The organism is Pseudoalteromonas sp. 2CM36K (genome assembly GCF_023161865.1).
Classification (GTDB): Bacteria; Pseudomonadota; Gammaproteobacteria; order Enterobacterales; family Alteromonadaceae; genus Pseudoalteromonas; species Pseudoalteromonas tetraodonis.
In genome coordinates this window covers 57,672-173,014 of record NZ_JALNTK010000006.1, presented here as the reverse complement: position 1 = coordinate 173,014, position 115,343 = coordinate 57,672, and the positions used below count along the sequence as shown (strand labels likewise).

109 protein-coding genes and 4 pseudogenes (2 of these 113 cut by a window edge) are annotated in these 115,343 nt (G+C 40.0%); 58 read left to right on the top strand and 55 right to left on the bottom strand.

What is annotated here, in order from left to right:
* From asnB to pxpB, 3 genes are all read right to left on the bottom strand, one after another.
* Positions 1 to 1,448 carry the 5' portion of an asparagine synthase B gene (asnB, locus tag MTN97_RS05710; protein ID WP_248473881.1) on the bottom strand. The gene continues 220 nt to the left of window position 1, outside the view, so the window shows 1,448 of its 1,668 coding nt (coding positions 1-1,448); the start codon lies at positions 1,446 to 1,448; its stop codon lies beyond the left edge, outside the window.
* A 286-nt stretch (positions 1,449 to 1,734) separates the two neighbouring features.
* Positions 1,735 to 2,676, bottom strand: coding sequence for a biotin-dependent carboxyltransferase family protein (locus MTN97_RS05705; protein ID WP_248473880.1), 942 nt, complete (start codon positions 2,674 to 2,676; stop codon positions 1,735 to 1,737).
* Positions 2,673 to 3,329 (bottom strand): 5-oxoprolinase subunit PxpB, encoded by a 657-nt coding sequence (pxpB, locus tag MTN97_RS05700; protein WP_248473879.1) that lies wholly within the window; start codon positions 3,327 to 3,329, stop codon positions 2,673 to 2,675. Before pxpB ends, MTN97_RS05705 begins: the two co-directional genes overlap by 4 nt.
* 360 nt (positions 3,330 to 3,689) lie before the next feature.
* Here pxpB and msrA point away from each other — a divergent pair, with 360 nt between their 5' ends.
* A complete protein-coding gene (gene msrA, locus MTN97_RS05695; RefSeq protein WP_248473878.1) occupies positions 3,690 to 4,976 on the top strand; it encodes a peptide-methionine (S)-S-oxide reductase MsrA in 1,287 nt (428 codons plus the stop codon).
* Between the two features lie 843 nt (positions 4,977 to 5,819).
* On the opposite strand, the gene MTN97_RS05690 is transcribed toward msrA, so the two are convergent.
* From MTN97_RS05690 to MTN97_RS05650, 9 genes are all read right to left on the bottom strand, one after another.
* Positions 5,820 to 6,698 (bottom strand): LysR family transcriptional regulator, encoded by an 879-nt coding sequence (locus tag MTN97_RS05690; protein WP_013464894.1) that lies wholly within the window; start codon positions 6,696 to 6,698, stop codon positions 5,820 to 5,822.
* A gap of 247 nt (positions 6,699 to 6,945) precedes the next feature.
* Positions 6,946 to 7,602 (bottom strand): 3-oxoacid CoA-transferase subunit B, encoded by a 657-nt coding sequence (locus tag MTN97_RS05685; RefSeq protein WP_013464895.1) that lies wholly within the window; start codon positions 7,600 to 7,602, stop codon positions 6,946 to 6,948.
* Between the two features lie 15 nt (positions 7,603 to 7,617).
* A complete protein-coding gene (locus MTN97_RS05680) occupies positions 7,618 to 8,316 on the bottom strand; it encodes a CoA transferase subunit A (RefSeq protein WP_248473876.1) in 699 nt (232 codons plus the stop codon).
* A gap of 29 nt (positions 8,317 to 8,345) precedes the next feature.
* On the bottom strand, positions 8,346 to 9,242 hold the full coding sequence (locus tag MTN97_RS05675; protein ID WP_069439439.1) for a hydroxymethylglutaryl-CoA lyase: 897 nt from the start codon (positions 9,240 to 9,242) through the stop codon (positions 8,346 to 8,348).
* Positions 9,242 to 11,233 carry an acetyl/propionyl/methylcrotonyl-CoA carboxylase subunit alpha gene (locus MTN97_RS05670; RefSeq protein WP_248473875.1) on the bottom strand — a complete coding sequence of 664 codons (1,992 nt, stop codon included), beginning with the start codon at positions 11,231 to 11,233 and terminating at the stop codon, positions 9,242 to 9,244. The genes MTN97_RS05675 and MTN97_RS05670 overlap by 1 nt, the downstream gene beginning before the upstream one ends.
* 8 nt (positions 11,234 to 11,241) lie before the next feature.
* Positions 11,242 to 12,012, bottom strand: coding sequence for an enoyl-CoA hydratase/isomerase family protein (locus tag MTN97_RS05665; RefSeq protein ID WP_016899945.1), 771 nt, complete (start codon positions 12,010 to 12,012; stop codon positions 11,242 to 11,244).
* Between the two features lie 12 nt (positions 12,013 to 12,024).
* Entirely contained in the window at positions 12,025 to 13,632 is a 1,608-nt protein-coding gene (locus MTN97_RS05660) for a carboxyl transferase domain-containing protein (protein WP_248473874.1), read from the bottom strand.
* A 10-nt stretch (positions 13,633 to 13,642) separates the two neighbouring features.
* Positions 13,643 to 14,818 (bottom strand): isovaleryl-CoA dehydrogenase, encoded by a 1,176-nt coding sequence (locus MTN97_RS05655; RefSeq protein ID WP_013464901.1) that lies wholly within the window; start codon positions 14,816 to 14,818, stop codon positions 13,643 to 13,645.
* 37 nt (positions 14,819 to 14,855) lie between these two features.
* Positions 14,856 to 15,290 carry a MerR family transcriptional regulator gene (locus MTN97_RS05650; RefSeq protein ID WP_008114692.1) on the bottom strand — a complete coding sequence of 145 codons (435 nt, stop codon included), beginning with the start codon at positions 15,288 to 15,290 and terminating at the stop codon, positions 14,856 to 14,858.
* Positions 15,291 to 15,619: 329 nt separating this feature from the next.
* On the opposite strand from MTN97_RS05650, the gene MTN97_RS05645 reads away from it, so the two are divergent.
* The 7 genes from MTN97_RS05645 to MTN97_RS05615 all read left to right on the top strand — a co-directional run bounded on the left by MTN97_RS05645 (position 15,620) and on the right by MTN97_RS05615 (position 23,269).
* Positions 15,620 to 16,801 carry an acetyl-CoA C-acyltransferase gene (locus MTN97_RS05645; RefSeq protein ID WP_248473873.1) on the top strand — a complete coding sequence of 394 codons (1,182 nt, stop codon included), beginning with the start codon at positions 15,620 to 15,622 and terminating at the stop codon, positions 16,799 to 16,801.
* 70 nt (positions 16,802 to 16,871) lie between these two features.
* On the top strand, positions 16,872 to 18,362 hold the full coding sequence (locus MTN97_RS05640; protein WP_069439443.1) for a CoA-acylating methylmalonate-semialdehyde dehydrogenase: 1,491 nt from the start codon (positions 16,872 to 16,874) through the stop codon (positions 18,360 to 18,362).
* Positions 18,363 to 18,480: 118 nt separating this feature from the next.
* A complete protein-coding gene (locus MTN97_RS05635) occupies positions 18,481 to 19,638 on the top strand; it encodes an acyl-CoA dehydrogenase family protein (protein ID WP_010389955.1) in 1,158 nt (385 codons plus the stop codon).
* A 10-nt stretch (positions 19,639 to 19,648) separates the two neighbouring features.
* The gene (locus tag MTN97_RS05630) at positions 19,649 to 20,428 is read left to right on the top strand and encodes an enoyl-CoA hydratase (protein ID WP_248473872.1); all 780 of its coding nucleotides are present in this window, start codon (positions 19,649 to 19,651) and stop codon (positions 20,426 to 20,428) included.
* Entirely contained in the window at positions 20,428 to 21,585 is a 1,158-nt protein-coding gene (locus MTN97_RS05625) for an enoyl-CoA hydratase/isomerase family protein (RefSeq protein ID WP_248473871.1), read from the top strand. The genes MTN97_RS05630 and MTN97_RS05625 overlap by 1 nt, the downstream gene beginning before the upstream one ends.
* Before the next feature lie 4 nt (positions 21,586 to 21,589).
* Entirely contained in the window at positions 21,590 to 22,489 is a 900-nt protein-coding gene (mmsB, locus tag MTN97_RS05620; protein ID WP_248473870.1) for a 3-hydroxyisobutyrate dehydrogenase, read from the top strand.
* Positions 22,490 to 22,498: 9 nt separating this feature from the next.
* Positions 22,499 to 23,269: an SDR family oxidoreductase gene (locus MTN97_RS05615; protein WP_036982730.1), complete on the top strand. Its 771-nt coding sequence runs from the start codon at positions 22,499 to 22,501 to the stop codon at positions 23,267 to 23,269.
* Positions 23,270 to 23,343: 74 nt separating this feature from the next.
* On the opposite strand, the pseudogene MTN97_RS05610 reads toward MTN97_RS05615, so the two are convergent.
* Positions 23,344 to 23,448, bottom strand: a pseudogene (locus MTN97_RS05610) (integron integrase); the annotation flags it as partial.
* Between MTN97_RS05610 and MTN97_RS05605 the strand changes: the two are divergent.
* The gene (locus tag MTN97_RS05605; protein WP_248473887.1) at positions 23,420 to 23,914 is read left to right on the top strand and encodes an endonuclease/exonuclease/phosphatase family protein; all 495 of its coding nucleotides are present in this window, start codon (positions 23,420 to 23,422) and stop codon (positions 23,912 to 23,914) included. The pseudogene MTN97_RS05610 and the gene MTN97_RS05605 sit on opposite strands and share 29 nt — an antisense overlap.
* Positions 23,915 to 24,081: 167 nt before the next feature.
* Positions 24,082 to 24,282, top strand: a pseudogene (locus MTN97_RS05600) (DMT family transporter); the annotation flags it as partial.
* Between the two features lie 357 nt (positions 24,283 to 24,639).
* On the opposite strand, the gene MTN97_RS05595 reads toward MTN97_RS05600, so the two are convergent.
* Positions 24,640 to 24,843, bottom strand: a complete 204-nt coding sequence (locus MTN97_RS05595; protein WP_036982727.1) for a hypothetical protein — start codon at positions 24,841 to 24,843, stop codon at positions 24,640 to 24,642.
* A 99-nt stretch (positions 24,844 to 24,942) separates the two neighbouring features.
* On the opposite strand from MTN97_RS05595, the gene MTN97_RS05590 reads away from it, so the two are divergent.
* From MTN97_RS05590 to MTN97_RS05575, 5 genes are all read left to right on the top strand, one after another.
* Positions 24,943 to 25,452, top strand: a complete 510-nt coding sequence (locus tag MTN97_RS05590; RefSeq protein ID WP_036982724.1) for a GNAT family N-acetyltransferase — start codon at positions 24,943 to 24,945, stop codon at positions 25,450 to 25,452.
* The gene (locus tag MTN97_RS17885) at positions 25,449 to 25,574 is read left to right on the top strand and encodes a hypothetical protein (protein WP_282447311.1); all 126 of its coding nucleotides are present in this window, start codon (positions 25,449 to 25,451) and stop codon (positions 25,572 to 25,574) included. Before MTN97_RS05590 ends, MTN97_RS17885 begins: the two co-directional genes overlap by 4 nt.
* Positions 25,575 to 25,577: 3 nt before the next feature.
* Complete coding sequence (locus MTN97_RS05585; protein WP_248473869.1) at positions 25,578 to 25,931, top strand: alpha/beta hydrolase-fold protein; 354 nt, start codon at positions 25,578 to 25,580, stop codon at positions 25,929 to 25,931.
* Positions 25,932 to 26,040: 109 nt separating this feature from the next.
* Complete coding sequence (locus MTN97_RS05580) at positions 26,041 to 26,316, top strand: alpha/beta hydrolase-fold protein (protein ID WP_312842959.1); 276 nt, start codon at positions 26,041 to 26,043, stop codon at positions 26,314 to 26,316.
* Positions 26,317 to 26,326: 10 nt separating this feature from the next.
* Positions 26,327 to 26,485: a hypothetical protein gene (locus MTN97_RS05575; RefSeq protein ID WP_248473868.1), complete on the top strand. Its 159-nt coding sequence runs from the start codon at positions 26,327 to 26,329 to the stop codon at positions 26,483 to 26,485.
* A gap of 325 nt (positions 26,486 to 26,810) precedes the next feature.
* On the opposite strand, the gene MTN97_RS05570 is transcribed toward MTN97_RS05575, so the two are convergent.
* Complete coding sequence (locus tag MTN97_RS05570; RefSeq protein ID WP_028835232.1) at positions 26,811 to 27,332, bottom strand: TetR/AcrR family transcriptional regulator; 522 nt, start codon at positions 27,330 to 27,332, stop codon at positions 26,811 to 26,813.
* An 89-nt stretch (positions 27,333 to 27,421) separates the two neighbouring features.
* Here MTN97_RS05570 and MTN97_RS05565 point away from each other — a divergent pair, with 89 nt between their 5' ends.
* Positions 27,422 to 27,604, top strand: a complete 183-nt coding sequence (locus tag MTN97_RS05565) for a hypothetical protein (protein WP_069439449.1) — start codon at positions 27,422 to 27,424, stop codon at positions 27,602 to 27,604.
* Between the two features lie 96 nt (positions 27,605 to 27,700).
* Here MTN97_RS05565 and MTN97_RS05560 read toward each other — a convergent pair whose 3' ends face one another.
* The gene (locus MTN97_RS05560) at positions 27,701 to 28,909 is read right to left on the bottom strand and encodes a porin (RefSeq protein WP_138626600.1); all 1,209 of its coding nucleotides are present in this window, start codon (positions 28,907 to 28,909) and stop codon (positions 27,701 to 27,703) included.
* Between the two features lie 618 nt (positions 28,910 to 29,527).
* Between MTN97_RS05560 and MTN97_RS05555 the strand changes: the two genes are divergently transcribed.
* The 7 genes from MTN97_RS05555 (at position 29,528) to MTN97_RS05530 (ending at position 37,788) form a co-directional block, all read left to right on the top strand.
* Entirely contained in the window at positions 29,528 to 31,114 is a 1,587-nt protein-coding gene (locus tag MTN97_RS05555) for an ABC-F family ATPase (RefSeq protein WP_214552433.1), read from the top strand.
* Positions 31,115 to 31,267: 153 nt separating this feature from the next.
* Positions 31,268 to 31,750, top strand: a complete 483-nt coding sequence (gene purE, locus MTN97_RS05550) for a 5-(carboxyamino)imidazole ribonucleotide mutase (protein ID WP_036982714.1) — start codon at positions 31,268 to 31,270, stop codon at positions 31,748 to 31,750.
* A 2-nt stretch (positions 31,751 to 31,752) separates the two neighbouring features.
* Positions 31,753 to 32,895, top strand: a complete 1,143-nt coding sequence (locus MTN97_RS05545) for a 5-(carboxyamino)imidazole ribonucleotide synthase (protein WP_248473867.1) — start codon at positions 31,753 to 31,755, stop codon at positions 32,893 to 32,895.
* Between the two features lie 69 nt (positions 32,896 to 32,964).
* On the top strand, positions 32,965 to 33,078 hold the full coding sequence (locus MTN97_RS18110; protein WP_248530793.1) for a DUF2798 domain-containing protein: 114 nt from the start codon (positions 32,965 to 32,967) through the stop codon (positions 33,076 to 33,078).
* A gap of 4 nt (positions 33,079 to 33,082) precedes the next feature.
* Positions 33,083 to 34,012 (top strand): YeiH family protein, encoded by a 930-nt coding sequence (locus tag MTN97_RS05540; protein ID WP_138626598.1) that lies wholly within the window; start codon positions 33,083 to 33,085, stop codon positions 34,010 to 34,012.
* On the top strand, positions 34,012 to 35,181 hold the full coding sequence (locus MTN97_RS05535) for an endonuclease/exonuclease/phosphatase family protein (protein WP_138626597.1): 1,170 nt from the start codon (positions 34,012 to 34,014) through the stop codon (positions 35,179 to 35,181). The genes MTN97_RS05540 and MTN97_RS05535 overlap by 1 nt, the downstream gene beginning before the upstream one ends.
* A gap of 105 nt (positions 35,182 to 35,286) precedes the next feature.
* Entirely contained in the window at positions 35,287 to 37,788 is a 2,502-nt protein-coding gene (locus MTN97_RS05530; protein WP_138626596.1) for a prolyl oligopeptidase family serine peptidase, read from the top strand.
* A gap of 38 nt (positions 37,789 to 37,826) precedes the next feature.
* On the opposite strand, the gene rrtA is transcribed toward MTN97_RS05530, so the two are convergent.
* Positions 37,827 to 38,420 carry a rhombosortase gene (gene rrtA, locus MTN97_RS05525; RefSeq protein WP_138626595.1) on the bottom strand — a complete coding sequence of 198 codons (594 nt, stop codon included), beginning with the start codon at positions 38,418 to 38,420 and terminating at the stop codon, positions 37,827 to 37,829.
* Between the two features lie 97 nt (positions 38,421 to 38,517).
* On the opposite strand from rrtA, the gene ggt reads away from it, so the two are divergent.
* From ggt to MTN97_RS05510, 3 genes are all read left to right on the top strand, one after another.
* Complete coding sequence (ggt, locus tag MTN97_RS05520; RefSeq protein WP_036982702.1) at positions 38,518 to 40,296, top strand: gamma-glutamyltransferase; 1,779 nt, start codon at positions 38,518 to 38,520, stop codon at positions 40,294 to 40,296.
* Positions 40,297 to 40,664: 368 nt separating this feature from the next.
* Entirely contained in the window at positions 40,665 to 42,359 is a 1,695-nt protein-coding gene (locus tag MTN97_RS05515) for an NAD-dependent malic enzyme (RefSeq protein ID WP_036982701.1), read from the top strand.
* Between the two features lie 111 nt (positions 42,360 to 42,470).
* Positions 42,471 to 43,181: an SIMPL domain-containing protein gene (locus tag MTN97_RS05510; protein WP_248473866.1), complete on the top strand. Its 711-nt coding sequence runs from the start codon at positions 42,471 to 42,473 to the stop codon at positions 43,179 to 43,181.
* 86 nt (positions 43,182 to 43,267) lie between these two features.
* Here MTN97_RS05510 and MTN97_RS05505 read toward each other — a convergent pair whose 3' ends face one another.
* Complete coding sequence (locus MTN97_RS05505; protein WP_248473865.1) at positions 43,268 to 44,629, bottom strand: DUF2254 domain-containing protein; 1,362 nt, start codon at positions 44,627 to 44,629, stop codon at positions 43,268 to 43,270.
* Between the two features lie 120 nt (positions 44,630 to 44,749).
* Between MTN97_RS05505 and MTN97_RS05500 the strand changes: the two genes are divergently transcribed.
* From MTN97_RS05500 to MTN97_RS05450, 11 genes and pseudogenes are all read left to right on the top strand, one after another.
* A complete protein-coding gene (locus MTN97_RS05500; RefSeq protein WP_248473864.1) occupies positions 44,750 to 45,118 on the top strand; it encodes an MAPEG family protein in 369 nt (122 codons plus the stop codon).
* Between the two features lie 6 nt (positions 45,119 to 45,124).
* The gene (locus MTN97_RS05495; protein ID WP_248473863.1) at positions 45,125 to 46,024 is read left to right on the top strand and encodes a transporter substrate-binding domain-containing protein; all 900 of its coding nucleotides are present in this window, start codon (positions 45,125 to 45,127) and stop codon (positions 46,022 to 46,024) included.
* A gap of 6 nt (positions 46,025 to 46,030) precedes the next feature.
* Entirely contained in the window at positions 46,031 to 46,663 is a 633-nt protein-coding gene (locus MTN97_RS05490) for a sulfotransferase (protein WP_248473862.1), read from the top strand.
* Between the two features lie 74 nt (positions 46,664 to 46,737).
* The gene (locus tag MTN97_RS05485) at positions 46,738 to 47,310 is read left to right on the top strand and encodes a tRNA-(ms[2]io[6]A)-hydroxylase (protein ID WP_013464932.1); all 573 of its coding nucleotides are present in this window, start codon (positions 46,738 to 46,740) and stop codon (positions 47,308 to 47,310) included.
* Between the two features lie 191 nt (positions 47,311 to 47,501).
* Positions 47,502 to 48,471: pseudogene (locus MTN97_RS18000) on the top strand (ATP-dependent 6-phosphofructokinase).
* 207 nt (positions 48,472 to 48,678) lie between these two features.
* Positions 48,679 to 48,921: pseudogene (locus MTN97_RS05475) on the top strand (DUF1090 family protein); the annotation flags it as partial.
* Between the two features lie 356 nt (positions 48,922 to 49,277).
* Positions 49,278 to 49,661, top strand: coding sequence for a response regulator (locus MTN97_RS05470; protein WP_248473861.1), 384 nt, complete (start codon positions 49,278 to 49,280; stop codon positions 49,659 to 49,661).
* A gap of 8 nt (positions 49,662 to 49,669) precedes the next feature.
* Complete coding sequence (locus MTN97_RS05465; RefSeq protein WP_138626588.1) at positions 49,670 to 50,575, top strand: MoxR family ATPase; 906 nt, start codon at positions 49,670 to 49,672, stop codon at positions 50,573 to 50,575.
* A gap of 4 nt (positions 50,576 to 50,579) precedes the next feature.
* Positions 50,580 to 51,569, top strand: coding sequence for a DUF58 domain-containing protein (locus tag MTN97_RS05460; RefSeq protein WP_374274721.1), 990 nt, complete (start codon positions 50,580 to 50,582; stop codon positions 51,567 to 51,569).
* The gene (locus MTN97_RS05455) at positions 51,562 to 53,535 is read left to right on the top strand and encodes a DUF3488 and transglutaminase-like domain-containing protein (protein WP_248473859.1); all 1,974 of its coding nucleotides are present in this window, start codon (positions 51,562 to 51,564) and stop codon (positions 53,533 to 53,535) included. The genes MTN97_RS05460 and MTN97_RS05455 overlap by 8 nt, the downstream gene beginning before the upstream one ends.
* On the top strand, positions 53,532 to 54,854 hold the full coding sequence (locus tag MTN97_RS05450; RefSeq protein ID WP_248473858.1) for a Na+/H+ antiporter family protein: 1,323 nt from the start codon (positions 53,532 to 53,534) through the stop codon (positions 54,852 to 54,854). The genes MTN97_RS05455 and MTN97_RS05450 overlap by 4 nt, the downstream gene beginning before the upstream one ends.
* A 183-nt stretch (positions 54,855 to 55,037) precedes the next feature.
* On the opposite strand, the gene MTN97_RS05445 is transcribed toward MTN97_RS05450, so the two are convergent.
* From MTN97_RS05445 to MTN97_RS05435, 3 genes are read right to left on the bottom strand one after another with little or no spacing between them, the layout of a single operon-like run.
* Complete coding sequence (locus tag MTN97_RS05445; protein ID WP_248473857.1) at positions 55,038 to 55,472, bottom strand: acyl-CoA thioesterase; 435 nt, start codon at positions 55,470 to 55,472, stop codon at positions 55,038 to 55,040.
* Between the two features lie 5 nt (positions 55,473 to 55,477).
* On the bottom strand, positions 55,478 to 56,296 hold the full coding sequence (locus MTN97_RS05440; RefSeq protein ID WP_069439467.1) for a M23 family metallopeptidase: 819 nt from the start codon (positions 56,294 to 56,296) through the stop codon (positions 55,478 to 55,480).
* A complete protein-coding gene (locus MTN97_RS05435; RefSeq protein ID WP_248473855.1) occupies positions 56,289 to 57,146 on the bottom strand; it encodes a 6-carboxytetrahydropterin synthase in 858 nt (285 codons plus the stop codon). The genes MTN97_RS05440 and MTN97_RS05435 overlap by 8 nt, the downstream gene beginning before the upstream one ends.
* Positions 57,147 to 57,341: 195 nt before the next feature.
* Here MTN97_RS05435 and fabA point away from each other — a divergent pair, with 195 nt between their 5' ends.
* Positions 57,342 to 57,857, top strand: a complete 516-nt coding sequence (fabA, locus tag MTN97_RS05430; protein WP_008114654.1) for a bifunctional 3-hydroxydecanoyl-ACP dehydratase/trans-2-decenoyl-ACP isomerase — start codon at positions 57,342 to 57,344, stop codon at positions 57,855 to 57,857.
* Positions 57,858 to 57,920: 63 nt separating this feature from the next.
* Here fabA and rmf read toward each other — a convergent pair whose 3' ends face one another.
* Complete coding sequence (rmf, locus tag MTN97_RS05425) at positions 57,921 to 58,091, bottom strand: ribosome modulation factor (RefSeq protein WP_008114656.1); 171 nt, start codon at positions 58,089 to 58,091, stop codon at positions 57,921 to 57,923.
* Positions 58,092 to 58,454: 363 nt separating this feature from the next.
* Here rmf and MTN97_RS05420 point away from each other — a divergent pair, with 363 nt between their 5' ends.
* From MTN97_RS05420 to MTN97_RS05410, 3 genes are all read left to right on the top strand, one after another.
* Positions 58,455 to 59,090, top strand: a complete 636-nt coding sequence (locus MTN97_RS05420) for a TetR/AcrR family transcriptional regulator (RefSeq protein ID WP_069439469.1) — start codon at positions 58,455 to 58,457, stop codon at positions 59,088 to 59,090.
* A gap of 48 nt (positions 59,091 to 59,138) precedes the next feature.
* Positions 59,139 to 60,131 carry an MDR family oxidoreductase gene (locus MTN97_RS05415; protein WP_248473854.1) on the top strand — a complete coding sequence of 331 codons (993 nt, stop codon included), beginning with the start codon at positions 59,139 to 59,141 and terminating at the stop codon, positions 60,129 to 60,131.
* 72 nt (positions 60,132 to 60,203) lie between these two features.
* The gene (locus MTN97_RS05410) at positions 60,204 to 60,620 is read left to right on the top strand and encodes a VF530 family DNA-binding protein (RefSeq protein WP_248473853.1); all 417 of its coding nucleotides are present in this window, start codon (positions 60,204 to 60,206) and stop codon (positions 60,618 to 60,620) included.
* 63 nt (positions 60,621 to 60,683) lie between these two features.
* Here the strand turns inward: MTN97_RS05410 and MTN97_RS05405 are convergent, their stop codons facing one another.
* Together MTN97_RS05405 and MTN97_RS05400 are read right to left on the bottom strand one after the other, a co-directional pair.
* Entirely contained in the window at positions 60,684 to 61,118 is a 435-nt protein-coding gene (locus tag MTN97_RS05405) for a DUF3859 domain-containing protein (RefSeq protein ID WP_036982677.1), read from the bottom strand.
* A gap of 57 nt (positions 61,119 to 61,175) precedes the next feature.
* On the bottom strand, positions 61,176 to 62,993 hold the full coding sequence (locus MTN97_RS05400; RefSeq protein ID WP_248473852.1) for a protein kinase domain-containing protein: 1,818 nt from the start codon (positions 62,991 to 62,993) through the stop codon (positions 61,176 to 61,178).
* 228 nt (positions 62,994 to 63,221) lie between these two features.
* On the opposite strand from MTN97_RS05400, the gene MTN97_RS05395 reads away from it, so the two are divergent.
* Entirely contained in the window at positions 63,222 to 64,739 is a 1,518-nt protein-coding gene (locus tag MTN97_RS05395; protein WP_248473851.1) for a leucyl aminopeptidase, read from the top strand.
* Positions 64,740 to 65,290: 551 nt separating this feature from the next.
* Here the strand turns inward: MTN97_RS05395 and MTN97_RS05390 are convergent.
* On the bottom strand, positions 65,291 to 67,198 hold the full coding sequence (locus MTN97_RS05390) for a beta-ketoacyl synthase (protein WP_248473850.1): 1,908 nt from the start codon (positions 67,196 to 67,198) through the stop codon (positions 65,291 to 65,293).
* Positions 67,199 to 67,326: 128 nt separating this feature from the next.
* On the opposite strand from MTN97_RS05390, the gene MTN97_RS05385 reads away from it, so the two are divergent.
* Positions 67,327 to 68,337: a GlxA family transcriptional regulator gene (locus tag MTN97_RS05385; RefSeq protein WP_138626577.1), complete on the top strand. Its 1,011-nt coding sequence runs from the start codon at positions 67,327 to 67,329 to the stop codon at positions 68,335 to 68,337.
* 30 nt (positions 68,338 to 68,367) lie between these two features.
* Here MTN97_RS05385 and MTN97_RS18105 read toward each other — a convergent pair whose 3' ends face one another.
* The 4 genes from MTN97_RS18105 to MTN97_RS05370 form a co-directional block, all read right to left on the bottom strand.
* A complete protein-coding gene (locus tag MTN97_RS18105) occupies positions 68,368 to 68,580 on the bottom strand; it encodes a hypothetical protein (protein ID WP_409418105.1) in 213 nt (70 codons plus the stop codon).
* Positions 68,581 to 68,708: 128 nt separating this feature from the next.
* Positions 68,709 to 69,221 (bottom strand): MgtC/SapB family protein, encoded by a 513-nt coding sequence (locus MTN97_RS05380; RefSeq protein WP_013464839.1) that lies wholly within the window; start codon positions 69,219 to 69,221, stop codon positions 68,709 to 68,711.
* Positions 69,222 to 69,233: 12 nt separating this feature from the next.
* Positions 69,234 to 70,382 (bottom strand): GNAT family N-acetyltransferase/peptidase C39 family protein, encoded by a 1,149-nt coding sequence (locus MTN97_RS05375; RefSeq protein ID WP_248473849.1) that lies wholly within the window; start codon positions 70,380 to 70,382, stop codon positions 69,234 to 69,236.
* Positions 70,382 to 71,776 carry a RimK family protein gene (locus MTN97_RS05370; RefSeq protein WP_248473848.1) on the bottom strand — a complete coding sequence of 465 codons (1,395 nt, stop codon included), beginning with the start codon at positions 71,774 to 71,776 and terminating at the stop codon, positions 70,382 to 70,384. The genes MTN97_RS05375 and MTN97_RS05370 overlap by 1 nt, the downstream gene beginning before the upstream one ends.
* A gap of 315 nt (positions 71,777 to 72,091) precedes the next feature.
* Between MTN97_RS05370 and MTN97_RS05365 the strand changes: the two genes are divergently transcribed.
* On the top strand, positions 72,092 to 72,427 hold the full coding sequence (locus MTN97_RS05365; protein ID WP_248473847.1) for a zinc ribbon domain-containing protein YjdM: 336 nt from the start codon (positions 72,092 to 72,094) through the stop codon (positions 72,425 to 72,427).
* Between the two features lie 147 nt (positions 72,428 to 72,574).
* Here the strand turns inward: MTN97_RS05365 and MTN97_RS05360 are convergent, their stop codons facing one another.
* The 5 genes from MTN97_RS05360 to MTN97_RS05340 all read right to left on the bottom strand — a co-directional run bounded on the left by MTN97_RS05360 (position 72,575) and on the right by MTN97_RS05340 (position 77,292).
* Complete coding sequence (locus tag MTN97_RS05360; RefSeq protein WP_231485830.1) at positions 72,575 to 72,916, bottom strand: hypothetical protein; 342 nt, start codon at positions 72,914 to 72,916, stop codon at positions 72,575 to 72,577.
* A gap of 304 nt (positions 72,917 to 73,220) precedes the next feature.
* A complete protein-coding gene (locus tag MTN97_RS05355; protein ID WP_036983447.1) occupies positions 73,221 to 73,697 on the bottom strand; it encodes a GreA/GreB family elongation factor in 477 nt (158 codons plus the stop codon).
* Positions 73,698 to 73,962: 265 nt separating this feature from the next.
* On the bottom strand, positions 73,963 to 74,892 hold the full coding sequence (secF, locus tag MTN97_RS05350; protein WP_248473846.1) for a protein translocase subunit SecF: 930 nt from the start codon (positions 74,890 to 74,892) through the stop codon (positions 73,963 to 73,965).
* A complete protein-coding gene (gene secD / locus MTN97_RS05345) occupies positions 74,885 to 76,723 on the bottom strand; it encodes a protein translocase subunit SecD (RefSeq protein WP_248473845.1) in 1,839 nt (612 codons plus the stop codon). The genes secF and secD overlap by 8 nt, the downstream gene beginning before the upstream one ends.
* A gap of 107 nt (positions 76,724 to 76,830) precedes the next feature.
* Positions 76,831 to 77,292 carry a hypothetical protein gene (locus MTN97_RS05340; protein WP_248473844.1) on the bottom strand — a complete coding sequence of 154 codons (462 nt, stop codon included), beginning with the start codon at positions 77,290 to 77,292 and terminating at the stop codon, positions 76,831 to 76,833.
* A gap of 112 nt (positions 77,293 to 77,404) precedes the next feature.
* Between MTN97_RS05340 and MTN97_RS05335 the strand changes: the two genes are divergently transcribed.
* The 4 genes from MTN97_RS05335 to MTN97_RS05320 all read left to right on the top strand — a co-directional run bounded on the left by MTN97_RS05335 (position 77,405) and on the right by MTN97_RS05320 (position 83,734).
* Positions 77,405 to 79,195, top strand: coding sequence for an ABC transporter ATP-binding protein/permease (locus MTN97_RS05335; RefSeq protein WP_248473843.1), 1,791 nt, complete (start codon positions 77,405 to 77,407; stop codon positions 79,193 to 79,195).
* A 195-nt stretch (positions 79,196 to 79,390) separates the two neighbouring features.
* Positions 79,391 to 81,469, top strand: a complete 2,079-nt coding sequence (locus MTN97_RS05330) for a M13 family metallopeptidase (RefSeq protein WP_248473842.1) — start codon at positions 79,391 to 79,393, stop codon at positions 81,467 to 81,469.
* Between the two features lie 200 nt (positions 81,470 to 81,669).
* Positions 81,670 to 82,383, top strand: coding sequence for a YebC/PmpR family DNA-binding transcriptional regulator (locus MTN97_RS05325; protein ID WP_036982657.1), 714 nt, complete (start codon positions 81,670 to 81,672; stop codon positions 82,381 to 82,383).
* A 73-nt stretch (positions 82,384 to 82,456) separates the two neighbouring features.
* Positions 82,457 to 83,734 carry a protein kinase gene (locus MTN97_RS05320; protein ID WP_248473841.1) on the top strand — a complete coding sequence of 426 codons (1,278 nt, stop codon included), beginning with the start codon at positions 82,457 to 82,459 and terminating at the stop codon, positions 83,732 to 83,734.
* Between the two features lie 46 nt (positions 83,735 to 83,780).
* Here MTN97_RS05320 and MTN97_RS05315 read toward each other — a convergent pair whose 3' ends face one another.
* From MTN97_RS05315 to glk, 6 genes are all read right to left on the bottom strand, one after another.
* Positions 83,781 to 84,281 (bottom strand): sterol desaturase family protein, encoded by a 501-nt coding sequence (locus MTN97_RS05315; protein ID WP_248473840.1) that lies wholly within the window; start codon positions 84,279 to 84,281, stop codon positions 83,781 to 83,783.
* A 135-nt stretch (positions 84,282 to 84,416) separates the two neighbouring features.
* On the bottom strand, positions 84,417 to 85,421 hold the full coding sequence (gene gap / locus MTN97_RS05310; protein ID WP_069439484.1) for a type I glyceraldehyde-3-phosphate dehydrogenase: 1,005 nt from the start codon (positions 85,419 to 85,421) through the stop codon (positions 84,417 to 84,419).
* Complete coding sequence (gene eda / locus MTN97_RS05305) at positions 85,418 to 86,050, bottom strand: bifunctional 4-hydroxy-2-oxoglutarate aldolase/2-dehydro-3-deoxy-phosphogluconate aldolase (protein ID WP_036982648.1); 633 nt, start codon at positions 86,048 to 86,050, stop codon at positions 85,418 to 85,420. Before eda ends, gap begins: the two co-directional genes overlap by 4 nt.
* Positions 86,051 to 86,083: 33 nt before the next feature.
* Entirely contained in the window at positions 86,084 to 87,934 is a 1,851-nt protein-coding gene (gene edd, locus MTN97_RS05300) for a phosphogluconate dehydratase (protein WP_248473884.1), read from the bottom strand.
* 337 nt (positions 87,935 to 88,271) lie between these two features.
* A complete protein-coding gene (locus MTN97_RS05295; protein ID WP_036982647.1) occupies positions 88,272 to 89,285 on the bottom strand; it encodes a LacI family DNA-binding transcriptional regulator in 1,014 nt (337 codons plus the stop codon).
* A gap of 29 nt (positions 89,286 to 89,314) precedes the next feature.
* Positions 89,315 to 90,313 carry a glucokinase gene (gene glk / locus MTN97_RS05290; RefSeq protein ID WP_214552710.1) on the bottom strand — a complete coding sequence of 333 codons (999 nt, stop codon included), beginning with the start codon at positions 90,311 to 90,313 and terminating at the stop codon, positions 89,315 to 89,317.
* Between the two features lie 290 nt (positions 90,314 to 90,603).
* Between glk and MTN97_RS05285 the strand changes: the two genes are divergently transcribed.
* Together MTN97_RS05285 and MTN97_RS05280 are read left to right on the top strand one after the other, a co-directional pair.
* On the top strand, positions 90,604 to 91,620 hold the full coding sequence (locus MTN97_RS05285) for a LacI family DNA-binding transcriptional regulator (protein ID WP_036982644.1): 1,017 nt from the start codon (positions 90,604 to 90,606) through the stop codon (positions 91,618 to 91,620).
* Between the two features lie 278 nt (positions 91,621 to 91,898).
* On the top strand, positions 91,899 to 92,531 hold the full coding sequence (locus MTN97_RS05280; protein ID WP_248473839.1) for a trimeric intracellular cation channel family protein: 633 nt from the start codon (positions 91,899 to 91,901) through the stop codon (positions 92,529 to 92,531).
* Between the two features lie 9 nt (positions 92,532 to 92,540).
* Here the strand turns inward: MTN97_RS05280 and MTN97_RS05275 are convergent, their stop codons facing one another.
* The 5 genes from MTN97_RS05275 to MTN97_RS05255 all read right to left on the bottom strand — a co-directional run bounded on the left by MTN97_RS05275 (position 92,541) and on the right by MTN97_RS05255 (position 96,646).
* Positions 92,541 to 92,780 carry a DUF3955 domain-containing protein gene (locus MTN97_RS05275; RefSeq protein ID WP_248473838.1) on the bottom strand — a complete coding sequence of 80 codons (240 nt, stop codon included), beginning with the start codon at positions 92,778 to 92,780 and terminating at the stop codon, positions 92,541 to 92,543.
* A 519-nt stretch (positions 92,781 to 93,299) separates the two neighbouring features.
* A complete protein-coding gene (locus MTN97_RS05270) occupies positions 93,300 to 93,674 on the bottom strand; it encodes a hypothetical protein (RefSeq protein WP_248473837.1) in 375 nt (124 codons plus the stop codon).
* A gap of 173 nt (positions 93,675 to 93,847) precedes the next feature.
* The gene (locus tag MTN97_RS05265) at positions 93,848 to 95,056 is read right to left on the bottom strand and encodes an ABC transporter permease (protein ID WP_248473883.1); all 1,209 of its coding nucleotides are present in this window, start codon (positions 95,054 to 95,056) and stop codon (positions 93,848 to 93,850) included.
* On the bottom strand, positions 95,049 to 95,837 hold the full coding sequence (locus tag MTN97_RS05260; RefSeq protein WP_036982630.1) for an ABC transporter ATP-binding protein: 789 nt from the start codon (positions 95,835 to 95,837) through the stop codon (positions 95,049 to 95,051). The genes MTN97_RS05265 and MTN97_RS05260 overlap by 8 nt, the downstream gene beginning before the upstream one ends.
* Positions 95,834 to 96,646: a DUF3025 domain-containing protein gene (locus MTN97_RS05255; protein WP_036982628.1), complete on the bottom strand. Its 813-nt coding sequence runs from the start codon at positions 96,644 to 96,646 to the stop codon at positions 95,834 to 95,836. Before MTN97_RS05255 ends, MTN97_RS05260 begins: the two co-directional genes overlap by 4 nt.
* Before the next feature lie 107 nt (positions 96,647 to 96,753).
* On the opposite strand from MTN97_RS05255, the gene MTN97_RS05250 reads away from it, so the two are divergent.
* Together MTN97_RS05250 and MTN97_RS05245 are read left to right on the top strand one after the other, a co-directional pair.
* Positions 96,754 to 98,382 (top strand): M28 family metallopeptidase, encoded by a 1,629-nt coding sequence (locus tag MTN97_RS05250; RefSeq protein WP_024603030.1) that lies wholly within the window; start codon positions 96,754 to 96,756, stop codon positions 98,380 to 98,382.
* Positions 98,383 to 98,467: 85 nt separating this feature from the next.
* Positions 98,468 to 99,637: a putative manganese transporter gene (locus MTN97_RS05245; protein WP_248473836.1), complete on the top strand. Its 1,170-nt coding sequence runs from the start codon at positions 98,468 to 98,470 to the stop codon at positions 99,635 to 99,637.
* A gap of 80 nt (positions 99,638 to 99,717) precedes the next feature.
* Here MTN97_RS05245 and MTN97_RS05240 read toward each other — a convergent pair whose 3' ends face one another.
* The 6 genes from MTN97_RS05240 to seqA all read right to left on the bottom strand — a co-directional run bounded on the left by MTN97_RS05240 (position 99,718) and on the right by seqA (position 107,118).
* Positions 99,718 to 101,286 (bottom strand): dihydrolipoyllysine-residue acetyltransferase, encoded by a 1,569-nt coding sequence (locus tag MTN97_RS05240; protein WP_248473835.1) that lies wholly within the window; start codon positions 101,284 to 101,286, stop codon positions 99,718 to 99,720.
* Between the two features lie 8 nt (positions 101,287 to 101,294).
* Positions 101,295 to 102,272, bottom strand: coding sequence for an alpha-ketoacid dehydrogenase subunit beta (locus MTN97_RS05235; protein WP_013464999.1), 978 nt, complete (start codon positions 102,270 to 102,272; stop codon positions 101,295 to 101,297).
* A complete protein-coding gene (locus MTN97_RS05230) occupies positions 102,272 to 103,486 on the bottom strand; it encodes a thiamine pyrophosphate-dependent dehydrogenase E1 component subunit alpha (protein WP_013465000.1) in 1,215 nt (404 codons plus the stop codon). Before MTN97_RS05230 ends, MTN97_RS05235 begins: the two co-directional genes overlap by 1 nt.
* Before the next feature lie 265 nt (positions 103,487 to 103,751).
* On the bottom strand, positions 103,752 to 104,804 hold the full coding sequence (astE, locus tag MTN97_RS05225; protein ID WP_214553197.1) for a succinylglutamate desuccinylase: 1,053 nt from the start codon (positions 104,802 to 104,804) through the stop codon (positions 103,752 to 103,754).
* A gap of 82 nt (positions 104,805 to 104,886) precedes the next feature.
* Complete coding sequence (gene pgm, locus MTN97_RS05220) at positions 104,887 to 106,524, bottom strand: phosphoglucomutase (alpha-D-glucose-1,6-bisphosphate-dependent) (RefSeq protein WP_248473834.1); 1,638 nt, start codon at positions 106,522 to 106,524, stop codon at positions 104,887 to 104,889.
* 9 nt (positions 106,525 to 106,533) lie between these two features.
* Positions 106,534 to 107,118, bottom strand: coding sequence for a replication initiation negative regulator SeqA (seqA, locus tag MTN97_RS05215; RefSeq protein ID WP_036982615.1), 585 nt, complete (start codon positions 107,116 to 107,118; stop codon positions 106,534 to 106,536).
* Between the two features lie 314 nt (positions 107,119 to 107,432).
* Here seqA and MTN97_RS05210 point away from each other — a divergent pair, with 314 nt between their 5' ends.
* The 5 genes from MTN97_RS05210 (at position 107,433) to fur (ending at position 109,965) form a co-directional block, all read left to right on the top strand.
* Positions 107,433 to 108,200, top strand: coding sequence for an alpha/beta fold hydrolase (locus MTN97_RS05210; protein WP_248473833.1), 768 nt, complete (start codon positions 107,433 to 107,435; stop codon positions 108,198 to 108,200).
* A 95-nt stretch (positions 108,201 to 108,295) separates the two neighbouring features.
* Complete coding sequence (locus MTN97_RS05205; RefSeq protein ID WP_008113777.1) at positions 108,296 to 108,517, top strand: DUF2788 domain-containing protein; 222 nt, start codon at positions 108,296 to 108,298, stop codon at positions 108,515 to 108,517.
* Between the two features lie 2 nt (positions 108,518 to 108,519).
* A complete protein-coding gene (gene ybfE, locus MTN97_RS05200; RefSeq protein WP_008113775.1) occupies positions 108,520 to 108,798 on the top strand; it encodes a LexA regulated protein in 279 nt (92 codons plus the stop codon).
* Between the two features lie 13 nt (positions 108,799 to 108,811).
* Positions 108,812 to 109,339, top strand: a complete 528-nt coding sequence (gene fldA, locus MTN97_RS05195; protein ID WP_036982610.1) for a flavodoxin FldA — start codon at positions 108,812 to 108,814, stop codon at positions 109,337 to 109,339.
* Between the two features lie 182 nt (positions 109,340 to 109,521).
* Positions 109,522 to 109,965, top strand: a complete 444-nt coding sequence (fur, locus tag MTN97_RS05190; RefSeq protein ID WP_036982608.1) for a ferric iron uptake transcriptional regulator — start codon at positions 109,522 to 109,524, stop codon at positions 109,963 to 109,965.
* A 70-nt stretch (positions 109,966 to 110,035) separates the two neighbouring features.
* Here the strand turns inward: fur and glnS are convergent, their stop codons facing one another.
* A complete protein-coding gene (gene glnS, locus MTN97_RS05185) occupies positions 110,036 to 111,700 on the bottom strand; it encodes a glutamine--tRNA ligase (protein WP_248473832.1) in 1,665 nt (554 codons plus the stop codon).
* A 214-nt stretch (positions 111,701 to 111,914) separates the two neighbouring features.
* Here glnS and MTN97_RS05180 point away from each other — a divergent pair, with 214 nt between their 5' ends.
* A complete protein-coding gene (locus MTN97_RS05180; protein ID WP_248473831.1) occupies positions 111,915 to 112,985 on the top strand; it encodes a DUF3083 family protein in 1,071 nt (356 codons plus the stop codon).
* A gap of 78 nt (positions 112,986 to 113,063) precedes the next feature.
* Here the strand turns inward: MTN97_RS05180 and sucD are convergent, their stop codons facing one another.
* From sucD to odhB, 3 genes are all read right to left on the bottom strand, one after another.
* Complete coding sequence (gene sucD / locus MTN97_RS05175) at positions 113,064 to 113,936, bottom strand: succinate--CoA ligase subunit alpha (RefSeq protein WP_024603036.1); 873 nt, start codon at positions 113,934 to 113,936, stop codon at positions 113,064 to 113,066.
* Positions 113,936 to 115,102, bottom strand: a complete 1,167-nt coding sequence (sucC, locus tag MTN97_RS05170) for an ADP-forming succinate--CoA ligase subunit beta (RefSeq protein ID WP_008464053.1) — start codon at positions 115,100 to 115,102, stop codon at positions 113,936 to 113,938. The genes sucD and sucC overlap by 1 nt, the downstream gene beginning before the upstream one ends.
* 176 nt (positions 115,103 to 115,278) lie before the next feature.
* On the bottom strand, positions 115,279 to 115,343 hold the 3' portion of the coding sequence (gene odhB / locus MTN97_RS05165; protein WP_036982603.1) for a 2-oxoglutarate dehydrogenase complex dihydrolipoyllysine-residue succinyltransferase. The gene runs 1,453 nt beyond the window's last position; 65 of the gene's 1,518 nt are visible here — the last part of the coding sequence; its start codon lies off the right edge, out of view; it ends in the stop codon at positions 115,279 to 115,281.

Below are 115,343 nucleotides of genomic sequence, written 5' to 3'. Positions count from 1 at the left end.
AATTTGGCATTCGCCAATTCTTGATCCGTTACTTGCTCATTAACAAACTCTTTTAAGGTATCTATCCAGCTGTAGCCAACGCCATCAGAGAATTGCTCTTTTTGACGCCATAACACTTCATCTGGGAGGTAGCCGTCAAAGCCTGCACGTAAAATGTGTTTTTCAATTTTGCCGTCTTTACACATTTTAGCTTCAGGGTTAATGCGCATTGCCACATCAACAAACTCTTTATCTAAAAATGGTACGCGTGCTTCAACACCCCAAGCCGCCATTGATTTATTGGCACGTAAACAGTCAAACATATGGAGCTTTGAAACTTTACGGTTCAGTTCTTCATGAAACTCTTGTGCATTAGGCGCTTTATGAAAATATAAATAACCGCCAAATAATTCATCTGCACCTTCACCTGAGAGCACCATTTTTATACCCATGGCTTTAATTTGACGGGCCATTAAGTACATTGGGGTTGATGCACGTATGGTGGTTACATCGTAAGTTTCAATGTGGTAAATCACTTCTTTAAGTGCATCAATACCTTGTTGAATAGTAAAGATAATGGGGTGGTGAATAGTCCCAATCATATCAGCTACCTTTTGCGCTGCGGCTAAATCGGGGGAGCCTTCTAAACCCACCGAAAAGGAATGCAGTTTAGGCCACCAAGCATCACTTTCATCGTTATCTTCAATACGTTTTGCAGCAAAGCGCTGGGTAATAGCGGAAATAACCGATGAATCTAAGCCACCCGATAGCAATACGCCATAGGGTACATCACACATAAGCTGGCGCTTAACCGCCGCTTCCAATGCATCTTTTACATCTTCTGCTTTAGCATCGTTGTTTTTAACAGCGTCGAAGCGTTGCCAATCACGTTGATAGTAAGGGGTTAATTTGCCGTCTTTGCTGTAAAGGTAATGCCCCGGCGGAAACTCTTCAATGTGCTTACAAATAGGTGAGAGTGCTTTGAGCTCTGACGCTACATAAAAGTTACCGTGCTCATCGTGACCTGTGTAAAGTGGAATAATACCAATGTGATCGCGACCAATTAAGTACGCGTCTTGCTCTTCGTCATATAAACAAAAAGCAAAAATACCATTTAAGTCATCTAAAAATGCCGGTCCTTTTTGTTTATACAGGGCTAAAATCACTTCACAATCTGACTGGGTTTGAAAATCAAAGTCGACCTCTAAGTTAGCGGCCAGCTCTTTGTGATTATAAATTTCGCCATTAACCGCTAAAATATGGGTTTTTTCTGGGTTGTAAAGGGGTTGAGCACCGCTTGATACGCCAACAATGGCTAAGCGCTCATGCACTAAAATTGCTTTATCAGATGAATACACACCAGACCAATCAGGCCCACGATGACGTAACAGTTTAGACATTTCGATTGCCTGAGTGCGTAACTGGCCGGGATCCGATTTAATATCGAGTACACCAAAAATTGAACACATAATTTTTCCTCATTCCTATTAAGTGCCTACGATAGCGAGTTTGCTAAAGACTAACCTTGTTTTATCAGAAATAAATAACTAAGTCACACGGCTTTTTTAAATTAATAAGAATAATTTATGCACCAAATAAGTTGCTGGTGCACCAACATGGTGAAGTTGATAGTGTGATAGCAACTGATTGTACAATTTTTAATTTAAAACAGGCAGGGATAAGCATTTAATGCTCATGAAAATTTATATTTGCACCAAGTAGGTGCAAATATAATCGTTAGGAAATAGCTTTAAGTTAATTAGCCCAAGCGCGATTTAAACTCAGTTTAAGCTGAGATAGATGTGCATCGAGTTTGTTTTTTGCCGCGTTTGCTTGTTCAAGCGTTACAAACTCAAAAGTAATTGAATCGGCGGTTCTAAACTGAGCAAACTGATGTAAATCCGCCTCTATTACATGGCCTATCAATGGGTAGCCCCCCGTTGTTTGTGCATCATTTAATAGCACAATTGGGTTGCCATCGGGTGGGAGTTGCACGCTTCCCGGTGCTACCGCGAGTGAGTGTAGCGAAAGCGAGTGTTGCATTATTTGGCTATTATTATGATCTAGGCGTACTCCCATTCGATTGCTATTCGGGTTAATAGTAAATGAGGTGGTACAGAAAGCGTTTATACACTCAGGTGTAAGTAGTTCATGATGTGGGCCTTGATGTAGCCGAATAACTTTTCGTTTAGGCGGTGTTAATGCGCCTTTATTGCATAGCCAAGGCTGAATATAGGGGGTTATTTTTATAATATCGTCGCTTTGTAATGCTCGGCCATTATAACCACCAATGGCTGCCCCTAAGTCAGTTGATTTAGAACCCATAACTTCAGGGCATTCAATTCCACCTTTTACGGCAATGTAAGCTCTGGAACCACCGCGTCCTGTATCAAATTTAAGTGTTTGTTTTGCTTTTACCGGATAACTCCACCCGGGGTAAATGGCTTGAGCGTCAAGTCTAGCATTTAAGTCGGCTCCATGCAGAGCAATGACGGTATCGCACTCAAATTGTAATTCACATAACCCAACGGTGAGTTCAAGTACGGCATCGTTATCGTGATTATTTACTAAGCGATTGGCAATAATGTGCGCATAGGTGTCTAGACTACCCGAGCGGCTAACCCCTAAATGACGAAAACCCACACGGCCTAAATCTTGGATTGTAAGCTGTATACCGGGTTTGATTACTTTAATCATTGTTTACTCCTTTTAACAGGCTCAAATTGAAGGGTGTCACCGGGTTTAAATAAACAAGGGTTTGAGGCGGTTGCATCAAATAAACAGGCATCAGTATGAGCAATAATATGCCAGCCACCGGGTGAGTCTTCAGGGTAAATGCCTGTTTGGTCTGCCCCAATCGCAATTGCGCCTTTAGGAACACTGACTCGTGGGTTATCACGCCTTGGGGTAAACAGTTGAGCGTTGAGCCCATGTAAATAAGGGAAACCGGGCACAAAACCTAAAAACAACACATGGTAAATTTCTTTACTGTGTAGATTAATTACCTCATCTATTGTTAGCTGGTGATAATTAGCCACATAGTTTAAATCTTCACCTTGATAATAGGTGTCTATTTTATGATGCTGACTTTCAAAGGCGTAATCATCAACCTCATCCCATAGTTTGGTTAAGGTGTTTTGCCATTGATGTAAATTACTGGCTGATTTTAAATACAAGGTTAATGAGTTCATCCCGGGGACTAAATCTATAAACTCATTGGTGTTTTTACAATACTGTGACAGCGCCCAGAGTTTTTTTTGCGTCGCAAGTATGTGTTGTTCACTGTAGTGAGAAACATCAAAAAGCAGACTAGAATTTGTTAATATTTTTATACTTGGCAAAGTGCTCATACAGATAACTTATTAATATTGTTTGTATTTAAGCTATCACAGTCGATGTGCTATTACGATATTAATAGACAAACTGGGATCGATTAAATTCCCGTCTTCGTAAAGTTTTATTGTGTGTGAAATTTATTCTTGCGTTTAAAGGTCTGCTTTAGGGTCTGTTGACCTTTGCGGATTAAAATCGCTCCTAGGCAGAACCCGAAGGGCAGCGCCTGTTTGGCATTGATGCTTCGTTATCGCCTATTTATGGGGAATAACCACACCACATAGGCTCTGCCTTGTCTAAACACCAAACAAACTGCTGCAAATTTAACCTTGGAAGGTCAACAGACCCTAGAGTAACTAAAACTAAGAGGTCATCGTATGTTTAAGCGGGTAATACTATCGGCGTTTGCCATTGTGGGCTTACTAAGTGCAATGAGTGCTATATCGTCAGATGAAATAATCAAACCAACTGATTTAGATGCAACCATGCATGTTGAAAAAATAGTGCTGGGTTCGGGCTGTTTTTGGGGGGCAGAAAAACGCTATGAAGCACTTAATGGTGTGTTAGACGCTGAATCGGGTTACGCCGATGGCCAAGGATTTAAGCCAACCTATAGAAATATCACTAAGTTATCCCGTCGCTTTGATGAAGATAATTACGCCGAAGTGGTGCAGGTTACCTTTAATAGTAATATTATTTCAGCAAGAGAGTTGTTGCAAAATTACTACGAGAGCCACGATCCAACGCAAAAGAATCGTCAGGGTAATGATGTAGGAACGCAATATCGCTCTATTATTTTAACCACTACCGATCAGCAAGCGAGTATCGCAAAAGCCGTCACGAGTGAGTATCAGCAATTATTAAGTAAAGCCGATTATGGAAAAATAGTGACGCAAATAAAGCCACTTGAACGCTTTTATTCGGCTGAAGAGTATCATCAAAATTACCTTGAAAAAAATCCAAACGGCTATTGCCCTGATCATTCAACCGGCGTTGTATTTACCCAAAGTGATAAACCTAAGGTAGATAATACTGCATTATTAAATGGCAAACAGATTGTCATTTTAGACTCGCAAAGTTATTGCCCTTACTGCGAAAAGTTTAAAGCGGCCGTTGCCAATGATTATAAAGGCACAATTCCAATGACTTTCCGCCATGCTGATCAGCTTGCAGGGTTAACGATTAAATCGGCGACATGGGCTACGCCTACCATATTATTTTTAGAAAATGGGGTTGAGGTCTATTCTCGCCAAGGCTACATGAACGCAGAGCAATTTTATAAAGCTTTAGGTGCGTTTAAGCTTGGCAACAGTGAAGCTTATAAAGTGGCTTTTAATGCTAAAACCGACAGCCCTTACTGCAAAGAATATGCTATTTTTAAAAACACGCCCGATGGCATCTTTATTGATAAACTAAGCGGTGAGCCATTATTTGATACCCGCGATAGATTTAACTCAGGCACCGGTTGGCTTTCGTTTACCCACCCAATAAAAGATAGTGTAACTCAACATGAAGATAATAGCTGGGGAATGCAGCGCATTGAGCTTAAGTCTAAAAGTACCGGTATTCACTTAGGGCATTTATTTCCGGGTGAGGGGCCTAGAGGGCAAGATAGATATTGTATTAATGCGACTGTTTTAGAATTTGTAGCCAGAAAACAGTAAATTTTAAGCAAAAAAAAGCAGCGATGATTAAGTAACCTGAACTCTGGATAATAAATCTATCTCAAGCAGCTATTTACAGCGCTAACTACGTTGAATTTACTTGCAATAGGCGAGCTATTGACGCGTAATTTCGCCTTGTTTTCACTGGAAATCTCTGGCTAGAGAAAATAAACATAAATATCAATTTTGATTCAATACGTTAGTAAATCTCTTAACCAAAGTTCAGGTTAAGTAGATACTTAACGGTCGCTGCATTTCAATTGACAACATCTTCACACACAATAAAGATTCGGGGGGTTGTATTAGTACAAAACTAACTCTGGCTTATTGTTGTTGATGAGAATGAAAATAAAAACAACCCAAGCTCAGTCACCACCGGACTTGAGTTGTTTTTTACACTGACAACATCTTCACACACAATAAAGATTCTTAAGTTTATTGGCGGGTGTAAGGGTAAAAATAAAAACAACTCAAGCTAAGTCACCACCGAACTTGAGCTGTTTTTTACACTGACAACATCTTCACACACAATAAAGATTCTTTTTTACTAGCTCGTTGTTACAAACTAATGAAATCTGATTTAAATAACACGTTTTATATTTTTTAGCGTGTTGCCGTTTGGTTGAGTTAACTTTAGAGCTTTTACTCAATTTCGACAAGCGATAAAAACAAAACTAATAAGTGAAAAAAACTAACTTATGGGGTTTTAGATTTTTTTAATAAATAAATCAATGATAAATAGTCGCTTTTGTTGTTTTTCCGGTAGGGGAATTTTAAAAATAAAAGTTGCACACTTTAAAATTAGCTAATAAGCGCTCAACAAGGAGCGCTTAATTGAATGTGCTATTTAGTTTGCCTAAAGGTGTTAATCACCCATTTTGCAAACAAATCGAGAGGGTGATTAGCGGTACTTGAGCCATGCTGAACTAAATAGTATTTGTCTTTTGTTGTTAGTGGTTGCTCAAACAGTTTGTAGAGCCATTGCTCATCCAGCCAGCTTTGACTTATTGGCAAAGGAATAAGTGCAATGCCCATACCTTGCTGTGCAGCCCGTGCTACGCCAAACATACTGTCTATTTGAATAATTTGTGCAGGGGAAAAGTCATCAATACCGACTTTTTCAGCCCATTGGTGCCATGCCCAAGGCCGGGCTTTGTGAACAATAAGCGGCACTTGATTGAGCGCCTGGCAGTGATCGTTTTGCCACTGATCGAGCAGCTTTTTATTACACGCTGGAATATATTCTAAATTAAATAACTCAGTAGCTAGCCCATCAAGCGGTTTGCTTGAAGATAAAATGATTGATAAATCACTTTGGCGAGTCAACTCTTTTCGTGTTTTAAGGGTGTCCATGTGTAAATTAATATTAGGATGCTCACTCGTCCACTCACTTAGTTTTGGCATTAGCAATTCACTGGCAAAGAACTCGGGCAGGGTAATGGTTAAATTTACATTTTGTTGTAACTGACTAAATTCGGTGATGGTGCTTTCCAGCATATTTATAATGGGGTAAATCGCTTCAAAAAAGTTTTTACCAGCTGGCGTTAAGCTTATGGAACGGGTTTGCCTTTGAAATAAATCAATGCCCAGCTGCTCTTCTAGCTGCTTTATTTGATGGCTGACCGCCGATGGCGTTAAATACAGCTCTTTGGCGGCATGTTTAAAACTTAAGCTTTTTGCGGCAAAACAAAAAGAGCGAAGGCCGCGAATAGGTGTTTGCATGGTATCCAATATAAAGTTATTTCAATCACCTTATTACAGGCAATTATTAAACCAAAAATAAAAGCTAACTATATCAGTTATTTAATTTTTTTATTAGGGTGAATTCACCTAAGTAGTGCGTTAAATTCTCACTATAGTGCAAAAACTAAAATAAAGGCAAAAAAAATCCCTCTTGCGAGGGATTTTGGGTAACTCAGCGCCATTGGCACTGGGAATGAGGTCGGTACAGGGTGAAATTGTGAGTGGTTTAAAACACCATCTCAGGAATATCACCGTCGACAAGCAACTTACCTGCCGTTTTACTAATAATTTCATCAACTGATACGCCTGGTGCGCGTTCTAGCAAATGAAATGCGCCGTCTTTAACTTCTAATACAGCTAAATCGGTTACTATTTTTTTAACACAGTTAACGCCCGTCAGCGGTAACGTACAGCTTTCTAATAATTTAGAATCGCCGTGTTTACTCGCATGGGTCATAGTAACAATAATGTTTTTTGCACCAGCAACTAAATCCATTGCTCCGCCCATGCCTTTTATTAATTTTTTAGGGATCATCCATGAGGCTATAGACCCGTTTTGGTCTACCTCAAATGCACCCAGAACTGTTAAGTCTACATGACCACCCCGTATCATGGCAAAACTATCTGCACTATTAAATATAGCTGCACCGGTAGCTGCCGTCACGGTTTCTTTACCCGCGTTGATCATATCTGCATCTACTGTGTCTTTGGTTGGGTATTCACCCATACCTAATAGGCCATTTTCGGACTGTAGCATAACTTCTATGCCATCGGGTACATAGTTTGCGACGAGTGTCGGAATACCTATGCCTAAATTAACATAGTACCCATCTTGTAGCTCTTGAGCGACGCGCATTGCGACTTGTTCACGTGATAATGCCATTTTAAGTGCTCCTGCTTAATCTCGTGTGGTAACACGTTCAATACGTTTTTCAAAGTTACCCTTGATCACGCGATTTACAAAAATGCCAGGGGTATGAATTTGACTTGGCTCCAGTTCACCGGGTTCAACTATCTCTTCCACCTCAGCAACGGTAATTTTACCTGCGGTTGCAGCCATTGGGTTAAAGTTCATTGCGGTATGGCGAAACACTAAATTACCGTAGCGGTCTGCTTTCCATGCTTTTACAATGGCAAATTCACCCGTGATTGACTCTTCTAAAATATAAGGGCGACCATTAAATTCTTTTACTTCTTTACCCTCAGCTACTGGCGTACCGTAACCCGTGGCGGTATAAAAAGCAGGAATACCGGCACCACCAGCACGCATTTTTTCTGCTAGAGTCCCTTGTGGTGTTAGCTCTACATCAATTTCGCCATTAAGTAGTTGTTGTTCAAAAAGAGCATTTTCGCCCACATAAGAGGCAACCACTTTTTTAATTTGTTTGTCTTGTAATAAAAGTCCTAAACCAAAGTCATCAACGCCGCAATTGTTCGATACGACCGTTAACTCTTTGGTTTGTATTTTTTTAATTTGGGCTATTAGTCCCTCGGGAATACCGCATAAACCAAAACCACCAGCGATGATAGTATCGCCGTCTTTTAAACCTTCCATTGCAGCTTCGTAACTCGAAACTACTTTATCAAAACCGGCCATGAGTGACTCCTCATTCTATGCTATTGCAATTATTGTGTGTGTAATGCCACTGAAACTTTACTAACAGGCTGTTTATTAAGCGCATTAGTAATTTGCCAACCTGCTTGTGCAAGCCTTTTTAAATCAATTCCATGTTCAATGCCAAGCCCTTGCAGTAAGTAAACAACATCTTCGGTGGCAACATTTCCTGACGCACCCTTAGCGTAAGGGCAGCCACCAAGGCCAGCAACGGCAGCGTCAACTGTTGAAATACCTAGGCTTAAGGCAGCGTAAATATTTGTGAGCGCCTGTCCATATGTATCATGAAAATGTACTGCAAGCTTACTTTTATCAATATGCTTGAGCAGCAATGTAAGCAGCTCAGTCACTTTACCTGCGGTGCCGACACCAATAGTATCGCCAAGGCTCACTTCATAGCAGCCAAGCGCTAATAACTTTTGTGCCACGTTTAAAACAACCTGAGGGTCAACGTCTCCCTCATAAGGGCAGCCTAAAACACAGCTTACATAACCACGAACGCGTATATTATTCGCTTTAGCAAAAGTCATTACCTCGCTAAAACGATCAATACTTTGCGCTATTGAGCAATTTATATTTTTTTGACAAAACGCTTCGCTGGCCGCCGTAAATATAGCAAATTCTTTAATACCAACAGCATGCGCAGCTTGTGCGCCTTTTAAATTTGGCGTTAAGGCACTTAAATTAATCTCTGGAAGGTCAAGCGCATTGATCACCTCGCTTGAGTCTGCCATTTGTGGCACCCATTTTGGGGATACGAACGCACCAGCTTCTATGTCTTTTAATCCCGCACCGGCGAGGGCATTAATTAGTGTTACTTTATCTTCAGTGCTGACGGTTTTTTCATTTTGTAAACCATCACGTGCACCCACTTCAACAATACGAACTTTGTTTGCAAAGGCACTCATTAAGCACCTTCCTGCACAGTCGTATCTTCAACAATGGCTAACAGTGCGCCGTGTGAAACTAGTTCACCTTCACCAAAGCAGTAACTCTGTAATATGCCGTCATGTGGTGCATTAAGTGTATATTCCATTTTCATGGCTTCGATAATAACAACGGCATCACCTTTGGTGATAGTGCTACCTACTTCAATTAAATGTTTTACTACCGTGCCATTGAGTGGCGCAGCGAGCGGCAGCGCGTCACTTTCGTGTGAACTAATATAATGCTTATCAACACATTCAAACTTAGTTTGCAGTGCTTTATTCATTACAGTAATTTCATTGTCAGTTATGTTGACATGCGCACTGTGCTTTTCACCGTTAATAAATACGTTGCACACACCATTATTTAGCGTCCCTTGAACCCTGTATACGCCCGCACTGTGTGTCACATTGTAACCCTGCGCTGTTTTGATAGCGCTAAGCGGTAAATCTACAAATGGGATTTTAATTGCCTGCGGTGCATTTAAAGTAAAGCCACTAAGTTGTTGCCAAGGGCTGGCACTATTGTTTTGTGCTTGGTGCGTGTTTAACGACTCTAAATAGGCAAAAGCAGCAATAAGCTGGCTTGATAGCAATAATGACTCATCAACCGTAGCGAGTGAATCACCTTGTTCAGCAATAAAGTGTGTACTTGGCGCGCCTTGTTTAAAGCTTGCGTGGCAAGCTAAGTTATGTAAAAAGCCAATATTGGTACTAAAGCCCGCTAAATGAAATTGTTCAAGCGCCTGTTGCAAACGAGAAAGCGCTTGTTCGCGATTATCATCATGAACAATTAACTTTGCAATCATTGGGTCGTAATAAGGGCTTATTTCATCACCTTGGGCAATCCCGGTATCTATGCGTACAAATTCACTATTAACGGGGACGTGTAACGCTTCAATGGTGCCTGAACACGGAATAAAGTCATTTGCAGGGTCTTCGGCGTAAATACGCGCTTCAAAGCTATGGCCTTGCAGTTGAATATCAGATTGCTTTAACGGCAGTGTTTGCCCGCCCGCAATATTAATTTGCCAATTTACTAAATCAACGCCGGTTACCATTTCGGTCACTGGGTGCTCTACTTGCAAGCGAGTGTTCATTTCCATAAAGAAAAATTCATTACCGCAAAGTAAAAACTCAACGGTACCGGCACCACGGTAATTAATGGCTAATGCACAGCGTACAGCCGCTTCGCCCATTTCTTTACGCAGCGCATCAGATAAACCTGGAGCAGGGGCTTCTTCAATCACTTTTTGGTGTCGGCGTTGTAACGAACAGTCACGATCACCCAAATAAACACAGTTACCGTGATTATCTGCAAATACTTGTACTTCAACATGGCGAGGTTGATTAACGTAGCGCTCTAATAGCACTAAATCGTTACCAAAACCGGCAATGGCTTCACGTTGGGCGCCTTCAAGTGCAGTTATAAAGTCTTTCGGCTTTTCTACCACTCGCATCCCTTTACCGCCACCGCCAAAGGCCGCTTTGATAAGAACAGGGTAACCAATTTTTTTAGCCTCAGATTGCAAAAAAGCAGGGTCTTGTTTATCACCATAGTAACCAGGTACTAAAGGAACGTTTGCCGCGGCCATTATTTCTTTAGCACGGGTTTTTGAGCCCATTGCTTCAATACTCGTTGCTGGTGGGCCAATAAAAGCAATGTTATGGGCTTCACAGGCTTTAGCAAATTCACTGTTTTCAGATAAAAAACCGTAGCCTGGATGAATGCAATCAGCGCCACTGGCTTTAGCAACCTGCAAAATTTTATCTGCGACTAGGTATGAATCTTTACTTGGCGCAGCACCAATATGGTAGGCTTCGTCGGCCATTTTTACATGTTGCGCGTTTTTATCTGCATCTGAATACACCGCAACCGTGGTTAAGCCCATTTGCTTTGCGGTGCGCATAATACGACAGGCAATTTCGCCACGGTTAGCAATCAGAATTTTTTGTAATTGTACTGTGTTCATAATGCGTCCTAGAGTTGCCATTGGGGAGGGCGTTTATCAAAAAAGGCGCTCAGTCCTTCTTGGCCTTCAGTTGATACACGAATTTTAGCTATACGCTCTGCAGTCAGTGCAATTAGCTCCTCGTTTATCTCTTTATTGGCAACATCGTTAATAAGTGCTTTTGCGGCCTTAACGGCAATAGGGCCGTTATCAATCAAGGTTTGCAGCAAATTATCGAGGGCTGTTTCTAAGTTCCCAGTAATTTGATGCACTAAACCCAGTTGCTTTGCTGTGTGGGCATCAAACACTTCTGCAGTTAAAAAATATCTGCGTGCAGCACGCTCACCAATGGCCTTAATCACATAAGGGCTGATCACGGCAGGTATTAGCCCAAGTTTAACTTCACTTAAACAAAATTGCGCATCGTCTTTACTAAGCGCAATATCACAACAGGCAATTAACCCTAATGCTCCACCAAAGGCGGCACCTTGTACCGCACAAATTGTAGGATGCGGGCTCTGTGCTAATACTTGCATAAGTTTAGCCAGTTGCATTGAATCAGCTAAGTTATCGTTATAGTTATTATCTGCCATCGATTTCATCCAGGCTAAGTCGGCACCGGCTGAAAAATGTTTACCTTCGGTTTTGAGGACTAAGGCACGAATATCGAGCGTATTAGCATGTTCAATACATTGAATAAGCTCATGGATAACGTCGCTATTAAATGCATTACGTTTTTCTGGGCGGCTTAAAACGAGTACAGCCACATTAGATTTTGTTATTTGTAGTGTTACTGACATTGTGCGCTCCGGTTACATTCTAAATACGCCAAACTTAGACTCACGCTGTGGTGCATTTTTAGCTGCGCTAAGTGCAAGCCCAAGAACATTGCGTGTATCGACAGGATCTATAATGCCATCATCCCATAAGCGGGCACTGGCATAATAAGGATGACCTTGTTGTTCGTATTGACTAATAATTGGCTTTTTAAAATCGCTAACTTCTTGCTCGCTCATGCTTTCGCCTTTACGGGCTAATCCATCTTGTTTAACTTGTGCCATAACACCTGCAGCTTGCTCACCACCCATAACTGAAATACGGGCATTTGGCCACATCCACATCATGGTCGGTTCAAATGCACGGCCACACATTCCATAATTGCCGGCGCCATAAGAGCCACCAATAAGCACGGTGAATTTTGGTACATCAGCACACGACACCGCCATCACCATTTTAGCGCCATGTTTAGCAATGCCTTCGGCTTCGTATTTTTTACCGACCATAAAGCCAGTAATATTTTGTAAAAATACCAATGGAATGTTGCGCTGGGCACACAGTTGAATAAAGTGCGCGCCTTTTTGCGCCGACTCACTAAATAAAATACCGTTATTAGCCACTATGCCCACAGGGTTGCCATAAATGCTGGCAAAGCCTGTCACCAGTGTTTCGCCAAAATAACGTTTAAATTCATCAAAAGACGAGTCATCGACAGTGCGAGCTATAACTTCACGCACATCAAATGGCTTTTTAAGATCAGTACCAACAATGCCGTAAAGCTCGTTAATATCGTAACGGGGAGCTTTTACGTCATCTAATAATGGGGCGGTAGGGCGTGTGTAATTAATTCGCTCTATACATTGGCGTGCAATCGATAATGCATGCGCATCATTTTCTGCGTAATGATCGGCCACACCCGATGTTTTACAATGAACATCGGCGCCGCCAAGCTCTTCTGCGGTGACTTCTTCACCGGTTGCCGCTTTTACCAGTGGTGGGCCTGCTAAAAATATAGTGCCTTGCTCTTTTACAATAATGCTTTCATCGGCCATAGCGGGTACATACGCACCACCTGCGGTACATAAGCCCATAACCACTGCAATTTGTGGAATGCCTTTACCCGACATACGTGCTTGATTGTAAAAAATACGCCCAAAATGCAGTTTGTCTGGAAATACATCGTCTTGCTCTGGCAGGTTGGCACCGCCAGAATCAACTAAGTAAATACACGGTAAGTGGCAACGCTCAGCAATATCTTGTGCGCGTAAATGCTTTTTAACAGTAAGCGGGAAATAGGTGCCACCTTTAACTGTCGCGTCGTTTGCAATCACCATACATTCAACGCCTTTTACGCGACCAATACCTGCAACCACACCGGCACAAGGTATCTCTTGTTCATACACACCAAATGCAGCAAATTGCGATATTTCTAAAAAGGGTGAGCCTTCATCTAATAAAGTACTGATACGGTCACGAACAAACAGCTTTCCTCTGCTTTCATGGCGCTCTTTAAGTGCAGCGCCACCACCTAAGCTAATATTGGCAACTTTATCGCGTAAATCATCCACCAGCGCCGACATATTTTTGTGTTTTTGCACAAAACTAGGATCGTGAGGATTAACGCTCGATTTTAAAATCGTCATAAATTAATCCTTAACGGCTTTCAGTAAATAATTCACGGCCAATCAACATGCGGCGTATTTCTGAGGTGCCTGCGCCAATTTCGTATAATTTCGCATCACGCAGTAAACGACCTGTTGCGTATTCGTTTATGTAGCCATTGCCGCCTAAAATTTGGATTGCATCAAGCGCCATTTTAGTTGCAAGCTCTGCAGCGTATAAAATTGCGCCAGCTGCGTCTTTACGGGTGGTTTCGCCGCGATCACAGGCTTTTGCTACTGTGTACACATAGGAGCGCGCTGCATTCATTTGTGTATACATATCGGCAATTTTGCCTTGAATTAACTGAAATTGACCAATCGGGCTGTCAAACTGTTTACGTTCATGAATGTAAGGCACCACAATGTCCATACATGCTTGCATAATTCCTAACGGGCCTGCAGCTAAAACAACTCGCTCGTAATCAAGGCCACTCATAAGTACCTTAACGCCTTCGTTTAAGTTACCTAAAATGTTTTCTTCGGGTACCTCACAGTTATCAAAGACCAGTTCACAGGTGTTTGATCCGCGCATACCGAGTTTGTCGAGTTTTTGTGCGGTAGAAAACCCCGGGAATGTTTTTTCTACAATAAAGGCGGTAATCCCTTTAGCGCCGGCGTTTAAATCTGTTTTTGCATAAATAACCAGTGTATCTGCGTCAGGGCCATTGGTGATCCACATTTTATTGCCGTTTAAAATGTACTTATCGCCTTTTTTCTCGGCTTTAAGTTTCATTGATACAACATCAGAGCCCGCATTAGGCTCACTCATGGCCAAGGCACCAATGTGTTCACCGCTAATTAGTTTAGGTAAGTATTTTTCTTTTTGTGCTTGTGATCCATTACGGTTTATTTGATTAACACACAGGTTTGAATGCGCACCATAGCTTAAGCCAATAGAGGCACTTGCACGGCTAATTTCTTCCATGGCAATAACGTGCTCTAAATAACCTAAACCCGCACCACCAAATTCTTCATCAACGGTCATGCCTAAAACGCCCATTTCACCCATTTGCGGCCAAAGTTGATTGGGAAACGCATTATCCAGATCTGTTTTTTCAGCTAGTGGGGCAATTTCTTGACTGGCAAAGCTGTTTACATGACTGCGGATCATGTCCGCTGTTTCGCCAAGACCAAAATTCATTTCTTTATATAGTGAAATAGTGCTCATGATTCATTCCTGTGTGTTTGATGACGTTTATTATATTTTATTCATCTATTTTGCTAAGCGTGTCGCGACAACGACGTTCTGCGGTAACCAACTCCATTAGTACAACTTTAATGTCGTCCATTTGTTGAGATAGGTCGGCCTTTTTTTCGCTGATGAGGTCAAGCATAGTAACTAACTGTTTAGCGCTTGATTTGTCTGCATCATACAGTTCAAACAAACGACCGGTTTCAGCCAAGGTAAACCCTAAACGTTTACCACGAAGTATTAACTTTAGGCGTACTTTATCGCGCTTTGAGTAAATACGTGTTTGGCCATTGCGCTCTGGCGATATTAACCCTTGGTCTTCGTAAAAACGGATAGAGCGGGTAGTAATATCAAATTCTTTAGCCAATTCGCTGATACTAAAAGTTTGTTCGTTTTTAGCCGGCTCGTTGGCTGAATTTGCAAAGTTTGTTTGATTATCTGATTTCATTGTAATGTTTACCTCATTCGAATATCACCAATATAAGTGAAGTTTACGTAAAGGTAAAGTGCGATTTAATTGTTATACTTTAGACGTACAAAATAAAGGCGGGTTTACAGTGGAAGTTGAGTGTTTATAAACGTTATAAGCCATTTATGGAGGTTGTAATACATTTTTAGCAAGCTTGCTTTACAGTTTTTACACTAATTAGAAAGTTGATTTTAGATTTACGTTGGCGTAAACGTAAATTTTATGTATGCTCGTATTTATCAGATTAGTTTAAACATTAAGCTAAACATAATAAAACATGTTTGCGTTAATTGAAAATGGAGCCTTTTATGTCTTTCGAAAGCGTTGTAATTGTAGCAGCAAAACGCACCCCAATGGGTGGATTTATGGGCGCACTAAGTGATGCGCAGTCTACCGAACTAGGTGCTACAGCTATTGCAGGTGCACTTGCTCAAACGGGTTTAAGCAATGATGCAATTGATGAAGTGATTATGGGCTGTGTATTGCCAGCTGGCTTAGGCCAAGCGCCTGCACGTCAGGCTATGCTTAAAGCAGGGCTAGCACTAAGCACAGGCGCTACCACAATTAATAAAGTATGTGGCTCGGGTTTAAAAGCGGCCATGTTAGCGAATGACCTTATTAAAGCAGGTTCTATTGAATCAGCCATTGCCGGTGGTATGGAAAGTATGACCAATGCGCCTTATTTTATTCCTAAAGCCCGTGGCGGTATGCGTATGGGCCACGGTGAAATAAAAGATCATATGATGAGTGATGGCCTTGAAGATGCTTACGACAATAAAGCAATGGGTTGTTTTGCTCAAGACACAGCCGATGAATACGGCATTGGCCGTGAGCAAATGGACGCTTTTGCACTGGGTTCGTTAAGTAAAGCAAACGCAGCCATAGAAAATGGTAGCTTTGACAACGAAATCGCCCCTCACACTATTAAAACACGTAAAGGCGATGTCACCGTTTCAATTGATGAGCAACCTGGTAATGCTCGCCCTGAAAAAATCCCAAGTTTACGTGCAGCATTTAAAAAAGACGGCACCATTACTGCGGCAAACTCATCGTCTATTTCAGATGGTGGTGCAGCACTGATTTTAATGAGCGAATCAAAAGCAAAAGCAGAGGGTTTAACACCACTTTGCAAAATTGTTGCTCACAGCACGCATTCTCAAAAACCCAGTGAATTTACCGTAGCGCCTGTTGGTGCAATGAACAGTGTGCTTGAAAAAGCAGGGTGGACAACCGCAGATGTTGATTTATGGGAAATTAACGAAGCGTTTGCCATGGTTACCATGCTAGCTATTAACGAGTTAAAGCTTGATGAGAAAAAAGTTAATGTTAACGGTGGCGCCTGTGCATTAGGTCATCCTATTGGTGCTAGCGGTGCGCGTATTTTAGTAACACTTATCCATGCACTTAAAAACCGGGGTCTTAAAAAGGGCGTAGCCTCTTTATGTATTGGTGGCGGTGAAGCCGTTGCCATGGCCGTAGAAGCACTTTAACTAATAATAAAGCCGCAGCAACTATAACAAAAACGCTGCGGTCCCCAATTTAATCAATAGGATTTTAATTATGCACCAAGTACCCTTACTCATTAACGGCGAATTTATTCAATCAACTTCAAATGAACTAATTGATGTTGTAAATCCTGCTAATCAAGAAGTGTTAGCGCAAGTACCTTGTGCTACAGACGCTGAAATGGACGCGGCTATTGCCTCTGCCAGTGAAACGTTTAAAACCTGGAAAGACGTACCAATTACAGAACGTGCGCGCATTATGATGAAATACGCGGCGCTGTTAAAAGAAAACCATGATGAATTAGCCACTATCATTTGTCATGAGCTAGGTAAAACATTTGAAGATGCAAAAGGCGATGTGTGGCGTGGTATTGAGGTGGTTGAGCAAGCTGCTAATGCACCATCGTTAATGATGGGCGAGACGATGGAAAACGTAGCGCGTAAAATCGATACCTATTCATACATGCAACCACTGGGTGTATGTGCAGGTATTACCCCATTTAATTTTCCGGCCATGATCCCACTTTGGATGTTCCCACTGGCAATTGTATGTGGTAACACCTTTATTTTAAAACCGTCTGAGCAAGACCCACTTACGCCTATGCGCTTAGCTGAGCTATTTATTGAAGCCGGTGCACCTAAAGGCGTGTTACAAGTCGTGCACGGTACAAAACCACAAGTTGACCGCTTATTAGAAGACAAAGCCGTTCGTGCTATTTCGTTTGTTGGCTCGTGTGGTGTGGGTGCATACATTTATTCTAAAGGCACACAACACCTAAAACGTGTGCAAGCGTGTGTTGGCGCTAAAAACCACATGGTGATTATGCCTGACGCGAGTAAATCGCATGTTGTTAATAACTTAGTAGGCGCATCAGTTGGTGCGGCAGGCCAGCGTTGTATGGGTATTTCAGTGGCGGTATTTGTTGGCCAAGCAAAAGACTGGGTTGATGAAATTAAAGCTGGCTTTGAAGGTGTGCGCCCAGGTGTTTGGGATGATGCAGACGCCGCTTATGGTCCGCAAACATCACCTGCAGCAAAAGCGCGTATTTTATCATTGATTGCCGATGGTAAAGCGCAAGGCGCAACCTGTTTAATTGATGGCTCTGACTTTACTGTTGAAGGGTTTGAGCAAGGTAACTGGGTAGGTCCAACGTTATTTACTGATGTAACCAAAGAGATGAACTTGTACAAAGAAGAGATTTTTGGCCCAGTACTGGCGTGTATGTTTGTAGATACCCTTGAAGAAGCCATCGCCCTTATTAACGAAAGCCCTTACGGTAACGGTACCTCACTATTTACATCAAGTGGTGCAGCTGCACGTAAGTTCCAACACGAAATTGAAGTGGGTCAAGTGGGAATTAATGTACCGATTCCTGTGCCGTTGCCATTTTTCTCGTTTACTGGCTGGAAAGGCTCATTCTACGGCGATACTCACACCTATGGTAAACAAGGTATTCGTTTTTACACAGAAACTAAAACTATTACCTCTCGTTGGTTTGAGGATGACATTGCCTCAGGTCCAAACATGAGTATTAATCTTAAATAATATTGCACTGAATAATTAATAAAAAAGAGGGGCACAACACACAGTGTTGTCGCTCCTCACTAATTACTCCCTTGATGGGATGCACCGACAACAAACAAAACACAACAAGAGGTCTACCATGGACTTTAACTTATCTGAAGATCAACAAGCTTTTGCGCAAACGGCGCGTCAATTCGCAGAATCTGAACTAGCACCACATGCAGCTAAGTGGGATCGCGAACATATTTTCCCAAAAGACACAATTAAAGCCGCTGGTGAGCTTGGTTTTTGTGGTTTATACACCCCAGAAGAAGCCGGTGGTTTAGGTTTATCTCGTTTAGATTCAAGCATTATTTTTGAGCAACTTGCACTGGGCTGTACTGCAACAACGGCAATGTTAACCATTCATAATATGGCAACCTGGATGATCGCAAGCTTTGGCACCGATGCAGTAAAAGACAAATACGTTGAGCAATTGGTAATGGGTGAATTACTGGCATCGTACTGTTTAACTGAGCCAGGCTCTGGCTCTGATGCTGCGTCATTAAAAACTAAAGCAGTGCGTGACGGTGATGAGTATGTTATTAACGGCTCAAAAATGTTTATTTCAGGTGCCGGTGAAACAGAAATATTAGTGGTCATGGCGCGTACAGGGGCAGATGGCCCAAGCGGCATTTCAGCGTTTGTTGTACCAGCAGATGCCAAAGGCATTGAGTACGGCAAAGCAGAAGAAAAAATGGGCTGGAATGCACAGCCAACACGCTTAATTAGTTTTGAAGATGTGCGTATTCCAGCCGCAAACTTATTAGGCCAAGAAGGCGAAGGCTTTAAATTTGCCATGCAAGGCTTAGATGGCGGCCGTATTAATATTGCTACTTGCTCTATTGGTACAGCACAAGCGGCACTTAATACCGCACGTGAGTATTTAAAAGAGCGTACCCAATTTGGCAAGCCATTGGCTGCATTTCAAGCACTACAATTTAAAATTGCCGATATGAATACCGAGCTTGTAGCAGCGCGCCAAATGGTAAGACTCGCGGCGTTTAAACTTGATACTAACGACAGTGAAAAAACCACTTATTGTGCAATGGCTAAACGCTTTGCAACCGATGTTGGTTTTACTGTGTGTAACGATGCGCTGCAAATTCATGGTGGCTACGGATACATAAAAGAATACCCGCTTGAGCGCCATGTTAGAGATGTACGTGTTCATCAAATTCTTGAGGGCACTAACGAAATTATGCGTGTGATTATTGCGCGTCGTATTTTAGCCGAATCAGCCAGTGAAGTTTTATAAGGAGATTAGTATGTCAAATCCTAGCATTGAGTTAACTATTGAAGGCCATGTAGCTATTTTAACTATGTCGAATCCGCCAGCGAATACCTGGACGAAAGATACCTTAGTGGCGCTTAAAGACGCAGTTAATCAGCTCAACACCAATAAAAATATTTATGCATTAGTACTGACTGGTGAAGGCGAGAAGTTTTTTAGCGCCGGTGCCGACCTCAATGTATTTGCCAGTGGCGATAAAGGTGTCGCTGCAGATATGTCATGTGTATTTGGTGAAGCGTTTGAAGCGTTAACTAATTTTAGAGGCGTGTCGGTTGCAGCCATTAATGGTTATGCAATGGGTGGCGGCCTTGAAGTAGCACTTGCTTGCGACATTCGTATTGCAGAAGAGCAAGCACAAATGGCATTGCCTGAAGCAAAAGTGGGTTTATTACCCTGTGCTGGTGGAACGCAAAACTTAGCATGGCTTGTTGGCGAGGGCTGGGCAAAACGCATGATTTTATGCGGTGAGCGCTTAAAAGCCGATAAAGCCCTACAAATTGGCTTAGTGGAAGAAGTGGTTGCACAAGGTGAAAGTTTTGCAGCAGCGCTAAAACTGGCAAACCAAGTGGCAGAGCAAAGCCCATCGTCGGTTGCTGCGTGTAAAACATTGATTCAAAAAGGGCGTAATCAACCTATGGCAAATGCGTTGCCACTGGAACGTGAACTGTTTGTTGGTTTATTTGATACCGAAGATCAGCAAGAGGGCGTGAACGCCTTTTTAGAAAAGCGCAAAGCTAATTGGGTGAATGGCTAATGAATGAATTAACCCGTTTAAATTTAGCTGATGCTGCCGTGGTATTTGAAACGGCAACCACAGACAATGGCCGACTCATTGGTTTTGCTACGCTTAACGCGCCTAAGTCATTAAACGCGTTAAATTTTGAAATGATCAGCTTACTCGAGCCGCAACTACAGCAATGGGACAAAGACGATAACATTGCATTAGTGGTTCTTAAAGGCGCAGGTGAAAAAGCATTTTGCGCCGGTGGCGATGTAGTGAGCTTACACAAAGCAATGAGTGAAGGTAAACCGAGCTCACTGGTTGAAGAGTTTTTTACTCAAGAGTATCAGCTCGATTACCTTATTCATTGCTACAACAAACCCATTTTAGTCTGGGGTAACGGGATTGTAATGGGCGGCGGTTTAGGTTTAATGGCCGGTGCCAGTCATCGTGTGGTTACCGAAACATCACGCATTGCCATGCCAGAGCAAACTATTGGGCTTTACCCTGATGTAGGCGGCAGTTATTTTTTACATAAAATGCCCGCCCATGTTGGTTTGTTTTTAGGGCTGACCTCGGCATCTATAAATTGTGAAGACGCTAAGCTTGTATCGCTTGCCGACCACTTTGTAAATGCCGATAAGTACCCAGAGCTTGTTGAAGCATTACTAAATACAAAATGGGGTAAAACAGCAAGCTTAAACCACGACAAGCTAAGTAACTTGCTAATTGAGTTAGATAACAACTCTAGCCGTATGCCCAAAGGTAATTTAAAAGCAAACTTAAGCTTGATTCAAAAGCTTGGTGAGTTTGACACATTAGAGCAGCAGGTAGATTACATTTTAAACCTAACCACTGATGACAAATGGCTACAACGCGCACAAAAATCGTTGGCGCATGGTTGTCCGTTAAGTTGTGCCTTAGTGAGTGAGCAGCTCAAACACAGCAAAGGTAAAACGTTGGCAGAGTGTTTTAAAATGGAGCTTGCGATGTCGGTTCGTGCCGGTGAAGTGGGCGAGTTTCAAGAAGGTGTACGTGCCTTACTAATCGATAAAGACGGTGCGCCACACTGGCAGTTTAAAACGTTAGCTGATGTACCAAAAGAAGTGGTAGAGAGCTTTTTTGCAAATCGCTTTGGCGAGCAACATCCGCTAGAGCCGTACTTTTCTCAACTTAATTTACAAGGGTAAAGCGATGAGTAAACTCAATATAGGATTTATTGGTTTAGGTAATATGGGCGGCCCAATGGCGGCTAATTTAATTAAAGCTGGCCATACGGTGAGCGTGTTCGACCTAAGTGCTAATGCAGTGAACGAGCTAGTTGAAAAAGGTGCCAATGCAACAAAAGATGCACAAACCTGTGCAACCAACGTTGATGTGCTAATTAGCATGCTACCGGCAAGCAAACATGTTAAATCACTTTATTTAGGCACAGACGAGCAATCGGGTTTAATTAAAGTACTGAGTAAAAGTACCTTAGTGATTGATTGTTCAACTATAGATGCACAATCAGCCCGTGATGTAGGCCATGCACTTGGCGAACAAGGTATTGCGTTTGTTGATGCACCGGTTTCGGGTGGTGTAGCAGGTGCAACAGCAGGAACGCTTACGTTTATCGTTGGTGGTGAGCAAGCTGCATTTGATAAAGCGAATTCTGTATTAGTCGATATGGGTAAAAACATATTCCATGCTGGTGATATTGGTGCAGGGCAAGTTGCCAAAATATGTAACAATATGCTGTTGAGTATTTTAATGGCAGGCACCAGTGAAGCCATTCAAATGGGCATTAATAACGGCCTCGACGCAAAAGTACTCAGCGACATAATGAGCGCAAGCTCGGGTCGAAACTGGACGTTAGAACTTTATAACCCCTGTCCAGGTGTTATGGATACCGCTCCTGCAAGTAATAATTATAAACCTGGCTTTATGGTTGATTTAATGGCTAAAGACTTAGGCCTTGCTATGGAAGCAGCGCAGCAGAGTAATTCACTAACGCCAATGGGCTCAATGGCTAAAAATTTATACACTATGATGCAGCACCAAGGTGCGGGTAGTGATGATTTTAGTGCCATTTTTAAATTGTTTTCGAAGTAGGAAAGTATCGTGGAAATAAAAAATAATACCGTAGTGATTACCGGTGGCGCACAAGGCTTAGGTTTTGCAATGGCGCAAAGGTTTGCCTTAATGGGCGCTAATATTGCCTTAATTGATATGGCACAAGCACAGTTAAATGAAGCAACCGAGCAGCTATCTGCATTACAAGGCGTAACGGGTACTATAAAAGGCTACAGCGCTAATGTAACCGTTGAGAGCGAAGTTGAAGACGTTTTTAATACCATTAACAGTGACTTTGGTCACATTGGGGTATTAATTAATAACGCCGGCATTTTACGCGATGGCATGTTTATAAAAGCCAAAGATGGCAAAGTGGTTAAAAAAATGTCGCTTGATCAATTTCAATCAGTGATTGACGTTAACCTAACAGGGGTATTTTTAGCCGGGCGCGAAGCGGCTAGCCACATGATTGAATCAGGCAAAGGCGGCGTAATTGTAAATATGTCGAGCGTAGCGCGTGCGGGTAATATTGGCCAAACTAACTACGCTGCCTCAAAAGCAGGTGTTGTGGCACTAACCACTACATGGGCTAAAGAACTTGGTCGTTTTGGTATTCGCGTTGGTGCAATTGCCCCAGGTGTTATTAGCACTGCCATGACCGATGCAATGAAGCCAGAAGCCAAACAGCGCATGCTAGCAGTAACCCCTGTAGGGCGCTTAGGTGAAACCGCTGAAATAGCCCATACTGCTCAGTATATTATCGAAAACGACTTTTTTACTGGCCGCGTGGTAGAAATAGACGGCGGTATTCGTTTGTAATTTGTCAGCTCTCATTTATTTATTGGAAGCACAGCTCAAGCGAGTTGTGCTTTTTTGTTTTCAATAGGGGAGGTTTATAACCTTGAAAAAGGGCTAACAACCCCGTTAGTACCTTGTTGTAAAACATGCGTATAAATCTGTGTAGTACGTATGTCACTGTGGCCTAACTGTGTTTGGGGCGATCTTAGGCTTTTTCTCCCTTTCACTATCAACAGAGATGTCACTGTGCTGGCAGTCTGGACGAAGGGGCGGAATGACGAAGCATTTGGCTACATGGGGCAATTCTGGAAATACCTTCAAATTCATCGTGAAGATCTGAGTCAGCCAAAGACAATCATTCTCGGCGATTTTAATAGCAATGTGCGGTGGGATAAGCCGGACCGATGGTGGAATCACTCAGGCGTAGTAGCTGAACTCGGCGAGATGGGTTTCAAGAGCGCGTATCATCGTGCCTTTGAGGAAGAGCAGGGCAATGAGTCTAGGCCAACATTCTTCTTGCAGCGGAACCGCGAGAAGGCGTACCACATTGATTACATTTTTACCTCTTCAGACTTTCCAGAAAAATGTGATTTGAAGATCGGCCAGCACGATGAGTGGATTTCAATCAGTGTTCACGTGCCGTTGACGCTGAGCATCAACAATTAACAATCGGCTGCACAGCGACCGATTTTCCGTCGCTTCGCGGCTCCAAACCGGCGCGTGAGCCGGGCGTTAGATGCTTCATGTGCTCACAGTTTTTTTGAAAGAGCAAGACTGCTTATTTCTTGAATATTAGTATATTCTTGCGCGAGATATAAAAACCGGAGAAAGCTATGAAGAACTGGATATTTTTATCCGCGGCTATCATTTATGAGGTAATTGCAACATCTAGTCTGAAGTCTAGTGAGGGTTTTACTAAATTAGCTCCTTCATTACTTGTTGCTGGTTATGGTGCAGCGTTTTATCTGCTTTCACTCACTCTCAAATCAATTCCTGTTGGAATGGCATATGCAATTTGGTCAGGGCTTGGAATGTCTCGCTATTTTAATTACGCTGATCTATTCACCTTTACTTTATTCGAAAGAGAATGATATTCAGTTTAAATGGAAGTTAATTGAAATTATTGCATCAGATATAGATACAATAAAAATTGATAATTGAGGTATTCTCCAAATAATGAAAAAACATCGGAATAGATACTACCATTACATGAGGGAAGGCAAAATATTACATGTAATTTCGGGAGAAGTAGTTAGAAAATGGGAAGTGATACATGTTGATGAGCATAACCTTCGTCTAGATTCCCCACTCGGTATTTATGTTTTAAAACGTTAATAATGAAAATCTTTAAGGCTACAAATAACTGCAGCCTTTTTTCTATTACAAGTACCTTACTTATCTTGTTGTTCACGCGCTAATTGATTAGGTAATAACTGCTCTACAATTTCACGTGCTGGTAAGGTATAACGAACGCCATCAAACATAACCGATGTAAACTCGTTAATATTAGTAATGCCGGTAAGGGTCCAACCTTCACCACGTTTTGGGCAGTAAACAGTAGTAGTTGGTTGTATTACTTTAAAATTGTCACTCATAGTTTATCTCAATTAATGCTTGTGAATACGGTATGGTAAGTTAATAATGACGCTCTATAAAGTGCTATTTAAAGCGCGTTTACTTTATTTGGCGTAGGCATGTTTAAAACTATAAAATTACCCCGCGTTACCTTACGTTTAATTACCCACAAACACGGCGCAGCGCTATTAACAATTTTAAATAATCCACTCGTTTATGAGTTTAACGATTATAAAACCCCGCTAAATAAACAGCATATTAAGCAGTTAATTCAAGATGATATATCGAGTTATTACCAAGGTGAAGGTGTTCGGCTTGCAATTGAACATAATATGAGTGGCAAACTACTGGGAACATGTGGCTTATATAAAATATGTAAACAAACCAAAAGTGCTTATATTGGTTTTGAACTGGATCCACTCTATTGGCAGCAAGGCTTAATGCAAGAAGTACTTAAAGGCTTTGTCAGTGAAGTGCATAGCTCTTTAAACATTGAGCACTTATATGCAGAAATTCATGGCAAAAATGTTCGCTGTTATAACTTACTCACTAAACTTGGCTTTGTATTTAACCAGCAACTTAATAACGGCGTATGGCATAAGCAATTAACTAAAATGGATGGCACATGAGAATTAAAAAAGCGATTATTTTAAATGTATTGTTAGTTGTTAGTGTATTTGGGTTTGTAATAACTGGGTTTAGTTATTATCAAAATAATGTTTCAGACTTTGTTGATGTAACCCTAGATTAGAAAGTGCTTAATGAGTCTTATAAGGTATTTATAAGGTTACCCGATGATTTTGACAAAAATAAAGCGTATCCACTTATTATAAAAACAGATGGTTATTTTAATTTAGCTAATTGGGATAAGGCACTAAAAGCATTAAATACTGAAAGCATATTAAATGAGGCTATTTTAGTTGCTATACCTAATCAGTTTTTTATCGATACGCGAAATCGTGATTTAGTACCACCTTATGCAAGGAAAGACGTTAATACAAATCCTCGGTCTAAACATGAAACTTCGCCAGAAATTTTTGGTAAAGCTGATTTGTTTTTTGCTTTTATAGAGCAAGAGCTACTTATACCAATCCGCAATAATACTTAATCATTTTGCGGGGCTAAACGTGTCGCTACCTGTGTTAAAAAACTCTCATTTAGAACAACTAAATAGCGATTTTTTTGCCTAGCTATCAACTCGTTTTTTCAGCCTCAAAATAGACCACTTAATTAAGCGAATTGGTATTACTTATTTAAAGGCTAAATACAGGTTAACTGAAAACCGTATATTAACGGGATTTTCGGCAGGGGGCAGTTTTACTTTATATACGCTGCACACCAAACCAATGCTATTTAATGGTTACTTTGCATTTAGTCCTGCGCCTTGGTACGACGATATGACCGTAGTAAATCATTTTAATACCTTTTTACAAGCTAAAACACAAAGCTACTATAGAACCCACCTTATTATATTTTACTGTTGGCGGGGCTGAACATAAAGTAATGCTTGAGGCGTATGATAACTTAGAGCAAAGTTTAGTAAGCCATACTAGTAACTGGTTAGGGTGGGGGAGTAAAGTAAACCCTGATGCAAAGCATAATGATAATCCAGCATTGAGTATTAAGGGGGCTTTAACGGGCTATGATGAATTTATTAATTAAGAATATTGTTAAACTTGCACTAGTAAAACGGCTTAGCTGTATATATGTACAGTTAAGCCGTTTTGCTATAAATTATCTTATTTTATGGTGTAAATAGCTGGTGGATGCAAGGTGGTACAAAAAAGAACACATCATACTAGTAATGTTTAAATGTAATCTTAGCAATGAGGTAATATAAATTATCAATTTACTCATAAGTGGAGTGGTGGGTTTATAACGCTTATTGAGTTTGGCTATCTGAGTCGTTAAATAAAGAATTTAAATAACAAAAAAGGTGGACGGTGCTTTATTTATATCAGCACCGGTCTATACCTTCAGGACTTAATTACAAAAGCGCTATTTTATTACTTAACTGTCTAAGCATATTTTCAGCATTAGGTAAGGGGTCGTTTAACCCATCTATTAAGGTCATAAAATAACAGTCCATCATTACGCTTGCTTTTGTTTCATCAAACTTCGGTTGTTCACTAAAAAGCAGTTGTTTAAATTCATCCATCTGCGCTTTAAAAAAAGACGTTCTCCAAATGATGTCGCTAATTAATAGCTTACTAAATTCACTATTTTCACAATAAAAAGAATAAAGCGGATGAGCGTAATGACGTAACTTTAAGCGAGGGGAGTGCTGCGTATCTAACTGCTTTGCTTGGTTAATAATAACGGCTATTTGTTGTTGCATACCGGCCATCAATAAATCAATTTTATTTTCAAAATGACTAAACACTGTACCTACAGCAACATTGGCTGCAACCGCTATTTCTCTTGTTGATGTGTGATCGTAACCTTGCAGCAAAAATAATTCCCATGCTGAAGCTAAAATTTTATCGCGTGTCTTTTCTTTTTTACTCATTATATTTCAATGCTTTACTTGTTTGTTTAATAAAAGAGCTAAGTCATTATTTGATTAATTGAGCGCGCTCATTTTCATAAGGATGTTACATGAAGTTTATCAAACGTGTTATTGGTTATATACTTTTTATTCCACTAATTTATTTTTATTCTTATTTGCTAGGGCCAATATTAAAAGCAGTTTTAGTCCCAGGAGGGGTTGCTTTTTTATGGCTTATTCTAGGGCCAACAGAGGGGACGCGTGCGTTAAAAAAAGCATTTAAGAAAAAATAGCTCAAGCTTCAACTAAACAAATCGAAAAAAAGCCCTGCTATTTTGCAGGGCTTTAAGTTTACCTTTGTGATTTTAAGCTTGAAAGCTCAACTGATATTAAAGAACGTATCTAAAACCAAAAGCAATACCGTCATCTTCAGATTGCTCCATTAGCGCTTGCTGCTGTTTATTATTACTTTCAAAATCACCAAAGTCTTTACGTGCTTCTACATAAAGTTTGGTGTTTTGGTCAATTAAGTAATGCACGCCAATAACAGCAAATTGACGCTTAAATACATCATTAGGATCGGCATTAAAGTTTGGTTGAATTACGTAGTCATCACCTGCATCAAATAAGTTATAGGCAATAAATGGTCTAAAATCGTTATCAAAGCGATACGACACAAATGTTTCAATACCAATCGCATCTTTAATTAAACGACCTATGTTATCTGTATCGTGGTTTTCGTTTTTGTTGATATTAGCGGCTACATACAAGCCTGGCGCATCAATATTGCCCCAAATAACACCTGCACCATAAATTGAATCGTCAACAGAGCGGGTTGTTCCGTCGCCATACGTTAATTCAAACTCGCCGCGGTTAATACCCGCGGTCAGTTTTAGCTTATCAGTCAAGTTATAGGTTACTGCACCGCCAAACGTATAGTTAAATTCAACTTGTTGTGCAGCAGCATCTCCAGACTCAAAATTTGCTTGGCATTGTGATTCTGTAATATTGCTTACATCACAAGTATAAAAAGCGCTGTTTTTTAACTGAGTTTGAACACTAAAGTCAAAGTCGTTGTAGCTATTACGGTATTGCAGTGTTTTATCACCACGACCAGTACCATTTACTGCACCATCGTCTTTGTTGTAAGTGTAAACACCGGCAGCGTTACCATCCCATACATAGCTGTAGTTTGTTGCATACACAACATCAAACCACGCACCCCATTGTTTACCAATCGTAATTTGGCCGTATTTATCGTGTTTAAGTCCTGCATAACCTAAACGATTATATAAAAACTCATCTTGAATAGATTCAAAACGGTTGTTGTATACAATATCGCTACTGCCAACAGGGTTGACACCCCATTCAACTAAAGCCATTGCTTCCCAGCCGTTTTTTAGTTGGCGTTTAAAATCAAAATTAATTCGTGAGGCACCATTGACGATTTCGTTTTGACCTTGAGTATTTATCACTCGCGCATCAATATATCCGCCTACTGCGACTGTATTTTTTTCATCCTTAAACACTTCTACTGCTGAAACAGTTGGAGCAGCTAAAATACCCGCAATTGCTAGCGATACTAATTTTCTTTTCATTGTGTGTGCCTTGCCTAAATTAAAGACGTTTTTATAATTACTAAATTCGAAGTCATGCAGACTAGCAAAGCAATAAAAGGCTCAAAAGTGAAAAATTATCAATGATAATTAGCACAAAACACTCGGCTTGTTCATTTTAAGTTAATGCTGTTTTTATTTTGTAGCCGTATAAACTGCCATTTAATTTTGGAATAAGATATTAGGCTTAAATGCAGGAGAGGGAGTGTTGAATTTTTTTCATAGTTGCGTCTGTCGGCATGGGTAGAGCTGAAACTCTAAAACTATAAAAAAAATTAGTATAGCCGTATTAATTGTTAATAAAAGTAAAATGCGACTAAGTCGCCTGTTAACGCGATTAAATAATTTATAAAGGGTTTGATGCTAGTTGTTTTTTTTATTAAACATTTTTTACTGCATTAATGGTACAATAATGAGTTTTACTCACCTTTTAAGCACATTTTCTCGCCCAGTACTTTGGCTATTTAATTGCTTTTATAGTTAATAAACAGCCACCGTTTACTTTGAGTTTGGTGCTATAAACTTTCATAGAAAAAAACGGTGATTTGGTTTAAACTGCGCGCAATTTAAATACTTCAGTCTCCCTTGGAGGGTAGCGCTATTATTAGTACAGCTAACATCACCATGCAATTTGGTGCTAAACCGTTATTTGAAAATATCTCAGCTAAATTTGGCGAATCAAACCGTTATGGTTTAATTGGTGCTAATGGTTGTGGTAAGTCGACCTTTATGAAAATCCTTAGTGGTGAATTAGAACCATCTTCGGGTAACGTAAGTACTGATCCAAATGAGCGCGTTGCTAAACTAAACCAAGATCAATTCGCCTACGAAGAATATTCTGTTATTGATACCGTGATTATGGGTCATAAAGAATTGTGGGATATTAAACAAGAACGTGACCGGATATATAGCCTACCTGAAATGAGTGAAGAAGACGGCATGAAAGTAGCCGATCTTGAAACTGAATTTGCTGAAATGGACGGTTACTCGGCTGAATCTAAAGCGGGTGAGTTACTATTAGGTGTGGGTATTGCTACAGAGCAGCACTACGGACCTATGTCAGAAATTGCACCAGGTTTTAAACTTCGTGTGCTTCTAGCTCAAGTTTTGTTTTCAGACCCTGATATCATGCTGCTCGATGAGCCTACCAATAACTTGGACATTTATACAATTAAGTGGCTTGAAGATGTATTGAATCAACGTGACTGTACCATGATCATCATCTCGCATGACCGTCACTTTTTAAATTCGGTATGTACGCATATGGCCGATATTGACTACGGTGAACTACGTATTTACCCGGGTAACTACGATGAATACATGTTTGCAGCTACTCAAGCACGCGAACGTTTATTAAGTGAAAACGCGAAAAAGAAAAGCCAAATAGCAGAGCTTCAACAATTTGTATCGCGCTTTTCTGCCAACGCGTCAAAGGCAAAGCAAGCCACTTCACGTGCAAAACGAATTGATAAAATTCAATTAGACGAAGTAAAAGCGTCATCACGTCAGTCGCCATTTATTCGTTTTGAACAAGAAAAGCAGTTATTCCGTAACGCGCTTGAAATGACCAGCTTATCGCAAGGCTTTGAAGAAACTTTATTCTCAGGATTAGAAGGCCTAGTTGAAGTAGGTGAGCGCATTGCTATTATTGGTGAAAATGGTGTGGGTAAAACAACATTATTAAACACTTTAGCAGGACGTTTAGCGCCTAAAAGCGGTGAGTTTAAATGGTCTGAAAATGCAAACATTGGCTACTATGCACAAGATCATGCCGATGAGTTTGAAAAAGACATGAATTTGTTTGAGTGGATGGAGCAATGGCAACAAGAGGGCGACGATGAGCAAGTAGTGCGTAGCTTCTTAGGTCGTATGTTGTTTTCACAAAACGATATAAAAAAATCAGTAAAAGTAATATCTGGTGGTGAGCAAGGCCGTATGTTATTTGGTAAAATTATGATGCATAAGCCAAATATTTTACTTATGGATGAGCCAACCAACCACATGGATATGGAGTCAATTGAAGCACTTAACTTAGCGCTTGAAGCGTATGAAGGTACCTTGATGTTTGTGTCACACGACCGTCAGTTTGTATCATCAGTTGCTACCCGTATTTGGGAAATTAAAGACGGTAAAGTTATCGACTTTAGAGGTAACTACTCAGAATATTTAGCGAGTAAAGAAGCTTAATTGCTGATTGTTTCGATGTTTAAAAAAAGCCATGTTTAACATGGCTTTTTTATTGTCTGCTGGTCGCATTAGTGCAGCATTTAAGTATATAATACCCGCCATAAAACCGGACATAAGTCCGCTATTTTTAAAATACATTACTGAGGAGTATTTATGACTGTTGGCATTATTATGGGTTCTAAATCAGATTGGCCAACCATGGAACACGCCGCCCTTATGCTAGAAAAATTTGGCATTGAGTATGAAACTAAAGTGGTTTCTGCGCACCGCACTCCTCAATTACTTGCCGATTACGCAAGTTCAGCCGCAGAACGCGGTATTAAAGTTATTATTGCTGGCGCAGGTGGCGCGGCGCACTTACCGGGAATGGCGGCGGCGTTTACATCTCTGCCAGTTTTAGGCGTACCTGTTAAATCTAAAGCGCTAAACGGTGTAGACTCTCTGTTATCTATTTGCCAAATGCCAAAAGGTGTTGCGGTAGGTACTCTTGCTATTGGTGAGCCCGGTGCTGCAAACGCAGGTTTATTAGCGGCACAAATTTTAGGATGTCAAAATCCAGAAATCTTCGCAAAAATCGAAGCGTTCCGTAAAGAACAAACTAAGACTGTTTTAGCTAACCCAAATCCTGCAGAGTGATCATGAATATTTTAATTTTAGGGGCAGGGCAGCTAGCACGAATGATGAGCTTAGCTGGTGCACCGCTTAATTTAAATGTGGTTGCTTATGATGTAGGCAGCAAAAAGATTGTGCATCCGCTTACAAACGAAGTGTACCCAACAACGCTCGAACAAGCGATAGAAAACGCTGATGCTATTACGGCCGAGTTTGAACATATTCCAGATGATGTACTTACACAGTGTTGTAATAGCAATAAGTTTTATCCGGGCAAACAAGCCATTAAAACCGGTGGCGACCGTGCGCTTGAAAAAGCGCTTCTCGATAAAACCGCTGTTGCATGCGCGCCATATCAATTAATTACAGAAAAAGCGCATCTTGAACTCGCGGTTCAAACACTTGGTAAGCCATTAGTCATTAAAACATGCCAAGCGGGTTACGATGGTAAAGGCCAATGGCGTTTAAAATCAGACGATCAAATTGAACAGATTTGGGCTGAAATGGCTGATTTTATTGCATCAGGCACTGAGCACGCTCCGCACACCATAATTGCAGAAAAAATGATCCCTTTTGATCGTGAAGTATCTATTATTGGCGCGCGCGACAAAGAGGGTAACGTTGCAATCTATCCACTTACTGAAAACCAACATACCAATGGTGTATTAACGCTTTCACTAGCCGGTAAAGATAATAGTTTAGTCGAGAGTCAAGCAACCTCAGCATTTACCCGAATTGCAAATGAGCTTAATTATGTAGGTGTACTGGCCATAGAGTTTTTTGATGTACAGGGTACGTTATTAGTTAACGAAATTGCGCCGCGAGTTCATAACTCAGGCCATTGGACGCAACAAGGTGCTCATTGCTCGCAATTTGAAAACCATATGCGCGCTGTAGCCGGCCTACCTTTAGGTAGTACGCAAATTAAGCAGCCTACTGCTATGATAAATGTATTAGGCCAACCACAAATCCCTATTGATGTGTTAAAAACAGCAGATGTAACCAGCCATTGGTACGGTAAAAGTGTAAAACCAGGTCGCAAAATGGGCCACATTAATGTATCTGCTGATAATTTACAGCAATTAGGTGAACGCCTTGGTGAACTCGCAATGTGTTTGCCAGAGCAAGATTACCCCGGTGTATTAGCTACCAGCAAATCGCTATTATAAGTTAAAAAACAAAGCGATAAATTGAACTTAACTTCAATTTATCGCTTTACCTTCTAAAGGTTCTTTTCAATGATCCACCCAAAGTTTTGTATTATTGTTTGTGCCTTTTGTATTGCCTTTCCAACGGTTATATTTGTTGCCCCCGTTGTCCATAAACTGACTAATAAACTCATTCGCGCTTAACGTTATGATTATCGCTAAATTACATAAACCTGTATTTATAATATTACTGGCCTTGTGTATCACTCCATTTATTGGCGCTGGTAGTGCCTTGGTTATGGGGGCGTTATTTGCGATTACCTTGGGTAACCCGTTTGTTGAGTTATCACAAAAGGCCAGTAAATGGATGCTAAAGTTAGCAGTTGTGGGATTGGGGTTTGCTGTTGATTTTAATCAGGTAATTGAGGTTGGTCGCAGCTCTTTAGTGTTAACAATTGTCAGTATTACTGCCATAATTGGGCTTGGCGAAATTTTAACTCAAGTGTTTAAACTTAATCGTAACACAGGCGTGTTAATTTCCTTTGGAACCGCTATTTGTGGTGGTAGCGCTATTGCGGCCATGGCACCGGTTATAAAAGCCAAAGATCATGAAGTGGCTGTGGCGCTGGTTATCGTATTTTTACTCAATGGTGTAGGGTTATTATTATTCCCTGCAATTGGGCATTATTTTGAACTAACCCAAGAGCAGTTTGGATTGTGGGCTGCACTTGCAATTCATGATACCAGTAGCGTGGTAGGTGCATCGGCTACTTATGGTGCAGTGGCACTGAGCATAGCAACAACAGTGAAGCTTACTCGTGCTATGTGGATTATTCCATATACTACGCTTGCGGGTGTGTTTATGCGCTCAGATGAAAAGGCGAGTATTCCATTATTTATTGTAGGCTTCTTATTAGCCGCATTAATTAATACCTATGTGCCGTCGCTTTCATTTTATTGGGAGTTGATAAACATTGCAGCGAAGCAAATACTAGTGATGACATTGTTTTTAATAGGCAGTGGTTTGTCATTATCGGTACTAAAGCAAGCGGGAATTAAACCGTTTTTAATGGCTGTGATTCTTTGGATCGTGGTTAGCTGTGTTATTTTATTATTAATCATAGATGGATTCATATAATGAGACATGATCTCGGTATTAAAATTATTGGTGGCTTTTTATTGTTACTGGTTTCAGCAAGCTATGTTCACGCAGAGTCATTACGGGTCGCAACGTTTAATGTCAGTATGGATGCAACCAATTACACCGCTAAAAATGAAAAAGTAAAAAGCGATGCCTTAGTTAACGCGCTGCGCTCTGACCACCAGCAAATTAAAAATATTGCTGAAATAATTCAACGCGTTCGTCCAGATGTCGTGCTTTTAAATGAATTCGACTACGTCCCTAAATCACAAGGGATCGAATACTTTAAAACCCATTACTTAAATGTAGGGCAAAATGATCAAGCGGCTATCGATTACCCTTATGTTTACATTGCACCAGTTAACACAGGCTTAGCAACTGAGTTTGACTTGGACAATAACGGCAAAAAAACCGGTGTAATGGGTGATGCACAGGGCTTTGGTTTTTTTGAAGGCCATTACGCAATGGCGTTTTTATCTCGCTACCCGATTGATTTTGACAACATCAGAACTCTGCAAACATTTAAGCACAAAGATTTACCGAATGTGAAAATGCCGGTAGACCCAAAAAACAATACAAATTGGTATAACGAAGAAGAATGGAATGCTTTACGTTTAAGCTCTAAATCGTTTTGGGATATACCGGTAAAAGTAAATGATAAAGTCGTTCACATGTTAGCCTCGCATCCTACGCCTCCTGTGTTTGATGGAGATGAAGACAGAAACGGCATTCGTAACCATGATGAAATTAGATTAATTGCCGATTACGTTAATAACGAAAGTTACCTGTATGACGATAACGGTAAAAAGGGTGGGCTTGCAGCAAAATCGCGCTTTGTGATTTTAGGTGACCTAAATGCCGCCCCTGAGGGCGATAAAAAGCGCACAAATACAACAGATCAGTTACTTAAAAGCCCGATGATTAATGCCGGTTTTATTCCAACCAGTGAGGGCGCTAAAGAGCAATACCCACAAGCTTATGCTAAAAATTACACTGCTAATTGGCAAGCACGCGTTGATTATGTTCTGCCTTCAATTTATGGACTAACCATTAAAGATGGTGGCGTATTTTGGCCGAAAAAACAAAGCGAATTGTACCGTTTAATCAAAGATAGAAACGCATCAAGTGACCACCGTATGGTATGGCTTGATTTAACGGTTGAATAAACGGGTTACTCACCCCGATATCAGCGTTGTTTATCTTAAATAATTGCAATTATAAAGGTGCTTCTGCTTAAATACGGTTAATTATAATAACCGTCAAGAAGCACTATGATTTTTAAATTTTCATCTTCTAAAACACTTGTTGCAATGGCTGTTGCGTCAAGTGTTATGTTAGCGGGCTGTACAGCAACCGCCACAACTTCTAATGACTCAGCTATTCAAACAAATACCAAGGTTGCAAGTGTTGTTAACACACCTGCAGACATAGGTGTCTCAAAAATTACGCTTGAACAAGCGATGGCTCACCCTGATTGGATTGGACGTCAACCGCAAGGTGCATTTTGGAGTGCTGACTCAAGTACTGTTATTTACGCGCGAAAACAACAAGGTAGTGAGCTAAGAGATTTATTCACTCAAGCTGTAAACGCTCAAACAGCAGAGCAAGTGGCTTTAAATCAGCTTCACAGCGTAGGCTCAAGTAAAGCTGTTTTTTCTAACGATAAATCACTTCAAGCTTATGTGTTTGAAGGCAACATATTTATTAAAAACGTACAGTCAGGCGTAATTAAGCAAATTACGCAAAGCTCAGCCACCGAGTCAAAGCCACAATTTTTAAACGATGGTAACTTAGCGTATCGCCAAGGTAATATCTTTTTTAAAGTAGATTTAACCACAGGTTTAACCCGTGAAATTGCTAATTTAAAACTGGCTGACAAACCACAAGGCGTAAAAGAGCCAACAACTTATATTGCCAAAGAACAACATAAGCTGATTGATTACATTGCACTGCAGCATAAAAACAAACAAGACAAGTATGCGCGAAATGAGCAAGTCAAAACTCAAAATAGCTCAATTGCCAACACGCATTACTATTTAGGCGATGGCAACACGGTTGATGAAGCCCAGCTTTCTCCAAATGGCGACGCGTTAATTGTGGTTGTTCAAGAAAAAAGTTCATGGCGTGGTGAAGGCGACATTATGCCTAACTACATCACTGATGATGCGACTATAGAGCCTAAAAAAGTTCGCCGTCGTGTGGCTGACGCTAAAGAGCAAACTTCTGAAATTATTTATATTAACCTTGCAGATCAAAGCCAAACTACTTTAGGGTTTAATACCTTGCCTGGTTTTGATGAAGATGTACTCGCTGAGATTAAAAAAGAAAACTATGCCCGCGATGGCAAAACGTATAAGTCTAAGAAACAACCGCGTGGCATTAATGTAATTTCAGACTGGGGATGGGATCAATCGCCTATCAGCTGGAACGATGATGGCAGCCAAGTGGCGATTATGCTTGAAGCATGGGATAACAAAGATCGTTGGTTGGCCACCGTTGATTTTGAAAATAACAAACTCGTATCTCAACACCGTTTACATGACGATGCGTGGATTGCGTATGCGTTTAACGACTTTGGTTGGTTAAATGACTCAACCACGCTTTATTATTTATCGGAAGAGTCGGGGTACAGTCAGCTTTATAAAAAACCTTTAAATGGCAAAGCTATAGCTTTAACACAAGGTCAGTTTGAAGTGTCTGACTTAACCCTTACTGATGACAATAGTGCTATTTACTATAAAGCGAATATTGAGCATCCGGGTCTTTACGAAATATACCGCGTTAATCCACAAACAGGTGTTAGTGAGCAAGTAACCGACTTAAACGGTATGACGGATTACACCTTAAGCCCTGATCAATCTAAGTTATTACTTAGACATTCTAAAATCACTATGCCGACTGAACTTTATGTGGCAGAGGCTAAAGCAAACACAACCGCGACTCGTTTAACCAATACGGTATCTGATGCGTTTTTAGCTAAAAAACTCACAGCGCCTAAAATTGTTGCTGTGCCATCAAGTCATACAGATCAGCCCATATACGCCAAAGTCTATTACCCCGCTGATTACCAAGAGGGTGAAACAGGCAAAACCCGCAAAGCGGTTATTTTTAACCACGGTGCAGGGTACTTGCAAAATTCACACATGGGGTGGTCTGGCTACTTCCGTGAATTTATGTTCCATTCATTACTAGCAGATGAAGGTTATGTAGTAATGGATATGGATTACCGCGCATCTAAAGGCTATGGTCGTGATTGGCGAACGGCTATTTATCGCCAAATGGGAACACCTGAAACACAAGATCTAGCCGATGGCGTAAAATGGATGGCGGATAATGCCAATGTTAATACCCAATCGGTAGGGACTTACGGTGGCTCTTATGGTGGGTTTATGACCTTCATGGCGTTATTTACCGCGCCAGACTTGTTTCAATCAGGTGCAGCGCTTCGTCCAGTGACTGATTGGGCTCATTACAACACAGGTTATACGGCTAACATTTTGAATCACCCTGATGTTGACCCGATTGCCTATGAGCGTAGTTCACCTATTTATTATGCAGAAGGGCTTAAAAAGCATTTATTAATAAATGCGCCTATGGTTGATGATAATGTGTTCTTTCAAGATTCAGTACGTTTAGTACAGCGTTTAATAGAACTTGAAAAAGAAAACTTTGAAACAGCAATCTTCCCAGTAGAACCGCATGGTTTTGTTCAGCCTTCGAGCTGGTTAGATGAATACCGTCGAATTTATAAACTGTTTAAAGAAACGCTTTAATCGACTAAAAATAAAAACGCCACTTATGTGGCGTTTTTTTAGCTGTGTTTATTATCGTTTTTGATGTGTTTTACAACCAGCGGCACAGCTAATAAAACCCCACCAATTGCGCCAATTAAATGCGCATCAACGGCCACCGTTGATTGAATAAGTTGACCAATTTCTGCGCTTGGACCATTAACTTGCTCAAGAATAAGCTTTATCCATACGCCAATAAACAAGACATAACCTGATTTTAACCCAACAACGACGTCTTTTATCGCCCCCCACACGATCACGCCATGCAATAGCGCACTCAGCCCTGTATAAATAATGATTGTTGGACAAAACCAATAAACCCCCAAGCCACACCAAAGCGCAAGGAGTGCAACATTAAAGCTGTAATGCTTAGGCGTTGTGTATTCGCCATGAAGCAACCAAATAAGTGCTATACCGGCACAATTTAAACCTAAATGTGCCCAGTTAGCATGCACAAATTGGCTGGTGAATAAACGCCACAGTTGGCCTTGTTCAATTAATGGGCGATTAAACTCAAGCTCATTGTTCATACCAAGCCATGCTAAGAGCGTACTTAATACAATTAAACACAAGGGGGGTAAAACATAACGCGGCTGAAGGGGTAAATTAAGCATTTAATGATCATTTTTTTATATTTATTTTTGCATATTGTGCCTGTTTAACTTTAAGATGCCAATTATCTTCCATGCAATTTAAGTTTAATCAGTAATTATGAATTTTAAGCTCAACTCTTTATTTGCTCTCTCTTTAAGTGCACTGTCTTTCCCTTTATTTGCACAGCAAGCAAGCCAAATTGAAACCCGTGAACCAGAAGCCGCCACAGGGGTAGTACAAAAGCAATTAGTACCTGGCGATAAATACATGGTTGCGGCTGCAAATCCTTATGCCTCACAAGCGGGAAAGGCCATTTTAGCCCAAGGCGGAAGCGCCGTAGATGCCGCAATTGCCACCCAATTAGTGCTTACATTAGTTGAGCCGCAGTCATCAGGCATTGGTGGTGGTACGTTTATGATGTATTACAACAAAGCTAACAATAAACTCACCAGTTTTGATGGTCGCGAAACAGCCCCCAGTAATGCCGATGAAAACCTGTTTTTAAATGAACATGGCAAAGCTGTTAAATGGATTGAAGCAGTTGTAGGTGGTCGTTCTGTGGGTGTACCAGGTATTTTACATGCGTTTGCCAGTGCCCATAAACAATATGGTAATTTGCCATGGGCAACGTTATTTAAGCCAGCTATTGCACTAGCCGAACAAGGGTTTGAAGTATCTCCACGATTACATGGCTTACTCGTTAGGCAGTTAAACCCGGGTGTTATGAGTATGCCGGTGATCAATGAGTATTTTTTCCCCAATGGTGAAGTGATCAAAGTAGGCAGTATTAAAAAAAACCAGCCGCTTGCTAATTTATACAAAGACATTGCCTCACAAGGGATTGATGCTTTTTATAAAGGTGATAATGCAAAAGCCATGGTAAGTGCAGTGCAGAAATCAAAAATTGCCCCGGGTAAATTATCTGTACAAGATCTTGCTAACTACACCAGCAAAGAGCGCGCCCCTGTATGTATTAAATACCGCGTTTACAAAGTGTGCTCAATGGCACCACCTAGTAGTGGCGGTGTAGCGGTGCTACAAATTTTAGGCTTGCTTGAACATAAAGATATGGCCAATATTAAAGCTAATAGCGCAGAGGCTATTCATTACTTTAGCCAAGCATCGCGCATTGCGTTTGCTGATCGAAATAAATACATTGGCGATCCTGATTTTACCCAAGTCCCTACCGAGGAGTTATTAAACAAAGATTACATCGCTACCCGCGCAAAGTTAATTAGCGAAGAAGATAAAAAAGCATTTCCTGGTGATCCAGTTGATTACTTAAGCTACGCAAATGATGACTCTTTTGAACTTCCGTCTACGTCACATGTCTCGATTGTTGATAGCAAAGGCAATGCTGTTTCGATGACCAGCTCTATAGAAATGGCGTTTGGTTCGACGGTCATGGTTAATGGCTTCATTTTAAACAATCAGCTGACTGATTTTTCACTCTCGCCGCGTAAAAATGGCAAGTTAGTGGCTAACAGAGTAGAAGCCCATAAACGTCCGCGCAGCTCAATGTCACCCGTAATGGTATTTAATCAAGATGGGAGCTTACGTTTAGTGGTTGGCTCTCCTGGTGGTAGTCGCATTATTGATTATGTAGCGCAAGTTGTTATTGGCGTTTTAGATTGGAATTTAAACGCGCAACAAGCCATTAATTTACCGCGAACCACTAATCGCAACGACTACACCAGCGTAGAAAAAGGCACTGCACTTGAAGCGGTGGTACCAAAGCTTAAAAAGCGCGGCCATGATGTGCGCGTGATTGACTTAAACTCTGGACTGCATGCGGTAGAAGTTAAAAATAACCGTTTGTATGGCGCCGCCGATCCTCGCAGGGAAGGGATGGCATTATCGGATTTAAGTAATAATAAAGCCTCATTTAAATTCTAAAACATGTATAATCAACAGCAGGTTTGCAGCTAATGTATTACCTGCTGTTATTTATGTAATAGCTTAATAGTTAATGATTATTTGATTGAAAATAGTATGTTAACTAATGTAAAAAATTAGCAGATCTAAAAAATAACTGACATTGTTGTAACCATTGCACAGCAAACGCTGGTCTAATGCCCGTTTTTAATTTTTATAAATTCACAACAGCCTGCTAACATATTCACCAAATATGAGTGACTTTATACTAAAGTAGCGCTTGTATTTGTAAATTTTCAATGGTCTGACAAGCTTAAATGTCATTGCAATTTAGCCTTTAACAATGATAATGGCAGATCATTACTTAAGATTCAGTAAAGCTTGGAAATATGACTACAAATACCGATCCAAATTATCTTTATATTCCTTATTCTGGCCCAGGCCTAATTGAAACCCCGCTATTGAATAAAGGAAGTGCTTTTAGCCAAAAAGAACGTGAAAACTTTAATCTTGCTGGTTTACTTCCTCCTCGTTACGAAACAATAGAAGAGCAAGTTGAGCGTTGTTACCAACAATACTCAAGTTTTAACGACAACTTAAATAAGCACATTTATTTACGCGCCATTCAAGATAATAACGAAACGCTTTTTTACCGTTTAGTGCGCGATCATATCGAAGAAATGATGCCTATTATCTACACCCCAACAGTGGGTGATGCCTGTGAAAAGTTTTCTGATATTTATCGCAGTGCCCGTGGTTTATTTATTTCGTATGAAGATCGCTTTCACATTGACGATATTTTACGTAATGCCACAAAAGGCAAAGTAAAAGTGATTGTTGTTACCGACGGTGAGCGTATTTTAGGTCTTGGCGACCAAGGTATTGGCGGTATGGGCATTCCAATTGGTAAACTTTCTTTGTATACCGCGTGTGGCGGTATTAGCCCAGCTTATACGTTACCGGTTATGCTCGATGTGGGAACCAATAACGAAAAATTATTAAACGACCCAATGTACATGGGTGCTCGCCATAAACGTATTACACAAGATGAATACGATGAGTTTTTAGACTTATTCATTAAAGCAGTAAAACGTCGCTGGCCAAATGTGTTATTGCAGTTTGAAGATTTTGCTCAGCCTAATGCAATGCCATTATTAAAGCGTTACCGCAACGAAATTTGTAGTTTTAATGATGATATTCAAGGAACTGCATCGGTCACTGTGGGCTCTTTATTAGCAGCATGTCGTGTTAAAGGTGCTAAATTATCAACTCAAAAAGTTGTTTTTGTAGGCGCAGGCTCTGCAGGCTGTGGTATTGCTGAACAAATCGTTAGCACTATGGTTGCTGAGGGTATTAGTGAAGCACAGGCACGTAGCCAAGTCTTTATGGTTGACCGTTTTGGCTTATTAACAGATGGTATGCAAGGCTTACGTGACTTTCAACAAATGCTTGCACAACCAACTAGCTGCTTAGCTGATTGGATCTACAGCGGTGAATACGCGTCGTTATTAGATGTAATGCATTGTGCTGAACCAGATATTTTAATTGGTGTATCAGGCCAACCTGGCTTATTTACCGAACAAGTCATTCGCGCTATGCATGCTAAATGTGAATCGCCAATTATTTTCCCGTTAAGTAATCCATCTAAGCAAGTTGAAGCGTATCCAGAAGATGTAATTAAATGGACCGATGGCAAAGCAATTGTTGCAACTGGCAGCCCATTCGACCCAGTTGTTTATAACGGTGTGACTTACCCAATTCCACAATGTAATAATAGTTACATATTCCCAGGTATTGGCTTAGGTGTTATTGCCGCCAAAGCAACCCGTATTACCGATGCGATGCTAATAATGTCGAGCGAAATGTTGGCTGAGTCGTCACCTTTAGCTAATACAGGTAAAGGCAGCTTACTACCGGCACTGACTGAAATTGAAACGCTTAGTAAACGTATTGCGTTTGCAGTGGCTAAAAAAGCAATTGAAGAGGGCGTAGCCCTTGAAATTTCAGACGATGCGCTGTGGGCAGCCATCGACAAAAACTACTGGTTACCAAAATACCGTAACTACAAGCGTTGCAGCATTTAATTACAGTAGAGATTAAAAAAACAGGCTTTTGCCTGTTTTTTTATGCTTGTTCATCTTTAATTAACCGCATAAGGTGTTAACTGAGGCAATCAAATTTAAAAGGATAGACTTATGAAAACGCTTTCGATTTTAACCGCCGCATTACTCAGTACATCAGCTTATGCAAGCAACGCCCCAGAAGAGCCGCATATTTATGTTAAAGGTGAAGCTTCAGTAACGACGATGCCGGATCATGTTTTATTAACGGTGGGCATTACTGAAATAGATAAAGACTTAATTGCAGCAAAAAAACAAACCGATACCACTATGGCCAGTGCAATAAGTTTAGTAAAAAAACTAGGGGTAGATGATGCGGATATTAATGCCGGTCAAATTTCTATATACCGTGATAACCAATATAATCGTGAAACAGGTAAACAAGAGTTTACTGGCTTTAAAGTATCAAGAACGCTCACCATTAAACTCTCTGCAATTAATAAATACCCTGAATTACTTCAGAGCTTAGTTAATAATGGCATTAATGAAATTAGACAAACACAATTTTTAGCTAGCAACTACGATGAGCTGCATAAAAAAGCACAAAAAATGGCAATTAAACAAGCCAAAGTCGCGGCAAAAGAGCTAAGTGACGACTTTGATGTAGAGTTAAAAGGCTTATATAGCGCGTCGTTAACCCCGCTTGATATGCCATCTACACCGTACATGCGAAGTGAAAAAGTAATGATGGCAGACAGTACACCTGGTAATTATGTCCCAGAAGCCTATCATGCGGGTGAAATTACTATTAGCGCGTCAAGCTATGCAATTTATTATATAGATTAGGGCTTGATGATCTTTCAATGCCAAATAGGCGCTGCCGAGGAGCGATAACTCTTTGCCCCTCGGCAGAATAAATAGCTCTACAGAGCTTACTCGCTAATAGGTTGGTGCTGCTCAAAACGTGCCACCAACTGCTTACCTTGTAACTCACTAATTCGCACTATTGCTTGTAGCATATTTCTAATTTCTCGCCGGTCATACTCATTACAAATGTGCTGATTAATATCATCAACAATGGCACCTAAATAATTAAACACACTGTTTCGAGCTTCAACATCCTCGTTGGCAATAAACAAAATATTTTTAAATGCTTCAATAACATTGGTCATTACATAGGCATCTGCTTTGGCATAATTACGCAAAGGAGTGAAGTTATCGTGCAGTAATTCATCAAAACTGGTTTCATGAAAATAGAGCAAAGGGGCTTCTTCTGGTTGATAATACGCGTAGTTAATCGCATTAATCTTTAGGCGAGCAATCAATAAAATACTCAGCATATCAATAGCTTTAACCGCTGTGCCCGGATCGTTAATCCCAGGGCTCATTGCTTTTACCGCAATTTCAGAAATTTGGGTTAATCCATAACGGTAATGATCGCTAATGTATTCTTCTATATAAAAAATAAAGCAGTCTAAGATTTTCTCTATTAACTCTTCGTTTTCACAAATGTCTTTATTACACTTTAAGAAAGGGTAGCCTTTAACGGTAAAGTAACCTTGCTTAACGGTAATAAAAAGTTCTATTTTTTCTTCAGCCAAAATAGCACACAGCTTATTTGTGTGAACCCCTTTGTAGTAACCCTCAGTAGTACTTTTTATTGAATGCCAATTTGAAAATTCAGGTAAGTTATCAACGGGGTTATTGTCTTGTTTGTTGATGATGTCTTGGATCTCTTGTTTGGTTTGTCTAAATAAACCATTTAATACGTTATCAACCTGAATTGCTTTTGAAATAGAGTGAATAAAAAAAACGAACAAGCCCAAAGAAATCAAACCAAAAATTAATGCAAAGAGCACCCCTAATGAGGGTATTGCCGTATTTCCGTTATCTAACTTATTAATATTAATGAGCATTATAATAGAATAAATAATACTGCCTAAATAAAACCCTAATACCATTTGATGCGATTTACGGGTAATAAGCCCAGGAACGACTCTGGGTGACAAGCTAGCGCTGGCCGCATTTAAAACCACCATCACCATAGAAAAACTAAATACGGTTAACGAAATAATACTACCAGCTAAGGTGCTTAATATGGTTCGTGCGTTTTCTGCACTGTCTACTAATACAAATGAGATTAATGATTTAAATTGCTCTATAGGGGCTAAATACTCAACAGACATAGTGAGTACAGCAAAAATTAAAAACGCAACAGACAGGAGCGAGGGATAAAAGCCAATACTGTTTATTATTTCACGATAGTGATTGGTGATTTTTGTTCTTAAATACATATTATCCTTACTTATTACTATTCCAATGTATAAATTACTCTAGCATAGTTCATGATAAAACTACTGATTTACCGCTTAACTTATGTGTTATTATTGCTGAAAAATTAAATGGACTATACTGTGATCATATCTAGCTATGCGGCCTTATTGGCCCTTTATTATATTTATTTGAGTGTTAATGTTATAAAAATACGTAAAGCCGAAGGGATTTCGTTAGGTAATGGCAGTAATACCACGCTTGAACGTGCAACCCGAGCGCATGGTAATTTTATTGAGTACGTGCCCATTAGCTTAATTTTAGTTTTTTTATTGGAGTATCAAGGGTTAGCTAGTCATTATGTACATGCACTAGGCGGTTTATTATTTATCAGCCGTGTTGTTCATAGTTCTGCCATTATTAACAATAATTTAAAGGCACGTGGATTGAGCATGATGTTCACCTTTGCTATTGTGATAGTAAGCGCGGTGTTATTACTTTTAAGTAGATAAACGATTATGCGGTTAGCTATTTTTTTTACATGTTTATATTTTTTCAGTTCACTGACATCATTTGCATGGGCAATAGAAAATAATAGCAAAAACACCGTTTCTAGTTTGCATGTTGTATACCCCAAAACAATGCGCAGTGATGAAGATGAAATATTATACCCGTTAGTACTATTAAGAACAGCTCTGCAATTCAGCGGAGAAAATTTTACATTACAACCCTCAAGTATTTCGATGCCACAGAGCCGCGCGTTAAAGCAAATTCTTCATAATGATGAAATAAACGTAGCTTGGACCATGACCTCTAAACAGCGTGAGCAACAATTACTACCCGTTAGAGTGCCTATATTTAAGGGGTTATATGGGTGGCGTGTTTTGGTAACTACACAGGATAAAGTGAATACCTTATTAAACATCAATACCCTGAGCGACTTTAAAAGCATACACTTTATTCAAGGGCATGATTGGCCTGACACACAAATACTGCAGGATAACGGCTTAACTGTATCGACATCAATCGAATATAGTTCGTTATTTAATATGTTGATAAAAGGCCGAGGTGATGTATTTCCTCGTTCTGTGTTAGAGGTTGAAACTGAGCTCAATACCTTTAAAGATGAAGCCGGTGCTAACCTCACGATAGTGCCACACTTCTTGTTGCAATACCCAAGTGCAATCTACTTCTTTTTTAGTAAAGAAAAGCCCGAAATAGCGCAAGCGGTTGAGAAAGGCTTAGCTATTATGCGTAAAAACGGTGAGTTTGATCGTTTGTTTAAGGCTTATCATCGCAGTGCGATTGAGCATGCAGATATAAAAAATAAAATTATCATTAAATTAAAAAACAATCAGTTACCCGCATTAACACCCCTTAATGATGCATCACTTTGGTTTTCAGAAAAAGACATTTAAAACGCCATGACACAAAAAATATTTATTATTGGTTTACCACGCACTGGGACGACTAGCGTATGTAATGCATTTTTAGATTTTGGTATACCTACTGCCCATACTGCTTACACTAACGCTTGTTTTGAAAATGCGGTGGCTATCGCAGACACACCTGTATATAACGATTATCAAACATTAGATAAATATTACCCAGGTTCTAAATTTGTATATTTAAAGCGAGAACTTAGCGCGTGGCTGCCTTCAATCAAACAGCTTTTACTGCGTATGCATACTAATTTAACGCGTGCTGATGGGGGCTTTAATATTCATTTAAAGCGCTGTTATTTAAATACGTTTAATGATTTTTCACTCGAAAACATTAATCAGGATGAATATTTAACTAATCGTTATAACACTCATTTTAATAGTGCTAATGCTTATTTTGCTGACCGGCCTAATGATTTTTTAGCCATTGATATAGCAAATCCCGAGAGTTTTAATAAGCTATGTGAGTTTTTAAATATTACCAGCAGCTTAGCTGGCTTTGGAAAAATGAACATGGGCGGTAAAGTCACTGCATGGAATGATATAAAGCACCCATTAAAAATTGAGTCGACGGCAAAAGGGCGGATTGATAAGTTTTTGCCTTATGAAAGTTAAATTTAAATCGCAACCAAAGATTTTTATTTTTAAATACGCTAAAATCCACGCATTATTTTATAAATTGTATCCCTATGTTTGAATTAAAATACCACACGCCATTTGAATGGACCGAAGTTGTTTTAGCGGACTTCGAAACCTTTTTACAAGACCACGCTGCTGCTGAGAAAAAAGCATCTGGCATGGCTATGTCAATGCTTTCACATTATCCGGATAAGCGTAAATTAGTTAAAGCCATGACTGACTTAGCTCTTGAAGAGTTAATTCATTTTAAACAGGTGCTTAAACTATTAATTGAACGCGATACTAATTTGGGTGATGATAAAAAAGATCCATACATTAAACAAATTCGTGCACACTTTAGGCATGGTCGTGACGGTTTTTTAATGGACAGATTATTAGTAGGTGGGGTAATTGAGGCGAGGGGACATGAACGTTTTTCTTTAGTTGCCGAGGCACTACCTGAAGGAAAAGAAAAAGATTTTTATGTCGCAATTGCTAAATCAGAAGAAAAACATAAAAATTTATTTGTGGAACTCGCCTACGAATACTTTGATAAGCAAGAAGTTGACGAACGCTTAGACGAGTTACTAACAATAGAAGCCGAAATTTGTAAAAATATTCCTTTTACAGCGGCTCTCCATTAAAAATTACGGTATGTTGTTTTAAAAGCAAAAACAACATACCAACTTTTCAATTTATAACTGCTCCCTTCATACTGATTAAACAATCAAATAAACCCTAAGTAGATCAACTTTACTGCGCTTACTTTACACAGCCTACTCATAAACAGCTATTATGAATTATTAAAGTTTAGCTTATCGAAGGATGTGAACCGATGCAGCCAATTAAACACATTGCCGTATTAACCTCAGGGGGCGATGCGCCTGGGATGAACACCGCATTATTTGCCATAGTAAAAGCCGCTCAACAACACGGAATAAAAGTGTCGGGCGTTCGAAAAGGGTTCGAGGGTTTAATTGATAATGATTTAGTGACACTTGATTGCAAAAACCTACAACAAACCATGCACTTAGGTGGTACTGTGTTAAAAACAGCGCGTAGTGAAAGATTTAGAGGTGATGCTGGTAGAAATCAAGCACTAGCCACAATTGAACATAATAATATTGACGCCTTAATTGTGATAGGTGGAGATGGCTCCTTTAGAGGGTGTTTATGGTTATCACAAATTACTGACATACCGTATATAGGCATTCCAGGCACTATTGATAATGATATTGCGGGTACAGATTACACCTTAGGGTTTGATACCGCAGTAAACACATCAATGCAATGTATTGATAATATTAGAGATACTGCAGAATCACATAATAGGGTGTTTGTTATTGAAGTAATGGGACGTGATTCTGGTTATATTGGCACTTATGCCGGTTTAACCTCTGGCGCCGATTCGATATTAATACCTGAAAGTGATGAAGACATAACTTATTTAGTGAATAAAAATTAGCGATTATCACAGTGAGCATGCTTTTATTGTGGTGGTCTCTGAAGGTGATGAAATTGGCGTTGAGCATATATGTGAGAAAATAAGTACCGTTAATCCCAGTATAGATTTGCGCGTAACTAAGCTAGGGCACTTACAACGCGGCGGTAATCCATCTGCAGCGGATCGTATGTTAGCAATAAGACTAGGCGTACACAGTGTTAAGGCTTTATGTGCTGGAGAAAGCGCTAAAATGGTGGGTATTTTAAATAACAAAGTATCAAATACTCCTATGCAAGATGTTGTAAAACAACATGTTATAAATGAAGAGCTGCAAGGGCTGTTATCTGTATTTTGCCGCTAGCGATGAATTAAATAGGAATAATTAATAACGCGAGATAATAAAAACTATAAAATGACAATTATTAAAGGTATTACAATAAGTTTTTTATTTGCCGGTTCAACAGTCGTATTGGCCAAAGATGATTGTGCAGATTTAACGGGATGTGCGAAAAAAGCCTGTGAAGTTAACCACCAGTTATAAACTGCAAAACGCTAAGGTAATTCACATCAAGCTGCAGGTCTTAATATATCACTCAATAACATAAACGCATATTGTACCCATGATGGATTAAAAGCAGAGTTGCAAGAAATAGATGATACAAATTCAGAAATTGAAGAATATAAAACCGATATTAAAAAAGCTAAGCGCCAAGGTAAGCATGACAAAGTTGAAAAGTATCAGCAAAAGCTAAACGACGAAACTAAACAGCTTAAGCAATTAATTAATGAGCTAAATAGTTTGATTAATTAAAATGTCATTACAGCGTTTTTATATTTAATAAAGTAGAGCATATTACTATAAATATATAATGTGCGAATAAAAGGGCTAAAATACCGTGTTTATAAGTGACGTAATTGCCGATAGTTAGTTTGATTAAGTACATTTTAACCTTATTTAACATAATATAAATTATAGGTAGTAATATACCTATATATATGCAGCGCTCTATTTTAAAAGCTGCAGCTCGCTAAGTCCAATACTAGACGGTATCGGACATTAAGTGTCTCTAAACAACTATTCTGGTTATTCATAGTTATCACCTTGAGGTTCCTTAATGCTTAGCTTAATATTAAAGCACAAGCCGTAAAAAACGTTGAAGTATTCATATGGAATTTGTACGCCCACTCGAACCAATTTTAATTATTGATGATGTTAAACAGATCCGCGCTGATTTAAGCCAAGTATTAGCTGGTTTAGGTTTTGATGACATTATTGAGTGCGATAATTTTAATTGTGCTAAACCTCTGCTTATTGAAAAATCACCCAACGTTATATTCTTAGATGTTGATTTACCTGATTCTGAAAGCATTGAAATTTTAGAGTCAATTAACAACGAACACCCTCATGCACATGTTGTTATGTGTTCAGGCCACAATAGCTTTGAAACAGTGCAAAATAGCTGGGAGCTAGGCGCAAAAGAATTTATAGCTAAGCCTTTTAACGCGCAAAAAGTTGATGCGGTAATGAAACGTTTAGAACTCATAGATTAAAGGAAATTATGCAGCACATTGTTACGACAATAATTGATGACCTATCTACCGTTATATTTGGTAAACAACAACAAATAAAATTAGCGTTAGCCTGTTTATTTAGTGAAGGCCATTTACTAATTGAAGACTTACCTGGCATGGGAAAAACCACTTTGTCGCATGCATTAGCTGCAGTACTGGGGTTATCTTATCAGCGTATACAATTTACCAGCGATTTATTGCCCGCTGATATTATTGGCACCAATATATTTAATAATAATGAACATAGTTTTTCATTTCATAAAGGCCCAATTTTCAGCCAAGTGGTGCTTGCTGATGAAATAAATCGCGCGGGTCCTAAAACACAAAGTGCTTTATTGGAGGCGATGGAAGAACATCAAGTAACAGTAGATGGAGACAAGTACCCGCTCCCTACTCCATTTTTTGTAATTGCGACTCAAAATCCATTATATCAGGCAGGTACATACCCGTTACCAGAATCACAACTAGATCGTTTTTTGATGCGAATTAGTTTAGGGTTTCCACCTAAAGATGCAGAAAAACGGTTACTGTTAAATAATCAAAAACGTGACTATTCGCAGTTACCGCAGCGAATTGAACAACATCAACTTAAGCAAATTCAAGATGCTATATCAAATATCACGCTAAGTTCGCCGGTGGTTGATTATATAATTGAGTTAGTGACTTATACTCGTGAGTCTCAAACATTAACGACTTCGCTTTCCCCAAGAGCCAGTATGGCACTGGCTAAATCGGCCAAAGCGTGGGCCTATATTGAAGGCCGTGATTATGTATTACCCGAAGATGTACAAGCTGTTTTTTCAAGTGTGTGTCAGCATCGATTAGGTTTACATAGTGATGCGGGCGATACACAAATAGCGGCCATTTTACAACATGTTTTAGTGCCCGTTTAGGTAAATGCGTATTTATAAATTTAAGCGCCCTACTTTTATTCACGATATAAAAAGCGCGATTTTAACGGCCTTATTAAAAAATAAGCACAAAAAAAATAGCATCACCTTAAAACATAATACTATTTATGTTTTACCATCCACGCTTGGCGTTTACTTTAGCGTTGTTGCATCATTAAATTTTGTAATGGGGATTAATTATCAAAATAATTTAATTCTGTTTATGGCTTATTTAATGTTTGTGATTATAATTTTTGCATTGTTATTGGGCTACAGTAATGCCAGAGGTTTAACTGTCAGCTTTAAATACGCCATTGACAGTTTTGCGCCTCAGACACCACAGCTAGTTTGGCAAATAGAAGCCGATGATCCTTGTCAATCAGTTACATTAAGTTACCCCAATGATTTTAAAAATGCGTGTTACATTACGCGCGTTAAAAATGAAGCAATAAAATGTCAATTATCATTACCTTATACCAAGCGAGGCTGTTATCAGTTAAAGCCAATAAAAATTGCCAGTAATTACCCCTTTGGTTTAGTCAGTGTGTGGAGTTATATACAACCTAATAAAGTGGTGTATGTTTATCCGTCAATAATTAAAACAACAAATCAAAAACACCCAAACTTAGTTGCAAATAATACCGATGAAGGCACTGAAAAACATAAAGGTGACGATGAATTTGAAAGTTTAATTACTCATTTGCCAGAAATGGGGTTACAGCGAATATCATGGAAGCACTATGCAAAAACACAGCAATTACTTGTAAAACAATTTAGTGATTTTAAATCAGCCGATGCACAATTCGATTTTAACTTAGTCACGGGCGATACCGAACAGCGTTTAGGGCAACTCTGTTTTTTAGTTTGCCAAGCATTTGAAAGTGACATTAATTATTCTTTAAAACTTCCTAATAAATTAATCGCCAGCAATTCAGGCAAGCTGCATCATCAGCGCTGTTTACAAGCGTTAAGCCAAGTCGGTAATGATAATGAATGAGATTAAAAACCATCGCGTTATTAACTTTGCTCTATCGTTTATTTATTTAGGGCTAGTCAGTTTTTTTACAGAGCACTTACCCCTGCCCTTTATTGCAATGCTTAGCGTGTTATGTGGCTGGAATGTTTATTTAACAGTTAAACAAAAGCAGAAACCCAACGCGTGGTTTGCTAATGGATTGGCCGCCATTGCTTTAATTATTATGCTAAGCAGCATAGGCTTTAAAGATACCGTTGTATTGTTTGTAGCCATGCTGTTATTGTCGTGTGTTTTTAAATTATTGCAGGCAAAATCAAAACAGCATTACCAATTGATCATTACCCTTACGTTCTTTTCACTCTCAGCGGTATATTTGTTTAGCCAAACCATTTTTACTACCTTAGTTATAAGCACCTTCTATATTTTAAACTTTGCGGTGCTAGGGTTATTAGAGTCTAGTCATAGCTTAAAACTCTCTTCAAAACAAAGTGCTAAAATTATGCTACTGGCTTTTCCTTTAGCCGTAATACTTTTATTATTTTTACCTAAACTTCCAGCATTTTGGCAACTACCTGGGCCCAAAATGGCACAAACAGGATTATCAGAACAAGTCGATCCGTTTAATATAGCAAAGTTATCAAATTCAGATGAACTAGTATTTAGAGCAAAATTTAATGGTACACCACCCCCTAAGCCCTATTATTGGCGCGCTATTGTACATGATGAATTTGATGGTGCAGCGTGGAAAACATCCTCCTTTTTAAAGCAAGCGTTGATATTACCCGCTAAAAAAAGTACGAGTGAAAATGAGGCTCAGTATACGGTTATAGCTGAGCCTGCTATTTCAGATTGGCTATATGGGCTTGGTTTTTCAAGCAGTGAAACCCCCAATGTTATTGCCAATACTTTAGGTTTATTACGTAAACAACAATATAAATCCAAGGTTTTACAATATGCAGTTAATAGTGAACCGTTATCTAGTACATCGCTTAATAAGTCCCAACAGCGGTTTTATAGCCAATTAACTGTTACTAATAATCAAAAATCTCAGCAGTTAGCGCAACAATTAAAAAATAATAGCGCCAATGCTGATGAATTTTTTAATCAACTTTTAAGCTATTTTTCAAAAAATGAATTTAGCTATACACTTACACCCACCCCCATGCGCGGCGAAAATACGCTCGATCAGTTTATGTTTAATAATAAACGCGGTTTTTGCGGGCATTATGCCAGTGCCGCCGCCTTTATTTTTAGAAGTGCAGGTATTCCTGCGCGTGTTGTCAGTGGCTATTTAGGAGGCGAGCTAAATAAAAACAGTGATTATATGACTATTCGTCAATACGATGCGCATGCCTGGGTTGAAGTATATACCGGTGCCGGTTGGAGAGTATTTGATGCCACAGCGGTTGTCGCACCCGAGCGGTTAAACGGCTCCTTGTCACAAAGCACCACTCTTAATGACGAATTTAAAAATAATATTAACTTTGGACTCGTTAGTTTAAGTAACTATGCCGCCATTAATTGGCTTAGACTTGAATTAGAAAACTTAGATTATCAATGGTCTAGTTGGGTACTTGGGTTTGATAAAGACAAACAACAAGATTTATTTGCTACCTTATTTGGTAATAAGTTTATTTGGCTGGTGCCGCTTGGGGTTATTATTATTTTAATTTTGAGTTTTACGGCTTACTTTATTTATTTAAACAGGCCTAAAGCCTCAATAAAACAACCGCCACTGGTCAATGAGTATTATGAAATTATTCGTTGGGCTAATAAACACGCGATTAGCTATCCTGAAAATGCCACGCCAACCCAAACTTTAGAATACATTAGCAACCAAGCGCCCCATGCAGAGCAACAAATAACCGCTTTTTGTGAGTTATTTAAGCAAGTGCGCTATGCAAGGCATCCATTTACTAAAGAACGTAAAAATCAGGCTAAATATCTGATAAAATTAATTAAATCTACAAAACAGAGAAATCTATGAACGCAGTAATTATCGGCGTTATTTTAATGCTTGGACTCACTTTAGTCCGTGTAAATGTGATTGTTGCAATGACGATAAGTGCACTGGTTGCCGGACTAACCGCTGGCATGGGATTGAAAGAAAGCATCGATGCATTTAATTCAGGATTATCGTCAGGTGCCGAGATTGCTTTAAGTTATGCTATGTTGGGCGCATTTGCCGTGGCAATTTCTAAGTCAGGCCTAACACGTATTTTAGCTGCGAAGTTATTGGCAAAAGTTAACGCACAAACTGGCTCAAGCGAAACCCTGCTAAGCTATTTTATTCTGTTTATTATTTTGATTTGTGCTATTTCTTCACAAAATTTAGTCCCTGTTCATATTGCGTTTATTCCTATTCTAATTCCCCCGTTATTGGTGGTGTTTAACAAATTGCGATTAGACAGACGCGCTATTGCTTGTATTTTAACCTTTGGTTTAGCCACCTCGTATATGGTACTCCCTTATGGGTTTGGTGGAATTTATTTATACTCTATATTACATAAAAACCTAGTGGATAATGGCCTTGAAATAGTCAATACCAGCGTACCTTTGGCAATGATCATTCCTGCTATTGGCATGTTCGTGGGGTTGTTAATTGCGCTGTTTATGACTTACAGAAAACGCCGAGAATATACAAATACCGCCCTTACCGTTGAAAGTAAACAAACAGAAATTGATAACCCCAAAAAAGTATTGATGGTTGGTTTATTTGCTGTAGTTGCGTCGTTAATTGCTCAAAATGCCAGTGGCTCTATGATATTAGGCGGCCTAGTTGGCGTGGTTATATTTAGTGTATTTGGTGTGGTTAAGTGGGAAGAAAACGGCGACGTATTTAGTAAAGGCGTGGCAATGATGGCCATGATTGGCTTCATTATGATCTCAGCACAAGGATTTGCCGCAGTCTTGAAAGAAACTGGGCACGTAGCCAGCTTAGTTCACAGTAGCGCCGCTATTTTTGATGGTAATAAGCCGATGGCTGCGGCTGTAATTTTATTAGTCGGCTTATTTATAACGATGGGAATTGGCAGCTCGTTTTCAACGGTACCTATTATTGCCACCTTATTTGTTCCTTTATGTTTAGAGCTAAACTTTTCCGTAATGGCAACCGCTGCACTTGTTGGTACTGCTGGCGCATTAGGTGATGCCGGCTCCCCTGCCTCCGATTCCACGTTAGGGCCAACTTCCGGACTCAATGCTGATGGTCAGCACGACCATATTTGGGATTCGGTTGTTCCAACTTTTATTCACTTTAATTTACCGCTATTGGTATTCGGCTGGATAGCCGCCATGGTACTTTAATTTTTAAAAGGTGTGTTTTGTGCACGCCTTTTTATTTTGAAATTTACCCCCTCCTTTTACTCATTATCGCAAACAAACATTAATGCTAAGTTTGCAGCACTAACAGATTAAGTATGATGTGTTCTTGACGGATTTCAATATAAGCACCAAAACTAGGTGCTTATATTAATTTACTATTTAGCGTTATAACTCAAAGCCATGTAGCATTTTATCGCATATTACCGGTGTTGGTCTGTGGTTATCATCCACGGCAACAAAGGTAAAACTACCCGTAATAGCAGAATGCTTATTATCTTTGTGCATAGTTTCTAGGAATATTTCAACATCTACCTTTAGGCTGGTATTCCCTACATGCGACACTTTTGAGATTAATTCGGCAAATGAACCTGCCGGAATAGCCTCTTTAAAATCTACCCTATCAGATGAAATAGTCACTAATGGCTTACGGCAAAAACGGGTAGCTGCAATAAAAGCAACCTCATCCATCCACGCTAATGCATCACCACCAAATAGCGTATTGTGGTGATTAGTACGCCCAGGAAATACCGCTTTTGTAACCGATGTGGTCGAATCTTTTATACGCTGCGCAATAATTGCTTCGCGCTCTACTTGAGTCATAATCTCTACTTTTTGTTTGCTAATGTGTCTTGCATCAATAATGCAGGGTCAAGGCGTTCACCTTGCCAATTAAATCGCCAATCTAAATGTGGGCCAGTTACACGGCCCGTAGCACCTATTTCTGCCACTTTCATACCTTGTGTAATTTTATCCCCCACTTTTACATCTAGCTTGCTTAGATGAATGTAAGTCGAGGTAACCCCATGGCCATGATCTAAAATTAATGTGCCACCTGAGTAATATAAATCTGGTTCAGCAAATACCACGGTACCGCTGATCGGCGCATACACAGGAGAGCCTGTTTTATTTGCTATGTCTAAACCAAAGTGTGGTCTGCGTGGTTCACCATTAAAGTAACGCTGGCTTCCATAAACACCTGAAATACGGCCCTCGGCTGGCCTAAGCACAGGCTGTAAAAAGTATTCTAGGTCAGAGTTAACAGCGCGCGCTTTTCTTACCGCGGCCGCTTCACGGCTAATACGTTCACTGACCGCTTTTGGTGGCGATACATATTTTTTTGCAACACCGGTTATTTTATCGATGTTGTAGTCACGAAGGGTTATAACTAAATCTTGGCTGTGGCTTTTTCCACTTTTATCAACCCATGATAAAGTGTGGTTTGGTTTTGCATCACGACCAAAACCAAATACAAATAAGCCAGTATCAGATAGCTTTAATGGCTTATCATTTAAGCTAACCGATTTTGCGTTATTTAATTGCCCTGTAACCAAGCCGCCTTGAGTTAAATGCCCTTTTAGTTCAACTGCCAAAGCACTAAAACTAAATGATGCAATTAACGCTGACACTAATAAGGATTTAAGCATAACTAATAGACCCTTTGCCAACGCCTTCATAAGCGGTAATTTTTACGTCTTTTTCTGGATGCTGCAGTTTTACTTGGCCGGCAATATACTCAGCAATACATTCTACTGTGGTATCCATTGGTAAAATGTCGCAACGCGATTCGCTAATAGCCATTTCAAAATAACCTTGCGCGGCTGTATATGCAAAACACACGTCATCCTCTTTGGCGATAATATGTTTTAATTCAGAGGCGCTGATTTTATCTTCGCTGGTAGCTAAGTATATATCTTGCCATTTATCAGCCCACTGTTTTTGTAAACGAGGCATAGAAATACCGCCAAGGCTTATACCAATTTGTGAGCGATGGCCATGAATAATACGTTGGCAGTTACCATCATGCTTTTTAAGGCCATGGCTGTAGTGGTAGTAAAAACTTTGATTGTGCTCAGGCTTTAATACAAGTTCAATTTTTTCAATATTATCAGGAAGCTGTGGCAGTATTGTGGCAACTAAATACTCTGTAACCGACCCAATGGTTATCTTATCGGTATCTATCAGGCAAAAAGCTTGATGAGGCGCACTCATTGCAAGGTGCTTATTCTCACCAAATGTACAATCTAAAATTTTATGATCAGCAAATTCATTAATGCTACCGTTTATGTTATTTGGAACAGCTAAACGGTGATCAATACATTCATCAATGATGCCTTTTATTTGCTTTTTAACTAAGCCAAAGTCTAAAACCATAGACTCTTCATTTAGTTTGCCATGTAAAGTCAAATCAACAATCCAACTTTCGCCAACTGCACCGCGTTTATTGCATAAGTAAGAAAAATCAATCACAGTGAGTGAGTTAACAAAAAGGGTCATAAATTTCCTTTAAACTGATTAAAAGTCAGCCCTAATTATAATGATTTCTGTTAGTAATTGCGCGGTTTAATCATACTAAAATCAGTTGCATTGACTGATTGGCTATATTTAGACCATTTTTTAACTGCTCCGAGTTGTTTAGCGTACAAGTGTACGCTAAAGTACGGGGCAATTTCTAAGCAAAGATAAAGTGTTATGGAACCTAAAAATAGCTATACAAAAGAAGATTTGATCCTTTGTGGTCAAGGTGAAATGTTTGGTGAAGGAAATTGTCGTTTACCAAGTGACAACATGTTAATGATGGATCGTATCATCTCTATCACCGATGATGGTGGTGAGCACGGTAAAGGCCAAATTATTGCTGAGCTAGATATTGACCCTAGCCTTTGGTTTTTTGACTGCCACTTTAAAGGCGACCCTGTAATGCCGGGTTGTTTAGGCTTAGATGCAATGTGGCAACTGGTTGGGTTTTTCTTAGGCTGGTCTGGTGGCCCAGGTCTTGGCCGCGCATTAGGTGTAGGCGAAGTGAAATTTACTGGCCAAATTCTACCAACGGCAAAAAAAGTAACTTACCGTCTCGATATGAAACGCGTTATTAAACGTAAGTTGTTTATGGGTATGGCTGATGGCACTGTTGAAGTAGACGGCCGCGTTATATACGAAGCAAAAGATTTAAAAGTGGGCTTATTCCAAGACACTAGCGCGTTTTAATTTTAACGCACGCAACAAAAAAGCCTCTAGCTAGAGGCTTTTTTGCTTAAATTCGTTGTGAGTTTATGTTTTATACATATTCCGATTTTCTATTGCCTCGCGCCAACCACCAAGCCACTCAGACTTAGGATCAACTTGTTGATAAGGGCAGTGCTCTTTTGAGCGACCAGCTAAACCAGCTTTAAAACCTTGAGAATGAGCTCTTTCTAAACGATCTCTTTTTTGTCTCTTCATCGGTAAAATCCTCACCTTTATATTTATATTTTTGTAGCATTAAGTTCATCTACATTTAATAAATAGCTAACAAAAATGTTTAATTCAAACACAAAATACAATTAATTTGTTTGACTTTAACTAAGCTGCTGATGCAATGATAAATTAATTTAAAAATAATTTTATTGCTCAACTTTAACCTATTTAACTTTATTAAAATGTACCGATACATCGGTTCAAAACACACAAGTGTCATATTTGTGACTAACAATATCCCCTTAAGTTCCAAATTAATTTGTAATCAAAAAATGAACGTCAGTGCTGTTTTAAAAACATTCCAAATAAAAACTTGATTAATTAAAACCGATCGGTCTAATATGAAGCATGAACAAAACACCAGCAGTTGCAACTAGGCGTGGCCGCCCACCCAAAATAGCCAGAGACAGCGCAGATACAAAAGCGCTGCTCATTCGTGTGGGCTTAGAAACCTTAACTGAGTTTGGCTTTAGTGCCACAGGGCTCGATACCATATTAAAAAAAGCAAAAGTACCAAAAGGCTCCTTTTATCATTACTTTAAAAGTAAAGAAGCCTATGGCTTGGCACTTGTTGATGCCTACGACGATTTTTTTATAAATAAACTTAAATGTTACCTAGAGCAATCCGAAGTCCCCGCACTCGAGCGCATTGTTAATTTCACACAAAGCGCAATTGCTGGAATGCAAAAGTATGATTACAAACGCGGGTGCTTGGTGGGTAACTTAAATCAAGAGCTTAATCATTTAAGTGACGACTTTAAAACCCGTTTAATGCAAAGCTACATCGCTTGGCAACAACAATTAAAACGATGTTTAGATTTAGCGCAGCAGCAACAAACTATTAATCCACACATTAATACCGAACAAATGAGTGAATATTTTTGGGTGGGTTGGGAAGGTGCAGTAATGCGAGCTAAACTAACCCAATCAAGTAAGCCACTTACCTTATACACAGAAATGTTTTTACGCGCATTACTCAGTTAATGTATTTTTATTATTAATTTAAAGACGATCGGTCTAAAAGGAAATCTAATGAGCAATTCTATTAAAGCTATTGTTATAGATAAGCAAGACGACAACTACACTGCAACCCTAAGCACCATAAACAGTGACGATCTGCCAAACGAAAATGTATTAATTGATGTGCTTTACAGTACCTTAAATTATAAAGATGGCTTAGCCATCACGGGTAAAGGCCCAGTTGTACGTAGTTTTCCTATGGTGCCGGGGATTGATTTAGTGGGTACAGTGACTAGCAGCGGCAGTGCTGAATTTAAAAGTGGCGACCACGTTATTTTAAATGGTTTTGGTGTTGGCGAAAAGCACTGGGGTGGCTTATCTCAAAAAGCAGCACTGAGCAGTGATTGGTTAATTCCCCTACCCGCTAACTTATCACCTAAACAAGCTATGCAAATTGGTACTGCCGGTTATACGGCAATGCTCAGTGTTATTGCACTAGAAAAGCAAGGCGTTACTCCCGAGTCAGGTGAAATTTTAGTGACCGGTGCTAATGGTGGCGTAGGCAGTTTTGCTATTTATTTACTAAGCCAGCTAGGTTATCAAGTCACCGCTGCAACAGGTCGTATGGAGCAAGCAGACTATTTAAAATCATTAGGAGCAACTAATGTAATTGATAGAAATGAGTTTTCGAACCCTGGTAAACCTCTGCAAAAAGAACGCTTTGCTGCAGCTATTGATTCTGTGGGTAGCCATACACTTGCAAATATTTGTGCATCACTTAAATACGGGGGGGTTGTTACTGCTTGCGGGCTTGCTCAAGGTATGGACTTACCGGCCTCGGTTGCACCATTTATTTTACGTGGGGTTTCATTAATGGGTATTGATAGCGTTATGCGCCCTAAAGCGGATCGTGTTGAAGCTTGGGATCGTTTAGCTTCATTAGTTAATGCTGATTATTTGGATAAAATTTCAACTGAAATAAATCTTGATCAAGTCATTGAAAACGCCGAGCAACTAATGCAAGGCCAAATTCGTGGTCGTGTAGTGGTTAATTGTCAAAGTTAAGCATTTTTGCTACTAAACTCTCGTTATTAAATTTATAATGTTCGCTGATTTTTTAATAACGAGAGAACACCTATGAGCAACCAAGAACTTTTCAGTAATAACCCACTGCAAGGCGTTAAATTAGAGCAAGTGGTTGAAGAACTGGTTGAGCAATATGGGTGGGAACTCCTGCATGCCTACTTACAACTTAACTGCTTTAAAAATAATCCAGACATTAAATCTGCAGTTAAATTTTTGCGTAAAACCGAGTGGGCACAACAAAAAGTAGATAATTTCTATTTGTACCGCCTTAAAAACTTACCTCGCCCAGATGACGTACAATACGAACTGCCTCCACGCGACCGTATTATCCCTGAAGGTGATAAACCAGGTGACCCTTGCGAGTTAAGCTTTTCTGATGCCAAACGTATTCAAGCAAAAAAAGCAGCAAAACAACGTGCGCGTACCCGTAAGCAACGTTCAAATTCAAGTAACCCGTGGGGTAACTAATACACCTTTTAGGCAAGAGTTAACAATAAACGTTAGCTCTTGCGTTATTGCATAGTGTAGCAATTAATAACCACGGTATTTCCAAAAGTCGTCTTCGGTTTTTGTCTCTTCATTAGCCACTAACTTAAATGTTTTATCCGCAATGACTTTCCCCGCTAAAGATAAGGTCATACGCCAGTCACCTATTTTATCCTCAATAGGCTCCCATACCGTATCGCCTAAATAAAACGACCAGTCGTTATCTTTAACATATACAGTGCCCTCAAAAGGCAGCATCACTTCGCCATTGGTATCTATAATATCTGGGTGGTAAATACAGAAATGTAGTTTTTCGCCTTTGGCTTTTTTAATATTAACTATCAGACCAAATTCTACATCAAGTTCTGCTTTGACTTGCGTAGTGAATTGAGTAATTTGCGGTAGTGATTTACTGTCTTTGTCCCAGTGACTATATATGCCGAAACTTTGTAATGTAATTTGTGGTTTAGATTTTGCCATTGAACTTTCTATTTTTGACTTTCAATTTTTAAACCACCAGCTTAAGCGAGCGGTTTATTAATTAAGTAGTTGCTTTGGATTTTTAGGGTAATAATTGCTGGGTTGTTGTTCACATAAACCGAACTCACGAGTGTTTTTATAAGGTAACTTCATAAAGCCAGCCACCCCCACGTCGGTAATATTTACCGCGTATTGCATAAGCTTATTTAGTAATCGTTTAAATTGTACTTCTTTGCTGGCATCAAGTAATCTGTAGTAATGATGTATTTTCATCCTATCTGGCAGCGCCTCAAAAATAATACAGCCGGTATGATGTATCTGGTTTAGCTCAAATACACATTTAATGACTTTTTTAGGCAGTTGCAGTTGCTCATCGGGGTCTTTACCATCTTCAAAATATGAATGCGGACGCGTCACCTCGCTGGCTTTTACATTAACCACTTCATAATCAAGCTCTGGTAATTGATTAAATTTAAATGCGCCGGTGCCATCACGTTCTAACTGAATTGTTTTGCGGGCATCAAATAAACAGCACTTAAATAAGCCTTTTTGGCTAATAGCTTGTGCAAGCATCACCGTGTTATTAACCGCATCAGTAAACGCGGTTGCGAGTGTTTCGTCATGCATAATGAGTGACGATTCAACATACAAAGATTCATCTTTCCAATGAAAGCTGAGCCCTCCTACTACAGGATATTTAGCTAAACGACTAATAGAGGCTAAAAATGCTTTTTCGGTATCCCCAGTATCAAATAAAAACTCTTTATAATACCTATCAAGCTGAGCATCGTTTACATCGAGTAATTGCTGTTTATGGTCGGCTTGGCGTAAAAATTGTTTTCTAGAGCTATAAACTACGGTTTCGGGTTCGGGGTCTTGGCTAAACCAAAACGGAATTGCCGCTTTAGTTTCTGTTTTTGGTAGTTGTGGTAAATACGCTTTTGCCATGGTTTCTATGTTACGCATAAAATAGTCACCCGCTTTGTCTCTAACCAACCGTTCTTTTGAAAGCATGCCATCAATAACGTTTGCCAGCTCCTTAGGTAACATTAAACTGCTGGCCGGTATAGCCTGAGCACCAAATCGGCAAGACTGCGCTGAGGCAAGTGCATATAGCGTTGATGCAACCCCTTGCTCATCAAAACGAGGGGATGACTTTTCACCCGACATTTGCGCATCACCTATAAAATAAACATCACCCATTCGTGCGTTAGTGGTACTTAAATCGCCGGACATTAAATCCATAAAATTACTGGCAATTGGGTTTCCTTGTTCATCTACTTGGGCATAAACAGAGCTTCCCCAGTCAACCAAGGATAGCTGCTTTTCATTTTCATCCCACACCAAGTTAGAGGGTTTAATATCACCATGTACAATAGGCTGCGGGCTTAAACCATTTTTATGACGACGTAAATCAAGCAACACATTTCTTAATTTAACCGCTAAGCTCATTATTTTGGCGGCCGGTAAGCGCCCTTGCTTTAGTGATATTTTTTCAAGGTCTTCACCAATGGCGCGCGCCATCATCAAAATACCTTGCTTTTTTATTCGCTCAAAGCCATAAAATGTTGGCACAAAGGGATTTTTGATTTGCGAAAGCATATACGCTTCATCTTCAAGGCGATCACGTACACTTTGCGCGAGCGTAATTCTAGAAAACTTAAACACCCAAGGTAGGCCATGCTCATCATCCCCTGCAAATACAAACCCAAATGCCCCTGAGCCAATCATTTCTACCTTTTTATACCCAAGCAAAGTGAGCTGTTTAATACAAATATTAAGCCACTGACGATGTTTTTTTGCATCACGGTGTGACAGCAAATAAACCGATTGCTCTTCGTTGATATAAAAATTGCGAATTTCTTTAGCTTTCAATGTGGGTTCTCTAGGTTAGTTGTTAAAAGCGCAGTGTTACCTTTATATTTAATAGTAACGCGAGCATTGTTTTAATTAAACCTTTAAGCATCACAATATGTTTATCAAGTCGTTATGTCATGGTATTTAGACGTATATCGCTGTTATTTGCGATTTCGCCGTATCCTACTTAACCACAGCATCGTAAATAGTGTAAAACACACCTTTATATTATTCTTAGGTAAAAAAATGAAACGTATTATAAAAGCCTCTTCAATCGCGCTTGCACTGAGTATGTGCATGAATGCCCAAGCCGCAGACTTTAATTTTTCTTCAAAAGTGAACAGCGATGCAAATACGCTGGTTGTATTTTATAGCCAAGATGGAAATAACAGCCAATTTAAAGCGCTCGACAAGCAGTTCGATGGCCAATTGCAACGCGTTATTGATATAGAAAATTTTACCGGCGATTACGCTAAAGTGGCACAACTTGCTGCGCCAAGTAAAAGTAACTACAGCCGCGTTTTAGTCGTAGGTACTGGTAAAACTAGCGAGCTTGATAAAGCAAAAGCAGCTAAGTTAGGCGGTAATATTCATGCTCAACTAGTTAAAGCCAAAGTTGGTACTGCCAGCGTTGTTTTTGAAGATGTAACCGGTGTAAGTGACAATGCATTACTTGCTGCTAACTTTGCCCATGGTGCAAACTTACGCGATCATCGTTTTGAAAACTATAAAAAAGAACCAAACACTGAAACAGTTAGCTACACATTTGATGTTAATAACACCAAGCAAACTCGCAAGCTTTACACCCAATTAGAAAGTATTCAAGCGGGTGTTTTTTTAGCCCGCGATTTAACCTCTGAAGTCGCTACCGAAATGACGCCGGTTGACTTTGCTAATGCGGCAAAAGAATTAGCATCTTTAGGCGTAACCATCAAAGTATTAGAGCCTAAAGAAATAAAAGAACTGGGTATGGGTGCATTAGAAGCTGTTGGCCGAGGTAGCCAGCAAGGTGCCCGTTTAGTGGTTGCCCATTATAAAGGGTCTGACGATGCCCCTATTGCCCTTGTTGGTAAAGGCATTACATTTGACTCAGGTGGTTACAGCATTAAAACCGGCGCATCTATCGCACGTATGAAGTCAGACATGGCCGGTGCTGCTGCAGTATTGGGTACAGTTAAAGCAATGGCGTTAGCTAAAGCTGAGAAAAACGTGGTAGCTGTTATGGGTATGGCTGCGAATATGGTATCGCAGTTCGCTGTAGCACCAGGTGATGTTGTTCGCACAGCTGAAGGCTTGAGTGTTGAAATTTTAAATACCGACGCCGAAGGCCGCTTAGTATTAAGTGATGCTATGTGGTATGCGCGTGAGTATTACAAACCAGAAATTATGATTGATGTTGCAACACTCACCGGTTCAAAAATCCGTGCTGTAGGCAATGAATACGCGGCTGTGTTTTCAGATGACGACGCTTTAGTATCTCAACTAACGGTAGCCGGTAAACAAGTGAACGAAAACCTATGGCGCCTACCTTTAGGGTATAAAGATATGTTGGAGTCTGACATTGCAGATTTAACAAATGTGGGATCAGGTGGCCCAGGCGCAACCACTGCAGCCACTTTCTTAGAGCATTTTGCTGGCGATACACGTTGGGTGCATATCGATATTGCAGGTAATGCCTTAGTGAAAAAAGGTAAAGATGAGCTTTCGCCAGGGGGAACGGGGTTTGGTGTTCGCTTACTAAGCGAATGGTTATTAGCTAACTAATTGTTTATTAATACTAATAAAAGCGCCAAAGTAGGTTTACTGTTTTGGCGCTTTTTGCATTTTACTGAGTAGCTTTATAGGTAAGGCCTCATAAATAAACAGTTAAAACCGTTTTATTAATTGATTTTGTTTAATTTATAGCCAAAGGTGAAAAAACAAACAGTAATGAGGTCAATGGAATGAAAGTAACCTACCTGCTTTATAGCGTTTTTATTTATCTATTTGTTTTCTTTTATTTTTTGAACAGCTCTGAGCCATTGCAGCTGGTGTTATAGTACTATTGTTTGCCTGTTTTATATAAAGCCTGCCCCTTCAAAAGTTAAACATAATCAAGACTCAACGCCTGTGCAAAGCTTCACCAATAAAATAGTTTCAGGCTGGCCATCCAAAGATTAATGCGGAATAAGAGATTAGTAATTTGAAGTATTTGCAAAGAGGTGAAGTTTTAATATTTTTGTTAAGGAACTAATTAGCGCATTAGTTAAACTACAAAATGGGTTCATATATTAAAAAAGGCGCTTAAAAAGCGCCTTGCTAACAAGTATGTGTGCTTAGAACATATCTTGATAGGAATTTGTTGTACTGAATGTAATTGCTTTTTCAAAGCCTGGCAGCTGAATGCTGTGCTCATCAATAACAATGTCATTTTCATCAATCAGCCCATCACCAAAACGATAAACAAGTACGTATTGACCTAAATCTGCTTGTTGTTGATAGTGTTGTTGTGCTTCTTTTACTGCTGCATGCTTGCTGGTATAAAGCCCCATCGTTTCATCGCCATGACGCTTAGCAAGCATCTGCATCGTTACTTTTGCTGAAAGTACTGTGGCTGTTGCATTATTACCACCAAACCCTTTAGAGTTTATAAATGCAATATCCATATCACCACAATCATAGTGATTGTTACGAATATCTAAATGATCTGCATAAACATCATCAGCCACTTTATCTATAGTGGTAATACCCGGCATAATATTATGACTAAATACACCTAAGGCAATGGCAAGCTGATCGCCACTGGCAGGTGCTATAGTATGGCCAACATACGCTTTAGGGGCGGTTACTTTCCAATTATCTATTGCAAATGTTTGCGCTACTTTATGATAAATTAACGACTCAGTTACGCGGTTTTGTGGTGTGCTTGAACCATGGGCTAAAATAAAGCTACGTTGCTGTAATGCCTCTTTACCTAGTAAGCTACTGGTAAGTGCAGCCGATTTTGCCATGGTAATGTAGTTACCAGGCCCAGGTGAAGTAATTGATTTCTTTACTCCATCGGCGTTAACAAATACATCAGGCACACAGCCCATAATGTCTGCACCTAGTTCAAGTGCCAGCGCATCATCCATTAATATAGCCACTTGTGCGCCTTCACCTAAAGTAAAGCCACAGTTTTCGCCAAATGGGCGGCTGCTTCTACGATAATCAGGTTCATCGTCATTACTTAAATCATCTAAGCGGCGCAAACCTTCAATATTAGCCAGCGCACTCATATTGCCAAAGCCTTCAACCACCTCAGGGGTAATCGCACATTCTACACTTGCCACAATTGCAACACGTGTGCGCCCTGCTTGTATATCATTTACTGCTGCGCGCAAGTTATATAAAAAGGTAGCACACGCACCCGATGTAGAAAAAGTAGTTCCTACATTGCCCGTAACATAGGCGTTAATAAAATCAGTCGACATTGTATTTAAACCCAGTGCCAACTGCTTAGTGCTGACGCGATCACCCTGCTGGCGCGCTTTAACTAACCCACCTAAACCTTTATCGTCCATTTGGCCAATAACCGATGCTGAATAGGTACCAATTTTATCAGGCTCAACACTATTCATAATGTATTGCCAATCAAGTCCTGTTGATTTTATTGCATCGGTGGCAGCAAAAATAGTGGCTTGTAAGCCTCGAGGTTGGTAGCGGCTATTGTACATAATTGACGGATCAAACCCTGTGGGTAGTTGCCCTGCCGATTTAATTGGGTTATCACGAGTAGAATCATGTTTAATATCAAATTGAGCCGCAATAGTTACTTTCACTTTTTTATTTTCAAGCTCTTCTACGTGCCAACTTTCAGGAACTGGCGAAGGTAAATCACGACGGCGTGTTTCAAACACAATCGCGTTTTCATCCGATGCGGTTAACGTCATTTTTTGCTGCCACGGCGTGGCATCTACATCAAAGTGTTGTTTTTCAATTTTGCGAATTAATGTACCTGCAATAATTTGCTCACCAAAACGTGCTTCTATGTCGCTTTGCTCAACATTATTGCCTTGCATGTCTTGTAGTTGTCCATTCACAACACTCACTAAATTCATTAATGTGGCAAGGCCTAAAAATGTTTCTTGACGAGCTTGAGACTCTAAGCTATCTAACACGATACGACGATAACCTTGATGAAAAGAAGTACGGCCAGCGGCATTAATGCCTCCCATGCCGACAATGACGGGTAATGCGGTCATAATTTACCTTTAAAAAAACGTGTTATAAGAATATGGAATTAGTTTAAATGGATTACGCACACATCTTTGTGCTTTAATAGCCAAATATTAAGCACAAAAGGCCAAAAAAAACTGGTCGGATCATTTAAATGAGCAATAATCCAACAAATTCACCATTAAATATAGCCATTGCTGTTTACTCGCACCTACTGGTAACTAGTTTAACCCTGCCAATTGAAATGCTCCGAGCAGGTGAAGCGTTCGCCAAGGGGCACACTAGTAAGCAACACTTTAGAGCGCTGAATATTCATTTAATTGCTAAAAATATGGCTCCTATTGCAACCAGAACAGGTTTAGCCATCGTGCCTGATTGCAGCAGTGATAACGCCCCCTATTGCGATTTAATCATTGTTCCGGGTATTTGGCGTAATCCACGCCCGGTTGTTAAAACGAATCAACCAATAGTTAATTGGCTCAATGAGAGTTTTACGATGGGAAGCCATATTATTGGTGTTGGTACCGGCAATTGTTTGCTCGCAGAAGCCGGTTTACTTGATGGTCACCCTGCAACCACTCACTGGCATTATGCCAAGCAATTTTCTCAAGATTATCCAAACGTTAGCTTAAAACCTGACTTTTTTATTACCCAATCAGAGCGCCTGTATACGGTAGCGAGTTTAAATGCCTTAGCTGACGTTATTGTTCATATTATTAGCCAATACTATGGTAAAGAAGCGGCGCAGCATGTTGAGCGGAACTTTTCACATGAAATACGTAAACCCTACGAAGATCAACGCTATTTAGAAGGCGCCGTTAACCGACATGCTGATGAACTTATTGCACAAATACAATTTTGGTTAAAAACTAATTTATCTAGTGAGTTAGATTTACAAGAAGTCGCGGCACAATTTAGCTTAAGCTACCGCACGTTTACACGCAGGTTTCGACTTGCTACAAATCAAAGCCCTATAGAGTACTGGCAGCAGCTACGTGTTGAAGGTGCAAAAGAATTACTGGCCTCATCGAACTTATCAATTCAGGAAGTCGCGTTAGAAGTTGGCTATAACGATCAAGGACACTTGACCCGTGTGTTTAAAAAGGTATTGAGCCAAACCCCGAGCGAATACAGAAAAGTAGTCAGACGAAAGTTATTTGGTTAATTGTTTCTTTGCCCTTGTTTGATATTTTAGTCAGCCCGTTGACAACGCAGAGCTGCTTATAAAGCCATGCTTTTTTCCAAACAATAAGTAAACCAATACAGGAAGAGTACACACCCAATGCGATATGCCAGTCTCTAGATCAATTGCGGTGATAGCGAGCAACACAACCGCAAAGTAAGTATAAATAACAGCATAGCGATGCCATAATTTATAGCGGCTTGTTCTCGTTTGGTTAAACCGCAGAAGAACTAAACTCGTTAAGAATACTCAATGTAGACAGTGTACAAGGTTATTTTATTGGCCGCCCCGCACCAACTGAAGATGCGCTTAGCTTCCAAAACAAAGCACTACCCGCATAAAAACGCCACTAATTAGTGGCGCTCGGTATCAATACTGTCTTTTCGATAATAGCGTTTATGATAACTTTTCACTTTAGCATGCACGCCTTTACTTAAGCTTTTAAACTTAGCTTCTAGCACATCAACGCCGTATAAAATACCCACCACAAGCACCGAGAGCTTAATAGCAGCCCCTAGATTCTCGGTTGCTATCATCACGCCAATGGAGGCCAGTACCCAAATGGTGGCAGCAGAGGTAACCCCGACTACTGCACCGTCTTTTGCGAGCATTACGCCTGCGCCTAAAAAGCCGATGCCGGTAATTATTTGCCCGACTACGCGAGAATGATCAATCACATCCCCTTGTAAATTAAACGCAGTCGATAAAAACAAGTAAGTACCTAAAGTGATCAGTGCAGAAGTACGGATCCCTACAGGTTTGCCTCGCAATTGCCGTTCTATACCAATAATAGCCCCACAAAAAGCCGCCGTACCAATAGCTGCCCACGAGTATGGAGCTACATCGATAAAATCTAAAAATGTCACTTAAAATCCTATCTATTCTTTTTTACCAATAGCAACTGCCGTTCTAAGCCTTTGACTACCAAAAGCAGACATTTTACTAAAATCGCTGCGTGCAATTGGCACATATTGACAGTCAATCGCTAATTGGTTGTCGTTACCTGGTTCGCAAAACGGGTCATGTACGTACACACAGTGCGCATCTAAATGAGTAACACATACCCAATGCGGTGATTTTTTTCCATCAAACCGATAAGTACTTATTAACAGCAACACACTAAAACCTTGGTTTAACCAGGTTTCTATATCAGTTAGTTCAACATCTTTGTAGGTAACAGAAATATTAGCCGAGGCTATGCCTTCAACAAATTGCTGATGTACTGTCGCCAGCACCGTTTTTTTATTATCACTGCGTACCCCATCTAAAAATAATGGCTCTGAGGTATTAACAATAACCTCACTTTTAAATCCCCGTTTATTTGCAGCCAATGCCAAGCCAAACGGATGACAACCACCATGCCCCGAGGTCATAAAAATAGTGGTGCCTTCACGCCATAAGGCAAGTTCATGTGACTGACTCAGCTCTGTGCTGTTATCAAGCGAGCCCATTGCCATTAATAATGCCGCAGGCCCGCAGGTAAACTCGGTAGTTTGCTGATACCATGGCGTTAAACGCTCAACTTGCAACTCGCTGGTTTGACGGATGTTTTTTTGCATGCGCAAGGCATCACTGTGATCATCGTAATAATCACTGTACTGACCAAAAACACGATACCCTACACTTTTATAAAGCCCTATGGCGCTGTCGTTATTTACTGCCACTTCTAAACGCAAATAAATACGCCCACGCTCACTAGTGGCTTTTTCAAGGGCTTTAAGCAGCGTTTTAGCAATTCCTTTGCCCTGCATCGTCGGTAATACGGCTAACGAATACAAACGTGCTAACCGCGTGCCTTTGTGGCACCACACCAAACCGTAACCACATAATTGCGCATTATGCTCGGCGACTAATAAAATCCCATGTTTAGCACTAAGCCAACGCTTTAAACTTCGCGCACTAAGCTTATCGATACTAAAGCAGGCATTTTCAAGCGCCACTAAGGCTTTTAAATCACTCGCGCTTGCAGGGCGAATACTAATACCCGCTCCTGCCAAAATCGTCATATCAGACAATGCGTTAAGCATTAGCCGCGACCTCGTGCTTCAAGGCGCTGTTTAAACTCATCCATAATGATCATGTATAACTCATCACCTAAGTAACCATCTTCTACTTTGTGATCAATACTTGGGTTATCGTTTACTTCCAACACATACGCACGGCCTTGATGCTCTTTTACATCCACACCGTATAAACCCTTACCCACGGTTTTACATGCTTTTAAAGCAGCATCCAGTACAGCTTTAGGTAATTCAAACGTAGGCAATGTTTCAAAGCCACCCGAGAAAAACCGTTTCGCGTCATGGTTATATATTTGCCAATGGTTACGCGCCATTAAATAACGACACGCATAAATAGCACGGCCATTAAGTACCCCTACACGCCAATCGTATTCTGTGTACATGTACTCTTGCGCCAGAACTAGCGCACTTAAAGCAAATAACTCACTAAGCTTAACTTCTAATTCATCACGATTAGCAACTTTATACACGCCTTTTGAAAACGATCCTTCTGGCATTTTTAATACCAGCGGATAAGTAAACGACGCTTCTAGTTGCTCAATTGTGTCTTTTGATTGATCTGCCACAACCACGGTTTTTAAGCTCGGTACTTTTTGATAATTAAATGCATCATGTAAGTACACTTTATTACAGCATCGTAAAATAGACTCCGCATCATCAATCACCACTAAACCTAAGCTTTGCGCTTTACTTGCAAGGCGGTAGGTTGGGTGATCAATCGCTGTTGTTTGGCGAATAAACAACGCATCAAATTGGGCAATATTGTCTATTTCCTCAAAGCTTAGTGCTTTTGCGTTAATACCATGTTTCGCTGCTGCTTTTATAAAACGGGCTATTGCATCTTTATCACTTGGCGGTACTTTTTCGTTATGATCAACCAATATCGCCATATCCCAACGAAAACGGCGCTCTACTTTACCAATACGCCATTGCGTTTGGGTAAACTCATTTAGCTTTTCAATAAACGCAGCATATTGTTGCTCGCTTAGGGACGCTAATGATCCTTGTTGTAATAGGCCTTGCTCATCAACAAATAAAATAGGCGCTGGGTATTGTTTAAATACCGATTTAGCGGCTTTAGCTTGTTGATCATTTCCCGCGTGACCAAAATAAACAGCACCATCAATATGGCCAATATTTTGTAATGACGCTTGATTGCTTCGAAGCGCGTTAATTGTTTTTACACTCGGTAATACTTGGTGCTTGCGGGCTTCTGCAAGCAATGAACAATAATAACCCTTACTCAAGTATTGGCTTGAGTCACATAAATTAATAATGCGGGTTTTTGGTTCGTTGCGTTTTGGGTAGTCACGCAAATAGGTGTTAAAGGTAATGACATTTTCAAATGAAAGAGCAAGCGTTTGCTCATTGTTATCAACCACTATTAAGGTTTTAAACACGACTTTTCCTAGTTAAGTCAAAATATACAAAGCAGCCTTGCTAATCAGTTAGCTCAGCGAATAAAACAGCAAATAGAAACACCTATCGCACTAAGTGCAGCATTTAGCAAATCACTTAATACGATAGGTGCTTTAACGAATATCTACTATAAACGTTAGCGCTTAAATTGCTTAAGCGACAGGTGATTTATATGCCCTTTTTTAGATGCGCACAAACGAGATATTTTTAGCGTAAAGATAAAAATTTTTGATGAACTTTTTTATTGCTAATTTGTGTTTTAAAATAGCCAAAATTTAATACTAAAAGTGATCATCATGTCTCTTCCCGCTTGTCCTAAATGCCAATGTGAATACGTTTACGAAGACCAACAGCTGCTTATTTGTCCAGAATGTGCCTATGAGTGGAACCCAAATGTTATTAATGACGAAGACGCTATTTTAGTGAAAGACGCAAGCGGCACTTTACTTGCTGATGGCGACAAAGTAACCGTAGCTAAAGATTTAAAAATTAAAGGTAGCTCACAAGTTATTAAAATTGGCACCAAGGCCTTAGTAAGACATGTACTTGATAAAAAAGATCATGAGCTTGACTGTAAAGTAGATGGCATAGGTGAAATGATGGTGACGGCTAAATTTGTTAAAAAAGCCTAAACCCATTGAGATTAAAAATTAAATTCAGCCATAACCTGTGTAATCTTGGCGCTTTATTGCATTAACAAACTAAAATCTAATTTAACCAATTGATTTTAAGCGCCTTTTAAAAATTGAAAATCTAAATTCAGTTCTCATACTGGTGTGTTAGTTGTCTAGTATTACGACTTCTGCTTTGTGAAAGTGTGTTTTTGCGCTTTGCAAAACATCGGCAGTAAACTTTGAGTTTGGCACTGGTATATCAATAACATTGCCACTTTTACAAAATAAAGTAACGGTATTTGACGCTAGCTGTATTTTAATTATCGCCCCTTTAGGAATAAGCTGCATTCTACTTTTATTATTATTGAACCAGTGAGGTTTTTTGCAAAGTAGAACGTTTTCTCCAATATCAGAAAAAACACGCTCAGGCCTAAAAGTTAAGTACTTTATAATTAAAGCCGTGAGTAAAACACCCGTAATTGTGACGGTAAAAATCCCTATCTCCATAATATTCCCTTAGATTTATGTCCTTTATTTAACTGCTTATCCGTTAATGATTATCAGACTCAAGTAAATCTTATAAGTTCACGCTATAAATACCTTAGTTGTGTTGAGTGAAACCGGCTAACATCGAGCTATAAACACCCCTTAACTAGTTTATTATATTAGCTTATTAGGTAACACAGTTAATGTTTCATCGTAAGCGCGTTGATTAAAATTATTCGAATGCGGGTTCAGTTTCAGGCAATTATTTAATAAAGAGGCCTACGAGATGCTGCGTCTCAGAGTAAAAGACAAATAAATACTACATTCAAAACACTTTAACTACATCGTAACTATGTTTTACATCACCGAGTGTTAAACTAACTTCATCATCGACTTGTTTACCTAATAACTGTTGGCCTAATGGTGCACCAGAGGTAAGTACTTGTATAGTTGTGCCTTTAATATCAACGGTTAATCCACCAGCTGCTGGGCCTAAATAAAACCATTTTTGTGTGCCTGCATCATCAGCTAAACACACCAATGAACTGACTACTATTGTGCCTGTAACGGCGTCGTTGTAGATGGCTTCAAATAGTTGTATTTCTTTATAACACTCATTCACCCGATCAGCGTGACCTTGCGCTAAATACGCGGCTTCAAGCCCGAGCGTATCATATTGAGTTTCTGCAATACTTTCTTCGTGAGTCGCGGTATCGTGAGCTGTTTTAGCTGCAATTTTCGCAGTATTTAGCTGCTCTTCTAAGGCAAAACGCAGGTGCTCTATAACATGGGCTTTATTCATTTGGAAATTCACTAAATACGGTAAAAATAATTTTGCCATTTTATACCAATCTACTTTGATATGGGACCTATTTTAACGATAAGAAAATGACTCTATAACTAGGCAAAATTTTTGACATCTAGCTGTTCTAAATAAAAAAATTTTAACAACGTTATAGGGGAATTTAATTCGTTAAATTATTCAAATATTTATGCAGGTTGGTATTAGCATTGTTGCTACACCTAACACTATCCCTTTGCTGTGTAACAACAATGCTGATTTAAGCCTATGGCATATCCATTAATGCCTGTGTTTGCTGATCCACTTGCTTATCGTAGTTTTTAGCACTTAACCCAAGTAGCTCGGGTAATGTTGCAGCAATACAAATGGACGATAACGTGCCTACGACTATTCCTGCAAACAGAGCAATGGCAAATCCCTGAAGCGGCGCCCCAGCTAACAGCCAAACACTTGCCACCGTTGCGAGCGTAGTCCCGGAGGTAATAAGCGTACGAGTTAAGGTGCTTTTAATTGCACTGTTGATAATACTACTTGGTTTGAGTGTGATGTTTGTTGGTATGCGCAACAGCTCGCGCACCCTATCTCCAACTATTATTGAGTCATTTAATGAATAGCCAATAATCGCCAACAAACTGGCTAAAACAGTTAGGTTAAACTCTATTTGTAACCATGAGAATAAGCCAACAACCAGCACTAAGTCATGAAATAAAGCCACCACAGAGCCTAATGCCAAACGCCATTCAAAACGAACAGCTAAATAAATCATTACCGCAACCATAGCAGCAAATAATGCTAAGCAGCCTTGTTCAAATAGTTCATCACCCACTTGAGAGCCAATATAAGCCGATGATAAAACCTCAGCATTTATAGTTGGATTTTGGATTATAGCCATTTTCCAGTCATCGTTATTGCTTGTATTATTGGGGCCTTGTGTTAGTTGAAAATGATTATTGCCCTGTGCTGTTAGCTCAAATTCACCCTGATGATTTTTTGCAATAAATTGCTCAAGCTGTTTTAGTTCAACACCTTGGCTGGTGGTAAACTCTATTAAGTATCCACCCGTAAAATCAAGGCCAAAGTTTAGCCCTTTTTGTGCAATGGTGAATACCGACAGCAACACAAATATGGCGCTGATCAGCATGCCTGTATAACGTATACGAGACCCTGCCTCACATTTTAAAAAAGAATTAAGCATGCGCGTTTACTCCTGCTTTTTTACCCAGCTTTAAATATAAGCTTTGGCTTAAATATTTCGATACATACACACCAGTAAATACCGATGTGATAAGTCCCAGCGCCAGCGTTATAGCAAAGCCTTTTACAGGGCCATAACCTATGCCATATAAAATAATAGCGGTGATCATCGTGGTAATATTGGCATCTAAAATCGTATTCGCAGCTTGTTTATAGCCCTCTTGTATCGCTTGATATGGAGGGCGTCCTTTGCGGCGCTCTTCTTTAATGCGTTCAAATATAATCACGTTAGTATCAACCGCCATTCCTATGGTTAGTACCAAACCTGCAATACCAGGAAGTGTTAAAACCACCCCTGGTAATAATGACATTAACCCCACTAAAGACGTTAAATTTAAAACTAACGCAACATTTGCAATAAGCCCTAAACGACGATACCACAGCGCCATAAAGACAAGCGTTAACCCCATGCCTAACATTAAGGCCGCCAATCCATTGTTAATGTTGTCTTGACCAAGGCTTGGACCAATAGTTTGTTCATGTACTATGGTCACTGGCGCAGTAAGCGACCCCGCACGAAGTAATAGCGCTAAATCGGCAGCCGCTTGCTGGCTTTGCATATTGGTTATACTAAAGCGTGAGCTTAAATGCTGGGCTATATTAGCCACATTAATGACTTCGCTTTTTTTAACCACTTCACCTTGAGCATTTTGTGAATACTCTGAATAGAGCGTTGCCATCGGCTTGCCTATATTCGCCTTAGAAAACGCCGACATAGCATCGCCACCTTGGCTATCTAGGCTCAGTTGTACTAAAGGTTTACCCCAGTCATCACGGCCAATATTGGCATTATTAATATGCTCACCAGTAAAAATAGGCACAGGGTCGAGCTTTATAGTCCCACCCGATTGCAAATTAAATGTTTGCCCGCCAATCTCTTTAAGTTGATAAAATCCAAGTGACGCGGTAGCACCAATAATACGTTTTGCCTCGGCTGGGTCTTGTACGCCGGGTAGCTCAATGCGAATGCGCTGCTTGCCTTGGCGCTGTGTAACCGCCTCGGTAATTCCTAACTCTTCAATGCGTGAGCGAAGCGTAGTGAGTGTTTGGCTCATGACTTGATTATCAAATGCGCTGCGCCCTTGCTCAGAATAACTCACTTTAACGACCTGTAAGTTGCCATGAGTTGATGTGGTTATAGTTAGATTTTCAAAGCGGCTTTTAAGGTCGTTAATAACTGAGGTTAGCTTTTCGGCTGCATTTTCTAATGCACTTATTTCAAAGCCTTGGTTAGTTTGCTTTGCTTTAACACCATAGGCTTTTTGTTTAACAATAATGGCTTTCGTTTGCTGGTAAGCACTGAGTAATTGCTCATCAATAGCTTTATCTAAATCAACATCAAGTACAAATAATACTCCGCCGTTTAAATCAAGACCCAGCTTTATGGGCGATAAACCAAACTCTTGTAACCAAATAGGGCTGGTTGCATGTTCTACAATTTTAACTTGTGTGTTTGGGTAATTCGATTTTATAGCCGCTTGAGCTTGCGCACTTTGCGTAGGTGTATTTAAAAGCACATTAATTGTTGCTTGGTTTTCTACCCCTTGGCTGACCTCAAACCCTTGGCTATTTAAAAAGCGTACTATGTTTTCAGTACTTGGTATTGCTTGTGTTTTAACCTCAGGAGCGGCACTAATATGCAACCACGATTTATTCGGGTATAAATTAGGTAAGGCGCTTATTGCTAGTAAAACCAATACAATCAGCATGGCTACATAGCTTAATTTAAATTTAGCCATAAATGGCTTTTTTTGTTTTTTTAGACTTAACATCGTTGTTCCTTATTACTCGGCATAGCCCAGTAACGTACCTATTAGGTACAATTAATCTGCAGGTCAAAACGCAAAGCGTTAAAACCAATTAAATTAAATAAGAAACATTAAGCGTGGTAGGTGGTTACCGCGGTGTATAATAGATTCGCATCTTTCCAGCCGCTCAAGCGCGACTTTTTACTTTTAAATACCCAGGTATACCAAGGCTGACTTATGGTGACAGTTTGCGGTCGCAAAAAAATATGCCTACACCCATTTAGGGCAAAAAACTCATGCACTACATCGTATTCAGGATCGCCCTGCGCACTGTGTAAAAATAAAAATGAGTTATTGGCTGTTAGCCTAGGTTGATGCGCAGCAAACTCAGAATGCTTTGAGTTTTTATGCTGTAAATTACCTAGCGATTTTAAAGGTGTGGGAGCGTTAGTTAAATTTTCGACATTAACAACATGGCTATAACTGCTTTGGTTACTGTTTAATTCGTGTTTTACACCCATAGCATGGCTTTGCACACTAAAGAGTGCGACAAAAAACAAGCATGTAGCTAAAAAAACGCGAAATTTAAACATCTGTCATTTAAAACTAAAATAAAGGATAGCTAGTATATAAGGGCAGCTAATTAAAATACAATAGCCAACATTAAGCTATTTCATTTATATAAAAACAATACTGAGATCCTCGATGCGCTCCAGACAAAGTTCAGTAAAACGCCCCGATGCCATGAATTTAAAACAAAGCATTCAAACTCTTTGGCCTTATATCACTAAATTTAAAGGGCGTGTGCTTATTGCCATATTAGCGCTTGTGGGTGCTAAAGGCGCGACACTTCTTATGCCATGGGCTTTAAAAGAAATAATTGATGCGGTTGATAAATCAATTAACCCCCTACTGCTCGTCCCAACCTTATTACTCGTTATGTACGGCGCACTGCGATTTGCCAGCGTGTTTTTAGGTGAAGTACGCGATGCTGTATTTTCTCGAGTCACCGAGCATGCCATGCGTGATATTGGCCTTAAAGTATTTAAACATTTGCATTCGTTAGATTTAGCCTTTCATTTAGACAGGCAAACTGGCGGTATAAGTCGAGACATAGAGCGCGGCACCAGTGGCTTAAGCTTTTTGATGCGCTTTTTAATGTTTAATATTGTGCCCACGTTGTTTGAAATAATTACCGTGGCGATTATTTTTGGCACCTTGTTTTCTATTTGGTTTGCGTTGATCACCCTACTTGCTGTGGCTATTTATATCTTTTTTACCGTGACAGTTACCCAATGGCGAAACCGCTTTATTCGCGAGTCAAACGCTGCCGACAACCAAAGTAACACCCGCGCCATAGACAGCTTATTAAATTACGAAACCGTTAAATACTTTAATAACGAAGAGTATGAAGCTAAAACTTACGATACGTTTTTAGCAACCTGGGAACAAGCACGATTAAAAAACAGACTCTCGTTACTGGCGCTAAATTCAGGGCAAGCGCTCATCATTGCCTGTGCAATAACCGCATTAATGTGGCTTGGCGCAAGCGAGGTCGTCACGGGCGAGTTAACGATTGGTGAACTGGTGATGATCAATGCGTATATGATTCAACTCTTTTTACCGCTTAACTTTTTGGGATTTGTGTACCGTGAAATACGCCGAGCCCTTACCGACCTTGAAAACATGCTTGGATTACTAAATACCTCACCCAAAGTAGCAGATAGCGAAACCGCGCAACCATTAGCACTCAAAAATGGGGCAATTAGCTTTGAAAATGTCAGCTTTAGCTACGATAGTAAACGCCCTATTCTTAAGGATGTCAGTTTTTATGTAAACCCTGGTGCTAAGGTAGCGATTGTAGGTGCTAGTGGCGCAGGTAAAAGCTCGTTAGCCCGCTTGTTATATCGTTTTTATGAACTTTCATCAGGCGCTATAAAAATTGATAATCAAGCCATAAACACAGTCACCCTGGCAAGTTTGCGTAAAGCTATTGCCATAGTGCCGCAAGATACTGTGTTATTTAATACCAGCATACGCGAAAATATTCACTATGGCAGACCTAGCGCCAGTGAAGATGAGGTAAACAAAGCAATTAACATGGCGCACTTAACCGACTTTATAAATAGCTTAGATAAAGGCGATAAGACCTTAGTCGGTGAACGCGGACTAAAAGTCTCAGGGGGTGAAAAACAACGGATTGCCATTGCCCGTGCTATTTTAAAGCAATCACCCATCTTAATCTTTGATGAAGCAACCTCTGCGCTCGACTCTCATGCAGAGCAAGCTATTTTAAAAGCAATGCGTGAAGTGGCAAATGATCACACCAGTATTGTTATTGCACACCGACTTTCGACTATAACCGATGCAGACTCAATTATTGTTTTAAAAGCTGGTGAAATTATTGAACAAGGCAAACACCAAGAACTACTAGATCAAAACGGTGAATATGCCCGTATGTGGGCATTACAGCAAAAGCAGTCAAAGGCGCAATAAACTAAGCCGCTCAAGAACGATTGAAGTAGTTGAGTGTTTTTTTGCTATTTTGATAGTATTTTATTCATCTTATCGACCGGTACGGTTATTCACCTCAAAAGGTTTATTTGCAGTGAAGTTATCAATACAATCAAATGGCTATTTTTATAACAAAAATATAACGAATTAAATAACGTGAATTCATAGGGGAAAGTAATGAAAAAGAGTTTAATTGCAGCGGCGCTCGCTGCCACATTTATTACCGGCTGTTCAGAGCCACAAACTACAAAAACTGAGCAAGTCGCAGCCGTTGCAGAAAAACCACAAGCAACTGAGAAAGCTGAATTAGGCACGTTTGGGGTTGATTTAACTGCCCGTAACGAAGCTGTAAAACCAGGCGATGACTTTTTTATGTATGCCAGCGGTTCATGGTACGACAACTATGAAATGCCAGCAGATAAAACACGCTATGGTGCGTTTTCTGCGTTAGCTGAACGCAGTGAAGAACGCGTAAAAGAAATCATTGAAGACATTGCAGCACGTGAAAATTTAAACGCAGAAGAGCAACTAGTTGCTGATTTTTATAATTCGTACATGGATACCGACACGCTTAATAAGCTCGGTGTGACTCCCATTAAACCATTGCTTAACGATATTAACGCTGTCGACTCAACTGATGACTTAGCAAAAATATTTGGTAATTCATGGCTCACAGGTGTTAGCGCCCCAATTGGTGGTGGTATGTGGTTTAACCGTTTAGATCCCAATAAATACGAAATGTCATTAGGTGCAGGTGGCTTAGGCTTACCCGATCGCTCTTACTACCTTGAAGATGCAGAACGTTTTGTAAAAACCCGTGAAGCGTATGTTGCACATATTGCCGATATGCTTAAATTTGCCGGTGTTGAAAATACCACTGAACGTGCACAAGCAATTTTAGCGTTAGAAACAAAAATTGCAGAAGGTCATTGGCCACGTGAAAAACGCCGTAATCGTGACATAACGTTAAACCAAATAAAACGTGACGAGTTAAGTACCCAGTACCCTGGATTTAATTGGGATTTATACTTTGCGCAAACAGGTTACAAAGTACCGCAGCTAAACGTGTCGCAGCCTGAACCTGTAAAGGCCATGATTGATTTAATCAACAACGAAGATATAAGCGTATGGAAAGACTACCTAACGTACCATGCAATTAATGGCAACGCTGGGCTGTTGTCAGAAGACATATTTAACACAAGCTTTGCTTTCTTTGGTAAAGAGTTAAATGGTCAACAAGAGCCTCGTCCACGCTGGAAACGTGCTATCAGCCAAATGTCTGGCACTAGTTCACTAGGCTTTGCGATTGGTAAAATTTATGTAGATCGTTATTTCCCTGAGTCATCAAAGCAACAAATGTCTGAGCTAGTTGAAAACTTACGCACAGCGCTTGGCGAGCGTATTGATAATCTAGATTGGATGGGCGCAGAAACAAAAGTAAATGCGCGTGCAAAATTAGCGGCATTTGTGCCAAAAATAGGTTACCCAGACGAATGGCAATCTTATGAAGGCTTAAGCATTAGCAAAAATGATTTAATGGCTAATGTAAAAAATATGCGTGAGTTTTTCCAAGCCGATAGCGTTGAAAAAGAGCTTAAGAAAACCGACCGCAATCGCTGGGGTATGACACCACAACGTGTAAATGCTTATTACAATAGTTCGTTTAACGAAATTGTATTCCCTGCCGCTATATTACAACCACCGTTTTTCGATCCAAATGCAGATCCTGCGGTAAACTACGGTGGTATTGGTGCTGTGATTGGCCACGAAATGGGTCATGGTTTTGATGATCAAGGCTCAAAATCTGACGCTAACGGCATACAACGTAATTGGTGGACTGATGAAGATCGTGCTGCTTTTGATGCTAAAGCCGACAAACTGGCGGCTCAGTACAGCAAATACGAACCAATTCCAGGTAACTTTGTAAATGGCCGTAATAGCTTAGGTGAAAATATTGGTGATGTAGGTGGTTTAGCCATGGCTTATCATGCCTATAAACTAAGCCTAAATGGTAAAGAAGCCCCTGTGATTGATGGTGTAACTGGCGATCAACGTTTCTTCTTAGCGTGGGCACAAGTATGGAAAGAAAAACGTACTGAGCAAAGCATGTTAAACCAATTACGTGGCGGTACGCATGCGCCAGGTCGCTTTAGAGCACAAGCGCCTCGTAACCACGACGCTTGGTATAAAGCATTTGATGTAAAACCAGGTGATGAGTTGTACTTACCAGAAGACGAACGTGTTCGTATTTGGTAATACCCTGACAACTGTTCATCGATTGTAAGGTATTAAACAACCCGCTTTGGCGGGTTGTTTTATTTTCCAACCATAATAAATGTTTCCCTTCGTTACTTAGTAATCAATCTCAATACTTACTAGCCCTGCCCCGCATTTACCTTTAGAATATGGGCTTGCAAATTTTTTCAATTATTTATACATATTAAGGCGAAACGCAGATGGGAAGAGCTTACCAAAACAAAAAAGATTCAATGGCTAAAACTGCGGGTGCTAAAACTAAAGTTTATTCAAAATACGGTAAAGAAATTTATATTTGTGCTAAAAACGGCGGTATTGACCCAGACGGTAACCTAGCACTGCGTCGTTTAATTGAACGCGCTAAAAAAGACCAAGTACCGGCTCACGTAATTGAACGCGCCATTGATAAAGCTAAAGGCGGCGGCGGTGAAGACTATGCAGCTACGCGCTACGAAGGTTACGGCCCAGGTAATTGCATGATTATTGTTGACTGTTTAACCGACAACAACAAACGTACCTTTGCTGATGTACGTGTGTGTTTTACTAAAGCAAATGCTAAAATTGGCGCACAAAACTCGGTATCACACTTATTTGATCACCTTGCTATTTTTGTATTTGACGGTGACAACGATGAAACCGTTCTTGAAGCGCTAATGATGGCTGACGTTGATGTAACCGATGTAGAAGTAGAAAACGGTAAAGTGACCGTATTTGCACCGCACACTGAATACAACAATACGCGTACCGCACTTGAAGAGATGGGTGTGACAGAGTTTGACGAAGACTTAATTGCCTTTGTACCCCAAGTAGAAGCCCCTATTGAAGGCGAAGATGTAGAAGTGATGGAACGCTTTTTAGCCATGCTTGAAGATTGTGACGACGTACAAAACGTGTACCACAACGCACAATTTTAAACATTAAAGCTTAATCGTATTTAAAGGCCAACTTAGTTGGCCTTTTTATTGATTTTAAAATGGATTATTAATTTTGAATACCCTTTCACAACTTCGCAGCGGCCAATTACTTGGTGCAAAACACCTACAATTAGTTGAAGCGCTAAGCCACTTTCCAGAGGAAATTTTTACCCTCGCGGATACCCTTGAAGTCTTGGATTTATCTAATAATAATTTATCTGATTTACCTGATGAATTTGCTTGCTTAACAAAATTAAAACGACTGTTTTTATCGTTTAATCAGTTTAACCATATACCTAAAATACTCGCTAAGTGCCCTGCTTTGATCATGGTTGCATTTAAAGGTAATGACATCACTGAATTTGCAGATCACTGCCTACCTAAAGCGATTGAATGGCTTATTCTTACAGATAATAAAATAGCTAAGCTACCTGCAACATTTGGCCAATACACTGCGCTTAAAAAGCTGGCATTGGCAGGTAATCAGCTCAGTGAGCTACCAATAAGCATGGCAAACTGCCATAACTTAGAACTAATTAGGCTCTCTGCAAATCAGTTAACTCAAATTGATGATTGGCTATTTGAACTACCAAAGCTGACTTGGCTTGCATTTGCAGGTAATTGCTTTAATAAATCACAGTGCCTTACCCAATCAAATTTAACCAATAAACCACTGGCAGATTACTCACTCAGTAAAGTAATAGGCCAAGGTGCATCAGGAATTATCCATCTTGCTTATTCAACGAATAAAGAGCCGGTTGCTGTTAAGTTATTTAAAGGGACTATTACAAGCGATGGTTATCCGCTGGATGAAGTTAATTGCTGCTTGCAAGCGCTTGAGCATCCAAACTTAATTAAAGTACTGGCTTACATTGAACAACAGCAACAGCTTGGTTTAGTGATGGAGTTAATTGATTCAAGCTTTACAAATCTTGGCTTACCGCCGAGCCTTGAAACCTGTACTCGAGATACATTTGAAAGCGATTGCCACTACTCTACCCAAGTAATTTATGCCATAGCGCAGCAAATGGTTAGCACTGTGGCCCACTTGCACCAGCACAATATAAGCCATGGTGATATATATGCGCACAATACCATGGTTGACCCGCACGCGCGTGTGCTGTTTGGAGATTTTGGCGCGGCAACTGATCTTACTATGCTCAGTGACTATCAACGTCAACAAATGCAGTTAATAGAAGTGCGTGCTTTAGGGTGTTTAATCGAGGATTTACTCACAACCTGCCAAGAGCAAAGCGCTGAAGTCATGCACTTAAAACATATTGCGCAGCAATGCATGAGCGAAAATATCACACAGCGGCCAACACTTAGCGCATTAGCTGACTTTTTATAGTGGTTATGCGGCCATTAATATTATGGCCGCAAGCTAAAATTGAACATTATTTTTGTTTTTTAAACGGGTAAATTTGTTGCTTTAGCATACCTACAGGCATGTAATCACCCACAACCCCATATTCTTTAGGCCACTCTGCTTGCCCTTTTACTGCAGTCCCAAACAAGTAATCTAAAAACGAAAAATGAGCTGCATAATTTCTATCAATTGCGGCTTTGTCGGATGCGTGATGCCAATGATGAAACTGCGGTGTAACCATAAAATACTTTAACCACCCAAATTTTACATTTACGTTGGCGTGATTAAATACCGCTTGAAAGCCTAGACTTCCTGAAATAATAAGGGCAACAAACATAAGCTGACGTAAAAACTCGACGCTATAGCTTTTGCGTAATTCGGGAGTCGTTAAATATTCAGGAAAGTGGAATGCAAGCACTCCTAAGCAACTTAATATTGCCAAAAAGCAAGCAATATAACCGCTGATATTACCCTCACCAATTTGCAGGTGACTGGTGCGAAATATTTTTTTAGTGACGTGTTTTAGCATTATTTCCCTTAATATAATATGCAGTCCCTATTCTAGTGCGTATATTCTAGCAAACTTTGGGCTAACTAAAACACAAAAAAAGCCACGCAGTGCGTGGCTTGGCTGGATAAAGTAAAATTTAACTACACGGAAAAATTATAAATAAGCACCCAGCGCTTTAACTTGATCTAACATGCGGTTTGAGAAACCCCATTCGTTGTCGTACCACGCCATTACTTTAACCAATTTACCATCAGCACGTGTTTGCGTTGCATCAAAAATAGATGAGGCTGGGTTATGGTTAAAGTCGATAGAAACAAGCGGCAGCTCGTTGTACTCTAAAATACCTTTCATTGGCCCTTCTGAGGCTGCTTTAACTACTTGGTTAATTTCTTCAATACTTGTGTTACGCTTAGCAATAAATGTTAAATCAACTAATGACACATTAATTGTAGGTACACGTACCGCCATACCATCTAGTTTACCGGCAAGTTCAGGCAGAACTAATCCAACCGCTTTTGCAGCACCCGTTTTAGTTGGGATCATAGATTGAGTTGCACTTCGCGCACGGTATAAATCTGGGTGGTATACATCCGATAAATTTTGATCGTTGGTATAAGCGTGAATAGTAGTCATGCTACCTTGTTCAATCCCTACCGTATCGTTTATTGCTTTGGCTACTGGCGCTAAACAGTTAGTTGTACACGACGCGTTTGAGATGATGTTGCTATCGGCATTAATTACATCGCTATTTACACCATGAACTACCGTTGCATCCATATCTGTACCAGGTGCCGATACCACTACTTTTTTAGCACCGGCTTCAATATGCTTTTTAGCCGCTTCGCGTGACGTGAATAACCCCGTACATTCAAGTACTATGTCAACGTTTAGTTCTTTCCACGGTAAATTAGCAGGGTCACGTTCTTGCGTTAGCGTGATCACATCATCGCCAATTAGCATAGTGTTATCTTTAAGTGTTACTTGCTGTGAAAAACGACCATGTACTGAGTCAAACTGAGTCAGATGAGCATTTACATTGGCTGGGGCTAAATCGTTAATAGCCACAATTTTAATTTCATTATTTTGCGCTGATTCATACAGTGCACGCAATACATTACGACCAATTCGGCCGTAGCCATTAATTGCTACATTAATCATTTTTGACTCCTATTAACTTCACATGCTTGGCGAGCAAGCGTTTCAATAGCTTGCCAGTCTTTATTTTCAATAAGTTGCTTATCTAACATCCAGGTACCACCTACGCAAATAACATTGTTAAGTGCTAAGTAATCAGGAGCGGTTGCTAAACTAATGCCACCGGTTGGACAAAAAGTAATATCAGGTAATGGGCCGCCAATAGATTTAAGCATAGCAGCACCGCCTGCAGCTTCTGCAGGAAAAAACTTTAAGAACTTAAAACCATGAGCAGCTAAGTTCATCACTTCGCTTGGGGTCGCTGCACCGGGTAAAAATGGAATAGAAGACTCTTTTGCCAGCGCTAATAACTCATCGCTAACACCTGGGCTTACCATAAAGTCAGCACCCGCCTCTACTGATGCGTTAAAGCTTGCTTTATCCACCACAGTACCTGTACCAACATAAGCTTCGGGCACTTCCGCTTTCATTAGTTTTACAGCCTCAGCTGCAATGGGTGTACGCAGTGTAATTTCAAGTGCTTTTAAGCCACCGTTATATAACGCTCTTGCAAGTGGTGCGGCATCTTCTAATTTTTCGATTACCACCACTGGCACTACCGGTGCCGATGCTAAGATTTTTTCAATACTCATTACTTGTTCCTCATTACCCAATATGGCTAATTATTATTCAAGTCCAAAAGCACTTGCACCTAAATCGGCACTGCTTACTATGTTTCTAAATCCAGTAAATAATTCACGACCTGTACCAAACGTTTGGCTTGCTTGGCTAATTTGCGGCTCTCGTTTAGCAAGCTCTTCATCACTTACATACACTTTTAAAATACCATTAGGCGCATCTAAAGTAACAATATCGCCTTCATGGATTTTAGCTATAATGCCACCTTCTACCGCTTCAGGAGCTAAGTGGATTGCCGCTGGTACTTTGCCTGATGCGCCCGACATACGTCCGTCGGTAACAATAGCCACTTTATAGCCCTGATCTTGTAATGTTGCCATTACCGGTGTGAGCTTATGAAGCTCAGGCATGCCTTTGGCTTTTGGCCCTTGCTCTTTAAGAACAGCAATAAAATCTTGGTTTAGTTCGCCACGGCTGTAGGCATCTTGTAACTCACCTTGTGAGCTAAATACTTTAGCCGGTGCCGACACCACTTGATGAGACTCTGCAACCGCAGAAACTTTAATAACCGCTTTACCTAAGTTACCCGTTAGTAGCTGTAAACCACCTTGCTTACTAAATGGGTTACTTACTGGGCGAAGTACTTCTTCATCATGTGAGTTTTCTGGACACGCTACCCACTTAACTTTGCTTGGGCCATTCGCATCACTCATAATTAGGTTGTCGTCTTTATCGAGTAGCGGCTCACACATGTAAGGTGCAAGGCCTTCGCCTAAAATAGTGGTTACGTCTGTATGAAGGTAACCAGCACCTGCTAATTCACGCATTAAGAAGCCCATTCCGCCGGCTGCTTGAAAGTGATTAACATCTGCTGAGCCATTTGGGTAAATACGCGTCAGTAGTGGAACAACCGCTGATAAATCAGACATGTCTTTCCATGTAACTTGAATACCGGCCGCTTTAGCAATCGCCACAATATGGATTGCATGATTGGTTGAGCCACCTGTTGATAACAACCCAACTAAGCCGTTAATTATAGTTTTTTCGCTGACCACATCCGCTAAACACGGGCCATCTTTGTTTTCTGTAAGCTGCTTAAGCATAGTTTCAACCGCATTACCGGTTAAGCCATCACGCAGTTCTGTGTATGGGTTTATAAACGAGCTACCTGGAAGGTGTAAGCCCATAATTTCCATTAGCATTTGGTTTGAATTTGCAGTGCCATAAAATGTACAGGTACCGGCGCTATGGTAAGAAGCGCTTTCCGCCTCTAATAGCTCTTCACGAGATACTAAACCTTGGGCAAACTTCTGACGCACACGTGCTTTGTCTTTGTTTGGAATACCTGACTGCATTGGCCCTGCCGGTAAGAAGTACACAGGTAGGTGGCCAAATGATAAAGCACCAATTAATAGACCTGGGACGATTTTGTCACATACGCCTAAACAAAACACACCATCAAACACGTCATGCGATAACGAAACCGCAGTAGACATAGCAATAACGTCACGAGAAAAAAGCGATAGCTCCATGCCGTCACGACCTTGGGTAACGCCATCACACATTGCAGGTACACCGCCAGCAACTTGCGCGGTCGCGTCAAATTTAGTGGCAATGCTTTTAATTAAATCTGGGTATTCTTTGTAAGGCACATGCGCAGATAACATGTCGTTATATGAATTGATAATTGCAAGGTTTGGCACCTCGTCTGCTTTTAAACGCGCTTTGTCATCGCTGCTACACGCAGCCATTACATGAGCAATATTGCCACAGCCTAATCCAGCACGAACTCTTGTTTGTTTTTTTGCGTGCGAAATACGATCTAAATAGGCTTGACGGGTTTGTTTACTGCGCTCAATAACGCGTTCTGTGACTTCTTGAATTCGAGGGTGCAACATAATTTTACTCATCTCTATTCGTTAGAGGATAAAGGCTCAGTAACAACTATAGACTCCACGAAAATAACTGTACTGAGCATCTTTGACTTACCCGTTCAAAGGTACGCTACCAGGGAGCCTCTCACAACAACCCTGACACCGGTGTCAGCCATTAACGCATGACAATGACACCGGTGTCAACCCTTAGTAATAAAAATAGTTCTTTTTTTTAGCATGTACAATAAATAAACGTGAATTTTTAATGAAATATCAGTGGAAAATATTGAAGATTAAAATGCAGATAAAAAAAAGCCCGAGTAAGCGTCACTCATACTCGGGCTACTGTGAAAAAGCGATGTTATTTTACGGCTGCGGTAGACTCACGCGTGATTAATTTTGCTTCTAAAATCACTTTATAAGGCGACTCTTGCGGCTCAATAATGTGGGTAATTAATTGGGTAACCGCTTGTTTAGTCATTTCTTCTACAGGTTGAGCAATGGTGGTCAGGCCTGGCCATATATGGCGCGCTATGGGCGCATTATCAAAGCCTGCAATAGAAATATCGTCTGGAACGCGTAAGTTGCGCTGAGTGGCTAATTTAAGTACAGCGGCTGCCATGTAATCATTCGATGCAAATACAGCAGTAGGACGTGGAGATAAATCTAAAATACTACGGGCACTGTCTACCCCTGAATGGTAACTAAAGTTACCCTCTTCAACTAAGCGTTCGTTAAATTCAATACCATGGGTTGCCAGTGCGCGTCTGTAGCCTTTAAAACGCTGCTGTGTAGCACTGTGATCTGGGTGACCTTTAATAAACGCGATAGAGGTATGCCCTAGGTTTATTAAATGTTCGGTAATCTCAAATGCGCCCTGCTCGTCATTACTGGTAACAGAAATAGAGTCATCTTCTAAAATAGCAGAAGCCACTCGAGCATAAGGAATTTTTTTCGACTTTAAAAAATCAACCAGTTCTGAAAAGTCACAAAATGGTGGCGTAAGTACTAAACCATCGAGGCGTGATGACTGTAATAATTGCTCTATATTATTAATGAGTGCCTCACCTCTGAGCTCACAAGGGTGAATCAACAAGTTATAGTTGTTTTCTTGGCATGCAGCCAATGCGCCTGTTTGCACCCGAGTAATATAACTTTTACTTGGATTGTCGTATAAGCAACCAATAATAAAACTACGGTTTTGTGCAAGTCCTCGAGCAATCGGGTTTGGGGTGTAATCTAGCTCTTTAAATACCGCTAACACTTTTTCGCGTGTAGCTGCACTGACATTAGGCTCATTATTGAGTACTCGCGATACGGTTTTTTTAGAAACACCTGCATGACTGGCAACGCTGTTTATAGTGACTTTTTTCATCTATTTATTTCCAAATGTATGCAACGTAATTAAACCTGTTGACTCGTATGCAAACACGCGGCAGCACCAATTAAAGGAATGTTGTCTTGTGTTACTAATGTGACCGGGATTTGGCCTGTATATTGCGACATAATGCCCTTTTGCGAAAAGCGCTCAATAAAGCGGCTTTCCAGTAAACGAGCCTGCATTCTTGGTAATATGCCACCGCCAATATAAAGGCCGCCTAAGGCGCCGTAGGCCAACGCTAAATCGCCTGCAACACTGCCAATCCAATCACAAAATTGATTAAGGGTTGCTTCACACACTTCACATTCACCGCTGTTGGCTAAGCTACTAATTTGTGCAGCGTCTAAATTCTTTGCGGCGACCCCTTTAACTGCAGCCATGGCTTTGTACAAATGAGCAATGCCAGGGCCCGAAAATACCGTTTCTACCGATACATGTGGGTGGTCTTTTTTGAGTTCTTGAATAAGTTGAGCGTCGAGTTGATTAACGGCTGCTAAGGAAATATGCCCGCCTTCTGAACTCATCACCGCGCATGAATGTGCGGTTCTAACTAAGCACGCTGCACCAAAACCAGTGCCTGGACCCATTACACCTATATTGGCAGACTCATCCGCTTGACCAGGTTTAACAGTGACATTTTGTGAAGGGTCTAAATACGGTGCTGCGTAGGCAAAAGCAGCAAAGTCATTTATAACGCTTAATTGAGTAAGGTCAAAGTGGTGTTTAAAATCATTAACGCTAAAGTGCCAACCTAAATTAGTTAAGTGAACTTGCCCTGCATTTATAGGGCCTGCTACTGCTAAGCACGCACGTTTAGGATTTATATGAGACACTGTTGATAAGTAGTACTCGGTAGCACTTTCGAGCGATCCATAGTTAGCACTGGGAAACGTAAGGTTATGCTCAATGGTAAATTGATTACTTGATTCGTCGAACCCAGTGATCAACGCAAAACGAGCATTTGTGCCGCCAATATCGGCAACCAGAATAGGATCAAAGTGTGTGCTAGAGTGTAAACCCATAGTGTTATCTCTTTTGTTTAAGTAATGAGTACTTATTATTTTAATGGGGTATCATTGATACTTATTTACTTTGAGCTATCACCTCAAAGCAGCTATCACTGTAAAAAAAGCTACCTTAAATAATAAAGGTAGCTAATACGTTTTGACAACAAAATGATAAAACGCCCCTATTGTGACACCGGTGTCATGTCAAAATCAATAAAAAAATGCCTTTATTGATAAATAAGCTTGAAAAAATCCATCAATAAACGAGAATAGTCTCTTATTGTCCTCTTTAGTAAGTAATAGTGATGAAAGGTAAAGCCACCTCGTTTGATATAGCCCATTATGCTGGGGTGTCTCAATCTACAGTTTCTCGTGCTTTACGAAATAGTCCACTGGTAAATGACGAAACACGAAGACGTGTTCACGATATTGCTAAAAAACTTAATTACAAAGTAGACAAAAACGCCAGTAACCTTCGCACTCAACAAAGCAGTACTTTAGCATTATTGTTGTTTGAAGACCCTACCTCAGATGAGTCACAAATCAATCCGTTTTTTTTAGCCATGCTGGGCAGTATTACTCGTGCCTGCGCTAAAGAGGGTTACGATTTACTCGTGTCATTTCAATCGGCAAGTGCTGATTGGCAGGCAGATTACGAAGACAGTCACCGTGCAGATGGCATCATTTTATTGGGTTATGGCGACTACATTGATTTTCAGCCAAAATTTAACACCTTGCTTGAACAAAACACCAAGTTTGTTTGCTGGGGAGCAAGTGTTGATAACCGCCCTGATTTAACCATAAGTTGTGATAATTATGGCGGCGGTAAACTCGCCGCTGAGCATTTGTTGGCACATAGCCGCAAAGACTGCGCGTTTATAGGCGATGCCTCTGATCATAGCCCTGAATTTTTTGCCCGTTTCAATGGTTTTAAAGACGCGTTACAACAAAATGGTATTACACTTAATGATCGTAAAATTGCTAACGCTATTTCTACTGAAGAGTCTGGCTATCATGCCACGCGTTCGTTAATTGCTAATAACATTACCTTTAATGCACTTTTTGCTGCCAGCGACCTTATTGCAATAGGCGCAATACGGGCTTTAAAAGAAGCCAATATAAACGTGCCAAAAGATGTAGCCGTAATCGGCTTTGATAATATATCTATTGCCAGTTACATAAATCCGCCGCTGACAACCATAGAGCAAAACACCACTATAGCGGGGCAAATGTTAGTTGAAAACTTACTCAAATTAATTCGTGGTGAGCAAGTACAAAGCACCCTGCTGCCTCCGCGTTTAATTGCACGTGGGTCGAGCTAACACTGCTTTTAAAAACTAGCAAAAAAAAGGCAATAACACCCTGTCACCCTTAAATTTATTCAGGCTTTATTGCGTTTTTACGGTCATTTGTCCTTTTTGTTTTTAACACTAAAGCAAGTGGTTTCTTTGCATTAACAGGCTATTCACACCTTGCTATAACATTAGTTTTATTAATCTGAAAGTGGCTGTTTTTAATGTAATTTTTCACTCGTCAATACACTATTTTATCTCTACAATCGCACTTTTATTTTCATGTTAAATTTTCAAGTGATCATCTCATGCTTTTAACCATCGTTTATATTATGGGTATTACAGCAGAAGCCATGACTGGTGCTCTTAGCGCTGGACGCAGAAACATGGATTGGTTTGGTGTTATGTTAGTGGCCAGTGCTACAGCAATTGGTGGTGGCAGCGTGCGAGATATTTTATTAGGTAATTACCCACTGACTTGGGTAAAACACCCAGAATATTTAATGATCACTTGCCTAGCCGGTATTGTGACTACTTGGTTGGCAAAATGGGTGGTTAAATTTAAAGGCATATTTATGCGCCTAGATGCCCTAGGGCTTGCCGCATTTAGTATAATTGGCTGCCAAGTTGGGCTAAATATGGGTTTGCACTATGGAATTTGTGTAGTTGCAGCCATAGTAACCGGTGTATTTGGTGGGTTGTTACGTGATTTAATTTGTCGACAAGCGCCATTAGTACTTCATCATGAACTTTACGCAAGCGTAGCGCTTATTGTTGCTTGTTTATACTTAGCACTGCACCACTACAACATTGATGACAATATCAGCGTGGTTGCAAGTTTAGTGGTAGGTTATTTAATTCGAATGGCATCGGTACACTTTAAATGGCGCTTACCTACATTTAGTTTGTTAGAACCCTCTAACTTAAATAATGAGCAATAACAACAGCGGTTAATGCCCACCTCCACTAGCGCTTTTAAAGAGCCCTATTACTTTGCGGGCTAATAAACTGGCCACAAAAAATAACCCCAAAGCAAAACACAGCATACTCAAAGGCAAAAATAAGCTTTCATGCAATACACCGTTATTATCAACGTATTGATAATAACTATTCTCTACAAGCATAAAAATAGCGCCTGTTAGTAACAAGCAAAAACCAAGCATCAATGTTTTATTAGTAAGTAAGTGCATAGTATGACCCGTGGTGACTCTTATAAAATAGTGTTTTATCTTTGTATCATCACACAGTCATTTAGAGTGACTGAACAAAGAATTAAGTTACCATTACAAACGCCTAAAATTGGGGCAATTAGCTTTTAAGCGATACGTTTAGACATATAGTAAAAATGGTCGTCATCTTTATCTATAATAAATCCCGTTCGAGCATAATGCGGGTACGCTGGGCTTATTTTAAAACGCGAAGCCTAAGTTGTATAGCACCTCGGAGCACGGCTAAACGAGAACACTCATTAATTGCTGCTGCACGGCAAAGGTAAATAAAAGAATAATCCATATAATTATTAGCAAGTTATTTGCAAGCGTCAATCTAACCGCCCCTATAATTGAATACATTTCCCAATTAACGAGCAATGTAATAACGATCAGAAAAGAAATAACTCTTTGTCCATACTTGTATACTAAATCTTGCATATCAACCTTACTACCTAAATTAAAAACACCCAACAACAGCTACTTTAATATATCTTTTATTTACTTTCGAATTTCGCTCAGTGAAGTGGGTCTAAAATTTGAGTTCGTTGTATTAGGTACAACTGATACCCGCTCTGCCTTATTTATTGAGAACTTAAACAAATCTAAATCTTGTGTTTGCTGTACTACACCTGAAACAAAATACGGTATTTTTGAGTTTAAGTTTTCAACTTTGCCTAGATTATCGTTTAATTCTGATTCTTGAAAATAAGTCGCTGCCGATAAATTTGCATCAAACGGATAAACATCCTGTTCATTAGGCACGCCATCGCCGTATTCGTCTTTATTTTGCCATGTGCCTACCTGGGTAGTTGGCTGAATAGTTTTTGCGCGTAATGGTGTTGTGTATGTTAGCGAGCAAAAAGTGCAGCTCATACTCAATAGTGAGAGATAAAAAAGGGGTATTTACAAGAATCCATCCTTGTTTGGTTAGTCCATAGTTATGATAATAAAGTTTAACTATTTAATTACATAATTCAAACTACCTTAAATGTATAGCTTCGAAAAAAGCATCACTCACGTGATGCTTTTTTATGGTCTATATTATTTTACCTAAATAGTACATCTTCACGGTTAAACCATTTCACACAAAATGCCAGTAGTGCCCCAGCGATGAATGCTGTTGCTAGGAATATCAATCCCACCAGCGTGTAATCGACGGTGCCTTTAACAATTTCTTTAATCGCTAAAGCGACGTTAGTTACCGGAATAAACGCCGTTTTCGAGCTCAGTTCCATATTAGGCATAATTGAAATAATAATCGGGAAAAACACGACCATGCTTAATGGCGTCATGTAATTTTGCGCTTCTTTAAACGAGCGTGCATAGATTGATATTGCCAGAGCTAATGCAGAAAAGGTTGCTGCTATAGGCAATAATAATACAAAAATCATCAGTAAGTCTGTGATAGCCAATGTACTAAAAGCGGCTTTAATAAATTCAAGATCAGCAAATGCCAGCGCTAAGGCTATCCAACACCCCATACTAATTACGGTTATAGTGGTTGATGCAATTGACGTGGTTAATAGAGTAATAAATTTACCCAATACTAGCTCAGTACGAGTAATAGGCGTAAGTAATAACGTTTCTAAGGTACCTCGTTCTTTTTCACCGGCCCCTAAATCAATAGCCGGATACGTTGCGCCTACCAGTACTAACGGGATAAGTAAATAAGGTAAAAACCCACCCACTTTTTCACCTAGGTTTTCGCGTTTATCGGCAGTATCTACTTTAACCACATTAACTGGCTTTAAAATAGCTTCTTGTGCGTTTTTATCTATACCAAAGCTCAATAGTTTACTTTCTTGTAAAGTATCGCTGTACTCTTTAGCAAGCTCTTTGACACGCTCAAATAAGAAGTTAATTGATTTTGAGTCATTAAATACAACTTGCCATTCGCTTTGCTGTTGCTCATTTAATGTTTGCACTGCATCGCTTGGCAGGTATATACCCATGTCGATATCGCCGGCATTAACACCTGTTTTTAGCTCCTCAACACTGTTGAAAGTTTTATCACCTTTATATAACTCAAAGCTTTTGTGATAAAACACTTTATCAGAAAATTCTGGTGCATAGTCGCCATTGATAATCACATAGGTATTTACTTTTTGTTCAGCATCAAGCGCAGCTTGCGAGGATATAAACGCAACCACAGCAAATAACAACGGAAAAACCACAATAGGAAATATCACCACGAACAATAAGGTTTTTTTATCGCGTAGTAGCTCTGTTAATTCCTTTTTAAATACTTCAAACATCATGTTTCTCCGTTAATATGTTCATAAACGCTTGATTTAATTCTTCACTGTTGCCTTCCTGTTTAAATTCAGCAAGCGTGCCATCAAAACAACTAACGCCTTCATTAATTACCGCAACGCGGTCACATAAAAGCGCAACTTCATCTAAATGATGCGTAGAAAAAATAACAGGAGTACCTTGTGCTTTTAAGCCTTTAATAAAGTTGATCACCGTTTGGGTGGTCATAATATCGAGACCGGTAGTTGGCTCATCGAGAATAACAACGTCTGGGTGATGTACCACAGCACGCGCAATGTTGGCTTTTTGCTTCATGCCGGTTGATAGGTTCTCAGCGCGCTTATCAATAAATTTATGCATATCGAGTAAGGTAAATAACTCTTCACAGCGTGCCTTAATAGCCTGCTTGCTCATGCCGTGCAGTTTTGCAAAATACTCTATGTTTTCTTTTACCGTTAAACGACCATATAAACCAGTAGAGCCGGATAAAAAACCAATACACTTGCGCCCAATGAGTGGCTTTTTAATTATGTCGTTTCCTGCAATAGTAATACTGCCATCATCAGGTTTTAAAGCGGTAGAGATCATTCTTAATGTCGTGGTTTTGCCCGCACCATTAGGCCCTAACAGCCCTAAGACTTCGCCTTTTGCACAGCTAAAGCTGACATTTTTAACCGAGTGAAAATAATCTTTATCTTCACGGGGGTCTATATCATCTATTTTATTTTTTTTATGATCTTTAGTGAGCTTAAATTTCTTTTTAAGCGCGGTAACTTCTATCATTTTCGTGTCCTTCGTTTCGGTCTAAAATAGTCCGTGTTATCGTAAAATGATGGATTGTTATTCTCATCACACCAACCAGGAACACCTAATAAAGGTAAAGGTGAAAGCTGTTTGTTATCGGCTAAACAATCATCAGTTTTAATCATCTCATAAAGGCGCTGATCTAGGTACTGGTATTTAGTTACTAAATCTTTACAAAATATTTCATCCGGTACATTTACAAATAAGGCTTTGCCAGTCAGTCCAATATAAGGTTTAGTCAACATTTCGTAGTTAGCATGGCCAAACATGAAAGGCGCTATGGTTTTACCCCACAGCTCTCTATGTTCGATGAAGGCTGTTTTCCATTGATGATCTCTTAACCACTCTTTCCACTGTGATTCGCTAATAGCTAAAACCACACCGCATTCGTCAAACAGGGTTAAAGCGTTACGATGTTTGCTACGCTGTTTTAATCCATGCTCGGCTATTTCGTCTACATGGCGCTGATTTATTAAGGCTTTTGTTTTTGGAAATAAACACCAAATAAAACCACCAAACAGATCATGCCAGTTTTGTTGTCGGGTGGGCACGTCCCCTGTTTCAAAAATGACTTGTTCATAATAGCGCTCAGCAAAATCAACCTTGGCATCATCGACCAAACGAATGGGGAGATTATTAGCATTGATGGCGTTTAAATACGGGGTAAAGTACGCAGGCTCAGGCCAGTCTATTTGCTGATCTATTTTAAACAGCTGCCGAAGGTGCTCAAATGCACCTCCATTTAGACTCGTTACTTGAAATTGTTCTGGGGGAGTAAAACGCTTCATTGTTACCTTTACTGTACATTTTTATCAGCAACAGTTTACCGCAAAAACTGGTTCTAATTAACAGAAGTTCATATACTAACGCCACTTAGAACAAAAAAAGAGCCAATATGAAACGTTATTTTTCTTTGACCCTAATAACAACGGCAATTTTAGCCGGCTGTGCAACAACAAGTATCACCTCTGATGATGTCGCTAAAGGCTACAACAGCATTCAAGCGGATGAAATTGCTAAGCATGTAAAAGTGTTAGCTTCTGATGAATTTGGTGGACGTGCTCCTTCATCTGAAGGTGAAAAGCTTACGCTTGATTACTTAACAAAAGAATTTACTGCTTTAGGCTTTGAGCCGGGTAATGGCGACAGCTTTTTCCAAGAAGTGCCGCTTGTATCGTTAGAAGCTGACTCTGATATGGTGCTTAATATTGGCGGTAAAGACTACCAATACAAAAAAGACATGGTTATGGGCAGCAGCCGTATTAGTGCGCAAGAAGGAATTGAAAACTCGGAGCTTGTATTTGTGGGCTACGGTGTTAACGCACCTGAATATAACTGGAATGATTACGAAGGCCTAGATGTTAAAGGTAAAACCGTTGTTATGCTGGTAAACGATCCGGGTTTTGCAACTAAAGATCCTGCTTTATTCACCGGCGATGCAATGACCTATTACGGGCGTTGGACTTACAAATACGAAGAAGCAAGCCGTCAAGGCGCTGCAGGCGCTATTATTATTCATGAAACTGCTCCAGCGTCTTACCCTTGGTCTGTGGTTGAGAACTCATGGAGTGGCGAACAATTTGGTTTCGTAAAAGAAAACAATAATATGGACCGTGTTGCTGTTGAAGGTTGGGTTACTGTTGATGTAGCAAAAGAGCTTTTTTCTAAAGCAGGCCTTGATTTTGAAACCGCCAAAGCAAACGCCGCCAAAGGTGCTTACCATGTTGATATGGGCGATTTAACAGCCACTGTGAATGTAAAAAACACCATCAAAAAATCGGTATCTTATAACTTTATTGCCACTCTTCCTGGTAGTAAAACACCCGATGAGCATATTATTTACTCTGCGCATTGGGATCATTTAGGAACGGATAAAAACCGTAAAGGCGATCAAATTTATAACGGCGCACACGATAACGCAACAGGTACAGCCGGTATGATAGAAGTTGCCGAAGCCTTTACCAAACTAGGTAAACGCCCTGACCGTTCAATGACCTTTTTAGCGGTAACCGCTGAAGAGCAAGGTTTATTAGGCTCGAAATATTATGCTGCGAATCCAGTTATTCCAGCTAATAAAACCGTTGCAAATATTAATATGGACAGCTTAAACCTATTAGGTAAAGTAAAAGATATTAGTGTGGTGGGTATTGGTAAATCACAAATGGATGAGCTGTTAGCAACTGCGGCCAAAGAGCAAGGCAGAACAGTATCGGGCGACCCTAAACCATCTTCAGGTGGTTACTACCGCTCAGATCACTTTGCCTTTGCTAATATGGGTGTTCCTGCCATGTATGCCGGTGGCGGTACACAAGCGTTTGACGATGAAACTGCAAATTACCGTAAGCGTATGAGCTTAGTACTGCGTGGTTGTTACCACCAACCTTGTGATAGATACCGTGATGAGTGGGATTTATCAGGTGCGGTTCAAGATTTACAATTATTTTATAAAGTAGGGTTTGATATTTCACAACAAACTCAGTGGCCTACGTGGAATGAAAACTCAGAGTTTCAACGTAAAAAGTAACTACTGCGCCAACATGTAAATGATATTGATTATCATTTAATAAAATAGTACAGTGCGATCTCATTCTTTAGTTAGGTCGTACTGTATGTTTTTAACATCTCATTTAGGAGTTATTTCGCCAGCTGCAAAACGTGTTTTTCATCAAAATAAACGCCTAATTTTACCGCTGTTAATTTTAGCCTGTTTAGCCCTGTCCAGCTTACGCGCCATAACAATTACTGCGCTCAGTGATGCTTTTTTTCAAGTCAGTGTGTTTGTTGTTGCGACCTTATTTATTTACTACTACGCAATTGATCATTTACCCCAACTAGAGCTTCGTTACCTAAATGCTAAGTCACCGGTATTAGAGGTCAGCTTTGCTGCTTTTTTAGGTATGTTACCAGGCTGTGGTGGCGCGATTATTGTAGTGACTCAATTTACAAAAGGCCAAGCTAGCTTTGGCGCAATTGTTGCTGTATTAACGGCCACTATGGGTGATGCCGCGTTTTTATTATTAGCGACTCGCCCTACCGAGGGTTTAACCATCATGACAATAGGGTTTGTGGTTGGCTCAGTAACGGGTTTAATCGTCAACACACTTCATAAAACAGGCTACTTATGCCCAACTGATCAAAAGCACACACCACAAGTTACCCTTTTACCGACGAAAATAATTACGCTCAGTAAGCCTATTTGGTACATCGCTATTATTCCGGGGTTACTCATTGCCTTTTTACTCGCTTTTAATATTGATTTGAGCCAATTTGGACAGTACACCACAATCACTGTTACTCATTTTGGCGCATTAATGGCGTTGTTTGTCGTATTTATGTGGGCGTTATCTTCAAAAGGTGAAAGCTATAAAGAAGTAACCTCAGAAGAGGATATATGCAGTCCACCTTCACAATTCACAAAAGTACTGCAAGATACGCATTTTGTAACCGCGTGGGTGGTTGCTTCCTTTATATTATTTGAACTATTGGTGACAGTGTTTGGTCTTGATTTAAAAACATGGTTTGTAAATTATGCCTATTTAGCACCTTTAATTGCGGTATTAATTGGTTTTTTACCCGGTTGTGGGCCGCAAATCATTGTGACCACGTTATACATTCAAGGTGTGATACCGTTTAGTGCTTTAGCAGCAAACGCCATTTCCAACGATGGCGATGCGCTTTTCCCAGCCATTGCAATGACACCCAAAGCGGCTATTATTGCTACAATTTATACCGCCATACCGGCATTAATGGTTGGTTATGGCCTGTATTTTCTGAGCTAAATCAGTCTAGCTTTTATTTATTAAGTTATTAAAAAACCAGCTAGTTGCTGGTTTTTTAATTTATAAATGAATATGAAGACTTAGCGCATTGCCATCACCATTTTAGCTGGCTGCTCTAAGTATTCTTTCCATAAATTATTAAAGCGCGCGATAGTGCCGCCATCAATTACGCGGTGATCCCCTGACCAACTTACTTGCATAATTGCACGCGATACCACTTGCCCTTGCTCGTCAAAGCGCGGAAGGTGCTGTAATTTACCTAAGGCAACAATCGCCACTTCTGGCTTATTAATAATTGGCGTAGCTATAGTGCCACCAATCGCACCAATATTGGAAATACTAATAGTACCGCCTTTTAAATCATCTGGTGCTACGCGGCCTTCTCGAGCTGAGTCAGTTAATTGCGTTAAATTATTAGCTACCTCTACAATACTTTTAGTTTGGCAGGCTTTAATATTTGGTACTAATAAGCCCACTTTAGAATCCACTGCAACCCCAATATTGTGATCATCGTAGTAGGTAATTTCACTGCAATCATCGTTTACTTTTGAGTTAAGTACCGGGAATTCAGTCATTGCCAAGGATAACGCCTTAATAAAAAACGGCATCATCGTAAGTTTAACGCCCTGTGCTTTATATTGCTCTTTAAGATCAGTTCGAAGTGCAATTAAAGCAGTTAAGTCAATTTCATCACTGTAGGTAAAATGTGGAATAGTAGAAACCGACGCCACCATTTGTTTTGCCATGGCCGCTTTAATCCCTTTAATTGCTTCTGTTCGCGTTCCACCCGAACTAGTTGCGTGTCCAGTACTACGAGTGCTTTTACTCTGAGTCGTTTGTGGCTTGTTAAGCTCAGAGGTATCCATGCCAGATGGCACTTCATTTTTTATAAACGCTTCAATATCTTCTTTATAAATACGGCCATTTTTACCACTACCTGGTACGCAGGTTAAATCAACGTCAAGCTCACGCGCTTTACGCCTAACCGCCGGTGATGCAACCGCTTTTTCGTTAACTATAGCAGTTTGCGTTTGCTTAGCGGGTAAGTCTGACGTTGCGTTACTTTGTGCTTTTACAACAGCTTGGTTAACATCAACATCTTCTTTTGCTGCTTGCCCTGCAATCGTCATTTGAAATAGTGGGCTATGCACCTTTGCAATTTCACCTTTTTGATAATACAGCTTTTGCACTGTACCTGTGTATTTAGCCGGTATTTGTACTAGCGCTTTATCGGTCATTACATCACAAACGGCTTGATCTTCTTCTATTTCATCGCCCTCTGCCACTAACCATTCAACAATTTCACACTCAACAATACCCTCACCAATGTCGGGTAAAATAAAGTCTTCTAAGTGTTCACGAGCACTTGTTGGTGAAGAAGATGTTTCAGCCTCTTCACTAGGCGCTTCTCCAGCCACATCCATTGCAAATAACGGCGCATGTACTTTAGCAATATCGCCTTTTTTACAATGCAGCTTAGTGATCACCCCATCGTGTGCCGCTGGAATTTGCACTAAGGCTTTATCTGTCATCACATCACAAATAGGCTGATCTTCTTTTACAGTGTCGCCCTCTTGTACCAGCCATTCGACTACTTCGCATTCAACTATGCCTTCACCAATGTCGGGTAATATAAAATCTTTAGCCATGGAAACCCCTAAAAGTTCACTGATTGTTTAATTGCGGCCATTACTTTTAATGCATCTGGAACATATTCTTTTTCGAGCGCCAGCGGGTATGGCGTATCTAGACCACAAACACGTAAAATAGGCGACTCTAAATGCAGAAAACACTCTTGAGCGATGGTTGCGGCTATTTCTGCGCCAAAGCCGTTGGTAATAGGTGCTTCATGACTAACAATAAGTCGGCCTGTTTTAGTCACTGATTTAGCAATCGTTTCAACATCCCACGGTAAAATACTGCGAAGGTCAATTACTTCACAGCTAATGCCCTGTTCACTGGCTTGTTTTGCCGCTGCTTCTATAATTTCCATTTGTGCACCCCACGCTAGTAAAGTAACGTCAGTACCCTCTTGAACCACTTCAGCTTTACCAAGTTCAATGCTGTAATCTTCTTCAGGCACTTCACCAGTTGAAGCGCGGTATAAACGTTTGGGCTCAAAAAATAACACCGGGTTGTCGTCTTTAATACACGCACGCAGTAAGCCTTTAGCTTGGTACGGGTTACGCGGCACGACAATTTTTAACCCTGGCGTGTGAGCAAAGTACGCTTCTGGCGATTGCGAGTGATACAAACCACCAGCAATACCGCCACCGTAAGGTGTACGAATCGTTAGATTACCCACATTAAACTCATTACCACTACGATAACGAAACTTAGCAGATTCATTCACTATTTGGTCAAACGCAGGAAAGATGTAATCAGCAAATTGAATCTCTGCCAATGCAGGTGCACCAAAGGCTGCCAAACCATTAGCAAAGCCTAAAATACCTTGCTCTGTGAGCGGGGTATTGAATACGCGATGCTTACCGTACTTTTCTTGTAACCCTGATGTTGCTCTAAAAACACCGCCAAAATAACCCACGTCTTCACCAAAAATACACGCTTGAGGATGTTCATTCATGGTGATATCTAAAGCAGAATTAATTGCATGTAGCATGTTCATTTTAGCCATTACTTAATTCTCCCTGCTGTTGTTGGGTAGGCGTCTGGATGTGCTTTTATGTGCGTTTTAAGTTCATCATATTGACGTTGTAGAGATGGAATTGGCGTATCGTAAACATCTGAAATTAGCTCTTCTAACGCCGGCTTATCAATTACTTCAGCACGTTTGAGTGCCGCTAAAATATCATCACGAATTGTTTCTTTCGCTTTGATATCTTCTGCGTCATCTAACCAATTTTGTTTTACTAACCATTTTCTAAATCGCTCAATTGGGCATGTTTTATAGTTTGCTTCTTCATCTTTTGAACGGTAACCGCTTGGATCATCTGATGTTGAATGCGCACCTAAACGATACGCTATCGATTCAATTAATACCGGTTCACCTTGTGTCGCAGCAATTTTGCGAGCTTTTTTAGTTGCCGCGTAAACGGCGAGCGCATCACTGCCATCAACACGAATGGTTTTAATACCATAACCCACACCACGCGATGCAATCCCATCGCCTTTAAATTGCTCATCGGCTGGGGTTGAAATAGCATAACCATTATTACGTGCAAAAAAGATAACCGGTGCTTTATGTACTGCAGCCATATTTAAGCCTGCATGAAAGTCACCTTCTGAAGCAGCCCCTTCACCAAAATAACAAATAGTAACGTTATCAATAGTACTTGCTAGTTCACCTGTTTTAGCATCAATGTGTTTTACTTTTTGACCATATGCGTAACCCGTAGCCTGTGGAATTTGTGTTCCCAAAGGTGATGAAATGGTCATGTAGTTAAGTGCTTTAGAACCATAATGAATCGGCATTTGACGGCCTTTACCTAAATCTAATTCATTAGAAAACATTTGGTTCATAAATTGATCAAGGGTAAATCCACGGTAGTGCAAGGCTGCTTGTTCACGATATTGCGCCATGATCATGTCATCTTGTTCAAGGGCTGCAGCAGAGGCTGTTACCGCCGCTTCTTCCCCTAAACATTGCATGTAAAAGCTGACGCGGCCTTGGCGTTGAGCACCCTGCATACGTTCATCAAGCAAACGAATAAAACGCATGGTTTCGTATAATTTAATAGCGGTGTGTTTAGAAATATCAGGTGCAGGAGCACTAGGATGAATGTCGCCGTCCTCAGTTAAAATACTCAGGGTTGGAATATTAAGTGCGTGGCCATCAATAAACTCAAGCTCATGATTAATATTCAGCGATACGTTATTGGGATTACTCATAACCTACCTTCTTTTGTTGTCGGTATCACAGCGCCCCTTTGGATTATTATTATGGGTGATAGTTGCTGAATAAACTTTGCAACATCTGCACTGTATTTAATTAAAGCTGCCAACACTTTACGTTAACGTAAAGTGTTATTCAACAAAACTGTGACCAAACAAAAGTAAATAATGAGCAAAAAACTGGCAAGTTAACTATACATATAATTAACCACTTATTAATCAGCTGGTTAAGCTTTCATAACAAGTGGTCTGATGTGTTGATTTAGCTAAAGCGGCTATCCACTTGCATAGGGACTACCGTGAGTAATGCACGTTGCCCAATGGCAACCTGTGCGTTAGGAAAAATAATTGCTTCTCCTTCTACGTCGGCATATATGGCATTATCGCCATCGGTGGCTAAAAGCTCACCCTTTGCAAACCCTGTAAAATTCTCGGCATCGTCAGAAAACGGAAAACTAAAGTTTTGCTCTGTGCGGTTAATAGTACGATGAACAGAAAACAACTCAAAGTCGCTTGCATTAAATTCTGGGTATTTTACTTCTTTTTGGCTAATTAATGCAGTTAGAGTTTGTTTTGTTTTTGCAAAGCGTGACATGTCGTTTTCACCAAAGGGTTTCACTTGCCCAAGCTCCACAGTAAATGAGTCAGCCCCATGCACAAACGACGAATAGTAGCTAAACGTGGTAGCAGGCGACTTCATCATCAATACTGTATTTACACCACAGCTTAATAAGAACTGCAGTTGCGACTTTTTCCAAGGCTTGCCATGTAAGAATGGGTAAACAGCAAATTTTTCGTTTTTAGAACCGCGTATAGCGGTATGTAAATCATAATGACAGCGATACGTACCCTGCTCTGAACGCGCATAAAAATCGCTAACATATTGCTCAAGTTTATCAGCGCGAACGCGTTCGTCGTTCATCGCTATACCATCAACAGTGTGGTGGCCGTTAAACAAGCGGTTTAAGTTCTCTTCTACAAATCGTTTACCAATATTAATTGACTTAGGATTACCAAAAATAAATAAAACACGCTGTTGTAATTTAAGTTGCCCACTAATAATGTGTTTAATGAGTTCATCGCAAATTTCAATGGGGGCTGTCTCATTGCCATGAATGGCACTGGATAGCACCACATTTTTTGACGTAATACAATCTGGTTCAAACTCAATCACTCCGGTATCGTGAATGGTTACTTTAGTCTGGTTGTTAAGCGTAAACTGACCTGCCTCTAAATGCCATTCATGGTTTCGCGAAAGCGTTAAAAAATCACCATCTTGTTTTAATTGATTAATATATTCTGCAGTGGCTGACATACCGATAAAAGCCCTTTTTTTTTGTAAATTATAGATACAAAAACGGCTGATAAAATCAGCCGTTTTTAGTTGTAATTGCATATTAGCTAATCACTGAATCAACCAGTTTTTTAGCTTCTTTTTCTAATAAGGTTAAGTGCTCTTCGCCTTTAAATGATTCTAAGTAAATTTTATAAATATCTTCTGTACCTGACGGACGCGCCGCAAACCAGCCGCTTTCAGTTACCACTTTTAGCCCACCAATAGCTGCATTATTACCTGGCGCATGAGTTAGCTTTTGTAAAATAGGCTCACCCGCTAAGGTATCTGCTTTTACGTCATCAGCACTGAGTGCTTTTAATCTCGACTTTTGCTCAGGCGTTGCTGGCGCATCTAGGCGTTTATAAAGTGGCGCACCAAACTCTTGCTCTAGTTCTTTATACAGCGCAGACGGGGTTTTACCCGTAACTGCAAGAATTTCAGCGGCGAGCAACCCCATAATAAAGCCATCTTTATCTGTACACCAAACCGTGCCATCAAAACGTAAGAAAGCCGCACCAGCGCTTTCTTCACCACCAAAGGCCAATTTGCCTTTGTTTAAACCCTCAACAAACCATTTAAAGCCAACGGGTACTTCTTTTACTTTACGCTTGTTGCGCTCAGTTACTTTGTCAATCATTGAGCTAGAAACAAGGGTTTTACCGATTTCAACACTGGCATCCCAATCACGATGCGTTAGTAAATAGTCAATCGCTACGGCTAAAAAGTGATTAGGATTCATTAACCCATCTGGTGTTACTATGCCGTGACGGTCATAATCAGGGTCATTACCAATCGATAAATCAAAATCATCTTTAAGGGCAATTAAATTAGCCATTGAATAAGGTGATGAGCAATCCATACGAATTTTGCCATCTTTATCAAGCGGCATAAATGCAAAACGCGGATCAACACTGTCATTAACGACCGTTAAATCTAAATTATATTTTTGCGCAATCACTGGCCAAAAGTTAATGCCTGAGCCACCTAATGGATCAACACCAATCTTGATGCCTGCATCGCTAATCGCTTTTAAATTAATAATGTTTTTTAAATCATCAATATAAGGCGTCATTAAGTCTTCGTAGCGAATAAAACCAGAACGTGAAGCTTTAGCAAAAGGAAACAGTTCTACTTCAACTAAGTCTTCTAATAATAATTGATTGGCTCTGTCTTCAATCCATTTTGTAACGTCTGTATCTGCAGGACCGCCATTGGGCGGGTTATATTTAAAACCGCCATCTTCTGGTGGATTATGAGATGGAGTCACTACAATGCCATCGGCAAGCTCATTTGGATGATTTTTATTATAGCTAACAATAGCATGGCTAATAACTGGCGTTGGAGTAAAGTCACCATTTTCTTGGGTGATCACTTGGACTTCATTAGCAACCAACACTTCAATTGCTGAGTTAAAGGCCGCCTCGCTCAGTGCGTGGGTATCTTTACCTAAAAATAACGGACCAAATATATCGTTCTGTTTTCTGTAATCACAAATAGCTTGGGTAATTGATAATATGTGTGATTCGTTAAATTTTACATCGTAGGCACAGCCTCGATGCCCTGAGGTGCCAAATGCAACACAATGCTCGGGGTTTTGCTCTAAGTCAGGCTCATTTAAATAATACGCAGACACTAACTTTGGTACATTCACTAAAGCCGATTGTGGTGCAGTTTTACCTGCGCCGGAATGAATTGCCATGGTCTTTCCTTAAAGATAATCACGAATTTTTTCAGCTTGCTCGTTGCTATAGCCTAAACTAAGTGCAACTTCATGCAGCATCATTTTTTTACGCGTGGTATTAGAATTGGTCATCACCCAATATTCACTGTCAGTGATATTTTTTGGGTTCATACTACTACCGCTATTCACTAAGTCTTCTTTACTGGTCGCAAAATAAACACGATCTCGACCTTTAATATCTAGCACCGCAGAGAAATCTGTTTTATGGGTTCGATAAAATGCACTTAAAATAAATAAGAAACGACCTACAACGCCTTTTTGCATCGCCAATTCTTCTTTATTTAAAATATTAAATACGTTTGCATTTTTTTTATTTACCGGCGGTTTTGCCACTTGGGTTGGCTGTTCAACGTCTGCTATTGGTTGTTCTAATGGTGAATTAGACACACTAACGGTTTCATTTTTATGATCAGTGTCTTGTTTAGTGGTGTTAATTTTTTCGCCGTTAAGATTTAATAAACGACGTAAAATAGTGGATGCACTCTCACCAATACTCTGTGTGTTGCTTGCAATGTACTGATATAACTCGTCGTCTATGTCGATTTGTTTCATGTTCTTCCTGTCATTACGGGTCACATTTTTCTTTCGATATGATTATACCCAAATCACCTCAAGATGCGAGCGTCGTTGGAATTAAAAGCGATTTAGGCAAGACATTATTACAAATAATAGTAACTCCAGTTTTAAAACCTATGACGAGTATAAATCACTTTTAAACCCTCACTGCCTTAACATATAAATAATTAATATCGACCAAATAATCAGGGAGCTAGGTATATTTGTACATAACGTTTAAATAATATCTGTATTTTTTGCTTTTTAGGGTAATGCTCGGCAAACTATGCGCAAAATTGAAGGAGACGTCTATGCAATTAAATTACAAACAAATTGGTCAAGGTCCAAATGTTATTTTGATCCATGGACTGTTTGGCTCTTTAGAAAACCTTAATGTGATTGCAAAACCATTAAGCGAGCATTTTTGTGTAACCAACGTTGATTTACGTAATCATGGCCTTTCCCCCCACAGCGATGAAATGGATTATACTGCAATGGCTAATGATGTTGTTGAATTAATGACGGCATTACACATACAAAAAGCGCATCTGGTTGGGCACTCTATGGGCGGCAAAGTGGCGATGCAAATAACACTGAACCATACTGATTTAGTCGATAAACTAGTGGTTCTTGATATTGCGCCTGTGAGCTACCCTGCGCGCCATACTCAAATACTTGAGGCTTTAAATGCAGTAAAAAATGCAGATATTAGTGATAGAAAGCAAGCTGATTTAGTAATGCAACCGTATATAGAGGAGTTAGGTGTACGTCAGTTTTTATTAAAAAGCTTATATAAAAATGATGATGGGCACTTTGTTTGGCGGTTTAATCTACCTGTGCTCGATGATAAATATTCAACTATTATCGCAAACATTAATGCAAATAATTCTTGTTTGTGCGAAACTCTGTTTATTAAAGGTAATGACTCTGACTACATTTTAACCGAGCATCGCGAAGCGATTAATGCGCTATTTAAAAACGTCAGTGCAAAAATTATTCATGGTGCGGGTCATTGGTTACATGCCCAAAAACCACAGGCTGTAAACAAAGCAATCAATGATTTTTTAACTGCAGTTTAATGTTATTTTTATGGCGTGTTTTTGATTTATCACACTAAATAATTAAAGATTTATGTGCTATAGTACGCGCCGTCTAATTTAAAGGTTATACGTCGATGGTCAGTCAGTTTATTAACGAATTTGATACCTTAGGGTTGTATTTTGGCTTAGCAGGTATTTTTATTTTTATCGGCTTGGCAATTAAAGACGTACTGAAAAGCGGCAATGTGCCTAAATTTGGTCGTTATATTGTGTGGCTGGTACTCTTTTTAGGTTGCTCTGGCTTTATTGCCAAAGGACTTATTCAGGTATTTTGGCAAGGTGCGGGTGTAGGTTAAGCATGGCCAAGTCAGAAACAGATAGAACAACGCTTGATTTATTTGAATACGAGAAACGTCCAGGTAGACCTAAAACGAATCCCCTTCCTCGGGATATGCAGTTAAAGGTTAATAAACGTAATCAAATAAAAAGAGATAAGGCACGTGGTTTAAAGCGTGTTGAATTTAAAGTTTCGTCACAGCTGTATCAGGCACTGAGTGATATGGCAGATGCACAAAATATTAGCCGCAGTGCGTTGATCGAAACAATTTTACAAGAAAGATTGGCTATTGATAGATAAAAGGTTTAAATCCATGGCAAGTGTAGGCATTTTTTTCGGAAGTGACACAGGTAACACAGAACACGTAGCAAAAATGATCCAAAAAGAATTGGGTAAAAAGCTCGTTGCTGTGCATGACATTGCAAAAAGCTCTAAAGAAGAGATTGCTGAGTTTGATCTGATCTTATTCGGTATTCCAACTTGGTACTATGGTGAAGCGCAATGTGATTGGGATGATTTTTTTCCTGAACTTGAAGAAATAAGCTTTGAAGGTAAATTAGTGGCTATTTTTGGCTGTGGCGACCAAGAAGACTATGCAGAATACTTCTTAGATGCTATGGGCATGATTAACGATATCGTAACAGAACGTGGCGCTATTGTTGTAGGCCATTGGCCTACAGACAGTTATGATTTTGAAGCATCAAAAGCCATGGCTGATGACAAGCATTTTGTTGGTTTAGGTATTGATGAAGACCGTCAGCCAGAATTGACTGAGCAGCGCGTTAAGCAATGGTGTGCTCAGGTATATGATGAAATGTGCTTAAGTGAGTTAGCAGATTAATCCCCCCTTTTTAATGCTAACTGTTTAAAATATTATCAAACAGTTAGCATTTTCCGCGTTAATATTGATATAGATCACTTGTTCTTTGCACTTCCTGCTAAGGCACGTTATCCTAACTGTTATTGTGACGAGTACATCTTGCAAGATGTCTAGTATAACTAAATAAAATTGAGACAGATTTAATGACTGATCATAACTTGGAACTTAAAAAAGCCGGGCTAAAGGTAACTTTACCGCGTATTAAAATTTTAGAGATTCTTCAATCTCCAGATAACCAACACATAAGCGCTGAAGATGTTTACAAGGTTTTATTAGATCTAGGCGAAGAAATTGGTCTTGCGACTGTTTACCGTGTTTTAAATCAATTTGATGATGCAGGAATTGTGAGCCGTCACCACTTTGAAGGCGGTAAGTCAGTATTTGAACTTTCTGGCAGCACTCACCATGACCACTTAGTGTGTTTAAAATGTGGCAAGGTTGTTGAATTTGAAGATGATTTAATTGAACGTCGTCAACTTGAAATAGCTGAAGAAAACGGTATTAAGCTGACCAATCACTCTCTTTACCTATATGGCGAATGTGAAGATAAAGACGTGTGTAAAGCGTTTGCGCAAAGCAATAGTTAAAAGCCTATTTAGTTTAATAAAAAAAACCTGCGATTAAGCAGGTTTTTTATAACTATAAAATAGAGCAATATTATTTGTGCTCTATTTTAGCCCACGAATCACGTAAGCCAACCGTTTGGTTAAATACCAGGTTTTCTGATTTAGTATCACGTGAGAAATAACCGGTACGCTCAAACTGAAAACCTTGTGCAGGTACAGAATTAGCCAATGAAGGTTCAAGTTTAGCATTAGAAATAACCACTAATGAGTCTGGGTTTAACGTGCTTTCAAAATCCTCTGCGGCTGCAGGGTTAGGCACACTGAATAAACGGTCATATAAACGTACTTCAGCTGTCACTGACTCAGGCGCAGATACCCAATGAATAACCCCTTTTACTTTACGACCATCGCTTGGATTTTTACCCAATGTTTCAGGATCGTAAGTACAGTAAATAGTGGTAATTTCACCATTGTCGTCTTTTTCAACACGCTCTGCCTTAATCACATAAGCACCACGTAAGCGTACTTCTTTATCAAGTACTAAACGTTTGAACTTATTGTTTGCTTCTTCGCGGAAATCTTCACGTTCAATAAAAATTTCACGGGTAAAAGGCACATCACGACGACCCATTTCTTCTTTATTTGGGTGATTAGCAACTGACAATGTTTCAACAGTATCGGCTTCATAATTCTCAATCACAATTTTCACTGGATCAAGTACAGCCATTGCACGCGGAGCATTTTCGTTTAAGTCATCACGGATACACGCTTCAAGCATGCCCATTTCAACCATATTTTCCTGCTTAGTAATACCGATACGCTGACAGAATTCACGCACAGATGCCGGTGTATAACCACGACGACGCAGACCCGCAATGGTTGGCATACGCGGATCATCCCACCCTTCTACGTGCTTATTAACCACTAAGTCATTAAGCTTACGCTTTGACATAATTGTATATTCAAGGTTTAAACGTGAAAACTCAATTTGTTGCGGGTGACATTCAAGGCTGATGTTATCCAATACCCAGTCATATAAACGACGGTTATCTTGGAACTCTAACGTACATAATGAATGAGTAATGCCTTCAAGTGCATCAGAAATACAATGCGTGAAGTCGTACATTGGGTAAATGCACCACTTATCCGCTGTTTGATGATGATTAGCAAAACGTATACGGTATATAATTGGATCGCGCAGCACCATAAATGAGCTGGCCATATCTATTTTAGCGCGAAGGACACATTCACCTTCCTTAAATTCACCGTTACGCATTTTTTCAAATAATGCGAGGTTTTCTTCAGGTGATGTTTCGCGGTATGGGCTGTTTTTACCAGGCTCTTTTAATGTACCACGGTATTCGCGAGCTTGATCAGCAGTTAAGAAACAAACATACGCTAAGCCTTTATTAATAAGCTCTACCGCATAACCATAAAGCAGATCAAAATAGTTTGACGAATACTTAATCTCACCATCCCAATTAAACCCTAACCACTGTACGTCTTCTTTAATTGAATTAACGTAGTTAATATCTTCTTTTTCTGGGTTTGTATCGTCAAAACGAAGGTTACATAAACCGTTATAGTCTTTGGCGATACCAAAATTTAGGCAAATTGATTTTGCATGGCCAATATGTAAAAAGCCATTAGGTTCAGGTGGAAAACGGGTATGCGTTGTGGCATGTTTTCCACTTGCTAAATCTTCATCAATTCGGGTTCTAATAAAGTTATTTGGGCGATTCTCGATTTCCGCCATAGGATTATAAACCTCTGTATATTGCGTGATAACAAAACTACTGCATTATTACAAAAACCAACCTTAACATACAGTAATAGATGCGGGTTTATGCAGTTATTACCAAAGTTTGTTAGATAAGGGATAGTTTATGAGCAAAATTTGTTTTAGCGCAATATTAAAGTCATTAAAGCGATTTATAGTAAATGAATAACCCCAACTTAAAGGAACGAAGATGGCCTCATTAAATCAACAGCGCATATATATTCCAAGTAATGCACGTGCAAATCATTACTTATTAGCTGAAATTACACCTAATGACGATTTTTATAAAAACTTCACTAATATAAATACTTGCTATGAACGAATTGCGCGCCAGTTATTTGCATTATGTGATGAATATGAACTGCATAATGTCCATTTACTCGCAAATGACAAACTCCCCGTGGTGAGATTTCATGATGAGTCTTACCAACTTGAAACCGATAAGCAAATGTTGTTTTTTTATAACCCTCGTTACCATGAAGCGCATAAACTACATCACACACAAAATCAGCAAAGTAAAAAAATACGCCTATTGTTTTTAGCTACTGGTGAAGATATACGTGCCCACTCTGCGCAATTTCATACCAATGTACAAAAAGTATTGAGTCATTTACAAGATCAGTTATTTTTAGACCAGCCAAGCTTTAAGCTGCGCGATCATCAACATTTAACCTATGATTTATTCGCTAAAGAAAAAGGTAATAAAGAAAGCTATGGATATAAACTAAGAAGTTTATACCCTCGTTATCAGTCCAGACAATGCGCGATACCTAGTAGCCATGCTGAAATGACTTATGTCACCTTCTCTATTCCCGTGTCACGTAATATTAAAACGCAGTTTCAGAGTGAAATTAACAGCCAGACTTACCAGCCATTCTACTTTCACTTTTCAAAACTATTTACCCAGTTATGTGAAGATAATAAACTCACGCACGCTGCGATGGTTGCTAATGGCGCAATGCCAATAATTCGCAACAGCCAAGTAGATCGAAATGAGGGAAATGAAGAACTACAAAAAATTAGTTTTGATATAGAAGATTCAGCGCCACAAATGAAAGTATTTTTTGATGAAAATAAACTAGTAGAGACGCTGCATTTTGTCATTGTAGCAGCTGAGCATAATAAACATGAAATTGGCTATGGTCGCTTTATGAACCAAGTAGAAAAAACTATTCATGGCTTATGTGATGAGTTAGCAATTAATAAACAACGCCAAGATTTAGCTGTACGCTTTTTTCAGCATATCAGTTACCCGTTTTAAAATTAAGGGCTTTATGCTCTTGCTATAAATAACAAAAAGGCTCGCAATTGCGAGCCTTTTTTAAAGAATAACCGCTGATTACCAGCCTGTTTTTTCTTTAAGTGCTTTACCGATATCAGCAAGTGAACGTACAGTTTTTACGCCCGCAGCTTCTAATGCAGCAAATTTCTCATCAGCAGTACCTTTGCCGCCTGCGATGATTGCGCCAGCGTGACCCATACGCTTACCTTCTGGTGCAGTAACACCAGCAATGTAAGAAACAACAGGTTTAGTTACGTTAGCTTTGATGTACTCTGCAGCTTCTTCTTCTGCAGTACCACCAATTTCACCAATCATTACGATTGCTTCAGTTTGGTCGTCTTTTTCGAACATTTCTAAAACATCGATAAAGTTAGTACCTGGGATTGGGTCGCCACCAATACCAACACACGTAGACTGACCAAAACCAGCATCTGTAGTTTGCTTAACCGCTTCGTACGTTAAAGTACCAGAGCGAGAAACAATACCTACTTTACCAGGCTTGTGGATGTGACCAGGCATGATACCAATCTTAGTCTCACCAGGGGTGATAACACCTGGACAGTTAGGACCGATCATACGTGTACCTGTTTGATCTAGTTTAACTTTAACGTCAACCATATCAAGTGTAGGAATACCTTCAGTGATACAAACAATTAGCTCGATGCCCGCATCGATTGCTTCTAAGATTGCATCTTTACAAAAAGGTGCTGGTACGTAGATAACTGATGCAGTTGCGCCAGTTGCTTCTACAGCGTCACGTACTGTGTTAAATACTGGAAGACCAAGGTGCGTTTGACCGCCTTTACCTGGGCTTACACCACCAACCATTTGTGTACCGTACTCAAGCGCTTGCTCTGAGTGGAAAGTACCTTGACCACCAGTGAAACCTTGACAGATAACTTTTGTATCTTTATTGATTAATACAGACATTATTTGCCCTCCGCAGCAGCAACAACTTTTTCAGCCGCGTCTGTTAATGATTCAGCAGCGATGATGTTTAGATCAGACTTAGCAAGTACTTCACGACCTAGTTCAGCATTAGTACCTTCTAAACGTACAACTACTGGTACTGTTACACCTACTTCTTTAACTGCGCCAATGATGCCTTCTGCAATCATGTCACAACGAACGATACCGCCGAAGATGTTAACTAAAACAGCTTTAACGTTGTCATCTGAAAGGATAATTTTGAATGCTTCAGATACACGTTCTTTCGTTGCACCGCCACCAACATCTAAGAAGTTAGCTGGCTTGCCACCGTGTAGGTTTACGATGTCCATAGTACCCATTGCTAGGCCTGCACCATTAACCATACAACCTACGTTACCATCAAGGGCTACGTAGTTAAGCTCGAAGCTTGCTGCGTGAGCTTCACGCGCATCTTCTTGAGATGGATCGTGCATTTCACGGATTTTAGGTTGACGGTAAAGTGCATTACCATCGATACCGATTTTACCATCTAGACAGTGAAGGTTACCTTCATCTGTGATTACTAGCGGGTTGATTTCAAGTAATGCAAAATCGAAATCGTTGAACATATTACCAAGACCCATGAAGATCTTAACAAACTGTTTCATTTGCGTTGGATTAAGACCCAATTTAAAACCAAGCTCACGTGCTTGGTAAGCTTGAGGACCTACTAATGGATCGATCTCAGCTTTGTGGATAAGTTCTGGTGTTTCTTCAGCAACAGTTTCAATTTCAACGCCGCCTTCAGTAGACGCCATGAACACAACTTTACGAGAAGCACGGTCAACAACAGCACCTAGGTACAGTTCGTTAGCGATGTCAGTACAGCTTTCTACTAAAATTTTAGCAACTGGCTGGCCTTTCTCATCTGTTTGGTAAGTAACTAGGTTTTTACCTAACCAGTTAGCTGCAAACGCTTTAACTTCGTCGATAGTTTTAACTAGCTTTACACCACCAGCTTTACCACGTCCACCTGCGTGAACCTGAGTTTTAACAACCCACATATCGCCGCCAATCTTTTCAGCAGCTGCTGCAGCTTCTTCAGGTGTATCGCAAGCGAAACCTTGAGAAACTGGTAAACCATATTCGGCAAAAAGTTGTTTTGCCTGATACTCATGCAAATTCATGATGCTTTATCCAATTTTTTATATTAAAAGAGTTGAATATTTATGCAAATAAACAACTATCCCAAATTGCATGCCTAGTATAGATCTCATGGCGCTACATGAAAACCCCAGTATGACCATAGGCACAAAAAAAAAGCTGTGATTTTAACTCACAGCTTATATTTCATACTACTTAATTAAACATCCAGCAGTAAACGTGTTGGATCTTCAAGTAACTCTTTAATTGTTACTAAGAAACCAA

Bases quoted from the DNA above. Each gene is read 5' to 3' on its own strand.
- MTN97_RS05435 (WP_248473855.1), bottom strand. From the start codon at position 57,146: ATGACCCTTTTTGTTAACTCACTCACTGTGATTGATTTTTCTTACTTA.
- MTN97_RS05295 (WP_036982647.1), bottom strand. From the start codon at position 89,285: ATGAAAAAAGTCACTATAAACAGCGTTGCCAGTCATGCAGGTGTTTCT.
- rmf (WP_008114656.1), bottom strand. From the start codon at position 58,091: ATGAAGAGACAAAAAAGAGATCGTTTAGAAAGAGCTCATTCTCAAGGT.
- MTN97_RS05255 (WP_036982628.1), bottom strand. From the start codon at position 96,646: ATGAAGCGTTTTACTCCCCCAGAACAATTTCAAGTAACGAGTCTAAAT.
- purE (WP_036982714.1), top strand. From the start codon at position 31,268: ATGACTGTTGGCATTATTATGGGTTCTAAATCAGATTGGCCAACCATG.
- MTN97_RS05315 (WP_248473840.1), bottom strand. From the start codon at position 84,281: ATGCTAAAACACGTCACTAAAAAAATATTTCGCACCAGTCACCTGCAA.
- MTN97_RS05655 (WP_013464901.1), bottom strand. From the start codon at position 14,818: ATGAGCACTATTTCACTATATAAAGAAATGAATTTTGGTCTTGGCGAA.
- MTN97_RS05235 (WP_013464999.1), bottom strand. From the start codon at position 102,272: ATGGCTAAAATGAACATGCTACATGCAATTAATTCTGCTTTAGATATC.
- MTN97_RS05180 (WP_248473831.1), top strand. From the start codon at position 111,915: ATGGCCTCATTAAATCAACAGCGCATATATATTCCAAGTAATGCACGT.
- MTN97_RS05205 (WP_008113777.1), top strand. From the start codon at position 108,296: ATGGTCAGTCAGTTTATTAACGAATTTGATACCTTAGGGTTGTATTTT.
- rrtA (WP_138626595.1), bottom strand. From the start codon at position 38,420: ATGCTTAATTTACCCCTTCAGCCGCGTTATGTTTTACCCCCCTTGTGT.
- MTN97_RS05280 (WP_248473839.1), top strand. From the start codon at position 91,899: ATGCTTTTAACCATCGTTTATATTATGGGTATTACAGCAGAAGCCATG.
- MTN97_RS05285 (WP_036982644.1), top strand. From the start codon at position 90,604: ATGAAAGGTAAAGCCACCTCGTTTGATATAGCCCATTATGCTGGGGTG.
- MTN97_RS05665 (WP_016899945.1), bottom strand. From the start codon at position 12,012: ATGTCAGTAACACTACAAATAACAAAATCTAATGTGGCTGTACTCGTT.
- MTN97_RS05445 (WP_248473857.1), bottom strand. From the start codon at position 55,472: ATGACTCAAGTAGAGCGCGAAGCAATTATTGCGCAGCGTATAAAAGAT.
- MTN97_RS05685 (WP_013464895.1), bottom strand. From the start codon at position 7,602: ATGGCATTATCACGTGAACAAGTCGCAATGCGCGTCGCTCAAGAGCTA.
- MTN97_RS05510 (WP_248473866.1), top strand. From the start codon at position 42,471: ATGAAAACGCTTTCGATTTTAACCGCCGCATTACTCAGTACATCAGCT.
- MTN97_RS05270 (WP_248473837.1), bottom strand. From the start codon at position 93,674: ATGAGCTGCACTTTTTGCTCGCTAACATACACAACACCATTACGCGCA.
- MTN97_RS05340 (WP_248473844.1), bottom strand. From the start codon at position 77,292: ATGTTTAAATTTCGCGTTTTTTTAGCTACATGCTTGTTTTTTGTCGCA.
- secF (WP_248473846.1), bottom strand. From the start codon at position 74,892: ATGCTTAATTCTTTTTTAAAATGTGAGGCAGGGTCTCGTATACGTTAT.
- MTN97_RS05540 (WP_138626598.1), top strand. From the start codon at position 33,083: ATGATTATCGCTAAATTACATAAACCTGTATTTATAATATTACTGGCC.
- MTN97_RS05645 (WP_248473873.1), top strand. From the start codon at position 15,620: ATGTCTTTCGAAAGCGTTGTAATTGTAGCAGCAAAACGCACCCCAATG.
- MTN97_RS05635 (WP_010389955.1), top strand. From the start codon at position 18,481: ATGGACTTTAACTTATCTGAAGATCAACAAGCTTTTGCGCAAACGGCG.
- MTN97_RS05330 (WP_248473842.1), top strand. From the start codon at position 79,391: ATGAAAAAGAGTTTAATTGCAGCGGCGCTCGCTGCCACATTTATTACC.
- MTN97_RS05420 (WP_069439469.1), top strand. From the start codon at position 58,455: ATGAACAAAACACCAGCAGTTGCAACTAGGCGTGGCCGCCCACCCAAA.
- MTN97_RS05265 (WP_248473883.1), bottom strand. From the start codon at position 95,056: ATGTTTGAAGTATTTAAAAAGGAATTAACAGAGCTACTACGCGATAAA.
- MTN97_RS17885 (WP_282447311.1), top strand. From the start codon at position 25,449: ATGAGAATTAAAAAAGCGATTATTTTAAATGTATTGTTAGTTGTTAGT.
- MTN97_RS05410 (WP_248473853.1), top strand. From the start codon at position 60,204: ATGAGCAACCAAGAACTTTTCAGTAATAACCCACTGCAAGGCGTTAAA.
- MTN97_RS05365 (WP_248473847.1), top strand. From the start codon at position 72,092: ATGTCTCTTCCCGCTTGTCCTAAATGCCAATGTGAATACGTTTACGAA.
- MTN97_RS05535 (WP_138626597.1), top strand. From the start codon at position 34,012: ATGAGACATGATCTCGGTATTAAAATTATTGGTGGCTTTTTATTGTTA.
- eda (WP_036982648.1), bottom strand. From the start codon at position 86,050: ATGAGTATTGAAAAAATCTTAGCATCGGCACCGGTAGTGCCAGTGGTG.
- sucD (WP_024603036.1), bottom strand. From the start codon at position 113,936: ATGTCTGTATTAATCAATAAAGATACAAAAGTTATCTGTCAAGGTTTC.
- MTN97_RS05355 (WP_036983447.1), bottom strand. From the start codon at position 73,697: ATGAATAAAGCCCATGTTATAGAGCACCTGCGTTTTGCCTTAGAAGAG.
- MTN97_RS05395 (WP_248473851.1), top strand. From the start codon at position 63,222: ATGAAACGTATTATAAAAGCCTCTTCAATCGCGCTTGCACTGAGTATG.
- ggt (WP_036982702.1), top strand. From the start codon at position 38,518: ATGAATTTTAAGCTCAACTCTTTATTTGCTCTCTCTTTAAGTGCACTG.
- MTN97_RS05390 (WP_248473850.1), bottom strand. From the start codon at position 67,198: ATGACCGCATTACCCGTCATTGTCGGCATGGGAGGCATTAATGCCGCT.
- MTN97_RS05240 (WP_248473835.1), bottom strand. From the start codon at position 101,286: ATGGCTAAAGATTTTATATTACCCGACATTGGTGAAGGCATAGTTGAA.
- MTN97_RS05460 (WP_374274721.1), top strand. From the start codon at position 50,580: ATGCGTATTTATAAATTTAAGCGCCCTACTTTTATTCACGATATAAAA.
- MTN97_RS05440 (WP_069439467.1), bottom strand. From the start codon at position 56,296: ATGCTTAAATCCTTATTAGTGTCAGCGTTAATTGCATCATTTAGTTTT.
- MTN97_RS05545 (WP_248473867.1), top strand. From the start codon at position 31,753: ATGAATATTTTAATTTTAGGGGCAGGGCAGCTAGCACGAATGATGAGC.
- MTN97_RS05490 (WP_248473862.1), top strand. From the start codon at position 46,031: ATGACACAAAAAATATTTATTATTGGTTTACCACGCACTGGGACGACT.
- msrA (WP_248473878.1), top strand. From the start codon at position 3,690: ATGTTTAAGCGGGTAATACTATCGGCGTTTGCCATTGTGGGCTTACTA.
- MTN97_RS05515 (WP_036982701.1), top strand. From the start codon at position 40,665: ATGACTACAAATACCGATCCAAATTATCTTTATATTCCTTATTCTGGC.
- MTN97_RS18110 (WP_248530793.1), top strand. From the start codon at position 32,965: ATGATCCACCCAAAGTTTTGTATTATTGTTTGTGCCTTTTGTATTGCC.
- glnS (WP_248473832.1), bottom strand. From the start codon at position 111,700: ATGGCGGAAATCGAGAATCGCCCAAATAACTTTATTAGAACCCGAATT.
- MTN97_RS05560 (WP_138626600.1), bottom strand. From the start codon at position 28,909: ATGAAAAGAAAATTAGTATCGCTAGCAATTGCGGGTATTTTAGCTGCT.
- fabA (WP_008114654.1), top strand. From the start codon at position 57,342: ATGGAACCTAAAAATAGCTATACAAAAGAAGATTTGATCCTTTGTGGT.
- MTN97_RS05360 (WP_231485830.1), bottom strand. From the start codon at position 72,916: ATGGAGATAGGGATTTTTACCGTCACAATTACGGGTGTTTTACTCACG.
- MTN97_RS05650 (WP_008114692.1), bottom strand. From the start codon at position 15,290: ATGAAATCAGATAATCAAACAAACTTTGCAAATTCAGCCAACGAGCCG.
- MTN97_RS05530 (WP_138626596.1), top strand. From the start codon at position 35,287: ATGATTTTTAAATTTTCATCTTCTAAAACACTTGTTGCAATGGCTGTT.
- MTN97_RS05595 (WP_036982727.1), bottom strand. From the start codon at position 24,843: ATGAGTGACAATTTTAAAGTAATACAACCAACTACTACTGTTTACTGC.
- secD (WP_248473845.1), bottom strand. From the start codon at position 76,723: ATGTTAAGTCTAAAAAAACAAAAAAAGCCATTTATGGCTAAATTTAAA.
- MTN97_RS05230 (WP_013465000.1), bottom strand. From the start codon at position 103,486: ATGAGTAATCCCAATAACGTATCGCTGAATATTAATCATGAGCTTGAG.
- MTN97_RS05570 (WP_028835232.1), bottom strand. From the start codon at position 27,332: ATGAGTAAAAAAGAAAAGACACGCGATAAAATTTTAGCTTCAGCATGG.
- MTN97_RS05335 (WP_248473843.1), top strand. From the start codon at position 77,405: ATGCGCTCCAGACAAAGTTCAGTAAAACGCCCCGATGCCATGAATTTA.
- MTN97_RS05385 (WP_138626577.1), top strand. From the start codon at position 67,327: ATGAGCAATAATCCAACAAATTCACCATTAAATATAGCCATTGCTGTT.
- ybfE (WP_008113775.1), top strand. From the start codon at position 108,520: ATGGCCAAGTCAGAAACAGATAGAACAACGCTTGATTTATTTGAATAC.
- MTN97_RS05260 (WP_036982630.1), bottom strand. From the start codon at position 95,837: ATGATAGAAGTTACCGCGCTTAAAAAGAAATTTAAGCTCACTAAAGAT.
- MTN97_RS05275 (WP_248473838.1), bottom strand. From the start codon at position 92,780: ATGCACTTACTTACTAATAAAACATTGATGCTTGGTTTTTGCTTGTTA.
- MTN97_RS05485 (WP_013464932.1), top strand. From the start codon at position 46,738: ATGTTTGAATTAAAATACCACACGCCATTTGAATGGACCGAAGTTGTT.
- MTN97_RS05455 (WP_248473859.1), top strand. From the start codon at position 51,562: ATGAATGAGATTAAAAACCATCGCGTTATTAACTTTGCTCTATCGTTT.
- edd (WP_248473884.1), bottom strand. From the start codon at position 87,934: ATGTTGCACCCTCGAATTCAAGAAGTCACAGAACGCGTTATTGAGCGC.
- fldA (WP_036982610.1), top strand. From the start codon at position 108,812: ATGGCAAGTGTAGGCATTTTTTTCGGAAGTGACACAGGTAACACAGAA.
- MTN97_RS05375 (WP_248473849.1), bottom strand. From the start codon at position 70,382: ATGCTTAACGCATTGTCTGATATGACGATTTTGGCAGGAGCGGGTATT.
- pxpB (WP_248473879.1), bottom strand. From the start codon at position 3,329: ATGAGCACTTTGCCAAGTATAAAAATATTAACAAATTCTAGTCTGCTT.
- seqA (WP_036982615.1), bottom strand. From the start codon at position 107,118: ATGAAACAAATCGACATAGACGACGAGTTATATCAGTACATTGCAAGC.
- sucC (WP_008464053.1), bottom strand. From the start codon at position 115,102: ATGAATTTGCATGAGTATCAGGCAAAACAACTTTTTGCCGAATATGGT.
- gap (WP_069439484.1), bottom strand. From the start codon at position 85,421: ATGATTAATGTAGCAATTAATGGCTACGGCCGAATTGGTCGTAATGTA.
- MTN97_RS05405 (WP_036982677.1), bottom strand. From the start codon at position 61,118: ATGGCAAAATCTAAACCACAAATTACATTACAAAGTTTCGGCATATAT.
- MTN97_RS05675 (WP_069439439.1), bottom strand. From the start codon at position 9,242: ATGAGTGCCTTTGCAAACAAAGTTCGTATTGTTGAAGTGGGTGCACGT.
- MTN97_RS05640 (WP_069439443.1), top strand. From the start codon at position 16,872: ATGCACCAAGTACCCTTACTCATTAACGGCGAATTTATTCAATCAACT.
- pgm (WP_248473834.1), bottom strand. From the start codon at position 106,524: ATGGCAATTCATTCCGGCGCAGGTAAAACTGCACCACAATCGGCTTTA.
- glk (WP_214552710.1), bottom strand. From the start codon at position 90,313: ATGGGTTTACACTCTAGCACACACTTTGATCCTATTCTGGTTGCCGAT.
- MTN97_RS05325 (WP_036982657.1), top strand. From the start codon at position 81,670: ATGGGAAGAGCTTACCAAAACAAAAAAGATTCAATGGCTAAAACTGCG.
- MTN97_RS05660 (WP_248473874.1), bottom strand. From the start codon at position 13,632: ATGACGATTTTAAAATCGAGCGTTAATCCTCACGATCCTAGTTTTGTG.
- MTN97_RS05590 (WP_036982724.1), top strand. From the start codon at position 24,943: ATGTTTAAAACTATAAAATTACCCCGCGTTACCTTACGTTTAATTACC.
- MTN97_RS05250 (WP_024603030.1), top strand. From the start codon at position 96,754: ATGAAACGTTATTTTTCTTTGACCCTAATAACAACGGCAATTTTAGCC.
- MTN97_RS05575 (WP_248473868.1), top strand. From the start codon at position 26,327: ATGCTTGAGGCGTATGATAACTTAGAGCAAAGTTTAGTAAGCCATACT.
- MTN97_RS05495 (WP_248473863.1), top strand. From the start codon at position 45,125: ATGCGGTTAGCTATTTTTTTTACATGTTTATATTTTTTCAGTTCACTG.
- MTN97_RS05630 (WP_248473872.1), top strand. From the start codon at position 19,649: ATGTCAAATCCTAGCATTGAGTTAACTATTGAAGGCCATGTAGCTATT.
- MTN97_RS05470 (WP_248473861.1), top strand. From the start codon at position 49,278: ATGGAATTTGTACGCCCACTCGAACCAATTTTAATTATTGATGATGTT.
- mmsB (WP_248473870.1), top strand. From the start codon at position 21,590: ATGAGTAAACTCAATATAGGATTTATTGGTTTAGGTAATATGGGCGGC.
- MTN97_RS05505 (WP_248473865.1), bottom strand. From the start codon at position 44,629: ATGTATTTAAGAACAAAAATCACCAATCACTATCGTGAAATAATAAAC.
- MTN97_RS05450 (WP_248473858.1), top strand. From the start codon at position 53,532: ATGAACGCAGTAATTATCGGCGTTATTTTAATGCTTGGACTCACTTTA.
- MTN97_RS05465 (WP_138626588.1), top strand. From the start codon at position 49,670: ATGCAGCACATTGTTACGACAATAATTGATGACCTATCTACCGTTATA.
- MTN97_RS05705 (WP_248473880.1), bottom strand. From the start codon at position 2,676: ATGATTAAAGTAATCAAACCCGGTATACAGCTTACAATCCAAGATTTA.
- MTN97_RS05245 (WP_248473836.1), top strand. From the start codon at position 98,468: ATGTTTTTAACATCTCATTTAGGAGTTATTTCGCCAGCTGCAAAACGT.
- MTN97_RS05565 (WP_069439449.1), top strand. From the start codon at position 27,422: ATGAAGTTTATCAAACGTGTTATTGGTTATATACTTTTTATTCCACTA.
- astE (WP_214553197.1), bottom strand. From the start codon at position 104,804: ATGTCAGCCACTGCAGAATATATTAATCAATTAAAACAAGATGGTGAT.
- MTN97_RS05415 (WP_248473854.1), top strand. From the start codon at position 59,139: ATGAGCAATTCTATTAAAGCTATTGTTATAGATAAGCAAGACGACAAC.
- MTN97_RS05670 (WP_248473875.1), bottom strand. From the start codon at position 11,233: ATGAACACAGTACAATTACAAAAAATTCTGATTGCTAACCGTGGCGAA.
- MTN97_RS05605 (WP_248473887.1), top strand. From the start codon at position 23,420: ATGTCACTGTGGCCTAACTGTGTTTGGGGCGATCTTAGGCTTTTTCTC.
- fur (WP_036982608.1), top strand. From the start codon at position 109,522: ATGACTGATCATAACTTGGAACTTAAAAAAGCCGGGCTAAAGGTAACT.
- MTN97_RS05210 (WP_248473833.1), top strand. From the start codon at position 107,433: ATGCAATTAAATTACAAACAAATTGGTCAAGGTCCAAATGTTATTTTG.
- MTN97_RS05690 (WP_013464894.1), bottom strand. From the start codon at position 6,698: ATGCAAACACCTATTCGCGGCCTTCGCTCTTTTTGTTTTGCCGCAAAA.
- MTN97_RS05680 (WP_248473876.1), bottom strand. From the start codon at position 8,316: ATGGCCGGTTTTGATAAAGTAGTTTCGAGTTACGAAGCTGCAATGGAA.
- MTN97_RS05625 (WP_248473871.1), top strand. From the start codon at position 20,428: ATGAATGAATTAACCCGTTTAAATTTAGCTGATGCTGCCGTGGTATTT.